Genomic DNA, 115,343 nt, shown 5'->3' on the forward strand with positions numbered 1-115,343 from the left:
CTTCGACCCGGACCCCTACCGCCAGGTAACCGGCAACACCGACAACAGCGGCAAGGGCTACGCCCGCGGCCTCGACTTCTTCTTCCGCGACCAGAAAAGCATCAAGCGCGGCGACTTCTGGGTGTCCTACTCCCTGCTCGATACCAAGCGCCTGGCCGGAAACTTCCTCGCCCTGGCCACGCCCACCTACGCCTCCAAGCACAACCTGAGCCTGGTCTACAAGCACTTCCTGCCCAAGCCGGGCATCTCGCTGAGCGGCACCTACCGCTACGCCAGCGGCCGCAGCTACTACGCCGCCGAATCGGCCACCTTCCTGGGGGATGAGCTGCGCGACTACCACAACCTGAGCCTCTCGGTGAGCAAGCTCTTCTTCATCAAGCGCAACTACGTGGTGCTCTACTCCTCCGTCGACAACGTGCTCGGCACCCGCAACGTGTACGGCTACCGCTACTCCTCCGACGGCACCCAGCGCACCGCGGTGCAGCCGCCCGCTTACCGCACGGTCTTCGTGGGCGTGTCGGTGAGCCTGAGCAAGTAGCCGCCCCGCCTCCCGTCCCGGTAGGGTCGATATTACTTTGGACGGGAAACCAGTCCGCCCCGCCGGCAGCCGCAGCTGCCGCGCGGGGCGGACTTTGTGTTGGGGTGTCCCCGGCCGGGGCCGGGGCTTAGGCGGCCGCCAGCTGGTGGTCCGCCCGGATACAGCGCAGCAGCAGCTCCTGGGCGCTCAGGCTGATCAGGTCGGTCAGCGACACCTTGTAGAGCTCGGCCAGCTTGGTCAGGCACAGAATCGAGAGCTGGGTGCGCCCCGACTCCTTCTTGCTGTAGGCGGCCTGGCTGATGCCCATCTGGAAGGCCACGTATTCCTGCGGGTAGCCGTGAATTTCCCGCAGCTTGCGCGCTTTAAGGCAGAACGTGTTCATAGCGAAAACGGTGTTGGAAGTGGAGGTGGAAAGCCCTGGGGGCCGGTTGACGGTCCGAAATAGTCCTGCGCCGCTGCCGGAATCAACATATTTCGACCGATGAGGCGTTGCTCCCGGTGAATGCGTGTATACTTTTGACCATTGCTCCCGTCCCACCATTACCCACCAGGCTATGACTCGAACCCTACGATGTTATATTATTGACGACGAGCCGCCGGCGCGCGAGCTGGTGGCCAAGTACATCAGCCGGGTGCCCTACCTGCAGCTGATCGGCCAGGCCACCAACGCCGTCGACGCGCTGTTTGAGCTGGAGCGGGAGCAGCCCGACCTGCTGTTTCTGGACGTGGAAATGCCCGAAATGACGGGCTTCGAGTTTATGCGCGTGCTGGCCGCCCAGCGCCCGGGCCGCCCCGCGCCGGCCGTCATCATGATTACGGCCTACCCGCAGTACGCCGTGCAGGGCTACGAGCACGAAGTGGCCGACTACCTGCTCAAGCCCGTTTCGTTCGAGCGGTTCCTGCGGGCCATCAACCGCGTGGCGCCCCGCTACCTGCCCGAGCCCGCCCCGGCCCCCGGCCCCGCGCCCGAGCCGGCGCTGCCGCCCGCCCCGGAGCCGCCCGCCGAGGAGCGCGCCGCCGAACCCGGCAAATCCACCTTCTTCCTCGTCAAGGAGGACAAGAAGCTGATTCGGCTGGTGCCCCACGAAATCGTGTTCGTCGAAAGCCTGAAGGACTACCTCAACATCCACCTGGCCGGCCGCACCATCACCACGCACATGACCATGACCAAGCTGGAAAGCATGCTCCCGGCCGACCAGTTCCTGCGCGTCAACCGCTCCTACCTCGTGCGCCTGGGGGCCATCAAGGAAATCGACGGCAACCTGATTACCACCACCGACGGCAAGCGCGTGCCCATCGGCGTGACCTACCGCGAGCGGGTGATGGAGGCCATGAAACACAACTTGATGTGAGCCAGGCCCTGCCCCTTACCGGCCCCGCCGCCGCGGGCTGGCGGCGCGTGGCCGTGCACGTGCTCTGGTGGCTGGTGCCGCTGCTGGTCGAGTACTACTTTGTCGGCCGCCTCTTCAAGGACACGGCCCCGCTGCACCTGCTGGCCACCAGCGTGCTGCTGCTGCAGACCGTGGGCGTGTACTACTGGCTGGGCTACTACCTGTTTCCGCGCTACCTCTACCAGCCCCACCCGCTGCGGCTGCTGGCCCACGCCCTGCTGGTGTTCTACGTGGTGTACCTGGTCAACTACGGCCTGTTTTACGCGCTGCAGCCGCTGAGCAAGGGCTTCGGCAGCCCCGAGGTGAGCTACGCCGAGCGCACCTGGGAGAAGATGCTGCGGCCGGCCGGGCTGCTGGGCTGCTTCACCTCGCTGCGGGTGGCGTTCTGGAACTACGGCTTCGGCCCCTTCGTGGCCACGGTGCTGCTGTGCATCAAGTTCGTGCGCGACATCACCATCTACCAGACCAAGAACCTGCGCCTGGAGCGCGACCGGATTGCCCTGGAGCGCAACAACCTGATGCTGGAGCTGGACTTCCTCAAGTCCCAGATCAACCCGCACTTCCTCTTCAACACCCTCAACAGCATCTACGTGCAGGTCGTCGACAGCCACGAGGCGGTGGCTGAGCAGGTGCTGCAGCTCTCCAACCTGATGCGCTACGGCCTCTACGAGTCCAATACCAGCCGGGTGGAGCTGGCGCGCGAGCTGGACTACATTCACAGCTACCTGCAGCTGGAAAAGTCGCGATACGGCGCCCAGGTCGACATTCAGTTCGTGCGCGACGACGGCACGGCCACGTTCTGCATTGCGCCGCTGCTGCTCATCTCCTTTGTCGAAAACGCCTTCAAGCACGGCGTGGGCCGCGTCAAGGCCGGCAGCTACGTGCACGTGCAGGCCCTGATGCACGGCACCGAGCTTACGTTTACCGTCGTCAACCGCCTGCCGGCCACGGCCGCGGCGGCCGGCGTCGGCGGGGTGGGGCTCAGCAACGTGCGCAAGCGGCTGGAGCTGCTCTACCCCGACCGCCACCAGCTCACCGTCGACGCGGATGCCGCCGCCGAGCAGTACGCCGTACACCTGACGCTGGAGCTGGAGCCGCTGGCCGCCGGCCGGTAGCGCCCGGCGTTTTCATTCCCGGCCCGGCAGCGGGCATTCATCGAAACCGGCCCGGGCATTCGTCTAAACTTGTTGGCCGGCCGCCGCGGGGACGACAGTTTTGCAACACCAATCACCGCCAATCCTAACTGTTCGCCCCGCCATGAAAAACGCAGCCCAAACGCCCCGCCTCGTCCTGAAAAAAGAACGCCTCGTGTGCCTGACGACGCCCGCCACGCACGGCAAGCCCGGGGGCATGTCCTCGATTCTGTGCGACATTATGACCGTCAACACGACCATGTAATGTACCGGTGCCTGTTACTCTGCGACGCCGGGGTAACGCCTTCCGATCTGCTGCTGAAATTCATCCGGCGCACCGGCTGCCTCGACCTCGTCTGGGCAGGAGCGTACCCCGACCTGGCCGCGGCCGGTTTGCCCGCCGCGGGCTGGGACCTGGTGTTTGCCAGCCTGCCCGCCCCCGAGCAGCCCGTGCCCGAAGCCTGGCAGGAGCTGCTGCGCCGGCAGCCCGCGCTGGTTCTGACCTCGCCCTACCCGGCGCGCCTCTACGCCGGCCACGACTGGCAGCCGCTGGCCTTTCTGGCCGAGCCCTTTTCCTTCGACCAGTTTCAGCGGGCGTTGCAGCGGTATTTCGACAGCGGCCTGGCCCCGGAACATCCGGCCGGGGCCGCCGTGGCGCGCCAGCAGCCCGGCACCTGACCCAACCACAAGCCCCACTACCCGCCAAAATGCCCCAGCCCCGCGCCGGGTGAGGACCCGAGCCAAGCCGCCCGGAGCCTCGCCCGGCGCGGCTGCGCTGGGGCCGTGGGTGGCCCGTTGGCGCCGCAGGCCGGCGGGTAAATAATTGCCATCAGTCCCGGCTGGTACCGGCTTCATTGACAAAGCCCTACCTGAATGACTGGAAACATGATGAAGAAACTATTATTTTAACTTATTTTTAATGTCAATAAAGTCCACTTCTCTACCTTTATTTAATGATTCATGACCAAGGATTCTTCTTATTACGGCGGCCGGCTTATTCGTTACAACGGCTGCAGCAGCTGCAGCAGCGTCTGCTGACGCAGCCCCTGGCCGAGTTGATGCGCGACTGGTACCGCGAGCCGGCCGCGCAGCAGGCCATTTACGTCGCGTCGCCTTCCTTGTACGAGCGGCTGCTGCAGTGGCTGGCGGGGGAGCCGATTTCGGAAGAAGCCCGTCTGCTCGATACCCTGCACAAGTACGCCATTCGCATGAGCAGCCGCTGCACGCCCTACGGCCTGCTGGCTGGCTGCGCGTTCGGGCGCTCGGGCCCGGCCACGCAGCTCGGCGCAGCCAAGCCGGCCGCGCCGCGCCGCCACACCCGCCTCGACATGGAATACCTGCTGCTGCTGCAGGAGTGGCTGCTGAGCTTGCCGGTGGTGCGCAGCCAGGCTCTGGTCTTCCCCAACAACTCGGTGTACAGCATCGGCGAGAGCCTGCGCTACGTGGAGCAGCAGCGCGAGGGGGCCCTGCGCCGCTACTTCATCAGCGCCGTGGAGGCCGATGCCTTCCTGCTGGGCGTGCTCCGGCAGGCCCGCCCGGGCACCACCCTGCCCGCCCTTTTGCTGCACCTGGTGGAGCAGGGCATCGAAGAAGCCGAAGCCCTGGCCTACCTCGACGAGCTGCTGAGCAGCGGCCTGCTGCGCAGCGAGCTGGAGCCCACCGTGGTCGGGCCCGACTACCTGCCCGCCCTGCTGGCGCGACTGGCGGCTTTCCGGGGCACCGAAGCGGTGGTGGCGCAGGTGCAGGAGCTGCAGGCGCTGGTGCGGGCCGAGGCCGACCCGGCCACCGTGGGCCGGCAGGCCCGGGCCTGGCTGACCGAGCGCCAGCTGCCCGCCCCGCTGGTCGAGCCGCTGCGGGTGGATACCTACTACCCGCAGCGGCCCCAGCTCGGCGAAACCCTGCTGCGCGACCTGCGCCAGCAGCTGCAGCAGCTGTTCGTGCTGAACCAGCCCGGGCAGTCGGCCGAGCTGGAAGACTTCAAGCGCCGCTTCTACACCCGCTACGAAGACGAGGAAGTGCCCCTGGCCCTGGCCCTCGACCAGGAGTGCGGCGTGGGCTACGGCAGCAGCTCGCCGCTGGGCATCGGCTACGCGCCTATGATCGACGACCTTTCCTTGCCCACCACCGGCGCGGCCCCGACGCGCCCGGCCTGGGACTGGTGGCAGGCCCTGGTGCTGGAAAAATACGCCCGGGCCCTGCGCGAGGGCCAGCCCGAAATCGAGCTGACGGCGGCCGACCTGGCGTATATTCAGCAGCAGCGCCCCGCCGACGACACGCCCCTGCCCGACAGCTTCTACGCCTTCGGCAACCTGCTCACGGCCGGCCCCGCGGTGGCCGGGGCCGAGTACCGCTTCAACCTGCTGGCCTGCAAGGGCCCCTCGGCGGTGCAGCTGCTGGGGCGCTTCTGCGAGGGCGACGAGCAGCTGGCCGCCGCCGTGGCCGGCTGCGTGCAGCGCACCGAGGCGCACCACCCCGACGTGGTGTTTGCCGAGGTGGTGCACTTCCCCGAGTCGCGGGCCGGCAACATCATGACGCGGCCCACGCTCTACACCTACGAAATTCCTTACCTGGGCCGCGCCTCGGTGCCCGCCGAGTACCAGATTCCGCTCGACGACCTGCGCGTGTCCGTGCGCCACGGGCAGCTGGTGCTCCGCTCGCAGCGGCTCAACAAGCGGGTGATTCCGCGCCTCTCCAACGCCCACAACTTCCGACTCGGCCCCCCGGTCTACTGGTTTCTCTGCGACCTGCAGCAGCAAAACGGCCACCTGAACCTGCAGTGGAACTGGAGCGTGCTGGCCGAGCAGGACTACCTGCCCCGGGTGCGCTACCGCAACATCATCCTGAGCCGGGCCACCTGGGTGCTGCGCGCCGCCGACCTCGACGTCGACAACCTCATGCACCTGGCCACCACGCTCACCCGCCGCGGGGTGCCGGCGCAGTTTGCCCTGGCCAGCGGCGACAACGAGCTGTGCCTCTCGCTGCACGTGCCCGACTCCCTGCGCCTGCTGGCGCAGGAGCTGCGCAAAACGCCCACGCTGCGGCTCTACGAGGTGCTGCAGGCGGCCGAAGGTGCCGCGCCGGCCTTCGCCAACGAGCTGGTGCTGCCCTTCTACAACTCCGCCGCGCCGGCCATTGCCGGGCTGGCCGCGGGCCCGGCCGAGCTGCCGCCGCGCCGCTTCTCGGTCGGCTCGGAGTGGCTGTACCTGAAAATCTACACCGGCGAAAAAATCTCCGATGCCCTGCTGGCGCACACGCTCTACCCCGTCATCCAGCGCCTGCTCGACCGCAAAATCGTGGAGCAGTTCTTTTTCGTGCGCTACCGCGACAACGACCCGCACCTGCGCCTGCGCTTCCGCGGCAATACCCACCTGGAATTCTACCACTTCGTCATTCAGGAAGTGGAGCGCAGCCTCAAGGAGCACGTGCGCACCGGCAGCGTGCACTGCATCCAGACCGACACCTACCGCCGCGAGCTGGAGCGCTACGGCTACCAGCAGATCGAGCTGTGCGAAACTCTGTTTTGCTGCGACAGTCTGTCCACGTTGGCCTTTCTGGAGCAAACCAGCGGCACGTTCGACGAAAACGCGCGCTTCTGCTTTGCCGCCGCCAAGGTGGAGCGCCTGCTGACCACGCTGGATATGCCTCTGCCCACGCGCACGGCCCTGGCCCAGCAGCTGCAGCAAAGCTTTTTCCAGGAATTTGGCGGCGACGCCACCCTGCGCCGCCAGCTCAACGACAAGTACCGCCAGTACCGCCCCATGCTGGACCAGGCCTTCAGCTGCGCCGTGCAGACGCAGCGCGCCGCCGACACCTACGACGTGCTACAGCGCACCGCCCTGCTGGAGCTGCAGCGCACCGCCACCAGCCCGGCGCAGCTGCACAGCATCCTCAGCAGCCTGATTCACATGCTCATCAACCGCCTGTTTCCGTCCAAGCAGCGGGCCTACGAGCTGGTGTTCTACCACTGCCTGGCCAAGCACTACGATTCGGTGCGCGCCCGCTCGGGGGCCCGCCCAGTGGCCGTCGAGGCCCTGGTTCCGCCGGTTGTGGCGTAAAGCGCAAGGCCGGCCGGCCGGCCGGCTAGCGGATGCGCTCCAGGTGAAAAACGCCCAGCGGGGCCCCGGCGGCACCTGTGGGGCTCAGCGGACCGCCGGAAATGAGCCGGACCGGCTGCGCGGGCGCGGTGGGCTGGTCGGGGGAGGTGAAGTCCGCGCCGCTGTCGGTGCCGGCGTCGTAGGTGCGGGCGGGCACGCTCAGGTGCCGCTGCCACTGGCCGGCCGCGTCGAGCAGCGCCGGGGTTTCCAGGGCTACAAACCAGTCGGGGCTGGGGGCGACCATGCTGACGGCCGTGACCAGCGGGTGCTGCACGTCGACGGTGACGGTATCCACAAACTGCCCCGGTGAACCGATGGAGCCCTGGCGGCTCTCAAACCAGTCGTTGATGAGGTTGCCGGTGGCCAGGGCAGCCAACTCGCCGCGCAGGGCGGTGTTGTCGCCACGTTCGGCCATGTCTTTGATGCCCGTGCTAGCCGGAGCACCAGACCGGTACAGGGCCCGGTGAGCAACGTCGCCGATACCGGTGCCGGCGGAACTGGTGTGGGCCACCCCGATCAGCCGCGAAAAATGCGCGCCGGGCGGGTAAGCTCCGGGATGCGTAGCCGGGCTCCAGGTGGCTTCGAACGTGACGCGGTAGGTGGCCGGGCCCGGCGCGGGCTGGGCGTCTTTGTCGGAGGTGCAGGCCGTAGCGGCAAGCACAGCGGGGAGTAGCAAACGATTCATGGCAGACCGGAAAGTAGCGGATAACTAACACAACGCCCTGCCGGAGCGGATTCGTGCATTGCCGCAATCATTCAGGCCCTTAAATGAGCGGCGGGCCTAGCCGCGCCAGCGGCCTTCGGCGTGGGGGCGGCCGGTTTTCTGCTCTTCCTGGCTTTCCCCGGGCGGCACTTCGCGCACCTCGATGCGCACAGCGTGGGCTTTGGGCACCACGTGGGCGCCGTAGCAGTCGGCGTACTGCTGGGTCAGCTCGGCCCCGAAGAAGATGATCAGCGAGGAATAGTAAATCCAGACCAGCAGCACGATGATGGAGCCGGCCGCCCCGAAGGCCGAGCCGGGGTTGGAGGTGCTGATGTAGAAGGTGAGCAGGTATTTGCCGAGCACAAACAGCCCGGCCGTGACCAGGGCGCCCACCCACACGTCGCGCCAGCGGATGATGGCGTCGGGCAGGAAGCGGTAAATCAGGGCGAAGAGCACCGTGGTGATGCTGAACGATAGCACGAAATCAACCAAGCGAATGAGCACCACGGCCACGTCGGGCATGATGCGCTGCAGATAGCCGGTGAAAAAGGTGAGCAGGGCGCTGATGACAAAGGAAATCAGCAGCAGCAGGGCAATGCTCAGAATCAGGCCGAACGAGAGGACCCGGTCGCGGATAAACTGCTTGAGCACGCCGGTGTTGCCGTCGGTTTTCACCCGCAGGTTCCAGATGCTGTTGAGGCTTTCCTGCAGGGTGACGAAGAACGTGGTGGCCGTAAAAATCAGCGTGCCGATGCCCAGCGCGGCCGACATGCCGCCCTGGCGCTGCTGGTTGAAGCTGTTGATGGAGTCCTGCACGGTTTTGGCCGCGTCGGGGCTCACCAGGCCGTTGAGCTGGGCAAACACCTGCCCCTGAATGGCTTCCTGGTCGAACAAATAGCCGGCGGCGGTGATGACGATGAGCAGCAGCGGCGGCAGCGAGAGCACCGCGTTGTAGGAGAGGGCCGCGGCGAGGCGCAGGGAGTTGTTTTCGTTGAACTGCCCGAGGGTATTGCTCAGCAACGAGGACAGGGAGGAAAGGCGAAACGAGGAAGCCATAAGCAGCGGAAGCCGAAAGGGGCGAAGGAGGATTCTGCCGTACTACGGCGGCCCTGTGCCGGGCGTTGGCCCGCCCCGGCCCGAAGCTCAACGGTGCAGCGTCCAGCGCAGCGTGGTAATGGGCGCCGCCTTGATGGCCGCGCTCAGCTCCTCGTCGCTGCCGAACTGCAGCTGCCGCAGCTCCACCGCCTCCACCGACACCTCAAATTCCGTGGCTGCGAAGGGCCAGGGCTGCACCTGCACCGCGTCGGCGGCGGCGCGGCGCACGTCGTAGCGGCGGCCATCGGGGCCCCGGCTGATTTCGAGGGCGCGCGCCAGGTCGGGCAGTTCGTGGCGGCAGAGGATGAGGCTGAGCCGGTCGCACCACTGCAGCAGGGCGTAGGCCTGGTCGGCCTCGGCTTTGCGCAGCTGCAGCTCCCGGCGCCAGCGCTGCTGGCAGCGCCGCTGCTCGTCGAGGAAGGCATCGGTTTCGGGGCTTTGGCCGCGCAGCTCCTCGTACAGAAAGCTCAGGTGCAGGCTGGTGAGCAGGCTGCGCCAGCGCCCCTGGAACCGCGCCTCGCGCATGACTTCGCGGGCCTGCTCGGGCGAGAAGGCCTTCATGGTGAAGTCGGCGGGCGCACCGTTGGGGGTGAGGGCGTAGCGGCCGTCCCAGCGGCGCTGCCCGTCGTCGTGCTGGGCGGCGGCGGCCAGCAGGCCCACCCACCGGGCCGGCGGCAGAAAGGCGGGCCACTGGTGCAGCAGCTGGGCCGCCAGCAGGGCGTGGGCCTGTTGGTAGATGATCTGCCAGCCCTCGGCGGTGTAGTTGACAATCATGGGGCGTGTCGAAAAGCTGCTTTCGATACGCAGGCCGGGCCAGAACGATGCAGCGCGGGCCGGGGCCGCTGGTAGGCGGGCGGCTCAATGTTCGCTGCGAAGCGCAGACGAACACCAAGGCCCCACGGAAGCAACTCCGCAGGGCCTTGGCTATGGACCGGAAATCAAGGGGCGGCTGCGCGCCTTGCGCCTACTTGGCCGTGGCGGCCGTCAGCGGGGCCAGGTACTCGGGCTCGGCTTTCAGGTGCTGCAGCATATCGGCGGTCATCTTATCCAGGTCAAATTCGGGCTGCCAGCCCCAGTCTTCGCGGGCGCGGCTGTCGTCGATGCTCTTGGGCCAGCTGTCGGCAATCTGCTGGCGCGAGTCGGGCTGGTAGGTGACCTGGAAATCGGGCAGGTGCTGCTGAATGCTGCGCGTAATGTCGGCCGGCGAAAAGCTCATGGCGCCCAGGTTGTAGCTGGTGCGAATCTTCACCTGCTCGGCCGGGGCGTGCATCAGGTCCAGCGTGGCCTTGAGTGCGTCGGGCATGTACATCATCGGCAGGTAGGTATCGTCCTGCAGAAAGCACTGGTAGGGCAGGCCCTGCACCGCGTGGTGGTAGATGTCGACGGCGTAATCGGTGGTGCCGCCGCCGGGCAGGCTCTTGTAGCCGATCAGGCCGGGGTAGCGCAGGCTGCGCACGTCGAGGCCGTGGCGGCGGAAGTACCAGTCGAGCCACAGTTCGCCGGCCTGCTTGCTGATGCCGTACACCGTGCCGGGGTCCATTACGGTGTACTGCGGGGTGTTGTCGCGCGGCGTGTTCGGGCCGAACACGGCAATGGACGAGGGCCAGTAGATACGGGGCTTGTCGTATTCCAGCGCCGCATTGAGCACGTTGAAGAGGCCATCCATGTTCAGCTGCCAGCCGAATTCGGGGTTCTTTTCGGCGGTGGCCGAGAGCAGGGCGGCCAGGTGATACACCTGCTTGGGCCGGTACTTCTGCATTACTTCGCCGAGGCGGGCGCGGTCGAGCACGTCGAGCTGCTCGAAGGGGCCGGCCTCGGCCAGCTCCGGGTGCTTGGGCAGGCGCACGTCGGCCGCAATGACGTTCGAGGCGCCGTAGCGCTGCCGCAGTTCGTGGGTGAGCTCGAAGCCCAGTTGTCCGCCGGCGCCAATTACCAGAATTGTGTCGCCTGTGCCGGTAGTGCTCATGGGGTGGAGTGGGGGAAGGAGTGGGGGAATGCCGATCAGGGGAAAGGTGTCTCGGGGCCGCAGCGGGCCGGGGGCAAAGATACCCGGTTTGCGGGCCGGCGGCACGCCGCCGGCCGGGCCGTGCAACGTTCGAGGCTAGTACGGTTATCTTTGGGCTATGATGCACAACGTTATACCGGTGACGATGATGCGCCGCGGGCTCGGCCTGCTCAGCGGCTTGGTACTAGTGGCCGGCGCGGCGCGGGCCCAATCGGCCTATCCCTACCGCAACCTGGTGATGGAGGGCGGCGGCATCCGCGGCGTGGCCTACGGCGGGGCGCTGGAGGAGCTGGACAAGCAGGGCGTGCTGCGCGGCATTGAGCGGGTGGGCGGCACCTCGGCGGGCGCCATTCAGGCCGCGCTGCTGGCCGTGGGCTACACCCCGGCCGAAATCGTGCAGGAAGTCAACAACACCCCGATTCAGCGCTTCAACGACGGGCGCTGGTTTTTCTTCGGCGGCTCGCACCGCATGCGCAAGCAGTACGGCTGGTACCTCGGCGACGCCCTCACCAACAAGATAGCGGGGCTGGTGGCCCGCAAAACGGGCAAGCCCAACCTGACCCTGGGCGAGCTGCACCAGCTGGCTCAGCAACAGCCCGGCCACTTCCGCGACCTGTACACCACCGGCACCAACCTCACCCTGCAGCGCGTGCAGGTGTTCAGCTACGAAACCAACCCCACGATGCGCGTGGCCGACGCGGTGCGCATCTCGATGAGCATTCCGCTGTACTTCCGCGCCGTGCTGCTCGACGCGCAGGGCAATGTCGTCCACGGCCGACCCGAGAAAGGCCAGCCGGTGCAGGTGATGGTCGACGGCGGGATGCTGGCCAACTACCCCATCGACCTCTTCGACAAGCCGCGCTACCTGCCCGCCGGCGCTCCGGCTACGCCCGACGCCCGCGGCAACGTGTTCAACCCCCAAACCCTCGGCTTGCGCGTTGACCGGGCCGAGCAGATTGCCCTCGACACGCTGCCCACCGGCCGGCAGGCCCTGGCGCCCTACGAAATCAAGGGTTTCGGCTCGTACGTGGGGGCGCTCTACAACCTGACGGAAGAAAACCTAAACCCCGCCCGGCCCGAGGACTGGACGCGCACCGTGAGCATCAATACCGCCGGCTTCGCGCCCAAGATCAAGCGCATGTCGGAAGCCGAAAAGCAGCAGCTCATGGACAGCGGCCGCCTGGGCGTGCAGGCCTACCTGCAGCGGGCTCAGGCCAAAAAATAAGGCCTGACGTGAAATACGGAGCTGTAATTCCGCACTCCGCGCACCCCAAAATCCGCATTTCCGCCGCATCCGGCGGGGTACAGGGCTACGTTTAAGCCTATAGAAGCCCTCGTCAGATGCGGCAACTCGCATGGTTGTCAGGTGTGGTGACCATGCGGACGAGCGGATTCCTCTAAACGCCCCTTCGGCAAACGGCCGAAGGGGCGTTTGTTTTTTAGTCCCGCTGGCTCGGGCCGGCTCGATACGCGGACTTTGGCGGCACTGCAGCCTGAATGGCCACCTCAGAACGAGTGTTATTTGGATTATTTCTAATCAAGCATATAAACTTTAGAACAAAATCGGGTAACGATTTTACTCGGCAAAGTTGCGTCGTTTTCTTTGTAGCTCTTTGGAATGATTCCAAATAAAGAAAGCCCCATGAATACCTGCCGCCTGCTAGGAATAGCAACCATCGTTTCGGCTACTGCGCTGCCCGCCTGGGCCCAGCAAGCCACTGCCACCATTCGCGGTACCGTCCGCACCCAGGACGGCTCGCCCGCCGAAGCTGTTTCCGTGGGCCTGAAGGGCCGCCCCCAGGGCGCCATTACCGACAGCAAGGGCCAGTTCGTTATCGACCGGGTGCGCGACGGGGAGTACAGCGTGGTGGTATCGGCCGTGGGGCTGCAGACGACGGAAAAGCCGGTGACGGTGAGCGGCGGGCAGCCGGTGACGGTGGACTTTGTGCTGGCCGAAAGCGCCCAACGGCTGCGCGAGGTGACGGTGCAGGGCAACCGCATCAACAAGTTCGACCGCAAGCAGTCGGTGGACGTGAACAAGATGCCGCTGGGCAACCTGGAAAACCCGCAGGTGTACGCCACCGTGGGCAAGGAATTGCTGACCGAGCAGCTGGTGTTTTCGGTGGACGACGCGACGCGCAACGCGCCGGGCCTGCAGAAAATGTGGGACGCCACCGGCCGCGGCGGCGACGGCGGCGCCTTTTACGCCGCGCGGGGCTTCGTCACGCAGAGCCAGCTGCGCAACGGGGTGGCCGGCAACGTAACCGGCGACATCGACGCGGTGAACCTAGAGAAGCTGGAAGTCATCAAAGGTCCCTCGGCCACGCTGTTCGGCTCGTCGCTGACCTCGTACGGCGGCCTGATGAACCGCGTCACCAAGAAGCCGCTCGACACCTTCGGCGGCGAAATCAACGTGGCGGCCGGCTCCTACGGCTTCCACCGCGTGTCGGCCGACGTGAACCTGGTGGACCAGAGCGCGCCCGCCGATGAGCCCAAAACCCTGGGCCTGCGCCTGAACACGGCCTACACCTACGAGGACAACTTCCAGAACAAGGGCTACACCGGCTTCAACAAGAGCCTGGCCGTGGCCCCCAGCCTGCAGTGGCGCGCCACGGACCGGCTGACGGTGAACCTCGACGCGGAAATCTACCAGGGCCGGGGCACGGGCAAGCAGTTCATCTTCCTGTACTTCGCACCGGCCCAGTTGGGCTTCGACCGGGCCGACAAGTCGCCGTTCGATTACCGCCAGTCGTACCAGGGGCCGGGCCTGATTCAGGACTCGCGCAGCACCAACCTGTTCGGGCAGGTGCAGTACAAGATTTCGCCCAGCTTCACGGCCACGACCTACCTGACCAGCAGCCACAGCTACTCGAACGGCAACTCGGCGTACTTCTACCTGACGCCGTCGACCGCGGATTTCCGCCGCCGCCACCCCGAACTGCCCGCCGCCGACAACTACCTGGTACGGGCCGACCAATCGACGGACAACAGCCAGAAGCAGCTGTGGGAGGCGCAGCAGCTGTTCAACGGCGACTTCCAGGTGGGCAGCCTGCGCAACCGCGTGGTGCTGGGCCTGGATTTCCTGCGCATCAACTCGGACATCAACTTCGTGGGCGCCAACTTCGACACGGTGGCCCTGGCCTCGCCGCGGCCCGTGCTGGATCAGTTCAACGGCGCTAACATGAACGCCGTGTACGCCAGCGGCGGCGGCGGGCGCTACCTGGTCACCACCAAGTCGAATACCTACAGCGCCTTCGTGTCGGACGTGCTGAACCTGACCGAGCAGCTGAGCGTGCTGGCCGCCCTGCGGGTGGACCACGTCAGCAACACGGGCGGGCTGTTTTACTCGCCGGTGGCGGCGTACAAGCAGACCACGTTTTCGCCCAAGCTCGGGGTGGTGTACCAGCCGGTGAAAGACCGGGTGAGCGTGTTTGCCAACTACCAGAACAGCTTCAACAACCTGGGCCTCTACCTGGCCGCCGACGGCAGCCGGCCGCTGGCCCGGCCCGAGCGCGCCAACCAGTGGGAAGGCGGGGTGAAGCTGGACGCCGCCGGCGGCCGCCTCAGCGCCACGGTGAGCTACTACAACATCCGGGTGCAGGACCGGCTGCGGCTGCTGGGCTACTCGCCCATCACGTTTGAAGCCATTAACGCCCAGGATGCCACCCAGCGCAGCCAGGGCCTGGAAGTCAACCTGGTGGCCAACCCGGTGCGCGGCCTGAACGTGGTCGGCGGCTTCTCCTACAACGAGTCGAAGTTTGAGGACTCGCCCGAGGACGTGAACGGCCGCCGGCCCAACACCGCCTCCTCGCCCTACCTGGCCAACGCCTGGGTGAGCTACCGCCAGCCCGAGGGCGCGCTGCGCGGCCTGGGCGCGGGCTTCGGCGGCAACTACGCCAGCGAAAACCGCGTGCAGAACGCGAACAACAACGTGTTTACGCTGCCCAGCTACACGCTCTTCAACGCCAGCATCTTCTACGACCAGCCCAAGTACCGCATTTCGGCCAAGGTGGATAACCTGACCGACCAGCAGTACTGGACCGGCTACACCACCATGAACCCGCAGAAGCTGCGCAGCATTGTCGGTAGCATCGCCTACAAGTTCTAACGAGCGGGGCGGGCGGCGCCCCGCTTCGCGGTGGTTCACCACAAGTACCAGCAGCGTGATGAGTGCCCGGGGGCTGAGGCCGCCGAACCGCCGCCCGCCGCCCACCGGCTTTTCCCTTTTAGCTTTCGGCCTATGACGCCTTTCAAAAAAGCCATCGGCAAGCTGCACCTCTGGCTCGGCCTCGCGTCCGGGCTGGTCGTGTTTATTGTGAGCATCACCGGGGCCATCTTCACCTTTCAGGACGACATTCGGGACCTGACCGAGCCCTGGCGCAAGGTGCCGGTGCAGCAGACTGCGTATCTGCTGCCCTCGCAGCTGCAGGCGGCCGCGCTGGCCGCGCACCCCGGCATTGCGGCCAAGGACTGCTGGACCACCTACTTCGGGCCGGAGCGCTCGGCCACGGTGTTCTTCACCGATAAGGCCGGCGCGCCCATCATGGTGTCGCTGAATCCCTACAGCGGGCAGGTGCTGCACGAAACGGATCTGCGCACGCACTTTTTCAGCATCGTCCAGGAAATCCACATGCACCTGCTGCTGCCCGAGGCGGTGGCCAAGTGGGTGGTGGGCATCAGCATCAGCGTATTCGTGGTGATGCTGCTGACGGGCATCGTGCTGTGGTGGCCCAAGCGCCGGCAGGAGCGGAAGCAGCGCCTGACCATCAAGTGGGGGGCGCGCTGGCGGCGCATCAACTACGACCTGCACAACGTGCTCGGCTTCTACGCCGCCGCCATTGCCCTGATGCTGGCCCTGACGGGCCTGTTCATGATTTTCCCCTGGATGCTCGAATCGAGCATGTTCGTCATCAACGGCGGCCCAGTGGATGCGCGGGAAAAGATAACGGCCAAAGTCGACACGCTGCAGCCCGCCGCCGCCGCCGCGCAGCCCCTGCCGGATGTGGTGTACCGCGCCGCGCGCCGCCTCTCGCCCCGGGCCGAAATGATTCTGCTGGGCCCGACGGGCAGCCGCAAGGACCCGGTGTACTGCTGGACCTACGGCAAAACCCTGCACTACTACCACCGCGACGAATACGCCTTTCATCCGGTATCCGGCGAGGTGCTGCAGTTCCTGCCCCACGCCCGCAAGGGCACGGCCACCCGCTTCTCCGACATGAACTACGACCTGCACACCGGCCAGCTGCTGGGCTTCGGCGGCAAAATCGTGGCCTTTCTGGCCAGCCTGATTGCGGCCTCGCTGCCCGTCACGGGCACCGTCATCTGGTGGGGCCGCCGCCACAAATCAAAAAAGAAAAAGCCCCAAGCCGCGCTGGCCTGAGGCGTTATCCACCGCGTGTGCAAAGCCGTGTGGAAAACTCGCGGGCCTGATGCGGCCGGTTCACCCCGCAGTCATTGCGCGCGAACCGAAGGTCGACGTCGTCAAGCGCGGCAACCGCCGGAAGGCGTAGCCACTCTGGCCGCTCGCGGCACAAACGGTACAGCACGCACTACCCGAAAACAGCCCCGCCCGAAACCAGTAACTCCGGTTTCGGGCGGGGCTGTTTTCGGTTTCTGTCAGTTCGGGCGGCGGTGCTGCTGAAGACTGCTGCGTCGTCTCTCCTCGCAATGACTGCCAGTGCTACCGTCGGCTGGCGCGGCCGGGCTGCTAGGGCAGCCGCTGGTGGCGGGGCACGTTGAAGAGCAGGGAAGAGGCCAGCGGCACCAGAAACATGAGTACCGTCAGCGCCGTCAGGCCCACGTCGGCGGCGTGGCTTTCCAGGAACACGCTGACGGGGTGCGCGGGCTGAAAATGCTCGAACAGGGACAGCAGCAGCTTCAGGCCCAGAATGCCGATGACCAGGAAGGCCGAGGTTTCCAGGAACGGGTAGCGGGCCATCAGCAGCACGAAGGCCTGGGCCACCAGGCGCATGGCCAGAATGCCGATGAACACGCCCACGCACACCAGAATCAGGTTGTCGGTGAAGGCCACCACGGCAAAGACGTTGTCGATGGAAAAGGCCAGGTCCATCAGCTCGATCAGGGCCACGGTGGCCCAGAACTGCCCGAAGGCGCCCAGGGTGCGGCGGTACAGCCAGCTTTTGCCCTTGTCGGGCGCGTCGGCAGCGTCGTCGTCCGCGCTGCGGCCTTTGGGGCGGAACTGCTGGTAGCAGAGATAGAGCAGATACAGACCGCCCAGGGGCTTGAGGTACCAGAAGTTGATGAGGAAGGAAGCGAAGAGCAGGCACACCCCGCGGAACACGTAGGCCCCGATGATGCCGTAGCGCAGGGCTTTCTGGCGCTGCTCCTTGGGCAGGTCGCCGACCATGGTGGCCAGCACCGCCGCGTTGTCCACGCTGAGCAGGCTTTCGATGATAATCAGGTTGCCGACGATGGCCGCCGCGGCCAGCGGGTTGTCGAGAATCTGTTGGAGGTGGACGTTCATGCAGGTAAGTAACCCCGGAAAAGCCGAAAAGGTCCGGCCAAAGCCCAAGGAGAGGGCGAAAATGCAAAACAACGGGTATTACGCCGCCGGGACGTATTGGATGCCGGGCTAGATGATGGGACCGTGGGGCAAAATCAGGAAAAAGAACAGCTGGCCGGCAATCAGGAATAACAACAGGTAGCTTATGCGCCGCAGCATGAACAGGTGTCGTGCCCAGGGCTGCCGCGCGCGGCCGGCCCATCCCTGCAACGCGGCGTTGGCAACGCCCAAAACCAATGTGCCGCAGAGCAGCCGGAAACCGGCTTCCTCGACGGCTACGTGCAACTCGTGGGGCCAGAAGTAGCGCGGCGGTTCCAGAATCAGCGCGGGCAGGCCGAACACCCACACCAACATGCGCTTAAACAGCAGCAGACAGCACAAGGCCGCGCCGATGAACAGCCAGGCGCTGGCGCGGTACAGCGTATATTTCGTCATACCCGGGGAAGTTTGCCCGTCAAGATAAGCCGGGCGAACTTCCGCCGCTGCCGTACCTTCGCCGGCGGTTCCCCGTCATTCCCAGAAAGCCCATTCCCCATGTACACCACCCTTCAGCCCGATCTGCAGCAGCAGCTCCAGGAAATCAAGGACGCCGGCCTCTACAAAAAGGAGCGCATCATCACTTCGCCCCAGGGCGCCGAAATCGAAACCTCGGAGGCCGGGGAGGTGCTCAACTTCTGCGCCAACAACTACCTGGGCCTGTCGTCGCACCCCGAAGTCATCAAGGCCGCCAAGGAAGCCATCGACTCGCACGGCTACGGCATGTCGTCGGTGCGCTTTATCTGCGGCACCCAGGACATTCACAAGGAGCTGGAGCGCAAGCTGGCCGAGTTTCTGGGCACCGAGGATACCATCCTCTACGCCGCCGCCTTCGACGCCAACGGCGGGGTGTTCGAGCCCCTGTTCAACGAGCAGGACGCCATCATTTCCGACGCGCTGAACCACGCCAGCATCATCGACGGGGTGCGCCTGTGCAAGGCCCAGCGCTACCGCTACGCCCACAACGACATGCAGGACCTGGAAAAGCAGCTCCAGGACGCGAAGGAGAAAGGCACCCGCCACCGCATCATCGTCACCGACGGCTCGTTCTCGATGGACGGTACCATCGCCCAGCTCGATAAAATCTGCGACCTGGCCGACCAGTACGAAGCCCTGGTGATGATTGACGAGTGCCACTCCATGGGCTTCCTGGGCAAAACCGGCCGCGGCACCCACGAGTACCGCAACGCCATGGGCCGCGTCGACATCATCACCGGCACGCTGGGCAAGGCCCTGGGCGGGGCCATGGGCGGCTTCACCTCCGGCCGCAAGGAAATCATCGACATGCTGCGCCAGCGCAGCCGCCCCTACCTGTTCTCGAATACGCTGGCTCCGGCCATCGTGGGCGCCAGCATCCGCGTGCTCGATTTGCTGACGGAAAGCACTGAGCTGCGCGACCGGCTGGAGGAAAACACCAAGTACTTCCGCGAGAAAATGACCGCCGCCGGCTTCGACATCAAGCCCGGCGAGCATCCCATCGTGCCCGTCATGCTCTACGACGCCAAGCTCAGCCAGGACTTCGCCGCCAAGATGCTGGAAAAGGGCATCTACGTGGTGGGCTTCTACTTCCCGGTGGTGCCCAAGGGCCAGGCCCGCATCCGCGTGCAGCTCTCGGCCGCCCACACCCGCGCGCATCTGGATAAGGCCATCAACGCCTTCATCGAAGTCGGCCGCGAGCTGGGCACCATCAAGGCGCCGGAGGCCCAGCAGCCCGAGGCCGGGCAGGTGGTGACGAACACGCCCTGAGGCTTGCTACTGCTGAAGCAACAAGGCCCACCGAGTTTCGGTGGGCCTTTTCGTTTGATTATACTGCCGTGACTAAGTGAAACGCATTTGCGCAGGTTACTATGAATTCGAGCGTTGCCTTGTGCTTGCTGTTGGCAGGCAGTGCAGCTTGTGTAAGCGGCTGTGCTGTCAATGAGGGAACCGTTGGGATGCCCATTCAAAAAGAACTACTGATAAACAAGCGCGGGGAATTGTGGAGGAATGATGACCAGAGCAATTACATAATGCCTAGCTTAATATTTTATGACAGCACTGTGCTTGGCTCCAGTAGAGGAGACACCGCTTTTAGATTCACCTACGAGCTAAAAGGTCGGTATATTCTGCTGAAGGATTTCAAAGGCCGGGTAGAGAAGAGTCGCATTCTGCACATAGGTCCGAATACATTCACGGTTGACAAGCTGTGGTTTCTAGAGGGCAAGCAGACGTACCACCGGGAGGTGTTCGGGCCGTAGGGTTGGCAGAAAGCAGCAACGGGCCGGGTGACGGACCAATCAGCGTAGTGGCCATCGATAAACTGTAACTTCCACAACCAGTCCCACCTTGCCCGCCCCATGAAACTGTACGCTGCCTTAGCCCCCCTGCTGATTGCTGGCGCCCTGGCCGGCTACCTCCGCCCCCAGCCCGCCGAAAAGCCCTTCCCGCCGGCCCGCGTAGCCGCCCCGGGTCCCATCACCGGCGCCGACCAGACCGCGGCCTACCTGCCCTACCTCCAGGGCAAGCGCGTGGCCGTGCTGGCTAACCTCACCACCATCATCGGCCGGAAGCACCTGGTCGACAGCCTGCAGAGCCGGGGTGTGAACATCGTGAAGGTGTTCGGGCCGGAGCACGGCTTCCGGGGCAACGCCAGCGCGGGCGTGCACGTGGCCGACGAAAAGGACCCGGCCACCGGCATTCCCATCATTTCGCTCTACGGCCCGAAGCGCCAGCCCTCCGCCGCAGACCTGGCCGACGTGGACGTGCTGCTCTACGACCTGCAGGACGTGGGCTGCCGCTTCTATACCAACATCAACGCGCTGCGCAACCTGATGGACGCCTGCGCCCAGAACGACAAGGAGCTGCTCATCCTCGACCGGCCCAACCCCAACGGCTACCTCGTCGACGGGCCCGTGCTCGACATGCAGCTCAAGTCCGGCATCGGGCAGTTTCCCATTCCCATTGCCCACGGCCTGACCGTCGCCGAGTTTGCCCAGATGGTCAACGGCGAAAAGTGGCTGCCCGGCGGCAAGCCCTGCCGGCTGCGCATCATCCCGGTGAAGAACTACCGGCACGACATGGAGTACGTGCTACCCGTCAAACCCTCGCCCAACCTGAATACCCCGCAGAGCATCCTGCTCTACCCCTCCACCTGCCTGTTCGAGGGCACCGTGCTCAACCACGGCCGCGGCACGCAGTTTCCCTTCACCGTGCTCGGCAGCCCCGCCCTCCAAGGCAAGTTCAGCTTCGCCTACACGCCCGTCAGCATCCCGGGCATGAGCGAAACGCCGCTGCACATGAACCAGGTGTGCTACGGCCTCGACCTGCGCCAGTACGACACCCGCGAGCTGCGCAAAACCAAGCGCCTCAACCTGGACTGGATGATTACGCTCTACAACGCCTACCCCGACAAGGCGCACTTCTTCGACCGCACCCAGAGCAAGGAAATCGGCAACATCAACGGTCTGGCCGGCACGTTGGACTTCAAAAAGCAGATCGAAGCCGGCCAGACGCCGGAGCAAATCCGCGCCTCCTGGGAGCCGGGCCTGAGCCAATACAAGCAGATGCGCAAGAAATATCTGCTGTACCGGTAGGGGCTGCGGGCGGCCCCGAGCCCGGGCAAAGTCCACGTAATGCCGCCCGCAAAATCAACCGCGAGAGGGATGCCTGGGTAACCTGGTTTTAAAGGGCTTCTGCTACATTGGAATACGAGCCAACACGTACACGTTTTTACAACCATTAGCTGCCATGACAAGACTGGTCACCGTAATTCTGTTGCTGACGACCATTGCCGCCGGCGCAGTTGCCCAGGGCAACAAGCCCGCGACTTCGTCGAGCCCCACGACGATATACCAGACGCAAAAGCAAAACGGCTCGGGCGTGGCCGTGCAGGGAATGTCGAGCGTGTCGCAGGCCGAAGCCGACCGCAATGCCGACAAGGCCGGCGTGAGCGGAAGCTTCCAGAATGCCACGGGAACGGGGACCCGGTTCCAGGTGCCGACGCCCGCTGCCACCACAAAAGCCGCCAAACCAGCCAAAGCAGCTGCCCACTAAAGCCGCGGGCACTCCATCGCATTTTCCCCACAGGCCGGTCCCTCCAGACCGGCCTTTATCGTATGGCGGTGCTGTCATTATCAGTCCGTTGAGAACTGAAATTTCTTGGCGGAAGCGCCCCGTTATTACGGTTGAGTATTCCGCCCTTTTTCTATATTTCCTCCACGTCCCGATTACCACTATTACCTATTGCGAGTCGTTCCATTTTTCCACTTTCATCCTTTCCCAACGTATGGCCTCGCCATTCAAAAAACGCTTCCGGAACTTCTTCCTGAGCAAATCCATCAGCCGCGAAACCATGAAGCAGCTGGTGGGTGACCACCTCGACGCGCTGGACGCCGACAAGCAGCCCGAAGACGCCCCCGACACGGCCGCTATGGCTGCCCGGCTGCGCCCGCTCTACGAGCAGTTTCAGGTAGGGCTGGGCACGGGCCGGGCCGTCACGGCCGAGCGGGGCAGCCACACCGGTTCGGTGGGCAGTGCGTTCGACGCCCTGAAAAGCTACCCCGCCGAGGTAGCCCGCGTGCATATTCTTCCGAAGCACGACGAGAAGTCGGCCGTGTATAAGGAGTTCTTCCCGAAGGGCCGCACGGCGTTTTCGGGGGCTTCGCAGAAATCCATCGGCACCGATATTCGCGCGTTCATGCTCACGGCCCGCAAATACGACGCGCTGGTGCCCGCTGCCGCCGTGGCCGAGCTGCAAACGCGCCTGAAAGCCTTTGAGGACGCCGATACCGACCAGGGCAAAGTCGCCAAGCAAACCAAGGAAGGCAATCAAGCCATTGGCAAAGACCAAAAGAAGCTGGCCGTCCACCTGTTCGCCAACTTCGGTACCCTCATCAGCGCCTTTGCCGCCGAACCCGAAAAGGCCGAGCCGTACTTCAACCTCAGCCTGCTGCCCTCCACGCAGCGCAAGAAGAACAAGCCAGCCACTGCGGTAGCCTAACGGGCGGCGCCCGCCCCCGCAAGCATTGTTACGCGTTCCGTTTTCCGGAATGCCCAAAAACGGCTGTCAGCCCCCGTTCCGGATTCCGGAACGGGCAAAAACGGCTGTCAGACCCCATTCCGCATTTCGGAATGCCCAAAAACGGCTGTCAGGTATCATTCCGGAATGCGGAATGCCCAAAAACGGTTGTCAGACCCCGTTCCGGATTCCGGAACGGGGTCTGACAACCGTTTTCAGCCTATTCCCAAGACGTGGGAAGCTTGTAGGTCGGCTCAGGCCGCCACCTCCGCCGCCGAGCCCACCGCCGCCGGGGCCGCCGGGCGGGGCTGCGCGTCGAAAAGGAACTCGTTGAGCTTGGCGCGCAAATCGGAGGACGAGAGGTTGCGGAACACCTCCCCGCCGCGCACCAGGGACATCTGCCCGGTTTCCTCGCTCACCACCAGCACCACCGCGTCCGTCACTTCCGTCAGGCCGATGGCGGCGCGGTGGCGCAGGCCCATGGAGGCGGGCACGTCGGGGTTTTCGCTGACCGGCAGAATGCAGCGCGCGGCCCGGATGCGGCCGGCGGCAATGATGACGGCCCCGTCGTGCAGGGGGGAGGTCTTGTTGAAGATGCTCATGAGCAGGCGCTTGCTCACGGCCGCGTCGAGCAGGTCGCCGGATTCGGCGTAGAACTTCAGGTCGGAGGCCTGCTGAAAGGCAATGAGGGCGCCCGTGTTCTTGCCCGCCAGGCTTTTAGCCGCCTCCACGAAGGGCGTGACGGACATGCGCTGCATGGGCGTTTCGCGGCGCCACGAGAACATGCGCATGCGCTCCAGGGCCGTCACCTTGCCGATGTTGAGCAGGAAGCGACGGATTTCCTGCTGAAACAGGATAATGCCCGCCAGCACACCCACCGACATAAACTGCCCCAGAATCATGGTCAGCAGCTCCATGCCGGCGGCTTTCACCACCAGGTAGACGAGGTAAATCGACAGAAAGCCCAGGAAGATGCGCAGGGCCACCGAGCCGGTGAGCAGCTTGTAGATCTGGTAGAACAGAATGGTCACCAGCACCACGTCGACGACGTCGATCCAGCCGATGCGCAGGAAGCCGATGGCGACGGGGTTAAACATGGGCGTTGGGGTCAGGAGTCAGGTACTAAGCGTGTTTTCGAGCAGGCGAACGGTCTGCGCGGCTTCGGCCACGTCGTGCACGCGCACGAGGCGGGCCCCGCCGAGCACGGCCAGGGTATTCAGGGCAATGGTGCCGGGCAGGGCGGCGTCGGGCGTGAGGCCCAGGGGTTTCCAGACGAGGGTTTTACGGGAAAGTCCTACCAAAAGTGGCAAATCCAAAACGGTGCGCAGCTCGGGCAGCCGCCGCAGCAGCTCGTAGCCCTGCTGCGGGGTTTTGGCGAAGCCGATGCCGGGGTCGAGCACCACGTCGGCGGCGGGCCAGAGGGCGCGCAGGGCCGTGAGCCGGTCGCGGAAGTAGCGCGTGACCGATAGCACCAGGTCTTCGTCGTAGGCGGTGTGCTGGGTCATGGTTTGGGGAGTGCCGCGCATGTGCATGAGCACGTAGGGCACCCGCAGCCGCGCCACGGTCGGGAACATTTCCGCGTCGAGCAGGCCCCCGCCGATGTCGTTGATCATGTTGGCCCCGGCCTGCACGGCCTGTTCGGCCACCCGGGCCCGGAAGGTGTCGACGGAAAGAAAGACCTCGGGGAAGCGCCGGCGAATGGCTTCGCAGGCGGGCAGCACCCGGCGCAGCTCCTCCTCGGGGCTGATGTCCTCGGCGCCGGGGCGCGAGGAGTAGCCGCCCAGGTCGAGGATGGCCGCGCCGGCTTCGAGCATCTGCTCGGCGCGGCGCAGCACGTCGGATTCGGCTTCCAGCCGCGAGCCGGCGAAGAACGAGTCGGGCGTCACGTTCAGAATGCCCATGACCTGGGGGCGGCTCAGGTCGAGCACGGAGCCGCCGGGGCAGCGCAGCGTCTGCCGGCCTCGAAATAGCGTATCTTGCGCGGACAGACCAGTCATGGATTTCAGGCTTAGAAGCTTGGCGGGTAACGGTTCAGACGTAGGCGAGGCCCAGCTAAGGCATTGCCGGAAAGCAACGCCGTCAGCTGCGCAAAGAACGTTCTAAGACCAAAGCCCTACTACCTCCGCTCTGTTTTAAAAATAGCATTTTCACGTTGAACGACCAAACCCCGCGGCAGTACGACGAGGTCATTGGGCAGTGCCGGACGCTGTTTCTGGCCAAAACCCACGACTACGGCACGGCGTGGCGCATCCTGCGCCTGCCCAGCATCACCGACCAGATTTACATCAAGGCCCAGCGCATCCGCTCCATTCAGGAGAAGGGCACGCAGCTGGTGCAGGACCCCATCGACGACGAGTTCGTGGCCATCGTGAACTACTGCGTCATTGCCCTGATGCAGCTGCACCTGCCCGCCGACGCGCCCCTGGACCTGGAGGCCGACGCCGTGGCGGCCACCTACGACGAGGAAATCGGGGAAAACCGCCGCCTGCTCTTCGCCAAAAACCACGACTACGGCGAGGCCTGGCGGCAGATGCGCGTGTCGAGCATCACCGACATCATCCTGATGAAGCTGCACCGCACCAAGCAGATCGAAGATCTGCACGGTCGTACCCTGGCCTCGGAAGGCGTGGAAGCCAACTACCGCGACATGCTCAACTACGCCGTGTTTGCGCTGATTCTGCGCGGGGCGGCGTGACCTCACCCCCCGGCCCCCTCTCCTTAGATGTCGCGCATCAAGCGAGGTAGGGGGAGCCAGACATCAGCAACGATTTGGTGCGGCGAGGCAACCCAGGGAAGAAATAAGGTTGTTTAGCAGAACGCACCCCTCTCCCTAAGGAGAGGGGCCGGGGGTGAGGTTTAAACCTTCCGCGTTGCCCGGCCGTTTGCCAGCCGCTTACTTTGTAGATATGTCCACTTCCGATTCCGCTGCTGCCACCTCGGCCATGACGGCCGGCCACCAGCCGTCCCACCTCATGCGCACGCTCGTCCGACTCTGCTGGCTGTTGCTCGGCGGGTTGTTTATCTTTTCGGGGCTGATCAAGCTGAACGACCCCATCGGCACGGCCTACAAGCTGGAGGAATACTTCGAGGTCTTCGCGCAGGACTTCGGCTCGTTCTTCATGGTGTTTCATGGCATGGCCCGCACGCTGAGCATCACGCTCAGCTCCTTGGAAGTGGTGCTGGGCGTGGCTTTGCTGCTGCGCTGGAACCTGCGCACCACGCTCTGGAGCCTGCTGGTGCTGCTGGTGTTCTTTGCCTTCCTCACGTTTTACTCGGCCGCCTTCAACAAAGTCACCGACTGCGGCTGCTTCGGCGACTTTATCAAGCTCAAGCCCTGGACGTCCTTTTTCAAGGACATGTTCCTGCTGCTGCTCTGGGCGGTGGTGTTCTTTAATCAGCGCTACCTGCGCCGCGTCTTTGCCAAGGGCACCCTGGGCACCATGTACGTGACCTTCGCGCTGGCCGTGGCCGTGGGCATCGGGGTGTACGCCCTGGGCCACTTGCCCTACTTCGATTTTCTGCCCTACAAGGTGGGCAACGACATCGGCAAGCTGATGCAGCCCGCCGCGCCGCTGCGCTACAAGTACATCATGGAGAAAGGCGGCACCACCCAGGAATTCACGGAGTACCCCACGGATACGCTCTGGAAGTTCAAGCAGATGGTGGCCCTGAACCCCGAAGACGGCCCCAAAATCACCGATTTCCGGGTGTGGGGCGGCGAGCAGGAAGAGCTGACCAAGGAAGTGCTGACCGGCAACAAGCTGCTGGTCATCATCCAGAACACCACCAAGGCCGACCGGGACCGGTTTCCGCTCATCAACCAGCTCATTGCCGGCGCCGATTCCTCCAAGAAGCGCATCACCCCGATGATTATCACCAGCAGCTCGCCCAACGAGTTCGACGTGTTCCGCCACGAGGTGAACCTGCCCGGCAAGTACTACTTCGCCGACGCGACGGTGCTCAAGTCGATGATCCGCTCCAACCCCGGTTTCCTGCTGCTGCAGGACGGCGTGGTGAAGGGCAAGTACCACTACCACGACATTCCCAGCCGCGCCAAGCTGGAGGAAGCGCTGTAGGGAAGTTGTCAGTTGTGAGTTGACAGTTGTCAGGGCAAAGGCCGCTGTCAGAACGGACCAACAGCTGACAACTCGCAACTGACAACTGACTCATGCTCCTCTTCATCCTGCGCCGCCTGCTGCACGGCATCCTGATTCTGGCCGGCGTGGCCCTGACGGTGTTTCTGCTGTTTCAGGTGCTGCCCGGCGACCCGGTGGCCCTGCTGGCGGGCCAGCGCAGCGACGTGGCCACCCGCGCCGCCATTGCCGCCGACCTGGGCCTCGATCAGCCCGTGCCCGTGCAGCTGGCCGGCTACCTCAACGACGTGTCGCCGGTGGGCGTGCACCCGCGCGACTCGGCCGGCGTGGCCCGCTACGGGGGCGTGACGCTGCTGCCGCTGGGCGGCGAGCGGGCCGTGGTGCTCAAGAAGCCCTACCTGCGCCGCTCGTTTCAGTCGAATAAGGACGTGCTCGACATTTTGCTCGACCACTTCGACGGCACGCTGTGGCTGGCCCTGGCGGCCATGCTGCTGGCGGCGGTGCTCGGCATCGGCTTCGGCATCGTGGCGGCGCTGCGGGCCCATACCTGGGTCGACCGCACGCTGCTGACGGTGTCGGTGCTGGGTATTTCGGTGCCCTCGTTCGTGGCCGCCATCCTCATTGCCATGACCTTCGGCTTCTACTGGAGCCACTGGACGGGCCTGAGCCTGACCGGGCAGCTGTTCGAGACGGACCCGTTCACGGCCGAGTCGCACGTGGTGTGGCGCAACCTGCTGCTGCCCGCGCTGGCCCTGGGCGTGCGGCCCCTGGCCGTCATTGTGCAGCTCACGCGCAGCTCCATGCTCGACGTGCTGTCGCAGGACTTCGTGCGCACGGCGCGGGCCAAGGGCCTCTCGAAGCCGCGCACCGTGTGGCACCACGCCCTGCAGAACGCCCTGAACCCGGTGGTAACGGCCGTATCGGGCTGGCTGGCCTCGCTGATGGCGGGGGCCTTCTTCATCGAGTACATCTTCAACTGGAAGGGCCTGGGCACCGTCACGCTGCGCGCCGTCGAAAACCTGGACTTCCCGGTGGTGATGGGCGCCACGCTGTTCGTGGCCTTCCTCTTCGTGGTCATCAACATCGCCGTCGACGTGCTCTACGCCGTGCTCGACCCGCGCGTCAAGCTGAATTAAACGTTACAAATGAAAAATTGAAAATGGCCTTTGCAGCTCGGACGGATGATTCCCAGCCCAATAACACCAGCTGCTGCCTTCAGGTATTTTTAATTGAGTCCGATGTCCGCCGACCAATTCACAATTCATAATCCAGCATTCAGAATTCACCTCGTGGGCATGCCGGCGGCGGGCAAAACCACGCTGGGCCGCGGGCTGGCCGTGCGCTTCGAGCTGCCGTTTCGCGACCTGGACGAGGAAATCGTGCGGCGGGAGCAGCGCAGCGTGGCCGACATCTTCGCGGCCGAGGGCGAGGCGTATTTCCGGCAGGTGGAGGCCGATACGCTGCGGGCGGTGCTGGCCGAGCACCCGCGGCTGGTGCTGGCCACCGGCGGCGGCACGCCCTGCTTTCACCACAACATGGCCCTGCTCAACCAAACCGGCCTCGCGCTCTGGCTCGACGTGCCGGTGGCCGAGCTGGCGGCCCGCCTGCAGCACGCCGCCACCACCCGCCCCCTGCTGGCCGCCCTGCCCGACGCGGCGGCCCTGGCCCGGCGGCTGGCGGAAACATTGGCGGCCCGGCAGGGGTTTTACGGGCAGGCGGCCCTGCGCTGCGCCGGTCCCACCTGCACCGTGGAAGCCGCGTATGCGTTGGTGCAGCGCTACCTCGCCACCAGCTAAACCTTTCGGGGCACGGGCGCGTTTGCGCGGCGGTGGCTACTTTTGCCCCTGAACCACACCTTTCTCAATCCACATGGAACAAAAGGCTGCTCCTGCGTCGGGCCAACTCCACAAGCCCAAGCACAAAGGTTCGGCGCAATTGTTTGACAACCCTGTGCTGGAGCGTATGACGCACACGCACATCGCCGCGCCCCTGTCTATTTTCTTCTGCGTTGCCATCGTCAGCCTGTACTACGGCTTGAGCCGCGGGCTGCTGACCGGTTTGTCGGCCTTCGGGCTGTTTCTGGTGGGCTGGTTTGCCTTCACGCTGGTAGAGTACCTGATGCACCGTTTTCTGTACCACATGAAAACGAACACGCCCGGCAAGGCCAAGTTTCAGTACACCATGCACGGCGTGCACCACGAGTATCCCAAGGACAAGACCCGCCTGGCTATGCCGCCCATCCTGACGGTGTTCGTGGCCTCGCTGCTGTTCTTCATCTTCCGCTTCACCTTCGGCAACGCGGGCTTTGGCATTCTGGCCGGTTTCGTGTTCGGCTACGCCACGTACCTGTTCGTGCACTACGCCATTCACGTGTACAACCCGCCGAAGAACTTCCTCAAGTTCTGGTGGCACCACCACGCCCAGCACCACTACCGCCAGGATGAGGTAGCGTTCGGCGTGTCGACCACCATCTGGGACCATATCATCGGTACCATGCCGGAGGATAAGCGGCAGGAAGCCAAGTCCTAGGCTCTGACTAATATCCAGTTTGCAGCGGCGCCGGCCGTGTCTGCCCTAGGGCAGATGCGGCCGGCGCCGCTGCTTTGTCTGGTTTATATAGTAGGGGGGATATTCATTGGAGGTCAAGTGCAGTGCTTTAATTGGAATAATTATATTTTATTTCCTATTTTGGGAACGTAGATGGTATATGAGATGGGTATTTTTAAATTTGTAAACGGTAATCCTTGCTCATGGCGAAGGGCTTGCCTTTACCCATTCATCAGCTTCGTTTGAGCATGCACCACTTCTACCGTTTGGCTCTGGGAGCCGGCCTGCTGCTACAGGCGCTGACCGTTCGCGGGCAGATTATCCTGAGCAACTTCAATCCCAACACCCAGGATTTTAACACGCTGACCAGAAGCACGGCCGCCACGCCGCCGGCTTTCACCAACAACGCGACTCTGACGGGCCTGTACCTGGGCTCGAACGTGTACTTCGTGAATTCGCCTACGTTTCCGCTGCCCAGCGGCTTCTACGACTACAACCCCGATAAGCTGGGAGCCAACGACGGCTCGGTGACGACGGCGCAGTTTTACAGCCTGGGCAGCGCCGGCTCCACCGACCGCGCCATTGGCGGGCTGGCCACCGGGCAATCGGGGACGGGCTACGCGGGCCTGCGCTACCGGAACAGCACCGGCGCCACCATCAAGAACCTGGCCGTGACCTACACGATGGAGCAGTGGTACAACTCCGGCACCATCGACCAGGCCAACTTCGAGGTGCATTACCGCACCGCCGCCACGTCGGCCTCGGTTTACGACGCGGCGGGCACCTGGGTGGCGGTGCCGCCGCTGAACGTGTTTGCGCCTTCGACTACCAAGCCGATTACCAACCAGAACGGCAACGTGGCCAGCAACCGGGTGACGCTGTCGTACACCATTCCGAACGTGAACCTGGCCAACGGCGCGGAAATCATGCTGCGCTGGAAATACTCGCTCAACAACGCCACCAACGGCAACGGGCTGGGCATCGACGACGTGACGGTGACGCCCGAATCGACCATCTTCTACAGCAAGGCCACGGGCAACTACAACGCCCTGGCCACCTGGGGCCCCAACCCCGACGGCACGGGCACCGCGCCCACCAGCTTCACGACGGCCAACCAGCTGTTCTACGTGCGCGGCGCCGACGTTACGGCCGACCGCCTGGGCGGTAGCTGGACGGTGAGCGGCACCAACTCCAAAATCGTGGTGGGCGTGGCCGGCGCCCCGGCCAAGCTGCTGGTAGCCGCCGGGGCCGACATCAACGGCACGGTGGACGTGACGACCGGCTCCACGCTGCGCATCGAGAAAACCAACTCGGCCACGTTGCGCCTGGGCACCCTCAACGTGGGCAGCACCGTGGAGTACAGCGGCACCACCGACCACACCGTGCAGGCCCGGCAGTACAGCCGCCTGCGCGTCATCGGCACCGGCGGCAAAAACCTCGGCGGCGACGTGACGGTGACCGACACGCTCAGCTTCCGCGGCGGGGCCGACCTGGCGCTGGGCGCCCACAACCTCACGCTGTCGACTTTGGGCGCCATCGTGGGCACCTCGCCGACCTCGTTCGTGGTGACCAACGGCGCGGGCAAGCTGCGCCTGCCGGTGGCGGGCCTGAGCAACGGCACGAGCACGGCGGTGCTGTTTCCGGTGGGTACCGCGGCCACGTCGTACTCGCCCGTGAGCATTCAGCAGAACACGGCCCAGAGCCAGGATATCTTCGAAGTGCGCGTCATCAACAACGTATACCGCCACTACGACGCCAACGAAAACCCGGTGGGCCTGCCCGTGCAGGGCGAGGTGGTGAAGAAAACCTGGCTGATCGGTAAGGAAACGCCTACCATTCCGAACGTGGACGTGCAGCTGGCCATGGAGTGGAATACCAGCGACGCCACGGCCGATTTCGTGCCCGCCCAGGCCTTCGTCGACCACTTCACCGGCGGGCAGTGGGACCGGGTGACCAATCGCCCGGGCGCCACCCAGCCCCGCGTCGGCGCCCACGGCGTGAAGCGCGGCAACATCAGCAGCTTCTCGCCGTTCGGGGTGTCGTCGAGCGGCGGCGGGGTGCTGCCGGTGGAGCTGCTGCGCTTCGACGCCCAGCGCACCGCGCCTACCGTGACGTGCACCTGGGCCACGGCCACCGAGCAAAACAACGCCCGCTTCGTGGTGGAGCGCAGCGTCGATGCGCGCACCTTCGAGGGGCTGGGCACGGTGGCCGGCGCCGGCAACAGCACCCAGCGCCGCGACTACCGCTTCGTGGATACCCGCCCGGCCCACCAGCTGGCCTACTACCGCCTGCGCCAGATCGATAACGACGGCACCGAAACGCTGTCGGGCGTGGTGGCCGTGGCCGCGGGGGCCGGCGACAAAGCCGCCGCGCTGAGCATCACGCCCAACCCCGGCACCGGCCTGTTTGAGCTCTGGACCGAGGCCGCCGCGGGCACGCCGCTGCAGCTGACGGTGCAATCGGTGCTCGGCACGGAGGTGCTGCGCCAGCGCGTGGTGGTAGGCGCCGGGCGCCCGCAGCTCGACCTGCGCCGCCTGCCGGCGGGCGTGTACTACGTGCGGGTGAGCACGGCCGCCGGCCTGCGCACGGCCCGCGTGGTGAAGCAGTAGCGCGGCTGGTAAGGCCCCAAGCAAACGGCGCCCGACTCACTGAGTCGGGCGCCGTTTGCTTGGGGCGGTTAGGGCCGGGGCTTAGCCGCGGCGGAAAAAGCGGCTGAACAGCCACAGCAGCAGCACTATCACGACGATGACGCCGATAATGCCCGTGTAGGCGCCGGCTTTGAAAATGTCGCCGATAACCTCGCAGCCGGTCAGGGGCAGCAGCAGCACCGCCAGCAGGAGCGGCAGCCAGGGGAGGGAACGTTTCATGGCAGTAGAGGGAAGAAGGTGCAAAACCGGGCCGCCGCAACCGGGCAGCCAATCTATAGGGGGCATACTGCCGGGCCCGGCAAAAGGTTGACGCCCGCCGGCCCGCCGCGGGGTGAACTATCAACCCGACTTTCGTGTATCTTGGCCAGATGAGTAACGAAGTAGCCAACCTGAGCCTCGCCGAAGCCACGCGCCACGAGCCCGTGCTGCACTACGCCTACTGCGTGGACGCCGGCAACCGCCCGGCCAACCACGCCGGTGACTGGCCCGAAGAGGGTCGCGTGTACCCCGTGCGGCTGGTGCCGAGCCGGCTGGAAGGCATGCCCCTGATTCACGTCCTGGGTTTTGAGGGCTCTGCCCCGTACTACAACGCCTTCGGCCCGCACCGTTTCGAGGTGGTGGCCGAAGTATGGTTAAATTAAGATTAAAATCGGTCTGGCTGCTGGCCCAATGCCAGTCCGGCAATCGGTAAGCCGGTGCCCGCTGCGAGGCGGGCACCGGCTTTTTTTTGTGTTCAGTAGCCAAGACTGGCGCGGGGCGGGGTGTATGGAGGGGTGGAGAGGGCATTCTTCATGCTTTTTTCATAAGTTGCACTGTCACTACCCAATGCGTCCCGGGCCCACCCCCTGTATCCCCCTTCCGGGCGCGCTGTTTCAGGCTACTTCGGAGACGCAGGGCGTTAGGCCTGTGGATTTGGATTATTTTGTGGCAATGGGTATGATATTCTTTCTTTTTTCACCCATTCTCACACCTGATGCAAACACTTTTATCAAGCCGTACAGCCGTCAGCGGCCGTTGGGCCGCCCTGGCGCGCCCGGCTCGCCGGAGCGGTGCCCTGGGCGCGTTGCTGCTGCTGCTGGGTTCCTCGGCAGCCTGGGCCCAGACGCCTTTGAGCGGAGCCTACACCATCAACAGTGCCTCCCCGACGGCCGGCACCAACTTCGCCAGTTTTACGGACGCAGCCACCGCGCTGAACACCAACGGCGTGAGCGGCCCGGTAACGATTAGCGTCAGCGGCGGGCCTTACACCGAGCAGCTCATGCTCAACGCCCTGACCGGTACCAGCGCCACCAACCGCGTGACCATCAACGGCAACGGCCGCACGATTCAGTTCGGCTCGAGTGCCAGCGCCCAGCGGGCCGTGGTCACGCTGAACGGGGCCGACTACGTGACCCTCAACAACCTGGTGGTGGACGCCACGGTGGGGGGCACCAGCACCAGCACCTACGGCTGGGGCATTCAGGTGATGAACGCGGCCGACAACGACGTTATCAGCAACTGCACCGTCACGAGCAGCACGTCCTCGACTTCGTCGACCAACTACGTGGGCATCGTGGCCAACAACTCGGCTACCTCGCTGACCACCGGCGGCGCGGCCGGCAGCAGCCTCGCCCTGACCAACAACACGGTGAAGGGCGGCTACTACGGCATCAAGCTGGTGGGCACGTCGGCGGCCCTGCTGTCGGGCTACCAGATCCAGGGCAACACCATGCAGGACTTCTACCTGTACGGCATCGACGCCGATTACACCTCCGGGGCCCAGATCATCGGCAACGACGTGAGCCGGCCCACGCGCACCGTGCTGGCGGCCTTCTACGGCATCTCGCTGGGCACCGGCAACCAGTCGGCTGACATCGAGAAAAACCGCGTGCACAACCCGGCGGGCGGCAACCCCGCTTCCACCAGCACTGCCTTCGGTATCTACTTCACCACGTGCGACGCCCCGGCGGGCTCGGAAAACGAGGTGGTCAACAACCTGGTGTACGACTTCAACGGGGCCGGCATCGAGTACGGCATCTACAGCTCCGGCTCGGACAACGTGCGCTACTATAACAACAGCGTGTCGTTGGACAACGCGGCCTCGACCAGCGCCGAAGAAAGCTACGGCTTCTACCAGACCACCCTGGCTACGGGCGTGGAGCTGCGCAACAACATCTTCGCGGTGCGCCGCGGCGGCTCGGGCCAGCGCTTTGCCATTGTGTTCAACACGACTACGTCCACCATCAGCTCCAACTACAACGACCTGGTGGTGGGTACGGGCGCCAACTACCTGACCGGCCGCTACGGCACGGCCACGGCCGGCACCACCTACGCCACCCTGGCCGACTGGAAAACGGCCAACAACAACGCCTATGATCAGAACAGCTTCGCCGTGGCGCCGCAGTTTACCAACGCCACCGCGGGCAACCTGCAGCCCAGCGCCAGCGGCATCAACAACGTGGCCACCCCGCTCGCGCGGGTGACCGACGACTTCACCGGCGCCGCCCGCAGCACCACGCCCGACGTGGGGGCCTACGAGTTTACGCCCGGCGCCGACGACGTGGCCGTGGTGGGCCTCACGGCTCCGGCTACGCCGGCTACCCTGGGCGCCAACACGGTGACGGTGACGGTGCGCAACAACGGCCTCTCGCCGCTGACGTCGGTGCGCCTGCAGTACGCGCTGAACGGCGGCACGGCCGTGGCGCAGAGCTTTACGGGCCTGAGCGTGGCGCCCGGCGCCACGCAGGCGCTGTCGTTTACGACGCAGGCCACGCTGCTGGCCGGCGCCAATACCCTGGTCATCACCGCCAGCCTGCCCAACGGCAACGCCGACACCAACCCGGCCAACAACACGCTGACGCAGACGGTGTACACCGGCATGTCGGGCACGTTCACCATCAATAAGAACGCGGCCACCGGCGGCACCAACTTCGCCAGCTTCGCCGACGCGGCCACGGCCCTGAACATGGCCGGCATTTCGGGCTCGGTGCGCATCAACGTGCTCAACGGCCCTTACACCGAGCAGTTCGTGCTCGGCGAGGTAGCGGGCGTCAGCGCCACCGACACCATCCTGATTGACGGCGGCGCCAACAAGCAGACGCTGAGCTACACCGGCACCTCGGCCCAGCCGGCGGCCGTGCAGCTCAACGGCACCGACTACGTGACCCTGCGCAACCTGACCATCGACGTGGCGGCCGGCGCCACCTACGGCATCGGCGTGCACCTGGTGGGCCAGGCCAACCACAACCGCGTGGCCAACTGCGTGGTGCTGGGCACTACCGCCGCCACTTCCTCCACCGCCAACGCCGCCATTGCGGCCAGCGGCAGCATCACCTCGGGCACTTCGGCCGGCGACGCCAACCACCTGCGCATCGAGAACAACGTGCTCAGCGGCGGCTACCACTGCGTGATTCTGACCGGCAACGCCACCACCAACAGCGTGGGCGTGCGCGTGACGGGCAACGAAATCCGTGACTTCTACTACTACGGCCTCGACGTGGAGAATGCCGACGGGGCCCGCCTGATCGGCAACGACATCCACCGCAGCACCCGCGCCACGGTGAGCCTGTTCTACGGCATCTACCAGACCGGCAACACGGCCGCGGCCGTGGAGCGCAACCGCATTCACTCGCCCTTCGGCGGCAACGCCGCCAGCACGTCGACGGCCTACGGCATCTACTCCACCACCAACGACGCCCCGGTGGGCGCCGAAAACGACGTGGTGAACAACCTGGTGTACGACTTCAACGGGGCCGGCATCGAGTACGGCATCTACAACTCCGGCTCGGACAACGCCCGGTACTACCACAACATCGTGTCGCTGAACAACACGGCGGCTACCTCGACCTCGGCCAGCTACGGCTTCTACCAGCTGACGGCCGCCACCGGCATCGAGTTCCTCAACAACATCGTGAGCGTGACGCGCGGCGGCACCGGCAGCCGCTATGCCTTGTACTTCAGCACCACGGGCTCGGGCATTGCCTCGAACTACAACGACCTGCACATCGGCACGGGCAACAACTTCTACACCGGCCGCTACGGCACCACCAATTACGCCCTGCTCACGCCGGACTGGAAAGGCGCCAACGCCAACGCCTACGACCAGAACAGCCTGCAGGTGAATCCGCAGTTCCCGAGCACCACCAACCTGGTGCCCGCCGCTACGCAGCTGATCGGCGTCGGCAGCACGGCCACGCTGGCCCGCGTGCCGGCCGACTTCCTGGGCGTGACGCGCACCAGCCCGCCCGACCTGGGCGCCTACACCCTGCGCACGGTGGTCAACGACGTGGACGTGGTCAGCATCGACGCCCCGACCACGCCCGCCGTGCTCGGCGTCAACCCCGTGCTGGTGACCATCCGCAACGGCGGCACCGCCGTGCTCACCTCGGCCACGCTGACGTACACGCTGAACGGCGGCACTCCCGTAGTGCAGAACTTCACGGGCCTGAGCCTGGGCTCGGGGTCTTCGCAGCAGCTGACCTTTACTACCGGCGTTACGCTCACGCAGCTGGCCACCTACACGCTGACGGTAACCGGCAGCCTGCCCAACGGCCAACCCGACGCCAACGCGGCCAACAACACGCGCACCGTCACCTTCGACCAGCTGACCCCGCCCAACGACGACCCGTGCACGGCCGTGTCGCTGGCCGGCGGCAGCGTAACCAGCTCCAACGCCAATTCGACCGTTTCCATCTTCAGCGGCATCACGCTGCCGGCCTGCTCGCCGGCCCAGTCGCCGAAAGACGTGTGGTTTACCTTCACGGCCACCAGCAGCAGCACGGTGCTCTACATCAGCGGCGACCCGGCCGGTATGGTGCGCGTATTCAGCACGCCGAGCTGCTCGGCCGGTCCCTTCACGCAGGTGTTCTGCCAGGCCAGCGGCAGCGCCAACACCAGCGTCGGCACCGTCACGGTAACGGGCCTGACCCCCAATCAGCTCTACTACGTGGCCGTATCGGGCTACGCCAGCAACGACACGGGCGGCAGCTTCGTCATCGGCCTGACCCCGCTCAGCAGCCGCACCCAGACCAACGCCGCCGCGCTGGCCGTGTACCCCAACCCCAGCGCCACGGGCCAACTGGCCGTGAAACTGGCGGGCTACACCGGGGCCGGTAGCATCGAGCTCGTCAACGCCCTCGGGCAGACCGTGCGCCGCCAGGCCCTGCAGGGCAGCGGCGAGCAGCAGGTATCGACGCTCGGCCTGGCAGCCGGCCTCTACACCCTGCGCCTGCAGGCTGGCCACGAGGTACTGACGCGCAAGGTGGTGCTCCAGTAAGCGCCCTGCGCCGGGCGACCTCAGCGCCCGCACCTACTGAAAAGCCCCGGCTCCTGGAGCCGGGGCTTTTTTTGGCAGTCCAGGGGCCACCGGCTGTCCTTGGTCGACGCGCAGCCGGCTCTTCCTGCCGCAACTCGGTGCGGCTCATTGAACAGAAAAGCGGGCTTCTGACGTTATTGCGCCATGCATATCCTGTCCCGTTGTCGTTTGCTGCCGGCGGCCGTCCTGGCGTTGGGTTTCCTGGCCGGTTGTGGGTCCTCCAAGTCCAATGTCGAGCCGGCTATTCCCACGGCCGTTGTCAACGACCTGATCAACCTCAGCACACAGGAAGCTGCCGCCCTGCGCTTCGACAACGGGTTCATTTACCGTCCGGGCGGTGTGCGGGGCATCATTGTGGTACGGCAGAATGCCCAGCAGTACCTGGCTTTCGAGCGCAACTGTCCCTTCCAGCCCTACGACGCCTGCGCCAAAGTCAGCGTAGACGCCTCCCGGTTCTTTCTGGTCGATACGTGTTGCTCCTCGCGCTTCGATCTGACGGGGCAGCTCACCAGCGGTCCGGCCCGCCGACCCCTGCGGCAATACTCCACTTCGTTGAACGGCAACTTGCTGTATGTCACCAACTAGAAAGAAGTAGTAAAAAAATATTTGCCGGTAGCTTGCACAAAGTCTTTCCTGTGCCTAATATTGCACCCGCAACGGCAATCAACCGCCGCCATAACCGCTTCCTTAGCTCAGCCGGTTAGAGCATCTGACTGTTAATCAGAGGGTCCCTGGTTCGAGCCCAGGAGGGAGCGCTACCTAATCGTAATACCCGCCGAAAACCGGCGGGTATTGCTGTTTCTAGGGCACAGGATAGGATTTGTATTGAAGGTCAAACCGGTATTCGAGGCTATAGCAGTAGCATAACCAGTACAGAAACCAGTAACCTAACCAGTACAAGACCCCAAGTGCAACGTTTGCCCGTCCACCGGCGCAAAATCAAAGTCAGCTTCTTTCCCCGCCTCGCGGCCATCAACAAAGCTGGCTATTGCCCCGTGCGCATCACGATGCGCTGGCACAACCAAGAACTCCTCCTAGACACCGGTGAACACGTCATGTCCGAAAAGAAGGGCAAGAAGGGCGAAGCCGTGTCCCTATGGGACAAGGAAGCCCGTCGTGTCACGCGCGACCATCCACAGCACGTCAGCATCAACGGCCGCCTCAACGATTGGGAGAGGGACGTGACAGATGCCTTTTATGACCTGTGGGATGCCGCTCCGTTTGAGAAGATAACCAAGGAGGCTCTACATCGACACCTTTTTCCCGAAGCTGAAGCCAAGCCCGACGTGTCGCAGCAGACGTGGCGGGAGGTGCTGGAAGACTGGAAAGAGAAGAACCGGCATCTGGCTGCTGACTCGCTACGTAAGTACGACCAGATGGCCACCATGATGGAATCGTGGCGGCCAGCCCTGCGCCCAGGCCACTTCGGCGAAGATGTGGCGAAGGAATACCTCAACCACCTGTTGGATGGGGAACTGAGCGATGCGGCTATCAAAGTGCATTTCACCGGCATCCGGAAGTGTCTGGAACGCCTGGGCCGTCCAACGGATGCGTCCTGGCTGCAGTACTCGGCCAAGAACGCGCCTCAACTGGACTTGGAGGTGGAAGAACTGCGCCGCCTGATTCGTTACCGTCCTACGGCTTCTCATTTGGCCGAGGAACGTGACCGGTGGCTGTTCCAATGCTTCAGCGGCCGACGCTATGAGGACCTGGAGAAGTTTGAGCATAGCCGCCAGCGCACCACCCTGACGCTTGAGGATGGTCGTCAGGTGCCCGCGTTGCTCCATGTGCAAGGTAAGACCGGCTTGGATGCCGCAGTGCCCTTGCCGCCTATTGCCGTTCTCATCGGCGAACGGTGGAACTGGCAGTTTCCCCGGCGCCGGGAGCAGGACCGTAACGAGTGGATCAAGCAGGTAGCCAAAGAAGCTGGCCTGGACCGGGAGTGGGATGACCGGCTGATTACCGGTGGTAAGGTCAAACATAATTGGCGGCCAGTACATCAGGTCATCAGCAGCCACACGGCCCGGCACACCGCCGCCACCTTACTCAAACAGGCTTCGCAGAACAACAAGGCGCTGGCAAAGCTGGTACTTGGGCACGCTGATCAAGATGTAACGGACCGTTACGCGAAAGACAAGGCGCGTTTGTTGGCTCCAGCGGTTCTTGATGCCTGGAAGGTTATTCTAGGCGACTGGTACGATCAAGTGCCCGTAGACGCCTCGTAAAGCCCTCATAACTACTAAACGCACAACGGGCCGGCTAGACGATTCTAGCCGGCCCGTTGTGCGTTTCAATTGCCCGTTAAGCTGCCCGTCTGGTTGCTCGTCGTCGGGCAGGACGTTTTGGTACCAATGGGACTACCTGCGTCAAGGCATCTATCTGGTTTCGCCTCTGCCAAGCGGTAATATCACTCAACAGGAAACGTTTGCCTTTGAAGCTGTCATAAGCCACCACGTAGGGCAGACGGCGCGGATGCCCTGGATCCAAACGGGTGTAATCATGTACGGTTTGTGCATCTACATTCAGGATGTGCGCAACCTGTTCCGCTGCGTACTGCGGATCGGGCTGCGGCTGATTTTTCATGCACGCCTCAACGCTGGCCTGGATAGCGGCCTGGATTTGGGGCATGATGAGGTCGACGGGGACGGAAATGGAGAGTCCGTTTGTCATGGCAACAATAGGTAAATAATGACCCAACGTGGGTCAACAAGGATGTAGGCTCGGAACCTATTGCCTCTGCTCGGGCCTGGCTTGCTAGCCCAGCGTTGAACAGAAAAGAGGATATATAACTTTAGTCCGACAAAGAACGGGAGTCGGGAAGCAAAAACAAAGCAAGAGCGAAGGCAACTTTGCTTCTCAGCGCCTGAGAGCTAGACACTCGACTTCACCGCCCCTCCTTTGATGCGGAGGGAAGTTGGTATGGCCGTCCGGCTATTCCTCGGGGTTGGGGTAGTCCATCAGCTCGCGCAAGGGCATGTGCAGGGCACGGGCCAGGGAGATAAGGACATCTATCGTGACAGCGAACTGGGCGTTTTCGATGCGCTGAATGGTCGCTTTGGCTACATCAGCCTGATCGGCCAGGGCCTGCTGGCTGTACGCCCGGGCCTCGCGTAGTCGACGCAAATGAGTGCCAAATGCCGCAACGCCCGTCGGATTCTTCACGGGTGCAAGCTTCACCGATAGGTGAAATGGCGTGGCCTCATATATGCAACCAAATTGCCTTGTCCACCTATCTTTGTTAGGCTTCCTTTTCCACTCCTGCCAGGCGGGGTGCAGGAGGCTGGGCTTTCATTCTTCTGACCACCAAAACCCCACCTACCCATGAGCTCCGCTGAACATGGTCGGCCCTTACCTCTCTTTGAATCGGCCCCAATGCAAGAGAAGCTTCCAAGCACCGCCGCGCCTGACGCGCCCCAGCCGTTGCCCGTTGAGGAAGATCCTTACATCTCCTTCACCATACAGGTTCGCCGCTCCACTTACGTGCAGTTGAAGCAGGCCGAATACTGGACACCGGGGTTCGGGTTGATGCGTGAGCATGTCGACGAGGCTATTAAGGCCCACCTGGCGGCGCTTCCTGGAAGCACTCAACCACTACCGCCGAAGGAGCTAACGAAGTTTATGAACAGCAAGAAGATGAAGGTTGTCTCTTCGTAGGCCTTGCAGGGAATACAACTCATGTGAGCAGCATCTCTACCTGGCTACCTGGGCCATAAAACACAACACCCGCTTGGTGATGCCAAGCGGGTGTTGTGTCAATTAACCAAACATTTCATCCAACCAGGCGCGGTCAAGCTCGTCCAGGGATGGTGCAGAGGGGCTAATTCTGATAGGCTTGAGCTGTTCGCTGAAAGCGGGTTTTTGCTTTTTGAGATATGCAGCCCTGTTTCCATTGAAGAGCACCAACGGGTTGATAAAGTAGGTGGTAGGTACGGGCCCGCGGTGGATAAACCCCGCTTCCTGCAGCATACGTAGGCCCGCATAAATGGGCTTGCTGGTTTTATACCCCGTGTGATTCTTACAGTCAGGAAGATAAAACTCAACGGTGTCGGAGTTAGGCTTCATCTGGTGCATTATGTACACCAACACCCGCAGAGCCGATGTATTTAAATCTCCCAGTTGGAAGCCTTGCTTGTAGTATAGCTTCACGAAAGGCTCGGGGTCAACTTCCGTATAAGCAACGAATTTAACGTCTCCCGCTACCTCTCCTGTATACCGGTCAACGAGGGAGAGAATAGCGTCTTTATTCTCGGCGGGCATAATGGACCGACGACGCTTGATGCTCCGGATCGACTCCAATGCACCATCCAGGAAGGGGTTGCGGCTTAATTTCCGCGACTCAGAAACCTTCATGACAAAGAACGAATGAGCAAGGCAACGATGCCTATGTCCTAAAAAGTCGAGTATCATTTCCAATACGCCAAATATTCCAAGCAAAAAGTAGCCGTTGCGGCACCTGTTTGTTCCGGCGTGGAAACCTTCGTGTTCCTAAGTGGAAACAGTACCCCAATGGCTATCAGTCTCTTATAGCTTATCTATTCTTATGGTCTTATTTACAGCGTGCCGAAGCTTCTCAACGACCTACCCACTGGCCAGGGCCTGATGCCCGGCAACAGCCTGGCTGCATGTGACCATGCAACCGTCAACCCGACGAACTGACTGGGCAACGCAAAGGGGCAAGTCGTTAATCACAAACAACGGGGGCAGCTGGAATCCCAGTCTGCCCCCGTGGTCTTTCACTGCAAGACGTCCGCTCATTCGGCGCCCAGTTCCTCGGCAATGCTGGAGAACTGCGCCAGGGCGGCCTGCAGGTTCTCGGTAATTTCCAGAGCCAGTATGTCCGGGGCGGGCAGGGTGGCGCTGTCCTCCAGGGAGTCGTCCTTGAGCCAGAAGATGTCCAGGTTCACCTTGTCGCGCTGCAGGAGCTGGTCCAGCGGGAAGGCGCGGAACTGCTCGGTTTCCTGGCGTTGGTGGCGCTGGCCTGGGCGGCCGTAGCACTGCACGAAGTCCTGCAGGTGCTCCCGGCGCAGCGGGTTACCCTTGGGCGTGAAGTGCTGGTTGGTGCGCAGGTCGTACACCCACAGCTTCGCGGTTTGGGCCTGCTCGCTGCCGGCGCGCTTCTCGAAGAACAGCACGTTGGCCTTTACACCCTGGGCGTAGAAGATGCCGGTGGGCAGGCGCAGCAGGGTGTGCAGGTCGCAGTCCTGGAGCAGCTTGCGGCGAATGGTTTCGCCGGCGCCGCCCTCGAAGAGCACGTTGTCGGGCAGGACCACGGCGGCGGTGCCGTTGACCTTCAGAATGGTGTAGATGTGCTGGAGGAAGTTGAGCTGCTTGTTTGAGGTGGTGGCCACGAAATCGGGTCGCTCGTAGGTCAGCGTGTCCTTGCTGGTCTGGCCTTCCTCGCCGATGACGGTGATGCTGCTTTTCTTGCCGAAGGGCGGGTTGGCCAGGATCAGGTCGTACCGGTCGCCGGGGTCGGAAAGCAGGGAGTCTTGGTTCTTGACCGGGCTTTCGGTGGAGCCCACGCCGTGCAGGTACAGGTTCATGGCGGCCAGGCGCACCACCGAGTCCACGATGTCGGTGCCGTGGAAGGTATGGTCGCGCAGGAACTTGAGCTGCTCCCGGTCCAGCTCCTCGCCGAAGGTGTCCACGAGGTAGTCGCGGGCCACGAGCAGGAAGCCGGCGGTGCCGCAGGCCGGGTCGCAGATGGTCTGGCCGGGCTGGGGCGCTACGGCATCCACGATGGCCTCGATGAGCGGGCGCGGGGTGAAGTACTGGCCGGCGCCGCCTTTCACGTCCTCGGCGTTTTTCTGCAGCAGGCCCTCGTATATCTCGCCCTTCACGTCGAAGCCCAGGCCCGACCAGTTTTCCCGGTCGATGAGGGCAATGAGGTGCTTGAGGCGGGCCGGGTTCTGAATCTTGTTCTGGGCCTTCTTGAAGATGACACCCAGCAGGCCGGGCTCCTTGCCCAGGTCGATGAGGATGTGGCGGTACTGTACCTCCAGCGCGTCGCCTTCGAGGGTGCGCAGGGAGGCCCAGTCCTTGCCGGCGGGCAGCTGGGTGGTGCCGGGGGCTCCGGCCTGCTCGTCGCTCATTTTGAGGAAGAGCAGGTAAGTAATCTGCTCCACGTAGTCGCCGTAGCCCACGCCGTCGTCACGAAGTACGGTGGCATAGTTCCAGACGCGCTGGACGAGCTGAGAGGCTTGTATGTTCATGGTGGAATGGGGTGCGCGTTAACGCAATTTCTTTTTTTAGTAGAAGCGTGCTAAAAAGAAAAGGAATGCGCTTCCAGGCTGGAAAGGCGGTTTTCTTTTCGGTTTCTTTTCAGTTTCTTTTTTTTATGGCAGCAAATAGCGCCGGTTTTTAGTAGCCTTGCCCTGAGGCAGGATGCGGCCATCGGCTACCATCTGGTACACTTCGCGGCGTATTTCCGCTTCCGACAGCTCGCCCAACCGGCGGTGGATATCGGCCATGAGGCTGTTGGGGTAAGCTCGTAGGTCTTCTTCGATCAGAGCCCGTAGCCTATGGGGCTCCAGCGTCTTCAGGCTGGGCTTCACGTCCAGATTGGCGGCGGCGTAGGCCTTGGGGTTGACCAGGTACTCGGTCGACTTCTTCACGCCCCGAGCCAACACAATCTCCCATTCCAGCAGGCGCCCCAGCCAGGTGCGTAGCCGCTCTTCCTGCCGAAGCTGCAGGGCCTGGGCCAGATCCGTGGCGCTGATATGCCCCTGCTGGGCAATGATGCCGAGGGTGATTATTTCGCGTTGCCGGAATTCGTAGTAGCGGGCCAGCGTATCCAGTAGCGCCAGGGCGGTTGGGTTCGGGGCCTGCGCGTAAATCGTCACGCGTAGGTTATTATACGAATCGTCTACCTCGGGCAGGGGCTTGGCATCCCGACTTAGCTTCTCGTAGATGAGGTCGTAGCCGGAGCCTTCGCCCTCCATCAGGCCGGTAGCCTGGAAGGTTTCCATAAGGGCCTGGTTGCGGCGCACCCGCTCATGCAGAATGGTAGTGGGCGTGACGCCCAAGGGCAATTGGCCCGGGCTTTCTACCTCCAACCGGTCCGGATATACGTGGATGGCTATGTCGGTAGCAACGGTGTAGAGGCGGTGGGCGAAGGCATTGGCCAGCAGCTCTCGCAGTACGGCCTCGGGGTAGCGCCGCACCTGCCGGCGGTACAGGCCCTCGGGGACTTCGTGGTAGTAGTGCAGCTCGACGCCCCGGCTCATCACGTCGTCCAGCAGCTGCAGGGGATTGAGGTGATGATCGAGCCAGGTTTCCTTGCGAATGCGCCGCTCCTGCTCATCATACACCAGGTACTGCACCATCAGGCCATAGCGTAGGCGGGCCCGTTGGTGGGGCGTGCCCAGCCACAACACGCCCAGATTGGTGGCCAGGCCATCTTCCCGCAGCATGTTGTAGTGCAGCAGGATTTCCGGTGTGCTTTTGCTTTTGACGAACTGGCTGACTTTGTTGGTAGGCGCCGCCCGTATTTTCTCGATGAAGAACGATACCTCCGCCCGGCTCAGCTCTTCCAGCCGGATGCGCTGCGGGGTGTGCAGCTCCCACTGAAACCCGCTCTTTTCGCCGGCCAGCCGCAACAGGTCGTCGCCCACTACGGGGCGGCACTGCTCGCCCAGCCGCATGTACACGCGGCCGTCGGCGGTGGTGGCAATGGTGCTCAACGACGGATGCACCCAGAGCTGCAGGTACTGCCCGCCATTCGGACTGGTAATGATGAGCGGATCGGCCAGACCGACGTTGACGGCCCGGCCGCCAATGGTTTTTATCAGGAGGTTGGCGGCCTCCTGGTCGATGCGCTGATCGGCCGGGGGTAGTTCCTGCTTGTCCTCAATGCCGATTTGCAGCGTGCCGCCGCGGGCATTGGCCAGGCACACGCAGGTACGCGCCAGGTCGTTTATATCGGCACTCGGCCCGAATGCCTTGCGGAAGCTCTTCTTCTCGAAAACGTGGGTTTCGCTCATCGTTTCGGGGGCGTTAGAAGCCAAACGAAGCTTGCACCCCGGCCCCCAGCGGCTCGGCGGCCGGCGCGGGCACTTCGGCTACGGGCGCGGCAGCGGGTTCGGGCTGGGCCTTGGGCTTGCGGCCGGGCTTGCCGGCTTGGGCCTTCTTCGGGGCGGTTTCCAATTGCACGGCACGCAGGCGGGCCAGCAGCTCGGCGGCTGGCTCGTCGGTGGGGTCCTGGGGCACGAGCTGGCCGGTGAAGGCGCGGTGCAGGATGCTCTGGCGCAGCCGTTCGGCGCGGGTTAGCTCGGCGGTCAGGGTCTGTTCTAGGTCATTGAGTATTGAGAATCGTCTCTCAATCTCGCTTATGATCTGAAGCTGCTCACCGGTCGGTGGAATAGGGATGCGAACAGCTCTGATATCGTCAAGGCCCAAGCCGGCCTTTACAGCACCCCTGCGTAATTCTTGGAACTGCTTCTGTCCACCACCCTCACTTAAAAGGTACCAAGCGACATAAGGCGAAGTTGTCTCGTTTACCGGACGAGCAAGAGCGACATGTTGATTAATGTAAGCTTCTTCTATTCCTTCCGGTGCAAGGCCAATCATGCCAACATCTGCTGTAATAGAAACTAGCAAGTCACCCGGCGCAACTAAGCTTCTCAAGCCTTCTGCTTTACTAGGGAGCTTCACCTTTTGAACATCGGCGAAATCTATGTCAGTGGTAGTATGTGAGAGGTTTCCAATTCGAATGAACAATGCGCCTTCTGTCGAATAGTATTCAGCCCATCCTCGTGAGCCACTTGTTACATAGTTGAAGAGTGTATCTCCTGTAGACCACACCCACCCCAACGGTAGCTCCGGCAGCTCTGCCGTGTCGGGGGCTTCGGGCTCCTGGTACTTCTGCTTCCACGCCTCGCCCTTGGGCTCTTTGCCACTTTCGCGGAGCTTGGCCAGGGTGGCTTCTTCCCACTGCGCCCGGCGCTGCTGCCGAATCCGCGCCAGCAGGGCCTCGCCGGTTTCGGCGGCTTCGGGGTGGGCTTCGCGCCAGGCGCGGGTCAGCTCGCCCGTCACGGCCGCGTGCAGCACCGATTGGCGGTAGCGTTTCAGCAGCTTCTGCGTGGCCCGCAAGGCTTCCACGCCCGCGTCCAGCTTGCTGAACAGCTCCTCCAGCTTCGCCACGATGCGGCGTTGTTCGGGCAGGGGAGCAAGGGGAATGAAAGTTTGTTTCAACTGGGTAGTGTTGATCCGCGAACGGGTTACACCACGCATGATTTTTTGATAGCCTTCGGAAATATAACCGGTGCTCAGGCCGTAGTACAGGTACTTATTGTCGATGGCCTCGGGGTTATAACGCACACAGAAGCAATCTGCTTTCGCAATGGCTGTGTCTTCAAGATGTGGAATCAATGCCGCCTTGACCCCATCGGCAATGAAAGAGCCCACGATGACGTCTCCCTGATATATCGTGTGCTGTTTAAGGCCTTCATATTTCTCATGGCTTATGTACGTCGTCTTGTCGTGCTTGAAACCCAAATAGGCAAGGTTCTCAAGCCGAATAACACGTACACCTGAAGAGGTATAATCCGACGTCTTCAGGTGGGAACCGAATGGACCGTCAAAGACTGTTTGAACAACGTCTTTGACTTGACACCACGACCAGCTAACCGGTACATCAAACAGCGCTTCTACCTCTTGTCCTTCGTTGCTTTCCTGCATGCTATTCACTTAGGCCCCGTTACGCGGCCAGTACGTCATTCAACTCTTCCACCACCTGGGGCAACTCGTCGCCGAACACGGCCTTGGCGCGGGCGTAGCCGCCCTGGTCGGCGAAGGGCGGCAGGGTGAAGTCTTCCGCTTCCACGCTCAGGTCGGTGGCTACCTTGTTTTTCATCCACGTCAGCCACTGTTGCTGCTCCTCGGAGAACAAGCGGCCGGCCTGCTGCTGCTGCCCGAGCCACTGCTGAAAGCGTTGGTCCACGGTCAGCGGGTAGGCTTCCAGCGTATCGGTCTGGCGCAGGGCAAAGCGCACGAGGCTGATGAGGTTGGTGAGCAGCTTGCGGGGGCCGGCGCCGCGCACCCGGGCCCGCTCCAGCTGCTCGTAGGCGTCCCAGAGGTGCTCGGGCGTGAGCTGGGGGTTTTCGAGGCGCAGGGCGTCGGCCAGCTGCCGCACCTGGGTTTTGGTGAGCTGCCGCCGCCGGTAGGGCTGGTTGTGCAGCAGCTGCAGGGCCGTGATTTCGTTTTTGTGCCGCTCGATGAAGTCCTGAAACTGCGTCACCCGCTGCTGGGCCAGCGCCGCGGCGGCCGACTCGGGCGTGGTCCGTTCGCCGAAGCCCGAGCGCAGCACCACGTCCTGGCTCACCAGGTCGATAACGAGGTCTTTCTGGGCGTGCACCTTGGTGAGCAGGTCGCGCAGGGCTGGGTCGTCGAAGAGGTGCACGGCGGTTTCGGTGAGCTGCCGGGTGGCTTCTTCCCAGTGGGCGTCGGTCGGTTCGCCGCCGTGGCCCTCCTGCCGGGCTACGGTGGCGGCGGCCAGCTCCTGCTGCACCGGGTCTACGGCGTCGTAGAGGCGGCCGGCCAACTGCTGCACGCTCAGCCCGCCCGTCTGCGCCTCAATGGTGGCGCGGTCGTCGGGGGTGAGCTGCCGGTCGAGGCGGGCCAGGCGCTTGGCCAGGCTGTGCAGCTGGGCCGGGTCGTGGTTGCCCATGGCCACGGCGTGCATCAGCCGCTCGAAGCCCAGGGCGCCGGTACGTTCCTGGGTTTCGGTTTCCTGCTTCACGGAGTCGGTCACGCCCACGGCATCCACGATGACGAAACGCGTCTTGGCCGGGGCGTCGCTGGTCACCTGCAGCAGGTCAGTTGGGCTGATGACGCGGGTGCCGCGGCCCCGCATCTGGTCGAAGTACACGCGGCTGCGCACGTCGCGCAAAAACAGCAGGCACTCCAGCGGCCGGATGTCGGTGCCGGTGGCAATCATGTCCACCGTCACGGCCACGCGGGGGTTGAAGTCGTTGCGGAACCGCTTGATCAGCTCGTCGGACTTCTCATCGGCCGAGTAGGTAATCTTCTTGCAGAACTCGTTGCTCTTGCCGAACACCTCCCGCACCAGGTCCACGATTTCGCCGGCGTGGGTGTCATTTTTGGCGAAGATGAGCGTCTTGGGCACGATGCTGCGCCCCGGAAACATCTCGGTGAACAGCCGGGCCTTCCACTCCTCCAGCACCGTCCGGATCTGATTCGTAGACATCACCGAACGGTCGAGCTGTGAGGCTCCGTACACCAGCTCGTCGTCGAGGATTTCCCAACGTCGCCGGCGCGTCTGCCGCTCCATCATCTTCACGGCCGCGCCCTTCTCCACCCGGGAGCCTTGGCGCGTGATTTCCGTCTCGATGTGGTAGATGTCGGAGCCCACGTTCACGCCATCCACCACGGCCCGCTCGTGGCTGTACTCCATCACCAGGTTCTGGTTGAAGAAGCCGAAGGTCTGCTTGGCCGGCGTGGCCGTCAGCCCGATCAGGTGCGCGTCGAAGTATTCGAGCACCTGCTGCCACACGTTGTAGATGGAGCGGTGGCACTCGTCGATGACCACGAAGTCGAAGGCCTCGGGTGGCACGGCCGGGTTGTAGGCCACTTCCTTGGGCCGTTGCGGGGCGGCACTTTCCAGCTCGAAGCCGGAGCGTTCCTCGTTGCCCGCATCGTATTCCGCCTCGCCCCGCAGCATGGAGTACAGGCGCTGAATGGTGGTGATGGTGACCTTGCTGACGGAGTCGAGCTGGTTGGAGGTCAGGTGCTGCACGTTGTACAGCTCGGTGAACTTGCGGCCGTCGTCGGGGGCGGTGTACTGCTGAAACTCCTGCAGCGTCTGCCGCCCCAGGTTGCCCCGATCCACCAGGAACAGCACCCGCCTGGCCCCGGCGTGCTTGATGAGCCGGTACACGAACGACACGGCCGTAAACGTCTTGCCCGAGCCCGTAGCCATCTGAATCAGCGCCCGCGGCCGGTCGTCCTTCAACGACACGTCCAGGTTCCGAATAGCCTCCACCTGGCAGTCCCGCAGCCCTTCCGGCTGCACCACCGGCAGCTCCCGCAGCCGGGCCCGCAGGGTGGCCGTTTGCCGCATCCAGGTGCGCAGCGTATCGAGCCGATGGAAGCCGAAAACGGGCCGGGAGCGGGGCTCCGGGTCGCGCCAGTCGCAGAAGCGGATTTCGTGGCCGTTGGCCTCGTAGCCGAAGGGCAGCTGCTCGGCAATGCGCTGCACGTGCTTGGTGGCGCTGGTGAGGTAGCGGGCCGTCTGCTCGGCCACTTCCGTCAGCGCCGTGCCTTCCCGCTTGGCCTCCACGATGCCCACCATCTTGCGGTCCACGAACAGGGCGTAGTCGGCCGGCCCGGAGGCGGTGGGGTACTCGCGCACCGCAATGCCCGGCCCCGCGCCCAGGTTCACCTGCTTGTAGTCCTGCACCAGCCAGCCGGCCTGCTGCAGCTGCGCATCGATGAGTTGGCGGGCGTGTTGTTCGGGCGTAAGCATGAGCAGTCGATAAGGAAGCGCAACGTAGGATAAGCCGCGGCCAGACTAGCGGCATGCTGGCTGCGGGTATCAACAAATCTACACAATAAGGCCCCGGACACAAACGAGGCGGTCCAGTGTGCAGCCTGAAGTATTTACAGACAGCCTAGGCACCCGCAACCGGCGGTATCCGGCCCACCGGAATAGCATCTGCACAGCACGTAGTGGGTGCCTGAGCCGATGAACCCGACCCAACCCGCATAGCTGGCAGCTCCGCTGGCATGATTGCCGCGATTCAGCCCAGTCCACCCCAAAATCGCCAACGAGCCACCACACGTCAAGCCGCCGCGCCCAGACACGCTGGACTCAACGCATGTCGCCCAAGTCGCGTTAGCGGACTCGATGTAAGGTGTGCTACCAGCTGTAGGGGCTTATGCGCCGGCGAAGGTCTTACCGGCACACCGGCCTGGTCAAGTTAACCCATATACCCAACCTCCCCACCCACCTCCGGTCGTCGTGCGCGGGAGGGTTAAAAATTAGTAGCTGCCGCAGCGGGATAGAAGTCGGTAGCTGACCAAGCCGGGCTACCCAATGGGGACTTTTAGGAGGGCAGACCGCCCGACTCAACTTTGAGTCGGGCCCTGTAACCAACTGCTTCGGTCTGTTTTAGGCGAACCGACAAAAAGCCTTAGAATGACTTGCCTATCGTAGTAGTGCCGCAAAGATGATGATTGATGTAATAGCTTGCAAATCAACAAGAAAAGGTGCATACAAACGTAGCATCTAGGCTTGTGGACGCTTTTCAACCAGCTCAGCCGGATGCGAAGTGCCGGTTGAGAGGCGCAAGACTTTGACAATAAGGGCCTTGTTTACATGGTGCCTTAGCAGGCAGCAAGCACAAGCAGCTTGACAAGTAGCCGAAACAGGCCAAAAAAAAATTTCTGCGCATCGGAGAGACACCCACTCCTGGTTACCTCCCCCTCCCATCGCCGAAGGGGGAAACGTGGCGAAGAAGATGTTCTGAACCAGAAGTCCGGATCAAACAACGAGTTACAAGAAGGCTTGCTCCCCTGTACTGCCCCTGCGGATTAGTTTTTGACGGCTTCTTCGATGCCTGCCAGGAACTCCGAGACGGTGGTGACATAGTAGTGGCACAGCGTAGCCAGAGTCATAATGGTCACATTTTGCCGGATAGCCTCAATGCGGGCGATATGGATGCCGGTTGCGTCGTACACTTCCTGCAACGTGCAGCGCTTGGATATAACAGGGGCAGATGTAGTGCAGGAGTTTAGGGCTCGTTATCCGGAATGGGGATTAGCACGCCTTCAGGCAAGACGGAAAGGTGCGGGGGAGCTTTAACAATTCACCAACATAGAGCTGTATACGCTGTAAGCCCGACTCAACTTTGAGTCGGGCTTGAAAACCAGTGCTTTACAGATTCTTGTTTTTGACTTATACAAAAGCATGTGACTGAAAAGGAAGCGGCGCACATAAAATATGTGGAAGATGAAATGCATACTTGTAGTCTATGGCCGAATAGGTACAGCATTCAAGCACAAGCAGCGGTTAATGGCATGAAGTGGCGAATGCCGGGGCGATGTGCCTAGTCTGCCCGAAGTGCAGTATATGCTGCTACCGCATAGGGGCTTGAGTTCAAATGTTGCTGAGGATTTATTGGAGCAGGTAGCGGCGGCTGATGACGCTAGGCAAATTCATTTGGCCAATGGTATTGACGACTTCGGCCAGCCACGAAAGACCATCATCAACGTGTATTCCTTGGTGTGCTATGACTGGGGCCAGAAAAACTTCACGGCCATTCTCAACCCATGCCCCAACACCGGTTCAACTATGCTTCGATCCGAGGCAGCCAAGTTGCAGTTGCATGGGAGGCCATAGATCTGGCCCAACTAGTAGGTAGATAAACCATCAGCTTTCATGATCCTGTACTCTTCCCAGATAGCATACGGATCAACGGCAAAACGCAAACCGCTCGAAGTTACCTGGGCCTTGTCGTGGAACTAAGAGGGGATTAGTAGGGGGGGCACGCCGCCTGGCTGCAGACCTACTAGGGGGCCGCTACAACCAACGTCACCACGTGATGAGCTGATGTTGTTAAGCGCAGCTAAGTGTTTGAATTGTATACTGATTGGTTTGAATCCCTTTTTCCAGCGCAGTACTGCTGCCGGACCTTTGTTCTGGCAATTCAAGCCGTTTGGTTCGCCCAACATGCTGGCCTGGCCGGGGCTGCTTCCGCTCCGGCACGTACCTCGACGGTCGGCTTACCGAATTTTAATCAAGAACTATGGACGCATCATTCGAACCATCGGTGCCGGGCCTGAACCGCCGCGACATGCTGAAAACGGGTTTACTCCTAACCGGCGGCGCCATGTTGCCGTCGGCATGCACCGTGTCCGCGCCGGCTGCTTCCTCCCGTTCCGCTTCCGCTAAAAACAAGGTGAGTGGCCGGCGTAAGCTGGGCAGCCTGGAGGTCAGCAGTGTGGGCCTGGGCGTGCAGAACATGAGTCGCAAGTACACGACAGAGGTTCCCAACCGGGCCGAGATGCACAACATCATCCGCACCGCCTACGACCACGGCGTCACCTTATTCGATGCCGCGGAGGCATACGGCCCTTGGGAGGTGGAACGCATCCTGGGGGAAGCAGTAGCGCCCTTCCGCAACAAAATCGTCATTGAGACGAAGTTTGGCTGGAACATCGACCAAAAAACCGGTCAGCGGCTGCCGGGCCTCAATAGCCGGCCCGACCACATCAAGGCCGTGGTAGACAACATGCTGCAGCGCCTGCGCACCGACCGCATCGATTTGTTGTACCAACACCGGGTTGATCCTGCCGTGCCTATCGAAGACGTGGCGGGCACGATCAAAGACCTCATCAGCCAGGGCAAGGTGTTGCACTACGGTCTGTCGGAGCCCGGCCTGCAAACCGTCCGCCGTGCCCATGCCGTGCACCCGGTAACGGCCATCCAGAACGAATACTCCCTGCTCTGGCGGGGGGCGGAAGCCGCGGTGCTACCGCTCTGCCAGGAGCTTGGCATCGGGTTCGTCCCGTGGAGCCCGCTCGGCGTCGGATTCCTCACCGGGGCCATCGACGCTAACACTCGTTTCGCGCCCGGCGACATCCGTGGGGTAGAGTCACGGTTTGCACCGGAGAACCTGCCTGCCAATCTGGCGCTGGTAGAGCTGGTAAAAAGCTGGGGAGCCCGGAAAGGGGCCACGCCCGCTCAAATCTCGCTGGCCTGGCTGCTGGCGCAGCAGCCATTTATCGTGCCCATACCGGGTACCACGCAGATGGCGCACCTGCTGGACAACAACGGGGCGGATGCCGTGCGGTTTACGGCGGATGAGCTGGGGCAATTCAACGCAGAGCTGGCCAAAATCCAGGTCAAAGGGGAGCGGCTGCCGCCGATGGTGCTTCAGTTCTCGGGGGTAGAAGCCGCCCCCAAACCATAAGCTCGGGTCCGCCGGCATAATCCGGGTTGACAGCGGTGGTGCCCCGTTGTCCCGGCATGAAGAGTCCTGGTCGTTTCCCCTGGGCGCCATTCGCGCTTGCAAACTCCCTATCAAATGAAAAATCAGCCTGGCCAACCGCAACGCGTGACGCAGTTCCCGGCGGCCTTGACGCGCTGGTTGCTCATCGGGTTTATGTTGGTATCCGCGGGCGGCTTCTCCCAAACCCCAGACGTGAAGGCGTCGGCAGAACCAGCAGTAGGCCCTGACAAAGTGCTGATTGTGTACTTGTCGCGCACCAACAACACCAAGGCCGTGGCCGGCATGATTCAGCAGGCTTTGGGCGGAACCCTGGTGGCGCTGGAGCTGGAAAAGCCCTATCCGGCCAACTACCAGGCCACGGTGCAGCAGGTAGCCCGGGAAAACGAACAGGGCTATCTGCCGCCGTTGCGTACCCGCATTGCCAACATAGCGCAGTACGAGGTCGTCTTCGTGGGCTTCCCTACCTGGGGCATGCAGCTGCCGCCACCCGTAAAGAGCTTTCTGAAGCAGCATGATCTGAGCGGCAAAACCATCGTGCCGTTCAACACCAATGCCGGGTACGGCGTGGGCAGCAGCTTCGAGACGGTCAAGGCGCTGGCGCCCAACAGTACCATCCTGGAGGGGTTTACGACCCGGGGCGGCGTGGAGCGCGACGGGGTGCTCTTCGTGATGGAAGTCACTAAAGAAACGCAGGCGCGGGCGGCAATTCTGGCTTGGCTGAAACGAATCAACCTGCTGCGCAAAAAGTAAGCGGGCCAACTCGCCTATCCGTACCTGACGCCTTGTTCACGCCGTGAGTCGTTGCAGTGGGTATCGTACCACCGATAAAGCCCCGAACCTTCCGCCCTGGCCGCGCTGAAAAGCAGCAGCCAGGGCGGAAGGTTCGGGGCTTTATTTAGGCAGGCGTCAGTAGACCGGTTACCGGTTAATGGCTTGCTGCGACTGGGCGGAGTACCGGGCGCCCTGGATTTCAACCCGAGCAACGGCCTGCTCGATGCGCTGCAGGTCGTCGGCCGTCAGCGGCACCGCCGCCGCGCCGATGTTCTCTTCCAGGCGGTGGAGCTTGGTGGTACCGGGAATGGGCGCTATCCAAGGCTTCTGGGCCAGCAGCCAGGCCAGGGCAATCTGGGCCGGCGTCACCTGCTTGGCGGCGGCAATAGTGCCCAGCAACTCCACCAGGGCCAGGTTGGCTTTGCGGGCCTCGGGCGAGAACCGGGGCACGGTGTTGCGGAAGTCCGTCGGGTCGAACTGGGTATTCTCGTCAATCTTGCCGGTGAGGAAGCCTTTGCCCAGCGGACTGAACGGCACGAAGCCAATGCCCAGCTCTTCCAGCGTGGGCAGCACGCTCTGCTCCGGCTCACGCCACCACAAGGAATATTCGCTCTGCAGGGCGGCCACGGGCTGCACGGCGTGCGCCCGGCGGATGGCCTGGGCGCCGGCTTCGGAGAGGCCAAAGTGCCGGACCTTGCCTTCCCGGATCAGGTCTTGCACGGCGCCGGCCACGTCTTCCATCGGCACGCTGGGGTCGACGCGGTGCTGGTAGAACAGGTCGATGTAGTCGGTCTTCATGCGCCGCAAGGATTGCTCCAGCACCGCCCGGATACGCTCGGGCCGGCTGTCCATGCCCAGCTGGGGCTTGCCCTCCCTGAAGCCAAACTTGGTGGCAATGACCACCTGGCTGCGCACCGGCGCCAGAGCCTGGCCCACCAGCGTTTCGTTGAGTTCCCCGTAGGCCTCGGCCGTATCGAAGAAGGTAACGCCCCGGTCGACGGCCGTGCGAATCAGGTTGACGGCTTCGTCGGAGGCCGTGACGGCACCGTAGCCGAAGCTCAGGCCCATGCAGCCCAGGCCCAGGGCCGATACTTCCAGGCCGCTGGTGCCTAGTTGTCGCTTTTCCATGTATGAATCGGGTTGATTTATTTCTGGTTTGGGGCAGTGGGCTGTTTGCCGCTGCCCAATACTTTCACTAGCACGGCCCGGCCGGCATCGGCTTCTTTTTTCCCAATGCTGGCCTCCGTCAGGGCTAATAGCTGGCGAAGCTGCGCCGGGGTTAAGCCCACGTGCAGGCCCGAGCCCAGGTGCGACTGCAGCATCGGCTCCACGCCCCCAAGGCTCACCAGGGCCGCGATGGTGGCCAACTCCCGCTCCTGGTAGGTCAGCACGTCGCGCTCGAAGATGTCGGCGAACAGGTGCTCTTTCAGGAACCGGTCGATTTCCGGGCTGAAGGCGTTGGCGCCGGTTTTGGGGTTGGGGTCGGGCTTGCCAGTCAGCGTTTCCAGGTTGCGTTGGCCGCGTTCGTACTTGGGCGCGGTGCTGGTGATGGGCGCGGCTTCCCGGCCTACCACGTCGGCAATGCCTTTGGCTTTCCGTTCATCCAGCACCTTTAGCAACGTATTAAGCCCCTGAAGGCTGCGCGGAAAGCCGCAGTAGGCGTACAGGTGCACCAGCACTTCCTTGGCCTCGTTCACGGTCAGACCCGCATCCAGGCCCTGGCCCAGCGCCTGGTGCAGCCGGGGCAAATCCCCTTTGGCCGTCAGGGTCGCAACGGTCACTATGGCTTGCTGCCGGCCCGTCAGGGCATCGGCCGCCGGGGCAGTAGGGCCGGCTTGCAGGGCATGGCCAATCAGCAGGAGCACGGCAACCAGCGCCGTGATTCGAACGGTGAGGAGTAGCATGGTGCTAAGCGGGTTGGTGCAGGGCTTCGAGCACTTTGTCCGGGGTCATGGGCAAGGAACGCAGCCGCCGGCCGGTGGCGTGGAACACGGCGTTGGCCACGGCGGCCGTCACGCCCACGATGGAAATTTCGCCGATGCCCTTCACGCCCATAGCGTTGACGTAGGGGTCGTGCTCGTCGATGAAGTCCACGGTCATGTCCGGAATGTCGGCGTTGACGGGCACGTGGTAGCCGGCCAGGTCGGCGTTGGTGTAGCGGGCCAGGTGCGGGTCGCGCACGGTTTGCTCCATCAGGGCCGCGCCGATGCCGAAGATGCTGCCGCCGATGACCTGCGAGCGGGCCGTCTTGGGGTTGAGGATGCGGCCCGCGCTCATCACGCTCACCCAGCGCGTGACGCGGATGGTGCCCAGCTCCGGGTCGACCTCCACTTCGCAGAAGTGGGTGCCGAAGGCGTGCATGGAGCGGCCGGCGGCGGCCTCCTTTTCTTCCTTGTTCATATTGGCATCGGCCGCGACGCCGGGCACCCGGTAGCTGCTGCCGTAGCGGCCCTGCGCGGAGCCTTCCACGTCGCCCATGCTGGCGCGCTTCATCACCTCGGCGTAGGCCTCCCCGGTGGCGGGCCGGGCTTTCAGCTGCAGGCGCCCCTGTTCCACCACCACGTCCGCCGGCTTGGCCCCGTACAGCGGCGACTTATTGTCCGTCACCGCCAGCTTGATGAGCTTCTGCCACACCTCTTGCGCCGCCAGGTACACCGACGACGACACCCGACCCGCCGCCGTGGAACCGCCCGACCACTGCGTGCTGGGCAGCACCGTGTCGCCCAGCTCGAAGCGGATGTTTTCGGGCGGCAGACCCAGGGCGTCGGCGGCTACCTGGGTGATGATGGTGTAGGTGCCCGTGCCCAGGTCGGTGGCGCCCGACTGCACCACGGCGCGGCCGTCGGCGTAGAGGCGCACGCGGGCGTTGCCCTGCGAGTTGTGGACCGGGTACGAGGCTGTGGCCATGCCCCAGCCCACCAGGAGCTTGCCGTTGCGGGTCTGCCCGTTCTTGGGGTTACGCCGGGCCCAGCCAAACAGCTCGGCGCCGCGCTCATAGCACTGCTTCAGGCTCTTGCTCGACCACGGGTGGCCGTTGGTGGGGTCTTTCTCGGCGTAGTTGAGCAGCCGGATCTGAATCGGGTCGAGGCCGAGCTGGTAGGCCAAATCGTCCATGGAGCATTCGAGGGCGAACGAGCCGGGCATGTCGCCCGGGGCGCGGGTCGAGGTCGAGGTCATCACGCTGGCTTTGGCCAGATGGTAGGTCGATTCAAACGCCGGCAGCGCGTAGAGCATGTTGATGATGCGGCTGTTTGTCTCGGCGTAGTCGTCCCAGGGCGAGGTCGTGGACGTTTTCTCGTGCACGATGCCCAGCAGCTTGCCGTCCTTGGTGGCACCGAGACGCAGCGTCTGCTCCTGCTCTTCGCGGTGGCCCATGCCGGTGTACTGCTGCTGGCGCGTCAGCACCAGCTTCACCGGCCGGCCCACGGCCTTAGCCGCCAGCGGAGCCAGCACCACGTGGGGCCACACCCAGGCCTTGCAGCCGAAGCCGCCCCCGAGGTACTTGTTGACCACCCGCACCTGCTCGGTGGAGAGGCCCAGCATGGCCGCCAGCGTCTTCTGCGTTTCCGATACGCCCTGGGTGGTGTCGTACACGGTGAGGCGGTCCGGGGCTTCCCAGTGAGCGGTGGTGGCGCCCGGCTCCATGGGGTTGTGATGGTTGGCGGCGTGGGTGTAGGTGGCCGTCAGCTGCACCGGGGCGCTCTGCACCGCCGCCTGGGCGTCCCCGCGTTTGGTGACGCCCGCTGTGCCCTTCACGGTTTTGGGCACGTAGCGTTGCGCCTTCGGGTCCTGGTAGGACGAAATGGGGGCTTCGGCGGCAATACGCACCTGGACCAGGGCCGCCGCGTACTGGGCGTGCTCCAGGGTATCGGCTACCACGATGGCCACCGGCTGGCCGGCGTAGTGCACCTCGTCCGACTCCATTGGGAAAAAGCCCATCGGTGAGGATACGAAGGCCTTTTTGTCGTCGGGGTTGTTGGGCGTTTTGGCCAGCTTGGGCAGATTCTGGTGGGTGAGGATGGCCAGCACCCCAGGCTGCCGCTGGGCCGCGCTGGTGTCAAACCCGGTAATGCGGCCCTTGGCCACGTCGCTGGTTTTGAGCACGGCGTGCACCAGGCCCGGCAGGCGGTTGTACTCGGCCGAATACCGGGCCTGCCCCGTCACTTTCGCCCAGCCGTCGACGCGGTTCATGGGCTGGCCGACTACGCCCGGCGCAGCGTTGGTTTCGAAGAATTGCGGTTCGGTATCCATCGGGAAAGGCAGTGCTTGTCTGGGCGTAGAATTAGGGGCTTCCGGGGGCAGTCCGTCGGCAGCCGGTGGCGAGGAAGATGGGCAGTTAAGAACCTGCCACCTGCTGCAGGGCGCGCACCAGCGTGTTCTGGGCCAGCTCCACCTTGTAGCGGTTATGTTCCCGGGGCTGGGCCCCTTGCAGGGCCACTGCGGCGGCGGCGCGGAACGTGGCCTCCGTGGCCGGCTGGCCTACCAGTGCCTTTTCCGCCTCGCGGCTGCGCCAGGGCTGCGCGCCCACCCCGCCCAGGGCCACGCGGGCCGCGCGGATGGCGCCGCCCTGCACCTCCAGGCCCACGGCGGCCGAGGCCAGGGCGTAGGCGTAGCTGCTCCGTTCCCGCACCTTCAGGTAGGCCGAGCGTTGGGCGTGGGAGGCCGCGGGAATCGTCACGGCCACAATCAGCTCCCCGGGCTCCAGCACTGTCTCGATGTGGGGGGTGGCGCCGGGCAGCCGGTAGAAATCGGTCAGGGGCACCTGCCGCTGCTTGCCCTTGGCGCGTTCCAGCGTCAGCACCGCGTCGAAGGCCGCCAGGGCCACCGACAGGTCGCCGGGGTAGGAATTGGCAATGCAATGCTCGCTCACGCCCAAGATGGCCAGGTTGTGGTTGTCGCCGGCCAGGGCCGGGCAGCCGGAGCCGGGCACGCGCTTGTTGCAGGGGAAGGCCGGGTCGCGGAAGTAGCCGCAGCGGGTGCGCTGCAGGATGTTGCCGCCGATGCTGGCCATGTTGCGCAGCTGGGGTGAGGCGGCCAGCAGCAACGACTGCGACACGGCCGGGTACGCTTGCACGAGCAGCGGGTGCTCGGCCACGTCGCTCATGGTTTCCAGCGCCCCGATGCGCAGTCCGTCCTTGGTCTGCTCGATGCCTTTGAAGGGCAACAGGTTGATGTCGATGAGCTGCGGGTGCTCCTCGAGGTGGGCCTTCATCAAGTCCAGCAGCGTGGTGCCGCCGGCGATATAAGCCGCCGCGGGCGTGTCCTTGCGCAGAGCCGTGGCTTCTTTGGCCGTGGCCGCCTGGGTGTAGCTGAAGTCGTTCATCTTTCGATTGATGAAATGGTGAGATGGTGAACCGGTGCGTTTGATGTTTGGGAGGCGCAGTGCCACGCATTTCGCGCCAGCAGCACGACACTCACCAGTTCACCATTTCACCTCAGCCCCGCTGCGCCACTTCGCGCACGGCGGCCAGGATGTTGGGGTAGGCGCCGCAGCGGCACAGGTTGCCGCTCATCCACTCCCGGGCCTGCGCGTCGGTGCTGGCGTGGCCCTCCTGCACGCAGGCTACGCCCGACATGATCTGGCCCGGGGTGCAGTAGCCGCACTGGAAGCCGTCATGCTTCAGGAAGGCCTGCTGCATCGGGTGCAGCTGCTCGCCCTGGGACAGGCCCTCGATGGTGGTTATTTCCTTGCCCTGCGCCATCACCGCCAGCGTCAGGCAGGAAAGCGTGCGGCGGCCGCCCACGTGCACCGTACAGGCGCCGCATTGGCCATGGTCGCAGCCTTTCTTGGTGCCGGTCAGGTCGAGCCGCTCCCGCAGGGCATCAAGCAGGGTCACGCGGGGCTCCACGCGCACGGTGTGGGCCTGCCCGTTGACGCGCAGCGTAATGTCGGTGGCCCCCTGGATGACCTTGGAGTAGGCCGTCAGGCGCTCGGCCTGGCCCACCAGCGGCGGCGCCAGGGCCAGGCCCAGGATGCCGCCGGCCTGCTTCATGAACGAGCGGCGCGAACCGTCTTCCGGCTGCGGCGCACCGGCGGGAGGAAACAAGTCAGACTCCATGGCAAAAAAGGTGTGGTATGTGGGAGAATCAGCCGGAGCTGGGCACTCGGCCTGGTTCGTTTATCCCCAAGCCGCAACCATAGGCGGGGCCGCCATCCTCGATGCGCCCTGAAAGCTGGGCTACCCGCAAGCATGTGCGCTACCGATGGCCGCACTGGTCTAACGTCTTGGCCTCGAACCAGTAGGGAGTATACCAGCCGGCGCCATCCAAGTTGCGTTCTGTCCCGGCATTGTTTGAAACCCTTACTGATTCGTTTGATAAGTGTAATCTGCCGACTTCCCAACGGGCCGGTGCCGGGGCCCGCTTGCTGCCGGTTTGGTCAAACGACGCTTTAGGCTTCTGCCACTCGTTCCGCATCCCGCCGAAACGCCAGCGGGGTAGTGCTGGTGTGCTTCTTGAAGAAGTTGTTGAAGTAGGTGGGGTACTCGAAGCCCAGGCTGTAGGCAATTTCCGCCGTGCTCCACGAGGTGTGGTGCAGCAGGGCCTTAGCTTCGGTAATGACCCGCTCGGCAATGTGCGCGGTGGTTGGCTTGCCGGTGACTTCCTTGACAGCCCGGTTCAGGTGGTTCACGTGCACCCCCAGCTGCTGGGCGAAGTCCTGGGCCGTTTTCAGCGGCATGGCCTGGCCCGGGCTTTCCACCGGAAACAGCCGCTCCAACAGCTCCAGGAACAGGGCCGTAATCCGGGACGAGGCGTTTTTGTGCTGTACAAAGCTTTCCGTCGGCTGCATGCGCAGGGCCTCGTGGATGAGCAGCTGCAGATACGTGCGGATCAGGTCGCCCTTGTACAGGTACTCGGTGCGCTGCTCGGCCAGAATCTTCTGAAAGATGCCCTCGGCGTACGCCGCCTGCGCCCCGTCGAGGTGGAACACGGGCGTGCCGCCGACCTTGAACAGGGGCGACTGTTGCAGGCTTTCCGACCGGTCGTTTTCCTTCATAAATGCCTCGGTAAAGAGGCAGGAATAGCCCGTCAGCCGCGGGTCGTGCAGCTCGATGGCGTAGGGAATGTGCGGGTTGGCAAACATCAGGCTGGGCCCGCTGATCGGAAGGCTGCGGTCGGCGTAGTGCACGGTGCAGGGGCTGGTCACCAAGGCCACCTTATAAAAGTCCCGGCGGCGGTAGTCGTGGCTCGGGCCCGCCGCCGTGTCCACTGCGTAGGCCTTGAATCCCTTCAGCTTGAGCTCCTGGGGGTTCAGGTCCTGGTGGCTGCTCATCGGCGCGGCCGTGGGGGCGGCTTTTTGGTCCATGGCGTTTATACGTAAAACAGTAGCCCGCACGTACTGCGCCGGGAAGGGAAAGATAAAACGAGGTGGCCGGTAGCGCGAGTCCAGCCGGCTGATTCGCCGTCGGTTCGCGTAGACTGCTCAACTCAGACCGGCACCCCGGTAGCGGCAGCAGCAGTAGTTACGCGGGTGGTAACTGCTGCTGCTCCTGGGGTAGTCCGTTGTGGGTTAATCGTGGATTTTTCGCTCGCTGATCCACTTGACCATGTTCGGGTCGCGGTGGTCGAAGAACAGGCTGGTCTTGGTGTCGAGGGCTTTGATGGCATCCATGTCCTGGGGGCTCAGCTCGAAGTCGAAGATGTTGAAGTTTTCGGCCATGCGCTCGGGCTTCACCGACTTGGGAATGGCCACTACGCCGCGCTGGGTAAGCCAGCGCAGGATGACCTGGGCCACCGTCTTCTGGTACTTGCCGGCAATGGCACTGAGCACCTCGTTGCGGAAGATGTCGTTCTTACCCTCGGCAAAGGGGCCCCAGGACTCGATCTGCACGTCGTTTTCCTGCAGGAACTGCTGGGTTTCGAGCTGCTGGTGGAAGGGGTGGGTTTCTACCTGGTTCACGGCCGGTTTTACCTCGTGGTGCACCAGGAAGTCCATCACCCGGTCGGGGGCGAAGTTGCTGATGCCAATGGCTTTGATGCGGCCTGCTTTGTACAGCTCCTCCAGGGCGCGCCAAGCCCCGTGCACATCGCCGTAGGGCTGGTGGATAAGGTAGAGGTCGAGGTAGTCGAGTCCGAGCTTCTGCAGGGACGTTTCAAAGGCCTGCTTGGCACCTTCGTAGCTGGCGTCCTGCACCCACAGCTTGGTGGTGATGAACAGCTCCTCACGCGGCACGCCACTCTTGCGGATTGCCCTACCTACGGCTTCCTCGTTCATGTAAGCAGCGGCCGTATCAATCAGCCGGTAACCGGCTTTGATGGCTTCCAATACGCTGGTTTCGCATTCGGCCGGGTCGGGTACCTGGAAGACGCCAAAGCCCAGCAGGGGCATGTTGACCCCGTTGTTCAAGGTTACGGTCTGCATCGTGTTTACTTAAGAGGTGAGTGAAAGGACGAACGCGCAGCCTGGGGCTTTCGCCGCGGCCCAATCCATCCTGGCCTGCCGAACGGACTTGGCCGTACCGGGTTGGCTCAGCAAAGGTCCGGGAGTACTACCCGGTCAGAAAAAGAGAATCAAACCAATCAGTATAAAATTCAAACAATCCCTGATGCCCTGCCTAAGGCTTGCCGGAGCTTTCCGGATTCGTATTTGCACCGCGGTACTGTTGGTCGGTTACCGGCTGCAACCAGGAGGCCACACCTTTCTCGGTGTTGGGTACGATGGCAATGTGGGTCATCGGCTGGGTCGGTGAGGCACCGTGCCAGTGCTCCACGCCGGGCGGTGCCTGAACGACGTCCCCCTTACGGATCAACCTTTTGGGCTGACCTTTCTCCTGGTAATAGCCTACGCCGTCGGTTACCAGTAAAATCTGCCCGGTAGGGTGCCGGTGCCAGTTGGTTCGGGCCCCGGGTTCAAACGCGACGTTGCCGACTACGCATTGAAAGGTGCTGTCGTTTGCCACCAGGGACTTGACCCACACCGTGCCCGTAAAATTTTGGGCCGGTGCCCGTTCTCCCTTGGGGAATACAGGGGCCTGAACAGTGCCCGTAGCGGAGGAATTGGTGGTCTGTGCCGGGCAGCGCAGGGCCGCTATATGGAGCAGTGCGCACATGCCAATTGCGGTTCGGATCATGTGACCAGGGGTTGGGGTTACGTGAAACATGGGGCCCTCGTAGTTGCAGGTCAGACCGCCAGGAAGCCTAACCTGCGACAGGAGTGCTCAGGAAAGAGGGCGCTGACGGCTTCGCCAACCAGAACCCAGTGGGCCCGCTTGCCCGGGGCGGCGGAAGTAGCAGCGAAAAAGAGGTTGGGCAGTGGCTAGGCGCATGACCTCGTGCAGCAGTAAGTGGAGGTAGCTACGGAGCAGCTCGTGTTTGAACAGGTACGTCGATTGCTGCTCAAATAACATCTTCTGGAACAGGCTGGTGAGGTACGCTGCCTGTTCGCCGCGAAGCAAGTGGACGCCCCTGCCCATGCCGGTGGGCATTAACCATGGCTGTCGGCAACCAGCGGGGCTGCACTCTTGCACGAAGGCCTCAGTAAACAAGCACGCATAGCCCCTTTGGCGGGACGATAACCATTTTGAAGCCGCCCCGCGGGCCGGACACCGCATCAGCAGGTACGCGGCCTCCAACTCGGTTACCCGGCCGGCTCCCGGCAGCTGCTGGTGGCCAGAAAGCAGGTAGATGGTATAATAGTCGCTGCGGCTGCAGGCCTGAACCGGACCGGCATCCGTATCTATCTGGTAGGCCTTAAACCCTCTCATAATCATCCTGGCTAGGAATCAGCGTTGACGGTGTAGCAGGCAACCAGCTTGCTCACGTGGCGGGAAAGCCTTCTGTTTGTCGCAACAGCAGCCACAGCCGCTGTCCGCCTCTGCCCTGCATCGTCGTGCGTGACGGGTGGGCGTGAGGCAGCGCGCAACTCGTTGTATTTGCTACGGCAAAGTTCTGCTGGCCAGCTCGGGGTAAATAATGGAAATCAAACCAATGGGTATGAGATTCAAGCAAACAGCCTGGAAACGAGGCGGCCAGCCGCCCGGAGGTCAAAGAGCAGGCCCTGTTGAGTTCAACGCCACTGGTCGCCTTTAGCAATGAAGACACCTCGACTACAACCTTCGATTAACTGGCTTGTCGAAACCGTGGCCTGAATAAACTTTCACTCTTTGGTCATGCCATTCCTTACCTTCAAGGTGCGATGTTTTGATAGCCACTATTGGCATTGCGGGGCCGAGTCGAACACCATCCATAAGAGGCCAAAACTCGTGAACCAGTACAAAAAACAGTACAGGTAAAACATAAAACACTAAACATGAGCAACATGAAGTCACAAAGAAGCTCCCAGGAGGGAGCGCACAAAATCCCGACAATAAACTGATGATCAGTTTATTGTCGGGATTTTTCTTTGTCGGTAATACGGCTCAAGGGGCAATGCCGGCGGAATCCCGCACCAGCTTGCCAAGCAAACGGCTCCCGCCGACGCGTTTTCGTCGTCTTCTCGCGTCTCCTGTCAGGCGGTCGTATTGGGGCGTATGCAGAAAGGGGCCTTAGAAGCTCTCGGCGCCAGGCGTTTGCTCTCCCCAACACAAGCTTGCGCTTAGTGAAGCGCCGGCGCTACCTGGCTGGCGAAAGTTCGACCTGCCGGGCCACATCGGCAAACGGCTGCCCGCCGATGTCGATTTGGCCCACGTAGCGCGTCACCATGAGCTTGTCTGGCCCCGGCTGCGGGCTGCCAGCGGGCCGTGGGCCATGATGCCGGGCACCACTGTGGCTGACACCCAGAGCAGGCGGCCAATCTGGCCGCTGGCACTGAATAGGGTGAGAACCATACCAGTCTTTACGAAAAGGGTGCCGCGGCACTACCCCGGCACTCGACGGGTGGCTTACAGGTTATACTTCCTGTTTGAAGTAGCTTTTCACGGCCTCCGGCTCGTGGCCCGGCAGCTCGGCCAGCATCGGGGGTGGGGAAGTCAAACTGGCCCTGAGCAATGGCCTGGCCGAACGTCAACGCGCCCTGAATGCCTTCGGCCGGTATGCCGCAGGCGCTCAGCTGTTGTTCCAACTTGGTCGCCGAGGGCCTACACGTAACCGGCTGGCCCGACAACTCGCTCAGAATAGCGGGCACGTCGGCCAGCGACTACGTCTGGTGGCCCGCACTGTCGTAGGACTCTTGCGCCGGTTCGCGACTCAGCAGCAGCTTGGCGCCGGCTTCGGCCATGGCCTGGCGGGTGAGGTAGGAGGCGCGGCCCTCGCCGGCGGGCGTGGTGGATGCTTTGAGCGCCCGGGGCCACCAGCAGCGGGCGGGGCAATAAGCGGTTTGGATGCGTTGCGGAGCCAGGGGGACCGGCGGCTCGGGCGGGACTTCACTGAGCAAGGGGCCGAACGCCGCGGCTTTGACGGGCAACGTCAGCGTGAAGCCTTTGGTCGCCGGCAGCAGGCCCACCAGCGTTTCGTTGAGTTCCCCGTAGGCCTCGGCCGTATCGAAGAAGGTAACGCCCCGGTCGACGGCCGTGCGAATCAGATTGATGGCCTCGTCGGAGGCCGTGACGGCACCGTAGCCGAAGCCCAGGCCCAGGGCCGATACTTCCAGGCCGCTGGTGCCCAGGTGTCGCTTTTTCATGTAGATGCTTATTGAAGAAGGTAAGAGCTATTTGATTGACCCCGCCGCAAGCCCGTGGTATCCGACGGCACGAGCTGACACCCCGCAGCTCCGCCAGCACGGCCGTAGCGAAGTCGGGCGGCTGGCCACGGCGGCAATGGCTTTCGGGTGCTAAGCGGGTTGACGCAGGGCTTCGAGCACCTTGTCCGGGGTCATGGGCAAGGAGCGCTGCCGCCGGCCGGTGGCGTGGAACATCGGCTTCGCCAACCAGAATCGAGCATGCCCGCCTGCCCGGGCCGCTGGCAGTAGCAGCGAAAAAGGGGGTGGGCGGTTGGCAGGCGCCTGACCTCGTGCAGCACTAAGTGGAGGTAGCTACGCAGCAGTTCGTGTTTGAAGAGGTACGCCGATTGCTGCTCCACCAGCATCTTCTGAAACAGGCCGGTGAGGTACGCGGCCTGTTCGCCGTGCAGCAGGAACACGCGCCAGGCCTTGCCGGTGGGCATCAGGCCCGGCTCCTGGCGGCCCGCAGGGCGGCACTCTTTTACAAAGGCTTCGGTAAACAGGCAGGCATAGCCCCGTTGGCGGGCCGGCAGCCACTGTGGAGCAGCCCCTCCGGCCGGCTGCCCCAGCAGCAGGTACGCGGCGCTGCCGGCGGCTTCCCGGGCGGTGCCCGGCCGCAGCCGGGGGCCGGCAAGCAGGTAGATGGTATGATAGTCGCTGCGGCCGCAGGCCTGAACGGGCCCGGAAGCAGTGTCTATCTGGTAGGCCTTAAACCATCTCATAATCATCCCGGCAGAAATCAACGTCGGCGGCAGGCTCCCCGCTTGCTCACGCAGCCGGCAAGCCTGCCGGTTGTTGCAAGGGTGGGCACCGCCGCTCCCGCCTCCACTCTCCGTCGGCGGGCCGCTCTCTGTAGTTGCTACGACAAAGTTCTGTTGATCGGACTCGGGTGAATAATAGGAATCAAACCAATGGATATGAGATTCAAACAAACGACCCGGCCATGGCCCGGCCGGCGGCCGGGAGAGTAAAGAGCAAGGGCTGCCGCACGCATTCGGGGCACTCCTGGCCTGCCAGGTGAAATGTTCGATATACGCGGTTGGCATTGCGGGGCAAAGCCCGAGAGAGAACGAATCTTCTGAGTTAGTAGGGGTGGTTATAAAATAATGGTATTCAAGTATTTAATGAAAATTAAGGCTTTTTGGCTGGCGCGCAACGATGAAATACCTACCCTGGCCGGCGGGTATTTTGGTTGCCGGCGCACCGCTTGTGCCGCAGCGCAAACAAACGCTTTAAACCAAAACGGGCCCGACAGCCCGGCCTCAATCCGGCGCAGGGCATTACTTTCAGGGCCTTTTTGGCCAGCGGGGCCGGCCCCGCAGCCTGAGCGCCCACCATCCACCCGGCCAACCGGGCCCGCCGCCCGAAACCCGGCTGCCGTTTTTAAGGTGTGCCGCGTCCGGATGAATAGTGGCCGAAGCCCGCCGCCCCGGCGTTCCGCACGCCTTCCACCGTATTGCTCCTCGATTCTCCCTCGCCCATGACCAACTTTATCATCCAGCTGAGCCTGCGCGGTGCCCTGGCCGGCCTGCTGCTGCTGCCGGCCGGCGCCGCCCGGGCCCAGCAAACGCGCCAGGAGGTGCTGCTAACTGCCGACTGGAAATTCACTAAGGGCGACGTGCCCGACGCGGCCCGGCCCGATTTCAAGGACGCTAGGTGGCAGACGGTGCAGGTGCCCCACGACTGGGCCATTTACGGCCCGTTCAGCCCCCAGAACGACCTGCAGACGGTGAAAATCGAGCAGAACAACGAGAAGGAGGCCAAAACCAAAGCCGGCCGCACCGGCGGGCTGCCTTTCATCGGCACGGGCTGGTACCGGCGCCGGCTGCAGGTGCCTGGCTTCGCGGCCGGTAAGCGGGCGGTGCTGCTCTTCGACGGGGCCATGAGCGACGCGCACGTGTTCGTCAACGGCAAGGAAGTCGGCGCTTGGCCCTACGGCTACAACTCCTTCGCCGTCGACATTACCGACGCGGTGCAGCCGGGCCCCGACAACGTGCTGGCCGTGCGCCTGCAGAACCTGCCGGAACAGTCGCGCTGGTACCCCGGCGCGGGCCTGTACCGCAACGTGCACCTGCTCGTGACCAACGACGTGCACATCCCCGTGTGGGGCACCTACCTGACCACGCCCACCATCACCGCCGACTACGCCAAGGTGAAGCTGCGTACCAGGGTCGAGACGCCCGGCCGGGCCTTCCAGGCCCTGCGCCTCGACACCGAAATCCGCGACGCGGCGGGCAAAGTGGTGGCTACCTCCTCGACCCCGCTGGCGGCCACCGACGCCCTGGAATTCGAGCAGAACCTGGTGGTGCCCCAGCCGCGGCTCTGGTCACCCGAAACGCCGACGCTGTACGCGGCCAGCTCGAAGCTGTATGCTGGTGAGGTGCTCAAGGACGAGTACAAGACCACTTTCGGCATCCGTTCCGTCGGCGTGGAGGCGGGCCGGGGCTTCGTGCTGAACGGGCAGCCGCGCAAGTTCCGGGGCGTGTGCAACCACCACGACCTGGGCCCGCTGGGTGCGGCCGTCAACACCGCCGCCCTGCGCCGGCAGCTGGTGCTGCTCAAAGACCTGGGCTGCGACGCCATTCGGACCACCCACAACATGCCCGCGCCCGAGCTGGTGCAGCTCTGCGACGAAATGGGCTTTCTGCTGATGGTGGAGCCCTTCGACGAGTGGAAGACGCCCAAGGTGAAGAACGGCTACAGCCGGCTCTTTGATGAGTGGGCCGAGAAGGACATCGTCAACATGGTGCGCCGCGACCGAAACCACCCCAGCGTCGTGATGTGGAGCATCGGCAACGAGGTGCCCGACCAGTGGGCCCCGGGCGGCTCGAAGCTGGCCAAGCGTCTGCAGGACCTGGTGCACCGCGAAGACCCTACCCGGCCCGTGACGGCCGGCATGGACCAGTTCGACGCGGCCGTCGGCAACGGCTTCGCGGCCGTGCTCGACGTGCCGGGCTTCAACTACAAGCCCCACCGCTACCCCGAAGCCTACACCAAGCTGCCCCAGGGCGTGCTGCTGGGCTCCGAAACGGCCTCCACGGTGAGCAGCCGCGGCGTGTACAAATTCCCGGTGGAAAAGGCCAAGGACAAGCGCTACCCCGACAACCAGTCCAGCTCCTACGACCTGGAGGCCAGCAACTGGTCGCAGACGCCCGACGAGGAATTCGCCGCCCAGGACGATTTGCCCTATACCCTCGGCGAGTTCGTGTGGACCGGCTTCGACTACCTCGGGGAGCCGTGGCCCTACGACGAAAGCTGGCCCTCGCACAGCTCCTACTTCGGCATTCTGGACCTGGCCGGCCTGCCCAAGGACCGGTTCTACCTCTACCGTGCCCGCTGGAACCCCACGCAACCCACGCTGCACCTGCTGCCGCACTGGACCTGGCCCGGCCGCGAAGGCCAGACCACGCCCGTCTTTGCCTACACCAACTACCCCTCGGCCGAGCTGTTCGTGAACGGGGTGAGCCAGGGCCGCCAGACCAAGGGCCCCTCCGCCCAGCCCCAGACGCGCTACCGCCTGATGTGGAACGAGGTGAAGTACCAGCCCGGCAGCATCAAGGTGGTGGCCTACGACGCTAGCGGCAAGGCCGTGGCCGAAGAGGAAGTGCGCACCGCCGGCCGGCCCCACCACCTCAAGCTGACGGCCGACCGCTCCGCCCTCGCCGCCGACGGCCAGGACCTGGCCTACGTGACCGTGCGCGTGGAAGACGCCCAAGGCAACCTCTGCCCCGACGCTACCAACGAGCTGCGCTTCGAGGTAAAGGGCGCGGGCCGCTTCCGGGCCGTGGCCAACGGCGACCCGACCAGCCTGGAGCTGTTCCACGAGCCGCGCATGCGCGCCTTTCACGGCATGCTGGTGGCCACCGTGCAGGCCGCCGACCAGGTCGGTAGCGTGCAGCTGCAGGTGACGAGCAAAGGCCTGCCGGGCGCCACGCTGCGCCTGCCGGTGGCCAAGCCGTCCGGGCAGTAGGCGCGTTTCGTCGGCGGATGCGCCCGGGTGTGGCCCCGGATAAGCCCGCGTCGACTTTCCGGCAGCAGTGGCTGCGTTTTGCTGCGGCCGGCCGGAGAGGGGCGGCTCAACAGACGTAACCACTGCTGCCGGCCCCGATCGGGTGCCACCCTACCCGCCCTGACCCGCGGGTAGGGTGGTTTCAGGTGCCCCGGCCGGGCGGTCGGGGCCGCCGCGGCCCGCCGGGCGAAGCGGATTCGTGACCTTTGCGTGGGCAGCAGGCCGTGCCCAGGAGTGGGCGGCCGGAGTTGCCGCGGGTGTTTGCTAATTGAGTTCTATGGCCGTTGTACAACTCGTTCGGCCGCTGGTGCGGCCCTTTGCCGAATTCTTCCGCCGCGAGGCGGCCGGCAGCATTGTGCTGCTGCTGAGTGCCGCGCTGGCCCTGCTGCTGGCCAACACCAGCTGGGGCCCGGCGCGCTACTTTCCGGCCGTGTGGGACGAGCACCTGCGCCTGAGCATCGGCCCGCTGGTGCTCGACAAAAGCCTGTTGCACTGGATCAACGACGGGCTGATGACCGTGTTCTTCCTCATTGTGGGCCTGGAAATCAAGCGCGAGGTGCTCGACGGGGAGCTGGCCTCCGTGCGGCAGGCCGCGCTGCCCATTGCCGGGGCGGTGGGGGGCATGGTGGTGCCCGCGCTGGTCTACACCCTCTTCAACCACGGCACGCCCACGGCCGGGGGCTGGGGCATTCCCATGGCCACCGACATTGCCTTTGCTCTGGCCGTGCTGCAGCTGCTGGGGCCGCGGGTGCCGCTGGGCCTCAAGGTGTTTCTCACGGCCCTGGCCATCGTCGACGACCTGGGGGCGGTGCTGGTCATTGCCGGTTTCTACACCCAGGAGCTCCACCTCGGCTACCTGCTGCTGGGCGCGGGCCTCTGGGCCGGGCTGCTGGGGCTCAACTGGCTGGGCGTGCGCATCCTGGGGCTGTATCTGGCGCTGGGGCTGGCGCTGTGGTACTGCACCCTGGAATCGGGGGTGCATGCCACGCTGGCCGGGGTGCTGCTGGCGCTGGCCATTCCGGCCCGCACGGGTTACACCCGGCCGGGGCTGCTGCGCCTGCTGGAGCAGCGCCTGCGCCTGCTCGACGACGAGGCCCACGCCCGCGACGCCGACCCGCGCACCATCAGCGAGGAGCTGGAAGAGTTGGCGGAGCAGATCAGCTCCCCGGCCCAGAAGCTGGAGCAGCGCCTGCACTCGGTGGTGGCCTTCGGCATCATTCCGCTTTTCGCCTTTGCCAACACCAGCCTGACGCTCGACACCGCCGTGGTGCGGCAGCTCGGCACACCGCTGGGCCTGGGCATCGTGGCGGGCCTGGTGGTGGGCAAGCCGCTGGGCATCGGGCTGGCCAGCTGGCTGACCGTGCGCCTGGGCTGGGGCGCGCTGCCCGAGGGTGTGTCGTGGCGGCAGCTGTGGGGCGCGGGCGTGCTGGGCGGCATCGGCTTCACCATGTCGCTGTTCGTCACGCTGCTGGCCCTGGGCGTGCATTCCGCCGACGAGTCGGTGGCCAAGCTGGCCATCCTGCTCGGCTCCCTGCTGGCGGGCACGCTGGGCTACGGCCTGCTGCGCTGGCCCGGGCGCCCCCCGGAGCCCCCGCGCCGCGCGTAACGGCGGGCAAGGCGGGCCAGCCCCGGTGGGCCCGGCAGCAGCGCACTACCTCCCGGAACGCAACGACGCCCCGGCTACGTGTAGCCGGGGCGTCGTTGCGTTCCGGGAGGAGAAACGGTTTAGCGCACCACCAGCTTGCGGTTGGCCCCGTCGTCGGAGCGCAGCACGTACACGCCGGCGGGCAGGCCCGCGGTTTCGAGGCGGTCGGCCCGGCGAAGCTGGCGCACCGGGCGGCCCAGCGCGTCGCAGAGCGTGCCCGACACCGGGCGGCTGAGCTGCACGGGGCCGCCCTGCGCGGGGTTGGGGTAGAGCACCAGCGGCGCGGCCGGGCGCGGGCCCTGGGCGGCCAGCACGCTGCCGCGCAGCTGCACCCCGTACACCGCCACCGTGCTGCTGACCTCGTTGGCCAGAATCAGCAGGGGCTGGCCGGTGGGGCTGTGCTGAGCCGCGACGAACACGATGCCCTCGGGGCCCTGGTCGCCGGTGCCGCTGGTCACGGAGCGGTTGTTCACGTACTGCACCAGGCGCGGCTGGGCGGGGCTGGTCACGTCGAACACGGCCACGCCGCCCATGCGCTCCATCGACACGAAGGCGTACACGGTGTCGCGCAGCACGGCGGTGGTCACGCCCTCGGGCTCGGGGCCCTTGTCATCGGAGCGGTTCTTGCGGGCCGGCGTGCCGGTGGTATTGCTGGCGTTGAAGATGGCGCCGAAGGTCGGGTCGGTGCTGGTGAGGCGCTCCAGCAGGTCGCCGCTGTCGTGGACCACGGCGCCGGTCTGGGCGTTCAGAATGCTGAAGGAGCGGCCCCCGAAGGTGTAAATCTGGTCGAAGTCACCGTCGCCGTCGGTGTCGCCGAGGCGGTTGGTCACGTTCAGGCGGCCCAGGGCGCTGTTGTCCTTGAGCAGGCCGGCATTCGGAAAGGCCGTCGGGTCGAGCGGGTAGGCCGCACTGCCCAGGCGCACGGCTTCGGTCAGGGCGGTGTACTCGCGGGCGTCGCCCTCGTTGGCCGTAATCAGGTAGGTAGTGCCCTGCACCTGGAAGCTGGCCAGGGCATCGGGCAGGCGCAGGCCGCGGATGGGCCAGTTGGCCAGCAGCACGTCGGCGGCCTGGTCGGAGGCATCGAGGGCGAAGCCGGGCAGGCTGTGGTCCTGGAAGCCCACGCTGCGCAGGCTGGTAAACTGCTTGGTGGCCAGGTTCAGCGTGGCCACGGCGTTGTTTTCCTGCAGGGTGATGTAGGCCGTCTGCGAGCCGGCGTCGAAGGCCACGTACTCCGGCTCGAGGTCCTGGGCCACCGTGGCGGGCGCGGCCGTGGTGCCGCCGTAGAGGCGGATGCCGGCCGCACGCAGGGTGGCGGCCTGCCCGTTGTAGCCCGCGAAGCCCACCGTCGTCACGCCGGCCTGCGTCACGCCGGCCAGCCCGCCCGCGTAGTCAATCACCGACACCGAGCCCTCGGGGTCGTTCGTATAGTCAGCGTTCGGCTCGCCCTCGTTGGCCGTCACGAGGTAGCGGCCGTCGGGCGAAAAGCTAATCATGTCGGGCATGGCGCCCACCGTCACCTGCTTCTGAAACGCGCCGTCCTGGTTGAAGAACACCACCGCGCCCGGGCTCTGCGGGTTGGTGTTTTCGACGGCGCAGGCCACCACGCCGTTGCGCACCGCCACCGAGTTGATGCCGCCGTACGGGGCCATGCTGATGGAGGCCACCGCGGTAATGGCGCCGGGGTTGGCCAGGCTCAGAATGTCGAGCTTGCCGCCGATGGAGTTGGCCACGTACAGGCGCTGCGTGCCGGGGTCGTGGGCCACGATTTCGGCCGAATTGGTGCCCGAGGCGCCGTTCTGGTAGCTGCCCAGGTGCTGCAGGCGCAGGTTGCGGGCCTGGGCCGGGGCCACCGCGTCGTTGTCCCGGATAAACACCAGCGCGTCGGTGGCGCCGGCCACCAGCGTGGCACCGCTGGGGTTTTGCAGGCGCAGGGCAAAGTACTCGGCCGGCTCGGCCAGCGCGTCGTCGGTGAGCGGGATGCTGATGGTCTGGCTGCCGGTGCTGCCGGCCGGGAAGGTCAGCGTCGTCGGGGCGGCGTAGGTGAAATCGGTACCGGCGGTGGCGGTGCCCAGGCCGGGCAGCAGCACGGCCTGCACCGTGGCGGCCGTGGTGCCGGGGTTCTGAATGCTCACCGTAACCGAAGCCGTGCCCGCGCTTTCACTGACCGAGACGGTACCGGCGGCCATGCGCAGCGTTTGGGCCGTAGCCGGCGCGGCCAGGCCCAGGGCCGTCATCAGGGCCGCAGCCGGCCACAAGAAGTAAAGATTTAGACGCATCAAAAAGCGGGTTGAATGGTGCGTCAAAGCTATTTGGGGCTTGTTGCGGCGGCGTTACGGCCGGGTTATCGTATCGTGAAGCCTGCCGCCGCCCGCCGAGAGCGGCGCCGCCCCGGCCAGCAGGTCGCGGTACCACCAGCCCGAGTCCTTCACCGTGCGCCGCTGCGTGGCGTAGTCGACGTGCACCAGCCCGAAGCGCGGCCGGTAGCCCTCGGCCCACTCGAAGTTGTCGGTAAACGACCAGGCGAAGTAGCCCGCCACCGGCATGCCCTCGCGGCGGGCCCGCAGCACCTGCCCGATGGCGGCCTGCAGGTAGGCCTGCCGGGCGGGGTCGGGCACGCGGCCGTCCAGGGGCGCCTCGTCGGGAAAAGCGGCCCCGTTTTCGGTTACGATAAGCCGCGGCGCCTGCGGGTACGCGCTGAACTGCCGCAGCATATAATAGAGGCTTTCGGGGTAGACTTCCCAGCCCATCGTCGTGTGCGGTACCTGCCGTTTGGCGGCGCCCACCAGCGTGGCCCAGAGCAGCGGCACGAAGGGCGAGTGGCGCACCACCTCGCGGGTGTAGTTCTGCACGCCCAGAAAGTCGAAGGCGAAAGGCAGGCGCTGCTCGTCGCCGGGCTGCACGTAGCGCTCCAGCCAGCCCAGCCAGGGCAGCGCGTCGACGGGGTAACCCAGGCCCAGCGCGGGCTCCACGAACAGGCGGTTGAGCAGGGCGTCGGCGCGGCGGGTGGCGCGCTCGTCGCGGGGCAGGCCGGGGCGGGCGGGCGCGAGGTAGGAGCAGGAAAAGGTGGTGCCGATCTGGGCTGGGGCGGGCAGGGCGGCGCGCAGGGCCCGGCCGCCTTCGGCCTGGGCCAGGGCGGCGTGGTGGGTGGCGGCCAGAAAGGCGCCCAGCCCGCGCCGGCCCGGGGCGTGAATGCCCAGCAGGTGCCCGGCGCCCACGAACACCATCGGCTCGTTGAGCACCATCCAGTGCTTCACCCGGTCGCCGAGGCGGCGGGCCACTAGCTCGGCGTAATCGGTGAACCAGCCCACCACGGCCCGGTTTTGCCAGCCGCCGCGCTGCTGCAGGGCCAGCGGCAAATCCCAGTGGTAGAGCGTCAGCCAGGGCTCGATGCCGCGCGCCAGGCAGCCGTCGACCAGCCGCTCGTAGTAGTCGAGGCCGGCTTGGTTTACCGGGCCGGTGCCCTGGGGCAGTACCCGCGACCAGGCCACCGAGAAGCGGTAATTGGGCACGTGCAGCTCGCGCAGCAAGTCCAGGTCCTGGGGCCAGCGGCGGTAAAAGTCGCAGGCCTCGTGGCCGTGCTCCCCGCGCTTGATCTTGCCCGGCCGCTGCACAAACTCGTCCCAGATGCTCGGCCCCTTGCCGTCGCAGTCGCCCGCGCCTTCGATCTGATAGGCTGCCGTGGAGACGCCCCAGTGGAAATCGGGCCCGAAATCGGCGCGGCTGTACGCGGCGGGCGACGTCGGCGGGAAAAAGGCGGGCGGCAGGGCCGGCGAGAGGTAATCGGACATGCCGAAGTCAACGAAGGAAAGCGGGCGGCGGGTGGGAGAAATAATTCAGCGGCCCGCTGATGATAAGGTCGTCAGGCCGAGCAAAGTCGAGACATCCCGCGGGCGTTGCGCCTCACCCCCCGGCCCCCTCTCCGAAGAGGGGAGCCCGCCGGAGCGGTAGAGCTGCTTCAGCTGCGCTAAGCAGGACAATACTATCTGACTTAACCCACGAGCTGTCCCGACTTTGCTCGACATGACGTTCTTTTTCGGGCGTGTTGGCCCGTTGTGCCTTCGCGTCGCTGCTGGCCTCGCTTACGCCAATTGCAGCGCAGGCTGCGCTAAGCGGGGCCGCACCCCGGCCGGCAGCTGCTCCAGCAGCAGCTTGTCGATAACGGCGGCGGTGTGGTCGGGGTAGTCGACGGGCACCGGCTGGCCGTGGTGCAGCCAGTGGTCGAGGCGGGGCAGGTGCTTGTCTTTCAGGCTTCTCACAACGGGCACGCCCAGGGCGGCCAGGGCGGCGGCGTTGCACTGCTGCTCAAACTGATTTTTCATGGGCACCACCAGCAGCTTTTTGCCCAGGTACAGGGCCTCGGCGGGCGTCTCGAAGCCGGCGCCGCAGAGCACCCCGCTGCTGCGGGCCAGCGAGTCGAGAAAGGCCGCGCCGCTCACCGGGCGTACCCGCACGTTGTCGTGCTCGGCCTCCACCGGGCTGTGCTTGCTGAACACCTCCCAGGTCACGGCCCGGCTGAGGTAGCGCAGGCGTTGCACCAGCGTAGCCTCGTCGAAGGCGGGCAAATACACGGTGTAGTGGCCCTCGTCGGTGGGCGTCAGGGCGCGCACCTGCCGGCGGATAACGGGCGTGCTGATGCCCGGCGCGTAGGCCTGGAAATGAAAGCCGTACTGGGCCGTGCTCGGGGCGTAGTGGCGCAGCACGGCCCGGCCCATGATATCCAGCTTCGGGGGCTGCGGGGCCAGCGGGTGCAGCACGGCGCTCTGGTGGCTCAGGGCTACGCAGGGCACCCCGCGCAGCTGGCAGGCCCAGGCCGACACGGGTTCAAAGTCGCTGATGACCAAATCGTAGTCCTGCACCCGCAGCTGCTCAATCTCGCGCAGCAGCCGCGCCGATTTCAGCTGCCAGAAGGTGCGGGCGAAGTCCACGCCGCCCTTCTTGCCGAAGATGAAGCCCAGGCCGTGGCAGCGGTAGCGCACCGGGAAGGGGAGGGGCAGGTCGGCCGGCGGGCCGCTCAGCAGCACGTCGAGGCGGGCGGCGCGCTGCTGCAGCAGGGGCACCACATCGAGGGCGCGGGCGAGGTGGCCGTTGCCGGTGCCCTGAATGGCGTAAAGAATGCGGGGTTCCAATTCTGAGTGGTGAATGCGGAATTATGAATTGGGGCTGCGGTGGAGGTGGAATTCCTTCAGCAGCTCGGCCAGCAGGGTGTCGGCGGAGGTTTCGGCGGCGGCGTCGACGTCCAAGTCGCTGGCGTCGGCGGTTTGCGTGCGCGGGTCGTCGGCGTAGCGGTAGAGCTGCCAGCCCGCGGCGGCGGTGTATTCGAGGGCGGTGAGGTTTTCCACCCAGTCGCCGGAGTTCAGGTAAGTAACCGTGCCCGCGGCGGTGGCGACGGGCCGGATGTCGGGGCAGTGAATGTGGCCACAGGCCACGTACTGGTAGCCCTCGTCGATGGCAATGCGGGCGGCGGTCTGCTCGAAGTCGCTGACCAGGCTCACGGCGCTTTTCACGCGGTCTTTCACCAGCTTGGAGAGCTGCACGCGCGGGCGCCCCAGCCGGCGCAGCGCCCAGTTGACGAGGCGGTTGAGCAGGATCAGCAAATCGTAGCCCTCGGCCCCGAGCTTGGCCAGCCAGCGCGAGTGGCGCATGGTCACGTCGAACACGTCGCCGTGAAACAGCCAGGTGCGGCCGTGGGGTAAGTCGAGCACCAGCTTGTTTTCGATGCTGAGCGCGCCGAGGCGGGTGCCGGCAAAGCGGCGCAGCAGCTCGTCGTGGTTGCCGGTGAGGTAGTGGATGCGGGTGCCCTTGGCGGCCAGGCCGGCCAGGTGGCGCACCACCTGCATGTGGGCGGCGGGCCAGTAGCTTTTGCTGAACTGCCAGATGTCGACGATGTCGCCGTTGAGCACCAGCACCCGGGGTTTGAGGCTCTTGAGGTAGCGCAGCAGCTCGCGGGCGTGGCAGCCGTAGGTGCCCAGGTGCACGTCGGACACCACCACCACGTCGACGCGGCGTTTGGGAGGGCGCATCAGGCGGCGGCGCGAAGCTGGTAGCGGCGGCGCGCCGGGGCCGGGCGCCAGGCCTGCCGGCCGGCGCCGTGCAGGCTGCGCTGCCAGGCCATCAGGCTGCCGGTGCGGTAGGCCAGCAGCAGAATCAGCTCGCAGAGCGCGTAGCTCAGCCGGCGCAGCCAGGCCGGGGCGGAAGACGTCGAATCAAGCACGGAGCGGCTCATAACCAGCGGGTTGAAATTCGCTTCGAAGTACGCGCGGCGCCGTTATGCCGCCGTGAAGTCCGCGTTATGGTTTAGTCATCATTTGCCAGGTTACGGCGCGGTTACGGCCGGCCCGCGGAAGTACACGATACGGTAGCCCGCCGGTAACATTCCGCTAACGGGGCGCGGGTAGTTTTGCCGCCAAGACCAAACCTCCCCCAACACATGTTGTTCCGTGATTTAGCGCGAGTTACGCAACTCGGCGCGGCCGGTATTCCCTTGCTTTTTCTGGGCCATTCGGTACTGGCGCAAGCCCAATCGGTGACGGGCCTTGTGACCGATGAAAAGGGCCAGGCCCTGCCCGGCGCTACCGTGGTGGTGAAGGGCTCGACCACCGGCGCCACCACCGACGCCGAGGGCCGCTACCGGGTGCAGGCCGCCCCGGATGCCACCCTGCTCGTCACCTTTATCGGCTACACCCCGCGGGAGGTGCCGGTGAGCGGGCAGGAGGCGCTGAACGTGCAGCTCGCGCCCGATGCCAAGCAACTCAATGAGGTGGTGGTGACGGCCCTGGGCATCAAGCGCGAGCAAAAGGCCCTGGGCTACGCCACCCAGACGGTGAGCGGGGAAAGCCTGACCAACGCCCGCCCCAACAACTTCGCCCAGGCGCTGTCGGGCAAGGTGGCGGGGCTGAATCTGATTTCGCCCGGCTCGGGCCCGGTGAATTCCACACGGATTTCGCTGCGCGGTGACAACTCGCTGAACCCCAACGGCAACAACGCCCTCATCGTGCTCGACGGGGTGCCCATGAACAGCGGTCTGAACGGCTCGGGCGTGAGTAGCGCCTACGGGGCCGGCTCGGGCAACGACGTGCCCATCGACTTCGGCAACGGCATTGCCGACATCAACCCCGACGACATTGCCAGCATCACGGTGCTCAAGGGCGCCTCGGCCACGGCCCTGTACGGCTCGCGGGCGGCCAACGGGGCGCTGATTATCACCACCAAGAGCGGCTCGCGGCAAAATAAAGGCCTGGGCGTGACGGTGAACAGCAACTTCAGCGTGAACACCGTGCTCCGGTGGCCCGACTACCAGTACGAGTACGGGCAGGGCACCGGCCGCTCCTTCAACGCCGCCGGCGAACCGTACTACTCCTACGGCGCCTCGGCCGACGGGGCCAACACCGGCGGCACCAGCAGCGCCTTCGGGCCGAAGTTCAACGGGCAGCTGTACTACCAGTACGACCCGGCGACGCAGACCCAATCCACCGAAAGGCTGCCTTGGGTGCCCTACAAGGACAACATCAAGGGCTTTTACCGCACGGGCTCCACCCTCACCAACAGCGTGGCCCTGGAAGGCGGCAACGAAACCAGCTCCATTCGCGGCTCGGTGACGCACTCCAAGAACGAGTGGATCATGCCCAACACCGGCTACGACCGGCTCACGGCGGCCGTCAGCGCCCAGCACACTATTGCCAATAAGCTGAAGCTGGCCACCAAGGTGAACTTCACCAACCGCTGGAGCGACAACCTGCCGGCCACGGGCTACAACAACCAGTCCTTGGCCTACTTCATGATCTTCCAGAACCCGAACGTGCCGCTGGACGCCTACCGCACGATCTGGAAAACCGGGCAGGAGCAGATCGACCAGGTGCACCCGTTCAGCACCTTCATCGACAACCCCTACCTGATTGCCCACGAAATGACCAACGCGGTGGACACGCGCACCACCGTGGGCAACCTCTCGGCCACCTACCAGTTCACCCCGACGCTGGACCTCTTGGTGCGCTCGGGCCTGGCGGCGACGCAGGAGGAGCGGGAGCAGCGCCGACCCTACAGCACGGCCAACTTCCAGCGCGGCTACTACAAGCAGCAGACCATCAGCCAGTACGAATCGAACACCGACTTCCTGCTGACCTACCACCAGCCCAAGGCCGGGCGCTTCGACCTGCGCACCTCGGTGGGCGGCAACGTGATGTACCGGCACTTTCGCGGCATGGACGCGGAGGTGGAAAACCTGGTCATCCCGGGCGTGTACAAGCTCACCAACGGGGCCAGCAATCCGCTGGTCAACAGCGTCATCACCAACCGGCAGATCAACAGCCTGTACGCGCTGGCCTCGGTGTCGTTCGACGATAAAATCTTCGTGGACCTCACCGGGCGCAACGACTGGTCGAGCACCCTGCCGCGGCAGAACAACTCGTTTTTCTACCCGTCGATTTCGTCCAGCTTTATTCTGAACGAGCTGCTGCCGCTGCCCGCTTCCATTTCGCTGGCCAAGCTGCGGCTCTCGGCGGCGCAGGTGGGCAACGATACCGACCCCTACCGCACCCGCAAGTACTACGGCCGCAGCGACTTCCCCGGCTCCGGCTCGGTGCCGACGACGCTGCACAACACCAACTTCAAGCCGGAAATCACCACCAGCTACGAGGCCGGCGCGGAGTACCTGATGCTGCAGGGCCGCCTGGGCGCCGACGTGACGGTGTACCAGAACGTGACCCGCAACCAGATCCTGGAAGTGCCCCTGGACCCCACCACCGGCTACAGCCGGGCCGTGCTGAACGCGGGCAAGGTGCGCAACCGCGGCGTGGAAGTGGTGCTGCACGGCCGCCCCGTCGACGCGGAAAACTTCAAGTGGAAATCGACCGTGACCTGGGCCCGCAACCGCAACCGCGTCATGAGCCTGGCCGAGGGGCTGGTGGATCAGCAGGTCATCGGCACGGGCGGCACGGCCACCTTGCTGGCCACCGTGGGCGGCACCACCGGCGACATCTGGGGCTACGGCTTCGACCGCGCGCCCGACGGGCAGATCCTCTACACCAAGGACGGGCTGCCGGTGCAGCCGGCCAACATCAAGTACATCGGCCGGGCCTTTGCTGATTGGAAGGGCGGGTTCCTGAACGAGTTTCAGGTGCGCAACTTCCGCTTCAGCATCCTCTTCGACGGGCAGTACGGCGGTATCATCTACTCGCAGACGCACCACAAGATGACCGAGCAGGGCAAGCTGGAGCACACCCTGCGCGGCCGCGAGGAAGGCTACATCATCGGCGACGGGGTGGTGCCGAATGCCGACGGCTCGTACTCGCCCAACACCAAGCAGGTTATTCCGGCCGCCTACTACGCCGAGTACTACCGCCGCGCCAACATCGAGGCCAACTCCTTCGACGCCAGCTTTCTGAAGCTGCGCGAGACGCGCATCGACTACACCATTCCGGCCAGCCTACTGGCCCGCACCAAGGCCCTGCGCGGGGCCACCATCGGCCTCTACGGCCGCGACCTGGCTATGTGGACCAAGTTCCCCATGTTCGACCCGGAAACGGCCGCGCTGAACGGCAGCACCATCCTGCCCGGCGTGGAAATGGGCCAGCTGCCGAGCACCCGCACGATGGGCGTGAATGTGACGCTGCAGTTTTAGCGGCGGACCTCACCCCCCGGCCCCCTCTCCTTAGGGAGAGGGGGAGCCGTACGTCAGCAACAACATCGTGCTGACGACGCGGGGCCGCTCCGCTCGCGCTACGCGGCACCTCTCTGATGGCCCGTAGGCCTGTTCTCCACCCTTACTTCTACGCCTCTACCTCCCGCGCCGCCGTGGCTCCCCCTCTCCCTAAGGAGAGGGGGCCGGGGGGTGAGGTCCCGACCCATGAAAAAACTCTCCCTTTTCCTGCTGCTGGCCCTGGGCAGCGTCGCGGCCTGCACCGATAAGCTCGAGGAGCTGAACGTGGACCCGAACCGCATTGAGCGAATCAGCCCGGGTACGCTGCTGAACCCGATTGTGTACGAGCTGGGCAGCTTCAACACCAGCCGCGCCGACGGCTTTACCTTCGACATCATGCAGGTGGCCCTGCCCTTCCCGAGCGTGTCGGGCGGGGTGCACCGCTACGTGGTGAGCGAAAGCGCCGGCAACTCCACCTGGACCACCTACTACCGCTGGCTGGCCAACATCCGCGAGATGCGCCTGGCCGCGCAGGCCGCCCAGGACCCGAACTACGAGGCCATTGCCCTCACCCTGAACGCCTGGACCTACGCCAACCTCACCGACGCTTTCGGCGACGTGCCGATGACCGAGGCCGCCCGCGCCGAGGAGGGCATTCTGTACCCCACGTTCGACTCGCAGCAGCAGATTTACACCCAGCTGCTGCAGGACTTGGAAACGGCCAACGGGCTGTTCAACCGCAGCCGCACGATGGTGTACGGCTCGGATTTGCTCTACGCCAACGACGTGGCCAGCTGGCAGCGCTTCTGCAACTCCCTGCGCCTGCGCCTGCTGCTGCGCGTGTCGAAGCGTCCGGAGATGAACGCGCCGGCCGAGCTGGCCCGCATCATCAACGACCCGACGCGCTACCCGGTCTTCACCCAGAACAGCGAGTCGGCCATCCTGAAAATCACCGGCGTGGCCCCGAACGTGTCGCCCTGGGGCCGGGCCATCGACTTCACCAACGCCCGGGCGGCGGGCGAGTTTTTCATCGACAACCTGAACGCCTGGTCGGACCCGCGCCTGGCGAAGTGGAACACGCTGGCCCGCAACAAGACCAACACCACGACCATCGGCTACCGGGGCATTCCCAGCGCCTACGGCGGCAGCGACGCGCAGTTCCAGTACGTGCCCTCCAACTTCAACATCGCCCTGGCCACGGCCCCGATGGTGGCGGTGCTGCTGCCCTACGCCGAGGTGGAATTCATCAAGGCCGAGTGCGCCCAGCGCGGCTGGACCACGGCCGACGCCCGCACCCACTACGAGCGGGGCGTGCGCGCCAGCATCGAGCAGTGGGGCGCCGTGGTGCCCGCCACTTACTTCCAGCAGCCCGCTGCCAGCTACGACGGCACCCTGCAGCGCATCCTGCTGCAGAAGTACTACGCGCTGTTTTTCGTGGATTACCAAGCGTGGTTTGAGTACCGCCGCACCGGCCTGCCCGTGCTGCCCCGCGGCCAGGATCTGCAGAACGGTGGCCGCATGCCCGTGCGCTTCAAGTACCCGCTGGTGGTGCAGACCACCAACGCCACCAACTACCGCAGCGCCGTGCAGCAGATGGGCGGCGACGACGTGAATACCAAAGTGTGGTGGGAGAAGTAAGCGGAATCCGCCATTAAGAACGTCATGTCGAGCGAAGTCGAGACATCTCGCGGGAGCTGCAGAACGGCCAAATACGAACGTCATGCTTGATCTGGCGTCCGCTTGCCGAACCGCAGGAAGGCGTGGCCAAGCATCTTTACCGCTTCGCCTGCTAGTAGCATTACCCTCAGACGTCAGCGCGCGGGATGTCTCGACAAGCGCGACATGACAACCGAATAAACCAAGCCCCACCCGACCACCCCAACACCCGCTTACCCTTCTTACCCCATGCTTCAGCAACCCCGCCGCTCCTTCCTCAAATCCATCGGCCTGGCCAGTCTCAGCTTCACGCTGACGCCCGGCCTGACGCTGGCCCGCCCCGCAGCCGGCCCCACGGCGGCCCCCGACCTGAGCCTGCATCAGCTCAGCGGCCGGGTGCACGCCGGCGGGCAGGGCCTGGCCGGCGTGGCCGTGACGGATGGCGTCAGCGTCGTCGTGACGGACAGCAAGGGCAACTACGCGCTGACCAGCCCGGCCACGGCCGAGTTCGTGTACCTTTCGGTGCCGCGGGGCTACGCCATTCCGCACGAGCAGGGCGTGGCCCGCTTCTACCGCCGCAAAGCGGCCGCGAAGGGCCGCTTCCGGGCCGATTTCGAACTGACGAAGCTGGCGCAGGACGACACCCGGCACAACTTCATCGTGTGGGCCGACCCGCAGATGATTTCCAAGGCCGACGCCCAGGAGTTCAAGGCCACGGCCGTGCCCGATACGCAGCAGCTGGTGGCCAGCTACGGCAAAGACGCGCTGTTTCACGGCATCGGCTGCGGCGACTTGGTGTGGGACCATTTCGAGCTGTTCGAGGACTACCAGCAGGGCGTGGCGGCCACCGGCATTCCGTTCTTCCAGGTTATCGGCAACCACGACATGGACCTGACGGCCCGCACCGACGAAGGCTCCTCGGCTACGTTCCGCAAGCTGTTCGGGCCCACGTACTATTCCTTCAACCGCGGCGCGGTGCACTACGTAGTGCTCGACGACGTGTTCTTCATCGGGGCGGCCAAGAAGTACATCGGCTACCTGACGGAGCAGCAATTGAGCTGGCTGGAGCAGGACCTGGCCCTGGTACCCAAGGGCAGCACCGTGGTGGTGAGTCTGCACATCCCGGCCTACACCCGGCAGCACCTGCGCGACAAGCAGAAGGAGGAGTCGATGGGCGGCGTGGTGAGCAACCGCAAGGAGCTGTACCGGCTGCTGGAGCCGTTTACGGCCCACATCATGTCGGGCCACACGCACTTCAACGAGGTGCTGCAAACCGCCCCCAACGTGACCGAGCACGTGCACGGCACCGTGTGCGGGGCGTGGTGGACCGGCCCCATCTGCACCGACGGCACGCCCGGCGGCTACGGGGTGTACGAGGTCGACGGCGGGGACGTGAAGTGGTACTACAAGGCCCTGGGGCACGACCGCAGCCACCAGTTGCGCGTGTACCCCAAAGGCAGCCTGCCCACGCAGCCCGCCGACGTGGTGGTCAACGTCTGGAACTGGGACCCGCAGTGGAAAGTCACCTGGTTCGAAGACGGCGTGAGCAAAGGCCCGATGCCGCAGCGCCCCGGTCTCGATCCGCTGGCCGTGCAGCTGCACGCCGGCCCCCAGCTGCCCGCCAAGCACAAGTGGGTGGAGCCCACCGCCACCGACCACCTCTTCGCGGCCACGCCCTCGCCCCAGGCCCGGGAAGTGCGCGTGGAAGTCACCGACCGGTTCGGGCAAACCTACTCCGAGCGGTGGACGGCCTGAGCGAAGTTGGCAGTACCCGAAAATTGCAGCCTGAACGTCCTGCTGAGCGCAGTCGAAGCATCTCTACCGCTTCGTTCACACGAAATCGTTCGGGAGAGATGTTTCGAACTGCGCTCAGCATGATGGCCTTTCTCGGCCGTATGTAGACTCTGTCAGCCGCCGCATCACGATTGTCTTTTCCGGCGGCCCGGTCCGACGCACCTGCTGCGGGCCGGGCCGTTGAAGCTGTTTTTTATGTCCAAGCCCTTGCTGCTTCTGCTGGCGCTGCTGCTCAAAACCCCGCCCCAAAGCCCGGCCGCCTTCGACCTGCAGGGCCACCGCGGCTGCCGCGGCCTGATGCCCGAAAACACCGTGCCGGCCATGCGCAGGGCCCTGGCCCTGGGCGTGACGACGCTGGAAATGGACCTGGCCATCAGCCAGGACCGGCAGGTGCTGCTCTCGCACGACCCGTACCTGAACGCCGATTTCGTGCTTGGCCCCGACGGCCAGCCCCTGCCGCCCGCTGAGGGCAAAGCCCTGCGCCTGTTCGGGCTGCCCTACGCCGCCATCCGCCGCTACGACGTGGGCAGCAAGCCCTACGCGAAGTTTCCGCGCCAGCAGAAGCTGCGCACCTACAAGCCCCTGCTGGCCGAGGTCATCGACTCGGCCGAGGCGTACGCGCGGCTGAAGCACCTGCCGGCCCCGCGCTACAACCTCGAAACCAAAACCACGCCCGCCGGCGACGCCGTGCTGCACCCCGCCCCGGCGGAGTTTGTGGACCTGCTGCTGGCCGTGGTGGCGGCCAAGGGCACGCTGGCCCGCACCACCATCCAGTCGTTCGACCCGCGCACGCTGGAAGTGGTGCACCGCCGGTACCCGGCCGTGCAGACGGCCCTGCTGGTGGAAAACCAGGACGGGCTGGACGCCAATCTGCAGCGCCTCAGCTTCCGGCCCGCCATCTACAGCCCGCAGCACCGGCTGGTGACGCCGGCCCTGGTGCAGGCCTGCCACCAGCGCGGCGTGCGGGTGATACCCTGGACGGTAAACACCGCCGCCGAAGCCGCCCGCCTGCGGGCCCAGCAGGTCGATGGCCTGATCACCGACTACCCGGACATGGTGCGGGGCCAGCAGCCGTAGGCCCGGGGCCCCGGTTCCGGCCCGAAACCACCGGCCGGCTGACTTTCCCGCCACCGTCATTGCCGCGCCCGCGGTGGCCGCCCGGCCCGACGGCATGACCGGTTACGACGACACGCCCGCCCGTCGGCGGGCGCTGGCGCGACTGGCGCGGCGGCCCGCCGCCCATCCCGAGTGGCCGAGCCGCCGCGCTCAGGCCCGGCCGCGGAAGCCCTGGCGGCCCAAGCCCGGCACGCGCCGGCGCGGGGTAGCTGTTTGAAATTTGTAGCTATCCGTTTGATTCCTGCTTTCCGGGCGCGTGGGCGTGCCGGACCTTTGCGGGGCAGGTCGGCTGGTGGCGTTGGCCAAAGCGAGGCGGCTGCCCCGGAGCCGCTGCACCGGGCGGGATTAGCCGGCCGCCCTGCGGCTGGGGCTGCCCCGCCCGGCGCAGCGGTCCGCTTTCCGCAAGACCTCACGCCATGAAAAACGTTCTTGTTCTCGGAGCCGGCGGCAACATTGCCCGGCTCGTCACGGCCCAGCTGGCGCCGCGGGCCGGGGTGCGGCTGACGCTGCTGGCGCGCAGTGCCCGGCGCCTGGGCCCGCCCCCGGCCGGGGCGCGCGTCGTGGAGGGCAGCGTGCTGGATTACGAGGTGCTGAAGGCGGCCGTGGCCGGGCAGGACCTCGTGTACGCCAACCGGGCCGGCGACCTGGAGGCCATGGCCCGCAACATCGTGCGGGCCATGCAGGAGACCGGGGTGCGGCGGCTGATTTTCATCAGCTCCATCGGCATCTGCGACGAGCCGCTGAACCCCGGGCTGCGGCCCTACCGCCGGGCCGCCGACGCGCTGGAGGCCTCCGACCTGGAGTACACCATCCTGCGCCCGACGTGGTTTAGTTCGGCCGATGAAGTAGATTACGAAACCACGCAGAAGGGCCCGCCCGAACAAGGCTCGGTGATTTCGCAGCGGAGCCTGGCCGCGTTCATCACCCGCCTCATCGAAGCCCCCGAGCAGTACCGGCGCGCCAAGCTGGGCATTCACAAGCCCGGCTCGTAGTGCCCGGTTTCGGCAACGGAGAAGCGCGGGCCGGGGCCGCGCCCGGGCGTGGGGGAAGCTGTCAGTTCTGTCGTTGCCTTGCCATGCAAAGCCTGTTCATCGAGTTCGTTTACCTGGTTCTGATCATTCTGGCCCTGGTGATGGTGGCCGCGAAGCTGCGTCTGGCCTACCCCATCGTGCTGGTGCTGGGCGGGCTGGGGCTGAGCTTCCTGGGGCTGTTTGCCAACCTCACCATCGACCCGGAAATCGTGTTCCTGATTTTCCTGCCGCCGCTGCTCTACGAGGCGGCCTGGCAGGTGTCGTGGAAGGAATTCTGGAAGTGGCGGCGGGTTATTGCCAGCTTCGCGTTTCCGGTGGTCATCCTCACGTCCTGCCTGGTGGCGGTGGTGTCGCAGGCGCTGATTCCGGGCTTCACGCTGGCGCTGGGCTTCCTGCTGGGCGGCATCGTGTCGCCGCCCGATGCCGTGTCGGCCACCACCATCATGCGGCAGGTGAAGGTGCCCCGGGCGCTGGTCAGCATCATCGAGGGCGAGAGTCTGCTCAACGACGCGTCCTCGCTGATTGTGTTCCGCTTTGCCTTGGCGGCGGTGCTCACCGGGCAGTTTCACCTGGGGCAGGCGGCCGGCAGCTTCGTGCTGGTCATCGTGCTCGGCACGCTCATCGGGCTGGGGCTGGGCCTGGCCTTCTACGCCGCGCACCGCTGGCTGCCCACCACGCCCAGCATCGACATCGTGCTGACCCTGCTGGCGCCCTACTGCATGTACTACGCGGCCGAGCACTTCCACTATTCCGGCGTGCTGGCCGTCGTCAGCGGCGGGCTGCTGATGGCGAGCCGGCGGCACACCATGCTCTCGTACCGCAGCCGCATCGAGGGCGTGAACGTGTGGTCGGTGCTCGGATTTGTGCTCAACGGGCTGGTGTTTCTGCTCATCGGGCTGGCGCTGCCCGCCATCACCCGGCAGCTCGACGGCGGCCTGGGTCCGGCCATCGTCTACGGCCTGCTCATCTCGCTGGTGCTCATCGTGGGGCGGCTGCTGTGCTCGTTCGGGGCGGTGGCGTTTACGCGGTTTGCCAGCCGCTTCATCACCGTGGCCGACGCTCACCCGAGCTGGAAGCTGCCCATCATTTCGGGCTGGGCGGGCATGCGCGGGGTGGTGTCCTTGGCCGCCGCGCTGTCGATTCCGCTGCTCACGCCGGCGGGCCAGCCGTTTCCGTACCGCAACCTGATCCTGTTCATCACCTTCGTGGTCATTTTGGTCACGCTGGTACTGCAGGGCCTCACGCTGCCCTGGCTGATTCGTCAGGTCGGGCTGGAAGACAAATACACCGTCATTCCGCTGGCGCGGCAGGAGCTGCTGATTCAGAAAAAGCTGGCCCTGGTGGCGCTGCGCTACGTGGACGAGCAGCCCGGCGCCGATAACCCGCCCGGCGACTACCTGCAGAACCTGCGGGCCCGGCTGCAGCTCGATGCCCAGGTGCTGGCGCAGGCCCTGGCCGACGGCCACCCCGCCGAGGGCAACACCCTGCAGCGCTTCCACCGGCTCTACCTGGCGCTGCTGGACCAGCAGCGCGCCCTGCTGCACGAGATGAACCACCGCATGGAGTTCGACGAGGAAGTGATTCGGAAATACCTCGCCATCCTCGATCTGGAAGAGTACAAGCTGCGCGAAAAACAGCTGCAGGAAGCCGGCACCGCGTAGCCCGCCGCCCCGCCGACGGGCCGCTTAGCGGTACAGCGCCAGCCACGAACTCAGCACTGCGCCCGGCGTGGCGGTCAGCTGCTGCAGCTGGTCGAGCTGGGTGGCGGTCAGCAGCAGGCGCAGGGTCTCGGCGGCGGGCACACTGGTTGCGCCGTCGGCGGCGGGCGTGGCCAGCAGGGAGTGGCGCAGGGCCAGGGCCTGGTGGGGCTGCAGGCGCAGCTCCGTCACCAGGGCCCGCAGCAGCTGGTCGGGGGCGCAGTCGAGGGCGGCCAGCGGCGAGAGGTTCACCGGCATGTCGGCCACCGGCACGCGGGGGACGGGCACTTCGCGGTCGGCGAGCTGGGCGCGGGCCGGGCCGGCGGCGGCCAGCAGCACAAAAACGAGCAAGGGGCGGAGGCAGGCGGCGAAGGTCATGGCAAAACGGCAAGCTGGTGGGCCACGGCGGCCGGGGCGGGCGCCGTATCTGCAGCGAAATTGAGCGGGCCAGCCCGCACTTGCCGAGTGCAATAGACTGCGCCGGCTTTTTTGCCGACTGGGCCTGGCATCCAGCCGATAAGCGCCGCCGGGCGGCGGGGGCGGGTGGCGCCCCGGGCTTGGTCGATGCTCAGGGGCAACTGGTCGGGGAACGGGCCGCCGCGGGCGGAGGCCGTTGGGGCCCGCGTGGGCGCCAGGGCCGGCGGGGGCATGGCCCGGCGGTTTGCGGGCCGGCCGGGCGGCCGGGTCCTTTCGGCCGGTACCGGCCGCCGACTCCCCGGCCGTTACCGGACGTTCATGGCCCCAAACCCGGCATTCAACCACTTCGACCCGCACTCCCGGCGGCGGCGGCGGTACCTTTGTGGCACTACCGGCCACTGCCCGGAACCCCTTGTTATGAAAAGTCAGCTTGTCTGCCTAGCCCTTATCAGTACGCCCCTGCTCGCCAGTGCCCAAGACCAACCCCGCCCCGCCGGCCAGCGCCCGGCGGGTGCCCCCGCTGCCGGCGACGCCCGCCCCGCCCTGCCCGGCCCGGTGGTGCAGGGCAGCGGCAAGCTCACCGGCACGGTGCTCGACGCGGGCACCAAGCAGCCGGTGCCCTTTGCCACGGTGGCCCTGCTCAACGCCGCCGGCAAGCCCATCGACGGCAGCGTGGCCGACGACAAGGGCAAGTTCAGCATCGGCGGCATCCCGGCCGGCACCTACACGGTGCAGGTGAGCTTTATCGGCTACAAAAACCTGGAGAAGCCCGGCGTGACGTTCAGCGACGCGGGCGAAACCCAGAACCTGGGCACGCTCACGCTGGCCTCGGCGGCGCAGCAGCTGGGCGAAGTGGTGGTGCAGGGCCAACGCTCCTTGGTGGAAGAAAAGGTGGACCGCACCATCTACAACGCCGAAAAGGACGAAACCACCCGCGGCGGCGACGCCACCGACGTGCTCAAGCGCGTGCCGCTGCTGTCGGTGGATTTGGACGGTAACGTGTCGTTGCGCGGCTCCTCCAACATCAAGGTGCTCATCAACAACAAGCCCTCGACCATTGCCGCCAGCAACGTGGCCGACGCCTTGAAGCAGATTCCGGCCGACCAGATCAAGTCGGTGGAAGTTATTACCTCGCCCTCGGCCAAGTACGACGCCGAGGGCTCGGGCGGCATCATCAACATCATCACCAAGAAGGACAACCTGCAGGGCAAAACGCTGGATCTGCGCACCAGCGCGGGGTTTCGCACCAGCGACCTGAGCCTGAACGCGGGCTACCGCCAGGGCAAGATGGGCTTCACGCTCGGCGGCGGCGTGCGCACCAGCTACAACACGCCCGGCTCCTTTGAAAACTCCCAGCTGGCTACCTCGCCCGTCGACGGCACGCAGCGCCTGACCATCCAGCAGGCCGACGCCCGCCGCCAGAACCTGGGCGGCCGCGCCAACTTCGGCTGGGACTACGACTTCAACAAGCAGAACAACCTCTCGCTGGGCGTGCAGTTGGGCGTGCGCAACGGCACCAACTACCAGGACCGGCTGCTGACGCAGACCTACAGCGGAGCCAGCACCAGCGGCACCCTGCTCAGCAGCTCCCTGCGCGACGCCGTCACGACCGACCGCACCAACAACCTGGACCTGAGCCTGACCTACAACCACCTGTTCGCCAAGCCCCAGCACGAGTTCAGCCTGCTCACGCTCTACAGCCGCACCAACGCCACCAACGACTTCACCAACACGCTCTACGACACCGACGCGGTAACGCAGCGGCTGAAAAACCAGAACGACAGCTACAACCAGGAAGCCACGGTGCAGGCCGACTACCAGGTGCCCCTCGGCAAAAGCCAGCTGCTGGAGCTGGGCGCCAAGGACATCATGCGCCGGGTGCGCAGCGAGTACACCTACCTGCTGGCCGACGGCGCCACTGGCGACTTCCGGGCGCTGCCCGGCAGCTCGCTCACCAACGTGTTCAACTACAACCAGAACGTGGCCGCCGGCTACCTGTCGTACACGCTGAGCTTCCTGAAAACCTACTCGCTGAAGGCCGGGGCGCGCTACGAACAAACCACCATCGACGCGGACTTCCAGACCGGGCAGGTGGTAAAGCTGCCCTCGTACGGCGTGCTGGTGCCCAGCGTAAACCTCTCGCGCAAGCTCGCGAACGGCGACATGGTCAAGGCGGCTTACAACCGCCGCATTCAGCGCCCCTCGCTGCAGTTCCTGAACCCCAACATTCAGGCCGCCAACCCGCTGAACGTGACGCAGGGCAACCCGCTGCTGCGCCCGGAATTTACCAACAGCTACGAGCTGTCGTACAGCACCTTCCTGAAGGGCACCACGCTTAGCTTCAGCGGCTTCGCCCGCAACACCGACCGCTCCATTCAGGCCCTGCGCACGTTGCGGGGCGACACCATTCGGACCTCCTACGCCAACATCGGCACCGAAAACGCCTACGGGCTGAACGTGTTTGCCAACGTGAACCTGGCCGGCAAGCTCAGCCTCAGCGGCGGCCCCGACCTCTACTACGCCGTGCTGCGCAACAACGGCACCGACCCGCTCTACAACGCCTCGAACCGGGGCTGGGTGGTGAGCGGGCGCATGTTCGGCAGCTACAACTTCACCCCGAAGTGGGGCCTGCAGTTCTTCGCGTTCTACCGCGGGCGGCAGGTGCAGCTGCAGGGCTACCAGAGCGGCTTCGGGGTGTACAGCCTGGGCTTGAAGCGCGACCTGTGGGACAAGAAGGGCAGCCTGGGCTTCGGCCTGGACAACTTCCTGACGCCGACCAACCGGGTGCGCAGCTCGGTGGAGTCGCCGCTCATCAGCCAGCAGAGCGTGAATACCATGCAGATGCTCGGCTTCCGCGTCAACTTCAGCTACCGCATCGGCAAGCTGACCACCGCGCCCACCCAACGCCGCAAGAAGGAAGTGACTAACGACGACCTGAAGGGCGGCGAGGGGCAATAAGCCGTGCTCCGGCTAAACCTCACTACCCGGTCCTCTCTCCTTAGGGAGAGGGGGAGTCAGACGCCCGCAACGAGGTTGTTCGGGCATTACGGACGCGGGGCTAGCGACTGACTTGTGCCAGTGCCTACATTCATTTAGTTAACAACCAACTCCGCCTTCCGCAGCCGTCAGGCTCCCCCTCTCTTTGGGAGAGGGGGCCGGGGGGGAGGCCAACCCCATGACCGCAGCCCTTGCCCCGGCCACCTACCAGCTGAGCGCCCGCCAGAAATGGAAGCTGGCGCTCAGCCTGGTCATCATCTACTTCCCGATTCACACCTACCTGAACTTTCCCGAGTGGCACCAGAACTGGGACGGGCTGCTGCGCTCGGTGCCCTTTCTGCTGACGCAGGTGGTGGTGATGCTCGGCTTCTACTTCATCTGGCTGAACCTGGTGGAGTGGATTCAGCAGCGGCTGTTCGGCTGGTTCGGCGAGGATTTTCTGCTGGAGCTGAAGCTGCCCGCCCAGCTGGCCACCCTGCTGGTGTCGATGGTGCTGGCGGCCGGGTTTATTCTGGTGTACAGCACGCTGATCCGCACGTTTTTCCATCTGCTGCCGGGGCTGCGCTCCGGCCGGCCGCCGGGCCTCACCCCCGAGCACCTGGCCCTGCGCCACCGCGCCAACGACGGCTTCTTCCTGATGCTGATGCTCTCGGCCTTTTACCTGGTGGCCAACAGCCGGGCCCTGATGCGGGTGCGGGCCTTTCACCTGCGCGCCGAGCAGCTGGAAACCGAGAATCTGCAGGCCCGCTTCGCCGCCCTCAAAAGCCAGGTGAACCCGCACTTCCTGTTCAACAGCCTGAGCATTCTGTCCTCGCTGGTGCACGTCGATGCCGACCTCTCGGAGCAGTTCATTGACCAACTCTCGCGGGCCTACCGCTACACCCTGGAGCAGCAGGACCACGATTTGGTGCTGCTGGGTACCGAGCTGGACTTTATCAAAGCGTACACCTTCCTGCTCAAGATTCGCTTCGACGAGAAGTTCGACGTGCAGGTGGACGTGCCCGAGGCCACCCGGCACGCCTACCGCCTGCCCCCGCTGACGCTGCAGCTGCTGGTGGAAAACGCGGTGAAGCACAACACCATGTCGCAGCAGGAGCCGCTGCTGGTGCGCATCGGGCAGGAGGGCGACGCGCTGGTGGTGCGCAACACCCTGCAGCGCCGCCCGGCCAGCTACCCCAGCACCGGCGTGGGCCTCGACAACATCCACAACCGCTACCGGCTGCTGACGCCGCGCCTCGTGGGCGTGGCCGTCACCAACCGGGAGTTTATCGTCCGCATTCCCCTGCTGCCCGCATGAGAGTCCTGATCATCGAAGACGAAAACCTCACCGCCCGGCGCCTGGAAAGCCAGCTGCACAAGTACGACGCGGCCACGGAGGTGCTGGAGCGCCTGCCCTCGGTGGCCGCGGCCGTGCAGTGGCTGCAGGCCCACCCCGCCCCCGACCTGATCTTCCTCGACATTCACCTCGAAGACGACCTGGGCTTCCGCATCTTCGACCAGGTGCAGGTCACCTCGCCCATCATCTTTACCACGGCCTACGACGAGTACATGATCCAGGCCTTCAAAGTGAACAGCATCGATTACCTGCTCAAGCCCATCAACTACGAGGAGCTGGTGGCCGCCCTGGCGAAGTATGAGCGCCTGCGCCAGCACTTCGCCCCGGTGGATCTGCCGGCCTTGCTGCGCCTGGTGAGCCCCGCCCCCGCGCCCGGCTACAAGGAGCGGTTTCTGGTGTCGGTGGGCACGCGCCTGCGCAGCGTCGATACCCAGGAGGTGGCTTACTTCTGCTTCGAAGACGGCGCCACCTTCCTCGTCACGCGCCAGGGCCAGCGCCTGGTCATCGATTACAGCCTCGACAAGCTGGGGCAGGTGCTCAACCCCCGGCAGTTTTTCCGGGTGAACCGCCAGTACCTGGTCGGCATCGGCGCCATCGACACCATCCACAGCCACTCGGCCGGCCGCCTGGAGCTGGTGCTGCAGCCTGCTGCCCGCCAGCCCGTGCTCGTCAGCGTCGACCGGGCCACCGAGTTCAAGGACTGGCTGGGGCGGTAAGACCCGGCGTGATTCCGTAAAAAAACCGCCCCGCTGTGCTCAGACGCAGCGGGGCGGTTTTTTATTGTTTAGGATGCCGGGGTTAACAGAACGTCATGCTGAGCCTGTCGAAGCATCTCTACCGCTTCGTTGAGGCTACTATCAGACATCAGCACGCGAGATGTCTGGACTTCGCTCGACAGGACGTTCTTGATTTGTCGTTCAGGCAAAGCGGTAGGGATGCTTGGCTGCGCCGACCTCCGGTTCGCCGGGCGAAGCCAAAATGTCTTTTTGCTCCCTGGCTTCAAACCCTAGTTCGACTTCTTCAGCAGGCGGGCCAGGGTGGCGTGCAGCTCCTCGCCGTTGAGGTTGGCGGCCACGATTTTGCCCTGCGGGTCGATGAGGAAGTTTTGCGGAATGGCCTGCACGCCGTATTCCTGGGCGGCGGCGTTCTGCCAGAACTTCAGGTCCGATACCTGCGTCCAGGCCAGGCCGTCGGCCTGAATGGCCTTCAGCCAGGCGTCGCGGCCGGTGGGCTTGTCGAGCGACACGCCGAGCACGGTGAAGCCCTGGTCCTTGTAGGCGTTGAAGGCCTTCACCACGTTGGGGTTTTCGCGGCGGCAGGGGCCGCACCACGAGGCCCAGAAATCCAGCAGCACGTACTTGCCGCGCAAGCTGCTCAGGGCCACCGGCTTGCCGTCGGGGTCGTTCTGGGTGAAGTCGGGGGCCACCGCGCCGACGGCCGTTTTCTGCACGCGCTTCAGCTGCTCGCCCAGGCGCACCCCGGCGGGCGTGGCGCGCAGCGCGGGCGTGAGCACGTTGTAGAGGGCGGCAAACTCATCGGCCTTGGGCACGTAGCCCACGGCCTTGGGCAGGGCAAACAGGCTGTAGCGGGCGCCCGGGTTGGCCTTCACGTAGGCCGCGTACACCTGCTGCTCCTGCGCGTCGAGCGGGTCAAGCTTGGCTTCCAGGGCCTTGACGGTAGCCGCGTCGCCCTGTTTGTCCTTGGGCAGGGCGCGGAATTCCTTCACGTAAGCCTCGTACTTGTCCGAAAGCGGCTTGAGCTTGGCCTGCAGCTTGGCGTCTTCCACGTTCAGCGGCGTGCCCGCCACCGTGGCCTTGCGGGCCGAGTCGGCCGTGCTGACGGTGATGGTGCCTTTTTCCAAGTACAGCGTCGTCGCGTCCTGCGACTTGCTGAGCGGGGCGCCGCCGTGGCTCAGAACCAGGCGGGCCGCCAGCGGCTCGGCCGGGGCGCCCCGGAACTCGAAGGCGCCGTTCTGCACGGTGGCCGAGTCGGTCACGCGCTGCTTGTTGACGACGTAGCTCAGGTAGGCCTTGGTCACGTTGGCCTTGGGGCCGAGCTTGCCTTTCAGCACGTAGGTTTCGCCGGGGGCCTGGGCGGCCAGCAGGGCGAGCAGCAGGAAGCTGCCGGGAAGGATGCGTTTCATAAGCGAAGAGCGGGGCAGATGAGGCGGTAAGTTAGGTTCGGGCTGCAATGACGCAACTCCCGGGGAAAAAATGGCCGGGGCCAGCGGCGGCGGTTAGCGCACCACCAGGCGGCGCACCACGCTGCCGCAGCGCAGCAGGTACACGCCGGCGGGCAGGCCGCTCACCGGCAGCGTGACCGAGGCGGCCCCGGCGGGGAGCAGCGCCTGGCGCTGCAGCCGGCCCTGGGCATCGAGCAGCTGCACCGGGCGCGCGGCGGCGCTGCGCGGCAGGGCCAGCGTGACGTCCTGCCGGGCCGGGTTGGGGTAGAGGTCGGCGGCGGTGGCGGCCGACCCCGCGGCGGCGGCCGTAATCAGGGCCGGGTCGTAGAGGCCCACGTAGTCCATCACCAGGCTTTCGTCGCCCACGGCCGTGAAGTTGCCCCCGGCCATGACGCGCCCGCCCACCACGGCCAGCGCGGCCACGGCGCCGTTGGTGCCGGTGCCCAGGCTGCTCCAGCTCGTGCCGTCCCAGCGGGCCACGTTGGTGGCCGCTACGCCGCCGGCCTGGGCAAACTGCCCGCCCGCGTACACCTCGTTGCCGCTCACGGCCAGGGCCGATACCGAGCTGGTGGTGACGGTGCCGATGCCGGTGCCCAGGCTGCTCCAGCTCGTGCCGTCCCAGCGGGCCACGTTGTTGGCCGTCACGCCGCCGATCTGCGCGAAGCGGCCCGCCGCGTACAGGGTCGTGCCGACGGCCGTCAGCGCGTACACGGGGCCGTTCGGGGGCGTGCCCGCGGTGCTCCAGCTGGTGCCGTTCCAGCGGGCCAAGTTGGTGGTGATGGTGCCGCCCGCGTTGCTGAACTGTCCGCCCACGTACAGGTCGGAGCCGATGACGGCCAGGGCCCGCACCTGCGCCGAGGTGGCGTGCGTCAGGCCGGTGCCCAGCGGCGTCCAGTCCGTGCCGTCCCAGCGGGCGATGTTGTTGACGGGCGCGCTGCCAGCCTGGGTAAACGTGCCGCCCGCGTACAGGTCGCCGTTGGGGGCCAGGGCCAGCGCGGCCACGGCGCCGTTGAAGCCGGCGCCCAGCGGCGTCCAGGCGGTGCCGTTCCACTTGGCCACGTTGCTGGCCGCCACCCCGCCGGCCTGGAAGAAGCTGCCGCCCGCGTACACGTCGCCGTTGGGGGCCACCACGATGGCGCGTACCGTCATGCCGCTCGAAAAGCGCCAGCTGGCAAGCGGGCTCCAGGTCGAGCCGTTCCAGCGGGCAATGCCCTCCACGCTCGCGCCATCGGCCATGCGAAACGCGCCGCCGGCGTACACGGCGCTGCCGCTGCTGGTCAGCGCCGAGGCGGGGGCGTCGAAGCCGTGGGCGGGCTGGCCGGCGGTGCCCAGCCCGCTCCAGCTCGTGCCGTCCCACTTGGCCAGGTTGTCGGCGCGGGTGCCGTTGGTCAGAAAGCGGCCGCCCACGTACAGCTCATTGCCCACGGCCAGCAGGGCCTGCACCGAGCCGTTGGCCTCCGAGCCGATGCCGATGCCCGCCCCGACGCGGCTCCAGCTCGAGCCGTTCCACCGGGCCAGGAAGTCGGTCACGGCGCCGTACGCCTGCTGAAAGTAGCCGCCCGCGTACAGGTCGCTGCCGATAAACACGATGTCGGTGACGCTGCCGTTGCTGTTGCCGTTGGCGAAGCCCGGGCCGCCCAGGCGGCTCCAGGTGGTGCCGTTCCACTGGGCCAGGCAGTCGACGGTCACGCCCCCGGCCTCGTGGAAGGCCCCGCTGACGTACACGTTGCTGCCCACCACCTCGATGTCCTGCACCAGCCCGTTGGAGGCCGTGCCGATGCCGCCGCCCAGGCGGCTCCAGGTGGCGCCGTCCCACTTGGCAATGCGGTTGGCGCTGGTGGCGCCGGCAAAGGCGAAGCTGCCGCCCACGTACAGGTCGGGGCCGGCCACCTTGAGCACGCTCACGCTGGCGGCGGTGCCGCTGCCGGTTACGCCGTTGCTGGTGCCCGGGCCCAGGCCGCTCCAGGCCGTGCCGTCCCACTTGGCCACGTTGTTGAGGGCCACGCCGCCGGCCTGGTTGAAGCTGCCGCCCGCGTACAGGTCGCCATTGGGGGCCACGGCCAGCGCCTGCACCAGCAGCGACTGGCCGCTGGCCTGGCTCATGCCGCTGCCCAGGGCGCTCCAGCCCGCCGCCGTCCACTTGGCAATGTGATTGACGGTGGCGGTGCCGGCCAGCGTGAAGCGGCCGGCCACGTACAGGTCGCCGTTGGGCGCCGGGGCCAGCGCGTACACGATGCCGGGAATGCCGTTGCCATTGCCCACGCCGTTGCTGGTGCCAGTGCCCAGGCTGCTCCAGCTCGTGCCATCCCAGCGGGCCACGCTGCGGGCCACCACGTTGCCGGCCGTGGCAAACTGCCCGCCCACGTAGATGCTGCTGCCGACGCGGGCCACGGCGTACACCTGGTTGTTGGGGCCGGCCATGCCGAAGCCGGCTTGCCACCGCTCGTCGCCGGTGCCCAGGGTGGAGGCCGGCCGGAACACCGGGTGGCCGTCGGGCGCGGTAAACATGCGGAAGGCGCGGGCATCAAACGAGCCCTGGGCGCCGGGCCGCAGCGAGCCGTCGGCGCTTAGCGCGTCGGCCAGGGAGGGCGCCGTGGAAGGCGCTGCGGGCGTTAGGGTGCCGGCTTGGGCGGCCCCGGCCGCGACCAGCAGCCCGGCCAGGAGCAGGCTGCGTTTGGCCCGGCGAAATAAGGATGGAAGGAGTACGGCGACTACACGCATAAAAACGAGGCTATTCAGACAACCAAAGATAATGCGCGCGGCCAGACGGCCTCCATGCCTGCTACCCGTCCTCGGAAGACCGGCAGCAGGCCCCCATTTTGCGGGGCCGGGGCGGCGTATAAGCACCGGGCCGCGCCTGCAGAGCAGGCGCGGCCCGGGCTGGCTGGCCGGTGGCGGGGGTTAGCGCCCGGCTTCCACCAGGCTGATGGCGTAGCCGCCGCCGGGGGCGCAGCGCTGGGTCAGCTTGGTTTTGCGGGTCACGTTCAGCTTCCGGATCTGGTAGGCCTGCGGGTTGCGTTCGTAGTGCGCGTCCGGGGCGTCGGCGTAGATGGTGGCCACGTACTTTTTGCCCGGCTCCAGGAAGCCCAGGTCGATGCTGGAGGTGCGCCCGTTCTCGTCGCAGGTGCTGCCCACAAACCAGCTGCTGCGGCCCTTGGCCTTGCGGGCGTAGGTGATGTAGTCGCCGGGCTCGGCTTCGAGCACTTTCGTGTCGTCCCAGTCCACGGCCACGTCCTTGATGAACTGGAAGGCGTCGAGGTGCTTGTTGTAGGTTTCGGGCAGGTCGGCGGCCATCTGCAGGGGCGAGTACATGGTCACGTACAGGGCCAGCTGCCGGGCCAGGGTCGAGTGCACGAAGGAGGTGTTCTGCGGGTTGTAGGCGCTGACCTTGGTCTGGAAAATGCCCGGCGTGTAGTCCATCGGGCCGCCGATGAGGCGGGTGAAGGGCAGAATGGTGGTGTGGTCGGCGTTGTTGCCCCCAAACGACTCGTACTCCGTACCGCGGGCGGCTTCGTTGCCGATCAGGTTCGGGTAGGTGCGCGAGAGGCCGGTGGGGCGCACCGCCTCGTGTCCGTTCACCATGATGCGGTGCGCGGCAGCCTTTTCCAGCACGTAGTTGTAGTGGTTGATCATCCACTGGTCGTAGTGCTTGTGGCCCAGCGGCACGATGTCGCCCACGTAGCCGGTTTTCACCGCGTTGTAGCCGTACTTGTTCATGAACTGAAAGGCCGTATCTAGGTGCCGCTCGTAGTTGCGCACCGAGCCGGAGGTTTCGTGGTGCATGATGATGCGCACGTTCTTGCTCTGGGCGTAGCGGTTCAGCTCCTGCACGTCGAAGTCGGGGTAGGGCGTCACGAAGTCGAACACGTAGTCCTTGTGCTTGCCGAACCAGTCTTCCCAGCCGGTGTTCCAGCCTTCCACCAGCACCGCGTCGAAGCCGTGCTGGGCCGCAAAGTCGATGTACTCCTTCACGTGGGCGTTGTTGGCGCCGTGGGTGCCGTTGGGCTTCACCTTGCGGTAGTCCACGGAATCGAGCTTGATGTTGTCCATGTTGGTGTAAGACCACGTGCTCTTGCCCGTAATCATTTCCCACCACACGCCCACGTACTTCACCGGCTTGATCCACGACACGTCCTTGAACTTGGTCGGCTCGTTCAGGTTCAGCACCAGCTTGGAGAGCAGAATGTCGCCGGCCTTGTCGCTGACGATGATGGTGCGCCAGGGCGAGTTGGCCGGGGTCTGAATCAGGCCCTTGTCGCCCACCGCGTCGGGCGTCAGGTGCGACTCCAGCACCATCGTCTGGTCGTTCAGCTCCAGGTGCATGCAGGAGTAGTCGATCAGCGCCGCCTCGTGGATGTTGATGTAGAGCCCGTCCTGGCTTTTGAGCATCAGCGGCGTCTGCAGGCCGGTGGGGGAGAAGGTGGTCTGCGAGGCGTTGCCGGTCACGGCCGCCTTCATCCGGCCGCGCACTTCCGAGAGCTTGGAAGTGACGGTGCTGTACTCCTGCGTGTCGTAGTCGCCGGGCAGCCAGAAGGCTTTATGGTCGCCGGCCAGGGCAAACTGCGTGCGCTCCTCCTTGATGGTGAAGTAGTCGAGCTTGGGCTGGCGCGGAAACTCGTAGCGGAAGCCCAGCCCGTCGTCGAACACCCGGAAGCGCACCCGCATGGTGCGTTGCGTCTCGGCCTGGGTGAGCGTCACGGCCAGCTCGTTGTAGTGGTTGCGGATGGTTTTCGATTCGCCCCACACCGGCGTCCACGTCTCGTCGAAGCTGCGCTGCTGCGCGGCCGTCTGCGTGAAGCCGCTTTGCAGGCTGCTCGTGCCCTTCAGCTCCAGGCCCAGCTTGCTGGGTTTGATGACCTCACGGCCCTTGTAGCGCAGCCGGTAGGTGGGCACGCCCGCCTGCAGCTCGAAGCTGAGCGTCAGCTGCCCGTTGGGCGACTTAACTTCCTCGGCGCGGGCCGTCAGGCCCAGCAGCAGCAGGCAGAGCAGCAGCAGGCGCTGCCCGGAACGGGCGGCGGCGGTCAGGGGGCGGGAGGCGGGGTGCTTCATAGGGCAAACGGGCCGGCTTGGTGGGAATGGAGGAACTGCGGCGGCCCGGCAAAGGTGGGGCAAGGTCGAAACATAAAAAAATAACGCAAGTAAAAACCGGCCGCTCCAAGTAACCGGTCACTCACGACGGCCGCGCCCCGGCCGCGACGGGCACAAAAAAAGCGCCCCGGAGGGCGCTTTCAAGCGACGCGCAGCCGCCGCTGGCGTTAGTGAATGCTCTCGAACTGCCGCAGAAAGCGCAGGTCGTTCTGGGTGAAGAGGCGCAGATCCTTGATCTGGTACTTGAGCATGGTGGGGCGCTCCAGGCCCATACCGAAGGCGAAGCCCGAGTAGCGCTCCGGGTCGATGCCGCAGGCGCGCAGCACGTTCGGGTCGACCATGCCGGCGCCCATGATTTCCACCCAGCCGGTGTACTTGCAGATGTTGCAGCCTACGCCCTTGCAGATCAGGCAGGAAATATCGATTTCGGTGCTCGGCTCGGTGAAGGGGAAGTAGGAGGGGCGCATGCGCATCTTCACGTCCTGCCCGTAAAACTCCTGGGCGAAGTAGTAGATGGTCTGCTTCAGGTCGGCGAAGCTCACGTTTTCGTCGATGTAGAGGCCCTCAATCTGGTGAAACACCATGTGGGCCCGGGCCGAAATGGCCTCGTTGCGGTACACCCGGCCCGGCATGATCGAGCGAATCGGCGGCTTCTGGCTCTGCATCAGGCGCACCTGCACCGTGCTGGTGTGCGTGCGCAGCAGGTGAGATGGTGAATTGGCGAGTTGGTGAGTTGACGTGCCATCAGCCTGAACGTCACTCGCCATTTCACCACTCCCTATTTCACCGCCGGCCAGGAAGAACGTGTCCTGCATTTCGCGGGCCGGGTGGTTTTCGGGGAAGTTCAGGGCCGAGAAGTTGTGCCAGTCGTCCTCGATTTCGGGGCCCTCGGCCACGTTGAAGCCGATGCGCGAGAAGATGCGCACGATTTCGTCGCGGGTCAGGCTCAGCGGGTGGCGCGTGCCCAGGGCGCCGGGCACGGCGGGCAGGGTGTAGTCGTAGCCGGCGTCGGCGGGCTGGGCGGCGGCCTCGTCTTCCAGCTGCTGGCGGCGCTGGTCGAATTTATCCTGCGCCAGCTGCTTCAGGGCGTTGAGCTGCTGGCCCACGCTGCGGCGGTTTTCGGCCGGCACGGTTTTGAGCTGGTCGAAGAGGTCGGCAATGCGGCCCTTGCGGCCGGTATAGGCAATGCGAAACTGGTCGAGCCCGGCCGCCGTCGTGACGTCGTAGGCCTCGATTTCCTGCTGAAGCTGTTGGATCGTGTCCTGCATAAGTGCTGCAAAGATAGGCCCTCGACGGGCTCCGGCCACCTCCCGGCCGCTGCCGGGGCCGGGCCGCGGGCCGCGGCGGGTGGCTGACTCCGGCGCGTTTACGTATGAGGCATCAGTCCACCGCCTTGCCCCGCCCGCCGATGCGCCCGCCCGCCCCGGCCCCGGCCACCGCCCGCTTCCGCCGGCCCCGCCGGGTTGTTTCATCTCTTCACCTCCCCACGCCCCTCGCCATGCTTCGCCGATTTCTACTTCCCCTGCTGCTCGTGCTCTTCGTTGCCGCGGCCGATGCGGCCCAGGCCCAGACCCGCAAGGCCCACAGCGGCCGCGGCACCCGCGCCCGCACCCAGCCCAAGTCCTCCGACGACGTGAAGCTGGCCCCCGGCATGCGCATCGGCCGTCCCCTGGCCCTCACCACCGACTACATGGGCCGCCCGCTTAAGCCCAAGGCCAAGCTCACGTCCACGCCGGTGAAAACCACCAAGGGCCAGGCCACCTCCATGTCGGCGCGGGGCTCCAGCTCGGCCGGCGGCAAAGCCACCACCCCCCGGAAAACCAAGCGCCGCTGAACTGTTTCCGCCGACGGCGGGTTCGGGGGAAACCAGCAGCAAAACGCGCCCCGAACGCCGCCGAAAAGCAGGCCGTTCGACGCCCCTACTACCTCCATTACTTCTCACCACGCTTTCTTAAGACTCAGACCATGAAACGGTTGGCATTACTCGGATTGGTACTGGGCCTGATGACCGTGCAGGCGCAGGCGCAGACCACCAAAAAATCTTCCAAATCCAACGACGGCTGGGGCAGCACCAGCAACGACGGCTGGGGCGCCCCCGCGCCCAAGAAGGCCGCCGCCCCTAAAGCCGCCAGCGCGAAGGCGGCCGCTCCCAAAGCGGCCGTAGCCGCCGACGCGGGCACGCCCGCCGCCGCTACGGCGCCGGCCGAAGCCACCCCGGCGCCCGCCGCGCCCACGGCCACGGGCGCTGCCGGCTCCGCTTCGGGCGGCTTCGGCGGCGGCATCGGCGGGGGCGCCGCCAACGACGCCCGCCCCATTGAGGGCACCAGCGTAGCGCCGGGCTCGGCCCTGCGCCCGATGAGCCGCACCCGCTACGACTACCGCGGCCGCCCCATCGAGCAGAAGCCCTCGATGCGCCCGCGCGAATAGCCTGCCTCCCCGGCGCCGGAGTTGCCGCCAACCGGCTCTGACCCCTGGTCAATACCTAAAAAAGCCCTTCCCGCCGCGGGAAGGGCTTTTTTTGTTGGATTTTGCACGGCGCCGATCGGCACGCCGGCCCGGCGGCCGGCCCCAATGCGCCGCGGCGGCCGGTTCCGGGGGCCGCCGGGGCGGGGCGGCTTAGGCCAGGGTTTCTTCCGCTTCCGCGGCCACTTCGGCGGCTTCGCGCGGGCGGGCCTGGTAGCGCAGCGTCGAGCAGTTGTCGGGGCGCAGCACCTGCCGGGCCAGGCGCAGCACGTCGGCGGGCTGCACGGCCTGCACGCGGGCGCTTTCCTGGTTGACCAGGTCGGCGTCGCCCATGAGTTTGGCGTAGGCCAGGTTCATGGCGCGGTTCAGCAGCTCCACTTCGCTGAACACGATGCTGGCTTCGGCCTGGTTTTTCACCTTTTCCAGCTCCTCGGCCTCAATGGGGGCGGCGCTGAGCTCGGCCACCACGGCTTCCACGGCGGCGTCGGCCTGAGCCAGGTCCACGCCCTGGTTGAGCTTGCCGCTGACCACGAGCAGGCCCGGCTCCAACGAGCCCATCACCGAGGCCGACAGCGAGTTGAACAGCTGCTGCTCCTTCACCAGGCGCTGGTACAGCCGGCTCGATTTGCCGCGGCCCAGCACGTCGCTCATCAGGTCGGCGGCGTAGTAGTCGTCGTCGGTGCGGGCGGGCATGTGGTACACTTTATACAGGGCGCTCAGCGGCACGTCGGCCTCCACCGTCAGCAGGCGGGCTTCGGTCTGGCGCGGCTCCGGCGGCAGCTGCCGCTCGTAGGGCGTGCCGGCCGGAATGGGCCCGAACCACTTCTCGGCCAGCTGCCGGGCTTCGGCCAGGCTCACGTGCCCGGCCACTACCAGAATGGCGTTGGCGGGCGAGTAGTGCTTCTGGAAAAAGGCGCGCACCTGCGGCATGGTGGCGTTTTCGATGTGGCTGATTTCCTTGCCGATGGTGGCCCACTGGTAAGGGTGCTGCTGGTAGGCGAGGGGGCGCAGCTTCAGCCACACGTCGCCGTAGGGCTGGTTCAGGTAGGTTTGCTTGAACTCCTCGACCACCACCTTGCGCTGCACTTCCAGCCCGTTTTCCGAGAAGGCCAGGCTCAGCATGCGGTCCGATTCCAGCCAGAACGCGGTTTCGATGTTCTGGGCGGGCAGGGTGAGGTAGTAATTGGTGATGTCGGGCGAGGTGAAGGCGTTGTTTTCGCCGCCCACGCGCTGCAGCGGCTCGTCGTAGCTCGGAATGTTCACGGAGCCCGAAAACATCAGGTGCTCAAACAAGTGGGCAAAGCCGGTGTGCGCCGGGTCCTCGTCGCGCGAGCCGACGTTGTAGAGCACGTTGAGCACGGCCATGGGCTGCGTGAAATCCTCGTGCACAAGGCAGCGCAGGCCGTTCGACAGGGTAAATTCCTGGAAGTTGATCATAGTGGCAATAGGAGAGGGGCGGCTACTAGGGGAATAACCTACGAAAACGCCGCCGGGTTCGGCTGGGCCAACCTGCTGCGCCGGGCCGGCGCGGGCGGCGAAGATAGAAAGTGGTGGCTTGTTTCAGGTTCTGACTTTGGCTAACTGGCTGCGACCCACTCGATTCTTTTCAATCTATTTACCCTGTTGATTACCATGCCCAAAGGCAACCAGTTTACCGCTTCCCTAGCCGCCGCCGAGCTGACGGCCGCCCGCGCCGCCGTCAAGGCCCTGCAAGGCAAATTGGCCTTCGTGCCCCAGCAGCCCGAAAGCCTGCTTACCTCCGCCACCATCTCGCCCGAGCGCCTGCCTCTGGCCGACCTGGCCCTGCAGGCCGCCGACGCCGAGCTGCTGCGCGCCAAGATTGCCGGCTACCGCGCCCTGGTGGCCCTGCGCAACCAGCTCGCGCCCGAGCTGACCCGCCTCGACAACGCCCTGAACGTGCTCGGCTCCGACATCCTGTTCCACGTCAACAACGTGCACGCCGACAGCGAAGCCGGCAAGGGCGAAACCACCGGACTGGGGCAGCTGCGCCAGGATATCAACGCCTATTACGCCAAGCCCAACGCCCGCAAGGCCGCCAAGGCTGCCAAAGCCGCCAGCCCCGCTTAATCCGGACCAAGCCCCGGCCAGCCACGCCAGCAGCCTTCGTTGCCGCCGTTCTGGTGGCAGCGGAGGCCGTTTGGCTGATCGGAACGAGCGGGACGGTGATTCGGACCGCTATTTACCGATTGCCACCGCCGGTTTGGTCATCGGAACGACCGAGTCGGTGATTCCGGCCACGGCAACGGTCATCGAGAGCCGCTCTGGCCGGCCCAGCAGCGCCCGCCGCAGTGCGCAGGGGCCGTGAGCCGGGGTGCGGCAGGCCCAGGGCTGGTTTGCTCAAGCCAGACGTCTGGGTGGCCCGCGGCGTGGCTTCGCGTAGGCGGCTACGGCCGCGGCGCAACCCGGTTCAGCGCCGCTCCAGCAGCCGCAGCGTTACGCAGGAATCGGTTTGTAGCAGCGTTTCGGTGCGGTAGCGAGCCAGCCAGGGGCGGCGGGCGGCGGCCCCGCAGGCCACCACCACCGTGCCCGGCTCGGGCCGGCCCGCAAACTCGGGCTGCACCCAGCCGCTGCGGTGCCCGTAGCGCAGCTGGGCCGCCACGCGGTAGAATTCGGGGCTGTCGTTGTAGAGGCTGTCGGTGGCCACCAGATACTCGCGCAGCGCGGGCTGCTGGCTGGCCTGGGCCGTGAGGTGGCGGCCGTAGAGCAGGGTGGGGTTTTCGAGGCGGCGCTGCTGCAGCTCCCGCAGGTGGGCCATCCGGTCGGCGTAGGGGCCGGCCACTACCAGCAGGGGCAGCGCCAGCAGCACGGCCGGGTGGGGCTGCCAGCGGTAGTGCGCCGCCAGGGCCCGGGCCGCCCAGCCGATGCCAGCGGCGGCCAGCAAGGCCAGCAGCGGATACAGCGGGGCATCGTACCAGGCCAGCTTGGTGCGCGTGAGGGAGAGAACAAGCAGGTGGCCGCCCGCCACAGCGGCCGCGCCGCGCACCAGCCCTTGGGCGGGGCTGCCGTCGGGGCGGCGCCAGGCCAGGGCTACGGCCAGCAGCGCGGGCGCCAGCCAGGCCGAAAAGTTGAACTCCAGCAGGCGGCCCACATACCAGAGCAGGGGCTGGCCGTTGTTTTCCACGTTTTCGGTGGCCAGGCGCAACTCGTGCTGCTGCACGGCGGCCAGGTAGCCGGGCGCCAGGGCCTCGCGCAGGCCGTACCAGCCCGCCACCGCGGCCAGCACCAGGCCCGCCGCCAGCCAGGGCGCCGGCCGCCGCAGCTGCCGGCCCTGCCCGGTGGCCCACACGGCCAGCAGCAGGCCCGGCCCCGGCAGCAGCGCGGCCAGGCCCTTGGTCAGGAAAGCCAGCGCGAAGCTGCCGCCCGTGGCCCCGGCCAGCCCGGCGCGGCCGGTCTGCAGGTAGCCCAGCCAGGCCAGCGTGCCTAGGGTGGTCCAGAGCGTGAGGGTGGCGTCGAAGTCGCCGGCGCGGGCCACGTGCAGGGCGGTGAAGCCCCCGGCCGTGACCAGGATGAGGGCAGCCAGCAGGCCGGCGGCGGGGCTGCCCAGCCAGCGGCGGCCGGCGGCGTACACCAGCGCGGTGGTGGCCAGGGCAGCCAGGGCGGCGGGCAGGCGCAGGGCCAGCTCGGTGGGCCCCAGGGCCGAAAAGCTCAGCATCAGCAGCCACAGGTGCAGCGGGGGCTTGGCGTTCCAGAGGTCGGGCTGGCCCTGGTAGTAGGGCACCAGGTACTCACGACGCTGCAGCATTTCCAGGGCGTTGAGGCCGGTGCGGCACTCGTCCCACTGCTGCACGGGCAGGCCGCCCAGCTTCCAGAACAGGAGAAAACCGGCGGCTCCCAGGGTCAGGAGCAAAGCCAGCAGGGCAAGCAGGCGGGGCACAAACGGGACGAATTGGTGGGAGGCGGCAGACAGCGGGCCCAACTTACGGCATAAACGCGGGCCGTCAACCGGCCGCTGCCCCGGAACTTCTACCTTTGCCGCCACTTTCCCCCGAACCCCTTCCACCCCATGCAATTCGACCGCAAAGACTACTCCAACGACGACCTGCTGCGCCTCTACGAAGGCCTCGTGAAGCCGCGCATGATCGAAGAGAAAATGCTCATCCTGCTGCGCCAGGGCAAAGTGAGCAAGTGGTTTTCGGGCATCGGGCAGGAAGCTATTTCGGTGGGCAGCACCCTGGCTCTGCACCCGGATGAGTACATTCTACCCCTGCACCGCAACCTGGGCGTGTTCACCTGCCGGCAGCTGCCGCTGGACCGCCTGTTTGCGCAGTGGCAGGGCAAGAAAACCGGCTTCACCAAGGGCCGCGACCGGTCGTTCCACTTCGGCACCAACGAGCACCACATCGTGGGCATGATCAGCCACCTGGGCCCCCAGCTGGCCGTGGCCGACGGCATTGCCCTGGCCTCCAAGCTCAACGACGAAGGCAAGGTGACGGTGGTGTACTCCGGCGACGGCGGCGCCTCCGAGGGCGACTTCCACGAGGGGCTGAACGTGGCCGCCGTGTGGCAGCTGCCGGTCATCTTCATCGTCGAAAACAACGGCTACGGCCTGAGCACGCCCTCCAACGAGCAGTTCCGCCACGGCTTCTTCATCAACAAGGGCCCGGCCTACGGCATCGAGGCGGTGCAGGTGGACGGCAACAACGTGCTGGAGGTGTACGACACGGTGCGCCGCCTGGCCGAAGACCTGCGCCAAAACCCGCGCCCGGTGCTGCTGGAGGCCCTCACGTTCCGCATGCGCGGCCACGAGGAGGCCAGCGGGACCAAGTACGTGCCCCAGGAGCTGTTCGAGGAGTGGGCCCAGAAAGACCCGGTGGAGAACTTCGAGCGGTGGCTGCTGGAGCAGGGCGTGCTCGATGAGGAAGCCAAGCAGCGCTACCGCCGCACCATCAAGGACGAAATCGACGAGGCCTGGCGCGTAGTATTCGATACGCCGGAAATCCAGGTGGACGAGCGGGAGGAAGTGGCCGACATGTACCGCCCTTTCGACGCCCCCGACCAGACGCCCGCCCCCGACGCGCCCACCACCGAGCGCCGCTACGTGGATGCCATCAGTGACGGTCTGCGGCAGAGCATGGAGCGGTTCCCGGAGCTGGTGCTCATGGGCCAGGACATTGCCGAGTACGGCGGCGTGTTCAAGATTACCGACGGCTTCGTGGCCCAGTTCGGCAAGGCGCGGGTGCGCAACACGCCCTTGTGCGAGTCGGCCATCATCGGCACCGGGCTGGGGCTGAGCATCCGCGGCAAAAAGGCCATGGTGGAAATGCAGTTTGCCGATTTCGTGACCTGCGGCTTCAACCAGATTGTGAACAACCTGGCCAAAAGCCACTACCGCTGGGGTCAGAACGCCGACGTGGTGGTGCGCATGCCCACCGGCGCTGGCTCGGCCGCCGGCCCCTTCCACTCGCAGTCCAACGAAGCCTGGTTTGTGCACACGCCGGGCCTGAAAGTGGTGTACCCCGCCACCCCCTACGACGCGAAGGGCCTGCTCTGCGCCGCCCTCGAAGACCCGAACCCGGTCATTTTCTTCGAGCACAAGATGCTCTACCGCAGCATCTCGGGCCCCGTGCCGAACGACTACTACACCCTGCCCATCGGCCAGGCTCGTTTGGCGCGCGAAGGCTCCGAGCTGAGCATCATCACCTACGGCATGGGCGTGCACTGGGCCGCTAAGCTGGCCGAGGAAATGAACCTCGACTGCGACATTCTGGACCTGCGCACCCTGCTGCCCTGGGACGAAGAAGCCGTGCGCCAAACGGTGGAGAAAACCGGCCGCGTTATCATCCTGCACGAAGACACCCTGACCGGCGGCATCGGCGGCGAAATCGGCGCCTGGATTGCCGAGCACTGCTTCACCAAGCTCGACGCGCCCATTCAGCGCGTGGCCTCGCTCGATACGGCCATTCCCTTCGCCCCGAACCTGGAGCACAACTTCTTGGCCGATAACCGCCTGCGCCAGTGCGTGGAGAAGCTGCGGGCGTATTAGCAGGAGGAGCCAGGAGCCAGGAGTCGGGAGCTAGGAGTGTGCCGGCAGGACATTTGGGCTCCTAACTCCTGGCTCCTGGCTCCTTTTAAAAGTCCCTTTGTATTTTTCGGACTAATCCGCTTTTACCCCGCTGCCCCTGTGAGTGAGTTTCTGCGTCTGCGCCGGCTGAGCTGGCTGCTGCTGGTGCTGGTGGTGCTGGCCGGCCCCGCGCTGAGCGGGTGCCGCCTGTTCCATCCTTACCGCATTCCCAACCCCAAGGGGCCGGTGGTGAAAGTCAAGAAGTCCAAGAAAAAAGACCCCGACGCCACCGAAGCCGCCGACGGCTCCAGCACCGACGCCGCAGTCGAACCGGCCAAAGTGCAGAAAAACAGCTACGACAAAAACGGCCTGCTCAAAAAGCCCAAGATGAACCGCCGCAAGCTCAAGAAGAAAATCGGCCAGCGCCGCTTCCTGGGCATCACCTTGCCGTTTTAGCCGGCTGATCTGCCCCTGCCGGCCCGCGGTGCGTACAGCTAAAATGCACTATTCCTCCCATCCGTTGTTGCTCCTCGTATGCTGATTCGTATTGCCGTTGCCGGGCTGCTGCTCTGGGGCCTGAGCGCCCTGCCCGCCGCCGCCCAAACCGAGTTTGTGTCGCAGAAGCGCGCCGCGCGCAAGTCGCTGAAGGCCGCCCGGAAGTACCAGGCGCCCGAAGACCTGCGCCAGTCGCACCTGGCGGTAGACAAGCGCGACCTGCGCCCCGGCGAAACGCCCGAGCGGAACCTGCCCGAGGGCAGCAGCCGTTACCGCTTCGACAATACGGGCACGCCGCGGGTAAGCGACCAAAAAATGGTCACGACCCGTAAGCCCAAAAAACAACCCAAAGAATCCCAGTGATGCAGTGGACTCCCCTGACCCAGCCCGAGCAACTCGCCGACATCGTGCGCGAATCGGCTGAGCACCCCGTCGTTATTTTCAAGCACAGCACCAGCTGCTCCATCAGCGCCATGGCCAAAAGCCGCCTGGAGCGCCAATGGTCCGATGCCGGCCTCCAGGACGTGAAGATTTACTACCTCGACCTGCTGCGCTACCGCCCCGTGTCCAACCAGATTGCCGAGCAGTTCGGCGTGCAGCACCAGTCGCCCCAGCTGCTGCTGATCCAGAACGGCGAGTGCAGCTACGACGCCTCGCACATGAGCATTCAGCTCGGCGAGGTGAAGAAAAAGGTAGCCGCCTAAGCAACTCAGGCCCGTAGGACGATAATTCGACACGTCCTCGCGATAAAAACCAGAACGTCATTCCGAGCTTGTCGAGGAATCTCGCGTGCTGATGTCCGGTAGTAATTTCCTCGTTGAACGAGAAGAATACTATCCGATCAACCACGCGAGATTCCTCGACAAGCTCGGAATGACGTTCTGCATGAAGGCTGCTCCTAGAGGGCGCAACCCGGCTGTAACGAAGCGCTTTAGCCTTCGTAGGAGAACTGAACCGATTGCCGGATTTCCGGGTTCAGGCTAAGAGCCACCGGGCAGGTGCGGGCCGCGTTTTCGAGCGTGGCCCGCTCCTTGGCCGAAAGCGCGGTGGGCATCTGAAATGCCACCTCGATTTCGGCAATGCGGCGCGGCTCGGCGGCCATATGCTTGGTTACGTTCCACGTCACGCCCCGCAGGTCCAGCCCTTGGCGCTCCGCCACGATGCCCATAATGGTCATCATGCACGCGCCCAGGGAGGCACTGACCAGGTCGGTGGGGGAAAACGATTCGCCGCGGCCGTGGTTGTCGACCGGGGCGTCGGTGTGAATGGTGGTGCCCGAGGCTACGTGGGTAGCGTCGGTGCGCAGCTGGCCGGCGTACCGGGCGGTGGCAGTGCTCATAAATTCAGAAAAACTACAGACGGATGCGCTCAAATTTACGTACTTTCGGAGTGGCTGGCCCCGAGTGGCTGGCCGCGCGTTTGTTTTCCTTCCTGCCCGCCTCTGCTGCCGTGCGCCCGTTTTTTTACTCCGCTATCCTGCTCCCGGCCGCGCTGCTGGTCGCATCTGCCGCCCAGGCCCAGGAGGCCCAGGACGCGCCGAGCTACGAGAAGGAATTTACTTATGGCATCAACCTGAACACCAACGCCGGCCTGATCGGCGGGGTGGCCGTGCGCTCGACGCGGCGCCTCAACGACGACTGGGCCCGCTTCTGGCTGCTCGAAGGCGTGGAGGTGAAAAGCCGCAAGGAGCAGCGCATTCAGAACAGCATCGGCGGGGTGTACGTGCAGGGCAAAACCAACTACCTCTTCGCCCTGCGCCCCACCGTGGGCGTGCAGCGTACCCTGTTCCGCAAAGCAGCCGAATCGGGCGTGGAAGTGGATGCCATGTTCGGGGCGGGGCCGTCCATCGGGCTGCTGCTGCCCTACTACATCTACTACGACTACACGCCCAAGCCCGACCCGCAGAGCAACCCCAACCCGCGCGAGGACATCCGGGCCGAGCAGTACGACCCGGTCAAGCACTACGAGCAGAACAAGATTTACGACCGGGCACCCATCTTCTCGGGCATCGGCAACGTGAAGCCCAACGTGGGGGCGCACCTGCGCGGGGCCCTCAACTTCGAGTACGGCCGCTACCGCGACGCCGTGGCGGGCATTGAGGCCGGATTTCTGGTCGAGGCCTACACCAAGCGCCTGGTGACGATGAACGTGACAGGGGTGCCGGAAAACCGGCTCAACAACAACCTCTTCAACTCGGTGTACGTGACGCTCTACATCGGCTCGCGCAAGTAGCCGCCGCGCTGCCACTACCAACGCCCGTCGCCGGCCGAACCCGCAAGGGCGGCCGGCGACGGGCTTTTTCGGGCCCGGCGGCCGGGTTTGCAACTAGCAGGCGGGCTGCGCTGTTTACCGGGCACGGCCGGCAATTCGGTGCTGCGCCGCAACCCGCTACCGCTTACCTTTGTAGGATGGATACTCTCCTGACCTTACCCGTCATTCAGCCTGAAGCTGCTCAGGCGCCGGCCAAGCCCCGCAAGCCCGACTGGCTGCGCGTGAAGCTGCCCGTGGGCCCGGCCTACGCCAACGTGCGCAAGCTGGTGGACGAACACAAGCTGCACACCATCTGCGAATCGGGCAACTGCCCGAACATGGGCGAGTGTTGGGGTGCCGGCACGGCCACCTTCATGATCCTGGGCAACGTGTGCACGCGCTCCTGCTCGTTTTGCGCGGTGGCCACCGGCCGCCCCACCGAGTACGACCTCGACGAGCCCCGCCGCGTGGCCGAAGCCATCAAGCTGATGGGCGTGAAGCACGCCGTAATTACCTCCGTGAACCGCGACGAGCTGAAGGACCGCGGCGCCGGCGTGTGGTACGAAACGGTGGTGCAGACCAAGCTGTTGTCGCCCGCCACGACCATCGAAACGCTGATTCCGGACGTGAAAGCCAACTGGGCCGCGCTGGACACGATGATTGCCGGCGGGCAGGAAGTGGTGTCGCACAACATGGAAACGGTGGGCAGCCTCTACCGCCTGGTGCGCCCCCAAGCCAAGTACGACCGGAGCCTGGAGCAGATCCGCCGCACCAAGGAAGCTGGCCGCCGCACCAAGTCGGGCATCATGCTGGGCCTGGGCGAGACCAAGGACGAAGTGTACCAGGCCATCGATGACCTGGCCGCCAACGGCCTCGACATTCTCACGCTGGGCCAGTACCTGCAGCCCACCAAGCGCCACATCGAGGTGGCCGAGTTTATTCACCCCGACCTGTTTGCGCACTACAAGGAAGAAGGCCTGCGCCGCGGCCTGAAGTACGTGGAGAGCGGTCCGCTGGTGCGCAGCTCCTACCACGCCGAGCGGCACGTGAACGTGCCCATCTAGGCCGCCTGCCGCATTTAGCATTGCCGAAGGGCCCGGTTTCAGCAGTGAAGCCGGGCCCTTCGCGCTTAGTCAAGTAGGCCCAGGTAGGCGTCGTTGTTGACGTAGAGCACCATTGGGGCGGGCTGGCCGGGTGGCACGTGCTGCAGGTTCTGGGCCAGCTCGCGCAGCAGGATGCGCGTCTGCCGGCCCATGGTGTGGCTCCAGAACACCACCACGCGGTAGCCGCCCGGCGGCACCGTAAACTGCGCCGGCGCCAGCGGCTGCCCCGCCGGCGTGCGCAGAAACGTGAGCAGCTGCGCAAACGACAGCAGCTGGTCGGGCGGCGTTTGCGAGGCGGGCGGAAAGGTATTGAGCCGGCCGCCGGGGTTCCAGTTCAGGTTCAGGCTGGGCAGCTGGGGCGAGGCGTAGCAGTTGATGTGAAACGACACGAGCTGGCCGGCGTCGTCAAAATAGAGCAGTTGCAGCAGCTGGCCGTGGTTTTTGGCCGCCTCGTAGGTGCGCGCGTACCGCGCCTGGTGCCGCACGAAGCGCAGGTAGCTGGTGTCGAGCACCGCCACCTGGCCGGCCGGCACCTGGTAGCGGGCTACGTCGGCGGCGAGGCGGGCGGGCGTGTGGGGCGGCGTGTCGTGCATACCCATAATGAGGCCGGCGTACAGGGCATTGCAGCCGCTGAGGGCGGCCATCAGCAGGGGCAGAGTCAGAGAAATAGCGCGTCGAATCATCAAACCGGAAATAAAGCAAAAAGCCCCATCGGACTCCGATGAGGCTTTTGCGGGGCAAAACGTTGCGTGGCTTAGCGGCGCGCGGTGTTATCGGTGGGCGGAAAGTCGCCGAGCACGCCGGTCACGAGGCGGTTCACTTCCACTTCCGACAGCGTCTGCTGGTCTACCTGGCTCTGGCCGTAGCCGCGCCACACCAGCGCCTTGCGCTTGGCGTCCACGATGTCGATGATGACGTTGCCGGCTTTGTAGTCCTGCACCGTCTGGTAGGGGCGGCCCAGGCCGTAGTAGCCCCAGTAAGGGTAGCCGTAGGGGCCGTAGTAGCCGGGGTTGGCGGTGCGCTGCTTGTCCTCCACGCGGGCCGAGTAGGCCACGTACACGTCGGGGTTTTTATCGGCCTTGGTCAGGCCCTTGCGCACCATTTCGGCTTCCACCGAGCGGCGCATGCGCTGGTCGAAAAAGGAGTTGTAGCCCTTGGCGGGCCCGCCTTCGGCGTCGGAGGGCTGCTCCGGGTACCAGGCCCAGGTCTTGTAGGCCCGGAAGTTGACGGCGTGGTCGAAGTCGGACGTGACGCCCACGCGGGGCACCGTGGCGCAGCCGGCCGCGCCCAGCAGCAGCGCCAGGCCAACGGTGGCCAGGGCGAGGGGACGGGAAAACAATTGGGTGAAGCGTTGCATGGTATAGCGAAGTGAGGAAGCCCAAAAACTGCGTTGCCGGCATCAGCAAGCTGGTTTTTCGGGGCTACTATCTCAACATCGGGCCGGGGCTGCCCGTTCCCGGATTGTTGGATTCTGGGCAGGTAAGTGGAAATATTCGGCCCAATTTTCTTTTGATTAAGTGCATTTTTTTCAGCAGATTAGAGGTCCTTTTCCCGTCCTGCCTTCCCGCCCCACATGCTATTGCTTCTCCTTACGCACCTGCTATTCGCGCAGCAGCCCGCGGCTACGGCCCAGATTCCGCCGCTGGCGCAGAAAGCCGCCGACCGCACCACCGGCACCGTCTGCTGCCTCTACACGCGGCCCAGCACCCAGTCGCCCATGCTCTCCATCGTGCCGGTGGGGGCGCAGGTGCAGGTAACTGACTCGGCCAACAATGCCTATTTCGTGTATGCCCAGTTCAGCAAAAAGGGCAAGGTGCTGTCGGGCTACATGTACCGGGCCTGCCTGAGCGCCGCGCCCTGAGCTGAAAACGGTTGCGGTAGGGCGAAAATAAAAAGCGCAATAGCTCCGGCATTTCGCTACATTCCCGAAACAATCCACCCCCTATGCCCAAAACTCTACTTTTTCTGGCCTTGCTCGGCTTGGCCGCCTGCAGCGCCGCCAAGGACGACGGCACCTCCAACCGCGGCAACAACGCCCCGGTAGCCCGCAACACCGTGGTGGACTGCCCGCTTTACGACGGCATGAAAAAGGAATCTGCCCAGCTCATGGCCATTACCTCGGGCACCGAAGTGCAGGTGATGGACACCGTCGACCAGTACTTCGTAAAAGTGCGCGCCACCAACGCGGGCAAAACCGAAACCGGTTACATGTACCGCACCTGCTTTAAGCGGTAGCCGCCACCGCCTTCCACCACCCCAACGCCTAAAACCACAACGGCCCGGAACCAGCTGGTTCCGGGCCGTTGCTTTGGGCCGATTGCTCAGCGCCGCTGCGCCGTTAGTACGACGGGCCTTTGTCGGTGGGCACAAGGTGCTCCTCCTGGTCGGCGTAGGCCTCGATGGGCGTGCAGGCGCAGATCAGGTTCCGGTCGCCGAAAGCCGAGTCGATGCGCGACACGGAGGGCCAGAACTTGTAGCGGCGGGCAAAATCTGTCGGGTAGGCGGCCTGCTCGCGCGAGTAGGGGCGCGTCCACTCCGCATCGAGCAGCACGGCGGCGGTATGCGGAGCGTGCTTGAGCGGGTTGTCCTTCTGGTCGGCGCGGCCTTCCTCCACTTCGCGGATTTCCTGGCGGATCTTGATCATGGCCTCGCAGAAGCGGTCCAGCTCCTCCTTGCCTTCCGACTCGGTGGGCTCCACCATCAGCGTGCCTGCCACCGGGAACGACACGGTGGGCGCGTGGAAGCCGTAGTCCATCAGACGCTTGGCAATGTCTTCCACCTCGATGCCGGCCTTTTTGAAGTGGCGGCATTCCAGAATCATCTCGTGGGCCACCCGGCCCTGGGAGCCGGTGTAGAGCACCGGGTAGTGCTCCTCCAGGCGGGCCTTGAGGTAGTTGGCGTTCAGAATGGCGGTCTGCGTGGCCGCTTTCAGCCCCTCACCGCCCATCATGGCAATGTAGGCGTAGCTGATCGG

The 115,343-nt window shown here is 65.0% G+C and carries 91 protein-coding genes and 1 tRNA gene (2 of these 92 only partly in view); 49 read left to right on the top strand and 43 right to left on the bottom strand.

The window, feature by feature from the left end:
* A protein-coding gene (locus tag DLM85_RS08390) for a TonB-dependent receptor (protein ID WP_111477663.1) crosses the window boundary here: on the top strand, positions 1–538 show its 3' end. 1,601 nt of this gene lie to the left of the window's left edge; only the last 538 of its 2,139 coding nucleotides appear in the window; its start codon lies off the left edge, out of view; it ends in the stop codon at positions 536–538.
* A gap of 127 nt (positions 539–665) precedes the next feature.
* Here DLM85_RS08390 and DLM85_RS08395 read toward each other — a convergent pair whose 3' ends face one another.
* A complete protein-coding gene (locus DLM85_RS08395; RefSeq protein WP_111477664.1) occupies positions 666–920 on the bottom strand; it encodes a helix-turn-helix domain-containing protein in 255 nt (84 codons plus the stop codon).
* 172 nt (positions 921–1,092) lie between these two features.
* Here DLM85_RS08395 and DLM85_RS08400 point away from each other — a divergent pair, with 172 nt between their 5' ends.
* From DLM85_RS08400 to DLM85_RS08415, 5 genes are all read left to right on the top strand, one after another.
* Positions 1,093–1,890, top strand: coding sequence for a LytR/AlgR family response regulator transcription factor (locus DLM85_RS08400; RefSeq protein WP_111477665.1), 798 nt, complete (start codon positions 1,093–1,095; stop codon positions 1,888–1,890).
* Complete coding sequence (locus tag DLM85_RS08405; RefSeq protein WP_111477666.1) at positions 1,887–3,044, top strand: sensor histidine kinase; 1,158 nt, start codon at positions 1,887–1,889, stop codon at positions 3,042–3,044. Before DLM85_RS08400 ends, DLM85_RS08405 begins: the two co-directional genes overlap by 4 nt.
* Before the next feature lie 142 nt (positions 3,045–3,186).
* Positions 3,187–3,327 (top strand): hypothetical protein, encoded by a 141-nt coding sequence (locus DLM85_RS25410; protein ID WP_165822064.1) that lies wholly within the window; start codon positions 3,187–3,189, stop codon positions 3,325–3,327.
* Positions 3,327–3,740 carry a hypothetical protein gene (locus tag DLM85_RS08410; protein WP_111477667.1) on the top strand — a complete coding sequence of 138 codons (414 nt, stop codon included), beginning with the start codon at positions 3,327–3,329 and terminating at the stop codon, positions 3,738–3,740. Before DLM85_RS25410 ends, DLM85_RS08410 begins: the two co-directional genes overlap by 1 nt.
* Positions 3,741–4,015: 275 nt before the next feature.
* A complete protein-coding gene (locus DLM85_RS08415; protein ID WP_111477668.1) occupies positions 4,016–7,117 on the top strand; it encodes a lantibiotic dehydratase in 3,102 nt (1,033 codons plus the stop codon).
* 25 nt (positions 7,118–7,142) lie between these two features.
* Here the strand turns inward: DLM85_RS08415 and DLM85_RS08420 are convergent, their stop codons facing one another.
* From DLM85_RS08420 to DLM85_RS08435, 4 genes are all read right to left on the bottom strand, one after another.
* Entirely contained in the window at positions 7,143–7,841 is a 699-nt protein-coding gene (locus DLM85_RS08420) for a spondin domain-containing protein (RefSeq protein WP_111477669.1), read from the bottom strand.
* A 96-nt stretch (positions 7,842–7,937) separates the two neighbouring features.
* On the bottom strand, positions 7,938–8,915 hold the full coding sequence (locus DLM85_RS08425) for a YihY/virulence factor BrkB family protein (RefSeq protein WP_111477670.1): 978 nt from the start codon (positions 8,913–8,915) through the stop codon (positions 7,938–7,940).
* A gap of 87 nt (positions 8,916–9,002) precedes the next feature.
* The gene (locus DLM85_RS08430) at positions 9,003–9,728 is read right to left on the bottom strand and encodes a DUF3891 family protein (RefSeq protein WP_111477671.1); all 726 of its coding nucleotides are present in this window, start codon (positions 9,726–9,728) and stop codon (positions 9,003–9,005) included.
* Between the two features lie 190 nt (positions 9,729–9,918).
* Entirely contained in the window at positions 9,919–10,920 is a 1,002-nt protein-coding gene (locus DLM85_RS08435; protein ID WP_111477672.1) for an NAD-dependent epimerase/dehydratase family protein, read from the bottom strand.
* Positions 10,921–11,077: 157 nt separating this feature from the next.
* Here DLM85_RS08435 and DLM85_RS08440 point away from each other — a divergent pair, with 157 nt between their 5' ends.
* The 3 genes from DLM85_RS08440 to DLM85_RS08450 all read left to right on the top strand — a co-directional run bounded on the left by DLM85_RS08440 (position 11,078) and on the right by DLM85_RS08450 (position 16,339).
* The gene (locus DLM85_RS08440) at positions 11,078–12,184 is read left to right on the top strand and encodes a patatin-like phospholipase family protein (RefSeq protein WP_111477673.1); all 1,107 of its coding nucleotides are present in this window, start codon (positions 11,078–11,080) and stop codon (positions 12,182–12,184) included.
* 393 nt (positions 12,185–12,577) lie between these two features.
* On the top strand, positions 12,578–15,067 hold the full coding sequence (locus DLM85_RS08445) for a TonB-dependent receptor (RefSeq protein WP_243635902.1): 2,490 nt from the start codon (positions 12,578–12,580) through the stop codon (positions 15,065–15,067).
* A 132-nt stretch (positions 15,068–15,199) separates the two neighbouring features.
* A complete protein-coding gene (locus DLM85_RS08450) occupies positions 15,200–16,339 on the top strand; it encodes a PepSY-associated TM helix domain-containing protein (RefSeq protein WP_111477675.1) in 1,140 nt (379 codons plus the stop codon).
* 327 nt (positions 16,340–16,666) lie between these two features.
* Here DLM85_RS08450 and DLM85_RS08455 read toward each other — a convergent pair whose 3' ends face one another.
* Entirely contained in the window at positions 16,667–17,443 is a 777-nt protein-coding gene (locus DLM85_RS08455) for a DUF475 domain-containing protein (RefSeq protein WP_111477676.1), read from the bottom strand.
* A gap of 108 nt (positions 17,444–17,551) precedes the next feature.
* Positions 17,552–17,917, bottom strand: coding sequence for a hypothetical protein (locus DLM85_RS08460; protein ID WP_111477677.1), 366 nt, complete (start codon positions 17,915–17,917; stop codon positions 17,552–17,554).
* Positions 17,918–18,016: 99 nt separating this feature from the next.
* On the opposite strand from DLM85_RS08460, the gene kbl reads away from it, so the two are divergent.
* The 4 genes from kbl to DLM85_RS08485 all read left to right on the top strand — a co-directional run bounded on the left by kbl (position 18,017) and on the right by DLM85_RS08485 (position 22,496).
* Positions 18,017–19,264: a glycine C-acetyltransferase gene (gene kbl, locus DLM85_RS08465; protein ID WP_111477678.1), complete on the top strand. Its 1,248-nt coding sequence runs from the start codon at positions 18,017–18,019 to the stop codon at positions 19,262–19,264.
* 590 nt (positions 19,265–19,854) lie between these two features.
* A complete protein-coding gene (locus DLM85_RS08475; protein WP_111477680.1) occupies positions 19,855–21,090 on the top strand; it encodes an exo-beta-N-acetylmuramidase NamZ family protein in 1,236 nt (411 codons plus the stop codon).
* Positions 21,091–21,244: 154 nt separating this feature from the next.
* Positions 21,245–21,550, top strand: a complete 306-nt coding sequence (locus DLM85_RS08480) for a hypothetical protein (protein ID WP_111477681.1) — start codon at positions 21,245–21,247, stop codon at positions 21,548–21,550.
* A gap of 232 nt (positions 21,551–21,782) precedes the next feature.
* The gene (locus DLM85_RS08485) at positions 21,783–22,496 is read left to right on the top strand and encodes a hypothetical protein (RefSeq protein WP_111477682.1); all 714 of its coding nucleotides are present in this window, start codon (positions 21,783–21,785) and stop codon (positions 22,494–22,496) included.
* A gap of 272 nt (positions 22,497–22,768) precedes the next feature.
* Here DLM85_RS08485 and cdaA read toward each other — a convergent pair whose 3' ends face one another.
* A complete protein-coding gene (cdaA, locus tag DLM85_RS08490) occupies positions 22,769–23,611 on the bottom strand; it encodes a diadenylate cyclase CdaA (protein ID WP_111477683.1) in 843 nt (280 codons plus the stop codon).
* A gap of 18 nt (positions 23,612–23,629) precedes the next feature.
* The gene (gene folP, locus DLM85_RS08495; RefSeq protein WP_111477684.1) at positions 23,630–24,511 is read right to left on the bottom strand and encodes a dihydropteroate synthase; all 882 of its coding nucleotides are present in this window, start codon (positions 24,509–24,511) and stop codon (positions 23,630–23,632) included.
* A gap of 155 nt (positions 24,512–24,666) precedes the next feature.
* Between folP and DLM85_RS08500 the strand changes: the two genes are divergently transcribed.
* The 6 genes from DLM85_RS08500 (at position 24,667) to DLM85_RS08525 (ending at position 31,764) form a co-directional block, all read left to right on the top strand.
* Positions 24,667–25,209, top strand: coding sequence for a DUF1599 domain-containing protein (locus DLM85_RS08500; protein ID WP_111477685.1), 543 nt, complete (start codon positions 24,667–24,669; stop codon positions 25,207–25,209).
* 211 nt (positions 25,210–25,420) lie between these two features.
* Positions 25,421–26,590: a BT_3928 family protein gene (locus DLM85_RS08505; RefSeq protein WP_341537760.1), complete on the top strand. Its 1,170-nt coding sequence runs from the start codon at positions 25,421–25,423 to the stop codon at positions 26,588–26,590.
* A 92-nt stretch (positions 26,591–26,682) separates the two neighbouring features.
* Entirely contained in the window at positions 26,683–27,744 is a 1,062-nt protein-coding gene (locus DLM85_RS08510) for an ABC transporter permease (RefSeq protein ID WP_165822065.1), read from the top strand.
* 102 nt (positions 27,745–27,846) lie between these two features.
* The gene (locus DLM85_RS08515; protein ID WP_111477686.1) at positions 27,847–28,404 is read left to right on the top strand and encodes a shikimate kinase; all 558 of its coding nucleotides are present in this window, start codon (positions 27,847–27,849) and stop codon (positions 28,402–28,404) included.
* 73 nt (positions 28,405–28,477) lie between these two features.
* Positions 28,478–29,137, top strand: coding sequence for a sterol desaturase family protein (locus DLM85_RS08520; protein ID WP_111477687.1), 660 nt, complete (start codon positions 28,478–28,480; stop codon positions 29,135–29,137).
* Between the two features lie 266 nt (positions 29,138–29,403).
* Positions 29,404–31,764 (top strand): T9SS type A sorting domain-containing protein, encoded by a 2,361-nt coding sequence (locus DLM85_RS08525; protein WP_133256970.1) that lies wholly within the window; start codon positions 29,404–29,406, stop codon positions 31,762–31,764.
* 81 nt (positions 31,765–31,845) lie between these two features.
* On the opposite strand, the gene DLM85_RS25415 is transcribed toward DLM85_RS08525, so the two are convergent.
* Entirely contained in the window at positions 31,846–32,022 is a 177-nt protein-coding gene (locus tag DLM85_RS25415) for a hypothetical protein (protein ID WP_165822066.1), read from the bottom strand.
* A gap of 149 nt (positions 32,023–32,171) precedes the next feature.
* Between DLM85_RS25415 and DLM85_RS08530 the strand changes: the two genes are divergently transcribed.
* The 5 genes from DLM85_RS08530 to DLM85_RS08550 all read left to right on the top strand — a co-directional run bounded on the left by DLM85_RS08530 (position 32,172) and on the right by DLM85_RS08550 (position 39,321).
* On the top strand, positions 32,172–32,444 hold the full coding sequence (locus DLM85_RS08530) for a hypothetical protein (protein WP_111477689.1): 273 nt from the start codon (positions 32,172–32,174) through the stop codon (positions 32,442–32,444).
* 332 nt (positions 32,445–32,776) lie between these two features.
* The gene (locus DLM85_RS08535; RefSeq protein ID WP_111477690.1) at positions 32,777–37,057 is read left to right on the top strand and encodes a beta strand repeat-containing protein; all 4,281 of its coding nucleotides are present in this window, start codon (positions 32,777–32,779) and stop codon (positions 37,055–37,057) included.
* A gap of 183 nt (positions 37,058–37,240) precedes the next feature.
* Positions 37,241–37,681, top strand: coding sequence for a Rieske (2Fe-2S) protein (locus tag DLM85_RS08540; RefSeq protein WP_133256971.1), 441 nt, complete (start codon positions 37,241–37,243; stop codon positions 37,679–37,681).
* Positions 37,682–37,777: 96 nt separating this feature from the next.
* A tRNA-Asn gene (locus DLM85_RS08545) sits at positions 37,778–37,851 on the top strand.
* Positions 37,852–38,004: 153 nt separating this feature from the next.
* Complete coding sequence (locus DLM85_RS08550; protein ID WP_133256972.1) at positions 38,005–39,321, top strand: site-specific integrase; 1,317 nt, start codon at positions 38,005–38,007, stop codon at positions 39,319–39,321.
* A gap of 76 nt (positions 39,322–39,397) precedes the next feature.
* Here DLM85_RS08550 and DLM85_RS25030 read toward each other — a convergent pair whose 3' ends face one another.
* Together DLM85_RS25030 and DLM85_RS25420 are read right to left on the bottom strand one after the other, a co-directional pair.
* Entirely contained in the window at positions 39,398–39,766 is a 369-nt protein-coding gene (locus DLM85_RS25030) for a hypothetical protein (protein ID WP_133256973.1), read from the bottom strand.
* Between the two features lie 261 nt (positions 39,767–40,027).
* On the bottom strand, positions 40,028–40,273 hold the full coding sequence (locus DLM85_RS25420) for a helix-turn-helix domain-containing protein (protein WP_341537761.1): 246 nt from the start codon (positions 40,271–40,273) through the stop codon (positions 40,028–40,030).
* A 144-nt stretch (positions 40,274–40,417) separates the two neighbouring features.
* On the opposite strand from DLM85_RS25420, the gene DLM85_RS08565 reads away from it, so the two are divergent.
* Positions 40,418–40,750 carry a hypothetical protein gene (locus tag DLM85_RS08565; RefSeq protein WP_133256974.1) on the top strand — a complete coding sequence of 111 codons (333 nt, stop codon included), beginning with the start codon at positions 40,418–40,420 and terminating at the stop codon, positions 40,748–40,750.
* A gap of 102 nt (positions 40,751–40,852) precedes the next feature.
* Here DLM85_RS08565 and DLM85_RS08570 read toward each other — a convergent pair whose 3' ends face one another.
* From DLM85_RS08570 to DLM85_RS08590, 5 genes are all read right to left on the bottom strand, one after another.
* The gene (locus DLM85_RS08570; RefSeq protein ID WP_165822068.1) at positions 40,853–41,446 is read right to left on the bottom strand and encodes a replication/maintenance protein RepL; all 594 of its coding nucleotides are present in this window, start codon (positions 41,444–41,446) and stop codon (positions 40,853–40,855) included.
* Positions 41,447–41,847: 401 nt separating this feature from the next.
* Positions 41,848–43,308 carry a class I SAM-dependent DNA methyltransferase gene (locus DLM85_RS08575; protein ID WP_111477697.1) on the bottom strand — a complete coding sequence of 487 codons (1,461 nt, stop codon included), beginning with the start codon at positions 43,306–43,308 and terminating at the stop codon, positions 41,848–41,850.
* A 123-nt stretch (positions 43,309–43,431) separates the two neighbouring features.
* A complete protein-coding gene (locus tag DLM85_RS08580; protein WP_111477698.1) occupies positions 43,432–45,078 on the bottom strand; it encodes an ATP-binding protein in 1,647 nt (548 codons plus the stop codon).
* Between the two features lie 13 nt (positions 45,079–45,091).
* The gene (locus DLM85_RS08585) at positions 45,092–46,774 is read right to left on the bottom strand and encodes a restriction endonuclease subunit S (RefSeq protein ID WP_111477699.1); all 1,683 of its coding nucleotides are present in this window, start codon (positions 46,772–46,774) and stop codon (positions 45,092–45,094) included.
* A 19-nt stretch (positions 46,775–46,793) separates the two neighbouring features.
* Complete coding sequence (locus DLM85_RS08590) at positions 46,794–49,580, bottom strand: type I restriction endonuclease subunit R (protein ID WP_111477700.1); 2,787 nt, start codon at positions 49,578–49,580, stop codon at positions 46,794–46,796.
* A 2,281-nt stretch (positions 49,581–51,861) separates the two neighbouring features.
* Here DLM85_RS08590 and DLM85_RS08595 point away from each other — a divergent pair.
* Together DLM85_RS08595 and DLM85_RS08600 are read left to right on the top strand one after the other, a co-directional pair.
* Positions 51,862–53,028 (top strand): aldo/keto reductase, encoded by a 1,167-nt coding sequence (locus tag DLM85_RS08595; RefSeq protein ID WP_111477701.1) that lies wholly within the window; start codon positions 51,862–51,864, stop codon positions 53,026–53,028.
* Between the two features lie 192 nt (positions 53,029–53,220).
* Positions 53,221–53,817, top strand: a complete 597-nt coding sequence (locus tag DLM85_RS08600; RefSeq protein ID WP_111478040.1) for a flavodoxin — start codon at positions 53,221–53,223, stop codon at positions 53,815–53,817.
* 168 nt (positions 53,818–53,985) lie between these two features.
* On the opposite strand, the gene DLM85_RS08605 is transcribed toward DLM85_RS08600, so the two are convergent.
* The 10 genes from DLM85_RS08605 to DLM85_RS25035 all read right to left on the bottom strand — a co-directional run bounded on the left by DLM85_RS08605 (position 53,986) and on the right by DLM85_RS25035 (position 66,156).
* Positions 53,986–54,966 carry an aldo/keto reductase gene (locus DLM85_RS08605; protein ID WP_111477702.1) on the bottom strand — a complete coding sequence of 327 codons (981 nt, stop codon included), beginning with the start codon at positions 54,964–54,966 and terminating at the stop codon, positions 53,986–53,988.
* A 17-nt stretch (positions 54,967–54,983) separates the two neighbouring features.
* Positions 54,984–55,742, bottom strand: a complete 759-nt coding sequence (locus DLM85_RS08610; protein WP_111477703.1) for a carboxymuconolactone decarboxylase family protein — start codon at positions 55,740–55,742, stop codon at positions 54,984–54,986.
* Between the two features lie 4 nt (positions 55,743–55,746).
* Positions 55,747–58,089: a xanthine dehydrogenase family protein molybdopterin-binding subunit gene (locus DLM85_RS08615; protein ID WP_111477704.1), complete on the bottom strand. Its 2,343-nt coding sequence runs from the start codon at positions 58,087–58,089 to the stop codon at positions 55,747–55,749.
* 85 nt (positions 58,090–58,174) lie between these two features.
* On the bottom strand, positions 58,175–59,161 hold the full coding sequence (locus tag DLM85_RS08620) for an FAD binding domain-containing protein (RefSeq protein ID WP_111477705.1): 987 nt from the start codon (positions 59,159–59,161) through the stop codon (positions 58,175–58,177).
* Positions 59,162–59,273: 112 nt separating this feature from the next.
* Complete coding sequence (locus tag DLM85_RS08625) at positions 59,274–59,897, bottom strand: (2Fe-2S)-binding protein (protein ID WP_111477706.1); 624 nt, start codon at positions 59,895–59,897, stop codon at positions 59,274–59,276.
* A 332-nt stretch (positions 59,898–60,229) separates the two neighbouring features.
* Positions 60,230–61,144 carry a helix-turn-helix domain-containing protein gene (locus DLM85_RS08630; RefSeq protein ID WP_243635903.1) on the bottom strand — a complete coding sequence of 305 codons (915 nt, stop codon included), beginning with the start codon at positions 61,142–61,144 and terminating at the stop codon, positions 60,230–60,232.
* Positions 61,145–61,348: 204 nt separating this feature from the next.
* The gene (locus DLM85_RS08635) at positions 61,349–62,200 is read right to left on the bottom strand and encodes an aldo/keto reductase (RefSeq protein ID WP_111477707.1); all 852 of its coding nucleotides are present in this window, start codon (positions 62,198–62,200) and stop codon (positions 61,349–61,351) included.
* A 193-nt stretch (positions 62,201–62,393) separates the two neighbouring features.
* Positions 62,394–62,909, bottom strand: coding sequence for a (R)-mandelonitrile lyase (locus DLM85_RS08640; protein WP_243635904.1), 516 nt, complete (start codon positions 62,907–62,909; stop codon positions 62,394–62,396).
* A 2,003-nt stretch (positions 62,910–64,912) separates the two neighbouring features.
* Positions 64,913–65,395: an aldo/keto reductase gene (locus DLM85_RS26285; protein WP_111477709.1), complete on the bottom strand. Its 483-nt coding sequence runs from the start codon at positions 65,393–65,395 to the stop codon at positions 64,913–64,915.
* Positions 65,396–65,586: 191 nt separating this feature from the next.
* On the bottom strand, positions 65,587–66,156 hold the full coding sequence (locus tag DLM85_RS25035) for a hypothetical protein (RefSeq protein WP_207890997.1): 570 nt from the start codon (positions 66,154–66,156) through the stop codon (positions 65,587–65,589).
* A 758-nt stretch (positions 66,157–66,914) separates the two neighbouring features.
* Between DLM85_RS25035 and galB the strand changes: the two genes are divergently transcribed.
* Both galB and nhaA read left to right on the top strand, forming a co-directional pair.
* Entirely contained in the window at positions 66,915–69,404 is a 2,490-nt protein-coding gene (gene galB, locus DLM85_RS08660) for a beta-galactosidase GalB (protein WP_111477711.1), read from the top strand.
* A gap of 316 nt (positions 69,405–69,720) precedes the next feature.
* Entirely contained in the window at positions 69,721–71,049 is a 1,329-nt protein-coding gene (nhaA, locus tag DLM85_RS08665) for a Na+/H+ antiporter NhaA (protein WP_111477712.1), read from the top strand.
* A gap of 119 nt (positions 71,050–71,168) precedes the next feature.
* On the opposite strand, the gene DLM85_RS08670 is transcribed toward nhaA, so the two are convergent.
* The 5 genes from DLM85_RS08670 to DLM85_RS08690 all read right to left on the bottom strand — a co-directional run bounded on the left by DLM85_RS08670 (position 71,169) and on the right by DLM85_RS08690 (position 77,311).
* Positions 71,169–73,364, bottom strand: a complete 2,196-nt coding sequence (locus DLM85_RS08670; RefSeq protein ID WP_111477713.1) for a choice-of-anchor I family protein — start codon at positions 73,362–73,364, stop codon at positions 71,169–71,171.
* A 54-nt stretch (positions 73,365–73,418) separates the two neighbouring features.
* Positions 73,419–74,876, bottom strand: coding sequence for a GH1 family beta-glucosidase (locus DLM85_RS08675; RefSeq protein ID WP_111477714.1), 1,458 nt, complete (start codon positions 74,874–74,876; stop codon positions 73,419–73,421).
* A gap of 291 nt (positions 74,877–75,167) precedes the next feature.
* The gene (locus DLM85_RS08680) at positions 75,168–76,214 is read right to left on the bottom strand and encodes a glycosyltransferase family protein (RefSeq protein WP_111477715.1); all 1,047 of its coding nucleotides are present in this window, start codon (positions 76,212–76,214) and stop codon (positions 75,168–75,170) included.
* A gap of 21 nt (positions 76,215–76,235) precedes the next feature.
* On the bottom strand, positions 76,236–77,108 hold the full coding sequence (locus DLM85_RS08685; protein ID WP_111477716.1) for a UDP-2,3-diacylglucosamine diphosphatase: 873 nt from the start codon (positions 77,106–77,108) through the stop codon (positions 76,236–76,238).
* Entirely contained in the window at positions 77,108–77,311 is a 204-nt protein-coding gene (locus DLM85_RS08690; RefSeq protein ID WP_111477717.1) for a hypothetical protein, read from the bottom strand. The genes DLM85_RS08685 and DLM85_RS08690 overlap by 1 nt, the downstream gene beginning before the upstream one ends.
* 204 nt (positions 77,312–77,515) lie before the next feature.
* Between DLM85_RS08690 and DLM85_RS08695 the strand changes: the two genes are divergently transcribed.
* From DLM85_RS08695 to DLM85_RS08720, 6 genes are all read left to right on the top strand, one after another.
* A complete protein-coding gene (locus tag DLM85_RS08695; protein ID WP_111477718.1) occupies positions 77,516–80,704 on the top strand; it encodes a SusC/RagA family TonB-linked outer membrane protein in 3,189 nt (1,062 codons plus the stop codon).
* Positions 80,705–80,929: 225 nt separating this feature from the next.
* Entirely contained in the window at positions 80,930–82,360 is a 1,431-nt protein-coding gene (locus DLM85_RS08700) for a SusD/RagB family nutrient-binding outer membrane lipoprotein (RefSeq protein ID WP_111477719.1), read from the top strand.
* A gap of 267 nt (positions 82,361–82,627) precedes the next feature.
* Positions 82,628–84,133 carry a calcineurin-like phosphoesterase C-terminal domain-containing protein gene (locus DLM85_RS08705; protein ID WP_111477720.1) on the top strand — a complete coding sequence of 502 codons (1,506 nt, stop codon included), beginning with the start codon at positions 82,628–82,630 and terminating at the stop codon, positions 84,131–84,133.
* A 234-nt stretch (positions 84,134–84,367) separates the two neighbouring features.
* On the top strand, positions 84,368–85,249 hold the full coding sequence (locus DLM85_RS08710) for a glycerophosphodiester phosphodiesterase family protein (RefSeq protein WP_111478043.1): 882 nt from the start codon (positions 84,368–84,370) through the stop codon (positions 85,247–85,249).
* Between the two features lie 455 nt (positions 85,250–85,704).
* Positions 85,705–86,280, top strand: a complete 576-nt coding sequence (locus DLM85_RS08715) for an NAD(P)H-binding protein (RefSeq protein WP_111477721.1) — start codon at positions 85,705–85,707, stop codon at positions 86,278–86,280.
* Between the two features lie 83 nt (positions 86,281–86,363).
* The gene (locus tag DLM85_RS08720; RefSeq protein ID WP_111477722.1) at positions 86,364–87,980 is read left to right on the top strand and encodes a Na+/H+ antiporter; all 1,617 of its coding nucleotides are present in this window, start codon (positions 86,364–86,366) and stop codon (positions 87,978–87,980) included.
* A 24-nt stretch (positions 87,981–88,004) separates the two neighbouring features.
* Here DLM85_RS08720 and DLM85_RS08725 read toward each other — a convergent pair whose 3' ends face one another.
* The gene (locus tag DLM85_RS08725) at positions 88,005–88,394 is read right to left on the bottom strand and encodes a hypothetical protein (RefSeq protein ID WP_111477723.1); all 390 of its coding nucleotides are present in this window, start codon (positions 88,392–88,394) and stop codon (positions 88,005–88,007) included.
* Between the two features lie 456 nt (positions 88,395–88,850).
* On the opposite strand from DLM85_RS08725, the gene DLM85_RS08730 reads away from it, so the two are divergent.
* From DLM85_RS08730 to DLM85_RS08740, 3 genes are all read left to right on the top strand, one after another.
* The gene (locus DLM85_RS08730; protein WP_111477724.1) at positions 88,851–91,391 is read left to right on the top strand and encodes a TonB-dependent receptor; all 2,541 of its coding nucleotides are present in this window, start codon (positions 88,851–88,853) and stop codon (positions 91,389–91,391) included.
* Positions 91,392–91,608: 217 nt separating this feature from the next.
* Positions 91,609–92,727: a sensor histidine kinase gene (locus DLM85_RS08735; RefSeq protein ID WP_111477725.1), complete on the top strand. Its 1,119-nt coding sequence runs from the start codon at positions 91,609–91,611 to the stop codon at positions 92,725–92,727.
* Positions 92,724–93,482 (top strand): LytR/AlgR family response regulator transcription factor, encoded by a 759-nt coding sequence (locus tag DLM85_RS08740; RefSeq protein WP_111477726.1) that lies wholly within the window; start codon positions 92,724–92,726, stop codon positions 93,480–93,482. The genes DLM85_RS08735 and DLM85_RS08740 overlap by 4 nt, the downstream gene beginning before the upstream one ends.
* Positions 93,483–93,772: 290 nt before the next feature.
* Here DLM85_RS08740 and DLM85_RS08745 read toward each other — a convergent pair whose 3' ends face one another.
* From DLM85_RS08745 to pheS, 4 genes are all read right to left on the bottom strand, one after another.
* The gene (locus tag DLM85_RS08745; RefSeq protein WP_111477727.1) at positions 93,773–94,909 is read right to left on the bottom strand and encodes a TlpA disulfide reductase family protein; all 1,137 of its coding nucleotides are present in this window, start codon (positions 94,907–94,909) and stop codon (positions 93,773–93,775) included.
* Positions 94,910–95,002: 93 nt separating this feature from the next.
* Positions 95,003–97,669, bottom strand: a complete 2,667-nt coding sequence (locus tag DLM85_RS08750; protein ID WP_111477728.1) for a T9SS type A sorting domain-containing protein — start codon at positions 97,667–97,669, stop codon at positions 95,003–95,005.
* A gap of 180 nt (positions 97,670–97,849) precedes the next feature.
* Positions 97,850–99,997: a glycoside hydrolase family 97 protein gene (locus tag DLM85_RS08755; RefSeq protein WP_111477729.1), complete on the bottom strand. Its 2,148-nt coding sequence runs from the start codon at positions 99,995–99,997 to the stop codon at positions 97,850–97,852.
* 206 nt (positions 99,998–100,203) lie between these two features.
* Positions 100,204–101,304 (bottom strand): phenylalanine--tRNA ligase subunit alpha, encoded by a 1,101-nt coding sequence (gene pheS / locus DLM85_RS08760; RefSeq protein ID WP_111477730.1) that lies wholly within the window; start codon positions 101,302–101,304, stop codon positions 100,204–100,206.
* A gap of 230 nt (positions 101,305–101,534) precedes the next feature.
* On the opposite strand from pheS, the gene DLM85_RS08765 reads away from it, so the two are divergent.
* Positions 101,535–101,870: a hypothetical protein gene (locus DLM85_RS08765; protein ID WP_111477731.1), complete on the top strand. Its 336-nt coding sequence runs from the start codon at positions 101,535–101,537 to the stop codon at positions 101,868–101,870.
* Between the two features lie 131 nt (positions 101,871–102,001).
* Positions 102,002–102,463 carry a hypothetical protein gene (locus DLM85_RS08770; protein WP_133256976.1) on the top strand — a complete coding sequence of 154 codons (462 nt, stop codon included), beginning with the start codon at positions 102,002–102,004 and terminating at the stop codon, positions 102,461–102,463.
* 189 nt (positions 102,464–102,652) lie between these two features.
* On the opposite strand, the gene DLM85_RS08775 is transcribed toward DLM85_RS08770, so the two are convergent.
* A complete protein-coding gene (locus tag DLM85_RS08775; protein WP_111477733.1) occupies positions 102,653–103,936 on the bottom strand; it encodes a M16 family metallopeptidase in 1,284 nt (427 codons plus the stop codon).
* Positions 103,937–104,131: 195 nt separating this feature from the next.
* Between DLM85_RS08775 and DLM85_RS08780 the strand changes: the two genes are divergently transcribed.
* Positions 104,132–104,587, top strand: coding sequence for a hypothetical protein (locus DLM85_RS08780; protein ID WP_133256977.1), 456 nt, complete (start codon positions 104,132–104,134; stop codon positions 104,585–104,587).
* Between the two features lie 340 nt (positions 104,588–104,927).
* Here DLM85_RS08780 and DLM85_RS08785 read toward each other — a convergent pair whose 3' ends face one another.
* Positions 104,928–106,394 carry an ArnT family glycosyltransferase gene (locus DLM85_RS08785; protein WP_111477735.1) on the bottom strand — a complete coding sequence of 489 codons (1,467 nt, stop codon included), beginning with the start codon at positions 106,392–106,394 and terminating at the stop codon, positions 104,928–104,930.
* A 129-nt stretch (positions 106,395–106,523) separates the two neighbouring features.
* On the opposite strand from DLM85_RS08785, the gene DLM85_RS08790 reads away from it, so the two are divergent.
* The 4 genes from DLM85_RS08790 (at position 106,524) to ytxJ (ending at position 109,720) form a co-directional block, all read left to right on the top strand.
* Positions 106,524–108,503, top strand: coding sequence for an alpha-ketoacid dehydrogenase subunit alpha/beta (locus DLM85_RS08790; RefSeq protein WP_111477736.1), 1,980 nt, complete (start codon positions 106,524–106,526; stop codon positions 108,501–108,503).
* Between the two features lie 138 nt (positions 108,504–108,641).
* Positions 108,642–108,977 carry a hypothetical protein gene (locus DLM85_RS08795; protein WP_111477737.1) on the top strand — a complete coding sequence of 112 codons (336 nt, stop codon included), beginning with the start codon at positions 108,642–108,644 and terminating at the stop codon, positions 108,975–108,977.
* A gap of 78 nt (positions 108,978–109,055) precedes the next feature.
* The gene (locus DLM85_RS08800) at positions 109,056–109,379 is read left to right on the top strand and encodes a hypothetical protein (protein WP_111477738.1); all 324 of its coding nucleotides are present in this window, start codon (positions 109,056–109,058) and stop codon (positions 109,377–109,379) included.
* Positions 109,379–109,720, top strand: coding sequence for a bacillithiol system redox-active protein YtxJ (ytxJ, locus tag DLM85_RS08805; RefSeq protein WP_111477739.1), 342 nt, complete (start codon positions 109,379–109,381; stop codon positions 109,718–109,720). The genes DLM85_RS08800 and ytxJ overlap by 1 nt, the downstream gene beginning before the upstream one ends.
* A 227-nt stretch (positions 109,721–109,947) precedes the next feature.
* Here ytxJ and DLM85_RS08810 read toward each other — a convergent pair whose 3' ends face one another.
* The gene (locus tag DLM85_RS08810) at positions 109,948–110,355 is read right to left on the bottom strand and encodes an OsmC family protein (RefSeq protein WP_111477740.1); all 408 of its coding nucleotides are present in this window, start codon (positions 110,353–110,355) and stop codon (positions 109,948–109,950) included.
* Positions 110,356–110,465: 110 nt separating this feature from the next.
* Between DLM85_RS08810 and DLM85_RS08815 the strand changes: the two genes are divergently transcribed.
* Both DLM85_RS08815 and lipA read left to right on the top strand, forming a co-directional pair.
* Positions 110,466–111,248: a hypothetical protein gene (locus DLM85_RS08815; RefSeq protein ID WP_133256978.1), complete on the top strand. Its 783-nt coding sequence runs from the start codon at positions 110,466–110,468 to the stop codon at positions 111,246–111,248.
* Positions 111,249–111,424: 176 nt separating this feature from the next.
* Positions 111,425–112,330 carry a lipoyl synthase gene (gene lipA, locus DLM85_RS08820; protein ID WP_111477742.1) on the top strand — a complete coding sequence of 302 codons (906 nt, stop codon included), beginning with the start codon at positions 111,425–111,427 and terminating at the stop codon, positions 112,328–112,330.
* A gap of 65 nt (positions 112,331–112,395) precedes the next feature.
* Here lipA and DLM85_RS08825 read toward each other — a convergent pair whose 3' ends face one another.
* Both DLM85_RS08825 and DLM85_RS08830 read right to left on the bottom strand, forming a co-directional pair.
* Entirely contained in the window at positions 112,396–113,052 is a 657-nt protein-coding gene (locus DLM85_RS08825; protein WP_133256979.1) for a hypothetical protein, read from the bottom strand.
* Between the two features lie 71 nt (positions 113,053–113,123).
* Positions 113,124–113,726, bottom strand: coding sequence for a DUF4136 domain-containing protein (locus tag DLM85_RS08830; protein ID WP_111477744.1), 603 nt, complete (start codon positions 113,724–113,726; stop codon positions 113,124–113,126).
* 216 nt (positions 113,727–113,942) lie between these two features.
* On the opposite strand from DLM85_RS08830, the gene DLM85_RS08835 reads away from it, so the two are divergent.
* Positions 113,943–114,230 carry an SH3 domain-containing protein gene (locus tag DLM85_RS08835; protein ID WP_111477745.1) on the top strand — a complete coding sequence of 96 codons (288 nt, stop codon included), beginning with the start codon at positions 113,943–113,945 and terminating at the stop codon, positions 114,228–114,230.
* 83 nt (positions 114,231–114,313) lie between these two features.
* A complete protein-coding gene (locus DLM85_RS08840; protein ID WP_111477746.1) occupies positions 114,314–114,604 on the top strand; it encodes a hypothetical protein in 291 nt (96 codons plus the stop codon).
* Between the two features lie 103 nt (positions 114,605–114,707).
* Here the strand turns inward: DLM85_RS08840 and gcvP are convergent, their stop codons facing one another.
* Positions 114,708–115,343: the 3' end of an aminomethyl-transferring glycine dehydrogenase gene (gene gcvP / locus DLM85_RS08845; RefSeq protein ID WP_111477747.1), read on the bottom strand. The gene runs 2,292 nt beyond the window's last position; 636 of the gene's 2,928 nt are visible here — the last part of the coding sequence; its start codon lies beyond the right edge, outside the window; the stop codon is at positions 114,708–114,710.

Origin of the sequence: Hymenobacter edaphi (genome assembly GCF_003258365.1) — a bacterium.
Taxonomy (GTDB): Bacteria; Bacteroidota; Bacteroidia; order Cytophagales; family Hymenobacteraceae; genus Solirubrum; species Solirubrum edaphi.

What these genes read in the sequence shown, in the direction of transcription:
- DLM85_RS08445 (WP_243635902.1), top strand. Translation starts at nt 12,578, where the DNA reads ATGATTCCAAATAAAGAAAGCCCCATGAATACCTGCCGCCTGCTAGGA.
- DLM85_RS08530 (WP_111477689.1), top strand. Translation starts at nt 32,172, where the DNA reads ATGAGTAACGAAGTAGCCAACCTGAGCCTCGCCGAAGCCACGCGCCAC.
- DLM85_RS08475 (WP_111477680.1), top strand. Translation starts at nt 19,855, where the DNA reads ATGAAACTGTACGCTGCCTTAGCCCCCCTGCTGATTGCTGGCGCCCTG.
- DLM85_RS08450 (WP_111477675.1), top strand. Translation starts at nt 15,200, where the DNA reads ATGACGCCTTTCAAAAAAGCCATCGGCAAGCTGCACCTCTGGCTCGGC.
- kbl (WP_111477678.1), top strand. Translation starts at nt 18,017, where the DNA reads ATGTACACCACCCTTCAGCCCGATCTGCAGCAGCAGCTCCAGGAAATC.
- DLM85_RS08750 (WP_111477728.1), bottom strand. Translation starts at nt 97,669, where the DNA reads ATGCGTGTAGTCGCCGTACTCCTTCCATCCTTATTTCGCCGGGCCAAA.
- DLM85_RS08525 (WP_133256970.1), top strand. Translation starts at nt 29,404, where the DNA reads ATGCACCACTTCTACCGTTTGGCTCTGGGAGCCGGCCTGCTGCTACAG.
- DLM85_RS08620 (WP_111477705.1), bottom strand. Translation starts at nt 59,161, where the DNA reads ATGAACGACTTCAGCTACACCCAGGCGGCCACGGCCAAAGAAGCCACG.
- DLM85_RS08460 (WP_111477677.1), bottom strand. Translation starts at nt 17,917, where the DNA reads ATGACGAAATATACGCTGTACCGCGCCAGCGCCTGGCTGTTCATCGGC.
- DLM85_RS08670 (WP_111477713.1), bottom strand. Translation starts at nt 73,364, where the DNA reads ATGCGTCTAAATCTTTACTTCTTGTGGCCGGCTGCGGCCCTGATGACG.
- DLM85_RS08415 (WP_111477668.1), top strand. Translation starts at nt 4,016, where the DNA reads ATGATTCATGACCAAGGATTCTTCTTATTACGGCGGCCGGCTTATTCG.
- nhaA (WP_111477712.1), top strand. Translation starts at nt 69,721, where the DNA reads ATGGCCGTTGTACAACTCGTTCGGCCGCTGGTGCGGCCCTTTGCCGAA.
- DLM85_RS08710 (WP_111478043.1), top strand. Translation starts at nt 84,368, where the DNA reads ATGTCCAAGCCCTTGCTGCTTCTGCTGGCGCTGCTGCTCAAAACCCCG.
- DLM85_RS08630 (WP_243635903.1), bottom strand. Translation starts at nt 61,144, where the DNA reads ATGGACCAAAAAGCCGCCCCCACGGCCGCGCCGATGAGCAGCCACCAG.
- DLM85_RS08410 (WP_111477667.1), top strand. Translation starts at nt 3,327, where the DNA reads ATGTACCGGTGCCTGTTACTCTGCGACGCCGGGGTAACGCCTTCCGAT.
- DLM85_RS25415 (WP_165822066.1), bottom strand. Translation starts at nt 32,022, where the DNA reads ATGAAACGTTCCCTCCCCTGGCTGCCGCTCCTGCTGGCGGTGCTGCTG.
- DLM85_RS08575 (WP_111477697.1), bottom strand. Translation starts at nt 43,308, where the DNA reads ATGAACATACAAGCCTCTCAGCTCGTCCAGCGCGTCTGGAACTATGCC.
- DLM85_RS08400 (WP_111477665.1), top strand. Translation starts at nt 1,093, where the DNA reads ATGACTCGAACCCTACGATGTTATATTATTGACGACGAGCCGCCGGCG.
- DLM85_RS08700 (WP_111477719.1), top strand. Translation starts at nt 80,930, where the DNA reads ATGAAAAAACTCTCCCTTTTCCTGCTGCTGGCCCTGGGCAGCGTCGCG.
- DLM85_RS08585 (WP_111477699.1), bottom strand. Translation starts at nt 46,774, where the DNA reads ATGCAGGAAAGCAACGAAGGACAAGAGGTAGAAGCGCTGTTTGATGTA.
- DLM85_RS08540 (WP_133256971.1), top strand. Translation starts at nt 37,241, where the DNA reads ATGCATATCCTGTCCCGTTGTCGTTTGCTGCCGGCGGCCGTCCTGGCG.
- DLM85_RS26285 (WP_111477709.1), bottom strand. Translation starts at nt 65,395, where the DNA reads ATGAAAAAGCGACACCTGGGCACCAGCGGCCTGGAAGTATCGGCCCTG.
- DLM85_RS08730 (WP_111477724.1), top strand. Translation starts at nt 88,851, where the DNA reads ATGAAAAGTCAGCTTGTCTGCCTAGCCCTTATCAGTACGCCCCTGCTC.
- DLM85_RS08395 (WP_111477664.1), bottom strand. Translation starts at nt 920, where the DNA reads ATGAACACGTTCTGCCTTAAAGCGCGCAAGCTGCGGGAAATTCACGGC.
- DLM85_RS08715 (WP_111477721.1), top strand. Translation starts at nt 85,705, where the DNA reads ATGAAAAACGTTCTTGTTCTCGGAGCCGGCGGCAACATTGCCCGGCTC.
- DLM85_RS08535 (WP_111477690.1), top strand. Translation starts at nt 32,777, where the DNA reads ATGCAAACACTTTTATCAAGCCGTACAGCCGTCAGCGGCCGTTGGGCC.
- DLM85_RS08505 (WP_341537760.1), top strand. Translation starts at nt 25,421, where the DNA reads ATGTCCACTTCCGATTCCGCTGCTGCCACCTCGGCCATGACGGCCGGC.
- DLM85_RS08565 (WP_133256974.1), top strand. Translation starts at nt 40,418, where the DNA reads ATGAGCTCCGCTGAACATGGTCGGCCCTTACCTCTCTTTGAATCGGCC.
- DLM85_RS08600 (WP_111478040.1), top strand. Translation starts at nt 53,221, where the DNA reads ATGTTGGTATCCGCGGGCGGCTTCTCCCAAACCCCAGACGTGAAGGCG.
- DLM85_RS08615 (WP_111477704.1), bottom strand. Translation starts at nt 58,089, where the DNA reads ATGGATACCGAACCGCAATTCTTCGAAACCAACGCTGCGCCGGGCGTA.
- DLM85_RS08755 (WP_111477729.1), bottom strand. Translation starts at nt 99,997, where the DNA reads ATGAAGCACCCCGCCTCCCGCCCCCTGACCGCCGCCGCCCGTTCCGGG.
- DLM85_RS08595 (WP_111477701.1), top strand. Translation starts at nt 51,862, where the DNA reads ATGGACGCATCATTCGAACCATCGGTGCCGGGCCTGAACCGCCGCGAC.
- DLM85_RS08610 (WP_111477703.1), bottom strand. Translation starts at nt 55,742, where the DNA reads ATGCTACTCCTCACCGTTCGAATCACGGCGCTGGTTGCCGTGCTCCTG.
- DLM85_RS08640 (WP_243635904.1), bottom strand. Translation starts at nt 62,909, where the DNA reads ATGATCCGAACCGCAATTGGCATGTGCGCACTGCTCCATATAGCGGCC.
- DLM85_RS08420 (WP_111477669.1), bottom strand. Translation starts at nt 7,841, where the DNA reads ATGAATCGTTTGCTACTCCCCGCTGTGCTTGCCGCTACGGCCTGCACC.
- DLM85_RS08625 (WP_111477706.1), bottom strand. Translation starts at nt 59,897, where the DNA reads ATGGAGTCTGACTTGTTTCCTCCCGCCGGTGCGCCGCAGCCGGAAGAC.
- DLM85_RS08425 (WP_111477670.1), bottom strand. Translation starts at nt 8,915, where the DNA reads ATGGCTTCCTCGTTTCGCCTTTCCTCCCTGTCCTCGTTGCTGAGCAAT.
- DLM85_RS08690 (WP_111477717.1), bottom strand. Translation starts at nt 77,311, where the DNA reads ATGAGCCGCTCCGTGCTTGATTCGACGTCTTCCGCCCCGGCCTGGCTG.
- DLM85_RS08510 (WP_165822065.1), top strand. Translation starts at nt 26,683, where the DNA reads ATGCTCCTCTTCATCCTGCGCCGCCTGCTGCACGGCATCCTGATTCTG.
- DLM85_RS08605 (WP_111477702.1), bottom strand. Translation starts at nt 54,966, where the DNA reads ATGGAAAAGCGACAACTAGGCACCAGCGGCCTGGAAGTATCGGCCCTG.
- DLM85_RS25410 (WP_165822064.1), top strand. Translation starts at nt 3,187, where the DNA reads ATGAAAAACGCAGCCCAAACGCCCCGCCTCGTCCTGAAAAAAGAACGC.
- DLM85_RS08580 (WP_111477698.1), bottom strand. Translation starts at nt 45,078, where the DNA reads ATGAGCGAAACCCACGTTTTCGAGAAGAAGAGCTTCCGCAAGGCATTC.
- DLM85_RS08675 (WP_111477714.1), bottom strand. Translation starts at nt 74,876, where the DNA reads ATGTCCGATTACCTCTCGCCGGCCCTGCCGCCCGCCTTTTTCCCGCCG.
- DLM85_RS08765 (WP_111477731.1), top strand. Translation starts at nt 101,535, where the DNA reads ATGCTTCGCCGATTTCTACTTCCCCTGCTGCTCGTGCTCTTCGTTGCC.
- DLM85_RS08775 (WP_111477733.1), bottom strand. Translation starts at nt 103,936, where the DNA reads ATGATCAACTTCCAGGAATTTACCCTGTCGAACGGCCTGCGCTGCCTT.
- DLM85_RS08590 (WP_111477700.1), bottom strand. Translation starts at nt 49,580, where the DNA reads ATGCTTACGCCCGAACAACACGCCCGCCAACTCATCGATGCGCAGCTG.
- DLM85_RS08480 (WP_111477681.1), top strand. Translation starts at nt 21,245, where the DNA reads ATGACAAGACTGGTCACCGTAATTCTGTTGCTGACGACCATTGCCGCC.
- DLM85_RS08770 (WP_133256976.1), top strand. Translation starts at nt 102,002, where the DNA reads ATGAAACGGTTGGCATTACTCGGATTGGTACTGGGCCTGATGACCGTG.
- folP (WP_111477684.1), bottom strand. Translation starts at nt 24,511, where the DNA reads ATGACTGGTCTGTCCGCGCAAGATACGCTATTTCGAGGCCGGCAGACG.
- DLM85_RS08825 (WP_133256979.1), bottom strand. Translation starts at nt 113,052, where the DNA reads ATGATTCGACGCGCTATTTCTCTGACTCTGCCCCTGCTGATGGCCGCC.
- DLM85_RS08455 (WP_111477676.1), bottom strand. Translation starts at nt 17,443, where the DNA reads ATGAACGTCCACCTCCAACAGATTCTCGACAACCCGCTGGCCGCGGCG.
- DLM85_RS08570 (WP_165822068.1), bottom strand. Translation starts at nt 41,446, where the DNA reads ATGAAGGTTTCTGAGTCGCGGAAATTAAGCCGCAACCCCTTCCTGGAT.
- DLM85_RS08745 (WP_111477727.1), bottom strand. Translation starts at nt 94,909, where the DNA reads ATGAAACGCATCCTTCCCGGCAGCTTCCTGCTGCTCGCCCTGCTGGCC.
- DLM85_RS08810 (WP_111477740.1), bottom strand. Translation starts at nt 110,355, where the DNA reads ATGAGCACTGCCACCGCCCGGTACGCCGGCCAGCTGCGCACCGACGCT.
- DLM85_RS08515 (WP_111477686.1), top strand. Translation starts at nt 27,847, where the DNA reads ATGTCCGCCGACCAATTCACAATTCATAATCCAGCATTCAGAATTCAC.
- DLM85_RS25035 (WP_207890997.1), bottom strand. Translation starts at nt 66,156, where the DNA reads ATGAGATGGTTTAAGGCCTACCAGATAGACACTGCTTCCGGGCCCGTT.
- ytxJ (WP_111477739.1), top strand. Translation starts at nt 109,379, where the DNA reads ATGCAGTGGACTCCCCTGACCCAGCCCGAGCAACTCGCCGACATCGTG.
- DLM85_RS08705 (WP_111477720.1), top strand. Translation starts at nt 82,628, where the DNA reads ATGCTTCAGCAACCCCGCCGCTCCTTCCTCAAATCCATCGGCCTGGCC.
- DLM85_RS08735 (WP_111477725.1), top strand. Translation starts at nt 91,609, where the DNA reads ATGACCGCAGCCCTTGCCCCGGCCACCTACCAGCTGAGCGCCCGCCAG.
- DLM85_RS08780 (WP_133256977.1), top strand. Translation starts at nt 104,132, where the DNA reads ATGCCCAAAGGCAACCAGTTTACCGCTTCCCTAGCCGCCGCCGAGCTG.
- DLM85_RS08520 (WP_111477687.1), top strand. Translation starts at nt 28,478, where the DNA reads ATGGAACAAAAGGCTGCTCCTGCGTCGGGCCAACTCCACAAGCCCAAG.
- DLM85_RS08740 (WP_111477726.1), top strand. Translation starts at nt 92,724, where the DNA reads ATGAGAGTCCTGATCATCGAAGACGAAAACCTCACCGCCCGGCGCCTG.
- DLM85_RS08685 (WP_111477716.1), bottom strand. Translation starts at nt 77,108, where the DNA reads ATGCGCCCTCCCAAACGCCGCGTCGACGTGGTGGTGGTGTCCGACGTG.
- DLM85_RS08485 (WP_111477682.1), top strand. Translation starts at nt 21,783, where the DNA reads ATGGCCTCGCCATTCAAAAAACGCTTCCGGAACTTCTTCCTGAGCAAA.
- DLM85_RS08720 (WP_111477722.1), top strand. Translation starts at nt 86,364, where the DNA reads ATGCAAAGCCTGTTCATCGAGTTCGTTTACCTGGTTCTGATCATTCTG.
- lipA (WP_111477742.1), top strand. Translation starts at nt 111,425, where the DNA reads ATGGATACTCTCCTGACCTTACCCGTCATTCAGCCTGAAGCTGCTCAG.
- DLM85_RS08835 (WP_111477745.1), top strand. Translation starts at nt 113,943, where the DNA reads ATGCTATTGCTTCTCCTTACGCACCTGCTATTCGCGCAGCAGCCCGCG.
- DLM85_RS08725 (WP_111477723.1), bottom strand. Translation starts at nt 88,394, where the DNA reads ATGACCTTCGCCGCCTGCCTCCGCCCCTTGCTCGTTTTTGTGCTGCTG.
- pheS (WP_111477730.1), bottom strand. Translation starts at nt 101,304, where the DNA reads ATGCAGGACACGATCCAACAGCTTCAGCAGGAAATCGAGGCCTACGAC.
- DLM85_RS25030 (WP_133256973.1), bottom strand. Translation starts at nt 39,766, where the DNA reads ATGACAAACGGACTCTCCATTTCCGTCCCCGTCGACCTCATCATGCCC.
- galB (WP_111477711.1), top strand. Translation starts at nt 66,915, where the DNA reads ATGACCAACTTTATCATCCAGCTGAGCCTGCGCGGTGCCCTGGCCGGC.
- DLM85_RS08430 (WP_111477671.1), bottom strand. Translation starts at nt 9,728, where the DNA reads ATGATTGTCAACTACACCGCCGAGGGCTGGCAGATCATCTACCAACAG.
- DLM85_RS08440 (WP_111477673.1), top strand. Translation starts at nt 11,078, where the DNA reads ATGATGCACAACGTTATACCGGTGACGATGATGCGCCGCGGGCTCGGC.
- DLM85_RS08790 (WP_111477736.1), top strand. Translation starts at nt 106,524, where the DNA reads ATGCAATTCGACCGCAAAGACTACTCCAACGACGACCTGCTGCGCCTC.
- cdaA (WP_111477683.1), bottom strand. Translation starts at nt 23,611, where the DNA reads ATGTTTAACCCCGTCGCCATCGGCTTCCTGCGCATCGGCTGGATCGAC.
- DLM85_RS08695 (WP_111477718.1), top strand. Translation starts at nt 77,516, where the DNA reads ATGTTGTTCCGTGATTTAGCGCGAGTTACGCAACTCGGCGCGGCCGGT.
- DLM85_RS08435 (WP_111477672.1), bottom strand. Translation starts at nt 10,920, where the DNA reads ATGAGCACTACCGGCACAGGCGACACAATTCTGGTAATTGGCGCCGGC.
- DLM85_RS08830 (WP_111477744.1), bottom strand. Translation starts at nt 113,726, where the DNA reads ATGCAACGCTTCACCCAATTGTTTTCCCGTCCCCTCGCCCTGGCCACC.
- DLM85_RS08840 (WP_111477746.1), top strand. Translation starts at nt 114,314, where the DNA reads ATGCCCAAAACTCTACTTTTTCTGGCCTTGCTCGGCTTGGCCGCCTGC.
- DLM85_RS08635 (WP_111477707.1), bottom strand. Translation starts at nt 62,200, where the DNA reads ATGCAGACCGTAACCTTGAACAACGGGGTCAACATGCCCCTGCTGGGC.
- DLM85_RS08800 (WP_111477738.1), top strand. Translation starts at nt 109,056, where the DNA reads ATGCTGATTCGTATTGCCGTTGCCGGGCTGCTGCTCTGGGGCCTGAGC.